Origin of the sequence: Nocardia sp. NPDC058176, assembly GCF_042883805.1 — a bacterium.
GTDB lineage: Bacteria > Actinomycetota > Actinomycetes > Mycobacteriales > Mycobacteriaceae > Nocardia.
Window position 1 is genome coordinate 170,157 of sequence record NZ_JBHVVA010000005.1, and the last position, 112,983, is coordinate 283,139.

At 69.6% G+C, this 112,983-nt stretch carries 107 protein-coding genes and 2 tRNA genes (2 of these 109 running past the window's edge); 40 read left to right on the forward strand and 69 right to left on the reverse strand.

Annotated elements, in window-relative coordinates; genetic code table 11:
- From ACFVVM_RS25120 to ACFVVM_RS25135, 4 genes are all read right to left on the reverse strand, one after another.
- Window positions 1–2, reverse strand: partial view of an aquaporin gene (locus ACFVVM_RS25120; RefSeq protein WP_387622790.1) — a 2-nt sliver only. It extends 772 nt beyond the left edge of the window; only 2 of the gene's 774 nt are visible here; the start codon is cut by the window's left edge — 2 of its three bases fall inside, at window positions 1–2; the stop codon falls past the left edge of the window.
- 68 nt (window positions 3–70) lie between these two features.
- The gene (locus ACFVVM_RS25125) at window positions 71–913 is read right to left on the reverse strand and encodes a transglutaminase domain-containing protein (RefSeq protein ID WP_387622792.1); all 843 of its coding nucleotides are present in this window, start codon (window positions 911–913) and stop codon (window positions 71–73) included.
- Window positions 910–1,887: an alpha-E domain-containing protein gene (locus ACFVVM_RS25130; RefSeq protein ID WP_387622795.1), complete on the reverse strand. Its 978-nt coding sequence runs from the start codon at window positions 1,885–1,887 to the stop codon at window positions 910–912. Before ACFVVM_RS25130 ends, ACFVVM_RS25125 begins: the two co-directional genes overlap by 4 nt.
- Before the next feature lie 5 nt (window positions 1,888–1,892).
- Window positions 1,893–3,428 carry a circularly permuted type 2 ATP-grasp protein gene (locus tag ACFVVM_RS25135; RefSeq protein ID WP_387623484.1) on the reverse strand — a complete coding sequence of 512 codons (1,536 nt, stop codon included), beginning with the start codon at window positions 3,426–3,428 and terminating at the stop codon, window positions 1,893–1,895.
- Between the two features lie 406 nt (window positions 3,429–3,834).
- Between ACFVVM_RS25135 and rpsT the strand changes: the two genes are divergently transcribed.
- Window positions 3,835–4,095, forward strand: a complete 261-nt coding sequence (rpsT, locus tag ACFVVM_RS25140; RefSeq protein ID WP_387622797.1) for a 30S ribosomal protein S20 — start codon at window positions 3,835–3,837, stop codon at window positions 4,093–4,095.
- 76 nt (window positions 4,096–4,171) lie between these two features.
- The gene (locus tag ACFVVM_RS25145) at window positions 4,172–4,417 is read left to right on the forward strand and encodes a hypothetical protein (protein ID WP_387622799.1); all 246 of its coding nucleotides are present in this window, start codon (window positions 4,172–4,174) and stop codon (window positions 4,415–4,417) included.
- Between the two features lie 6 nt (window positions 4,418–4,423).
- Here ACFVVM_RS25145 and ACFVVM_RS25150 read toward each other — a convergent pair whose 3' ends face one another.
- The 5 genes from ACFVVM_RS25150 to ACFVVM_RS25170 all read right to left on the reverse strand — a co-directional run bounded on the left by ACFVVM_RS25150 (window position 4,424) and on the right by ACFVVM_RS25170 (window position 11,849).
- Complete coding sequence (locus ACFVVM_RS25150; RefSeq protein WP_387622802.1) at window positions 4,424–5,632, reverse strand: LCP family protein; 1,209 nt, start codon at window positions 5,630–5,632, stop codon at window positions 4,424–4,426.
- Window positions 5,633–5,804: 172 nt separating this feature from the next.
- Window positions 5,805–6,215, reverse strand: coding sequence for a bleomycin resistance protein (locus ACFVVM_RS25155; RefSeq protein WP_387622805.1), 411 nt, complete (start codon window positions 6,213–6,215; stop codon window positions 5,805–5,807).
- A gap of 60 nt (window positions 6,216–6,275) precedes the next feature.
- On the reverse strand, window positions 6,276–7,244 hold the full coding sequence (gene holA / locus ACFVVM_RS25160; RefSeq protein WP_387622806.1) for a DNA polymerase III subunit delta: 969 nt from the start codon (window positions 7,242–7,244) through the stop codon (window positions 6,276–6,278).
- Between the two features lie 410 nt (window positions 7,245–7,654).
- Window positions 7,655–10,600, reverse strand: coding sequence for a ComEC/Rec2 family competence protein (locus tag ACFVVM_RS25165; RefSeq protein WP_387622808.1), 2,946 nt, complete (start codon window positions 10,598–10,600; stop codon window positions 7,655–7,657).
- A gap of 280 nt (window positions 10,601–10,880) precedes the next feature.
- Window positions 10,881–11,849 (reverse strand): ComEA family DNA-binding protein, encoded by a 969-nt coding sequence (locus tag ACFVVM_RS25170; RefSeq protein ID WP_387622810.1) that lies wholly within the window; start codon window positions 11,847–11,849, stop codon window positions 10,881–10,883.
- A 178-nt stretch (window positions 11,850–12,027) separates the two neighbouring features.
- Here ACFVVM_RS25170 and ACFVVM_RS25175 point away from each other — a divergent pair, with 178 nt between their 5' ends.
- Window positions 12,028–12,990: a DUF2332 domain-containing protein gene (locus ACFVVM_RS25175; protein ID WP_387622813.1), complete on the forward strand. Its 963-nt coding sequence runs from the start codon at window positions 12,028–12,030 to the stop codon at window positions 12,988–12,990.
- Window positions 12,991–13,001: 11 nt separating this feature from the next.
- Here the strand turns inward: ACFVVM_RS25175 and lexA are convergent, their stop codons facing one another.
- From lexA to ACFVVM_RS25235, 12 genes are all read right to left on the reverse strand, one after another.
- Entirely contained in the window at window positions 13,002–13,652 is a 651-nt protein-coding gene (lexA, locus tag ACFVVM_RS25180; RefSeq protein ID WP_387622816.1) for a transcriptional repressor LexA, read from the reverse strand.
- Between the two features lie 33 nt (window positions 13,653–13,685).
- Window positions 13,686–14,180 carry a GNAT family N-acetyltransferase gene (locus tag ACFVVM_RS25185; protein WP_387622819.1) on the reverse strand — a complete coding sequence of 165 codons (495 nt, stop codon included), beginning with the start codon at window positions 14,178–14,180 and terminating at the stop codon, window positions 13,686–13,688.
- 72 nt (window positions 14,181–14,252) lie between these two features.
- Complete coding sequence (locus ACFVVM_RS25190) at window positions 14,253–15,095, reverse strand: DegV family protein (protein ID WP_387622822.1); 843 nt, start codon at window positions 15,093–15,095, stop codon at window positions 14,253–14,255.
- Window positions 15,096–15,098: 3 nt separating this feature from the next.
- Window positions 15,099–17,045: a diglucosylglycerate octanoyltransferase gene (gene octT / locus ACFVVM_RS25195; protein WP_387622824.1), complete on the reverse strand. Its 1,947-nt coding sequence runs from the start codon at window positions 17,043–17,045 to the stop codon at window positions 15,099–15,101.
- Window positions 17,035–17,694 carry a histidine phosphatase family protein gene (locus ACFVVM_RS25200; protein ID WP_071926911.1) on the reverse strand — a complete coding sequence of 220 codons (660 nt, stop codon included), beginning with the start codon at window positions 17,692–17,694 and terminating at the stop codon, window positions 17,035–17,037. The genes octT and ACFVVM_RS25200 overlap by 11 nt, the downstream gene beginning before the upstream one ends.
- On the reverse strand, window positions 17,691–18,107 hold the full coding sequence (gene rsfS, locus ACFVVM_RS25205) for a ribosome silencing factor (RefSeq protein ID WP_387622827.1): 417 nt from the start codon (window positions 18,105–18,107) through the stop codon (window positions 17,691–17,693). The genes ACFVVM_RS25200 and rsfS overlap by 4 nt, the downstream gene beginning before the upstream one ends.
- A 46-nt stretch (window positions 18,108–18,153) precedes the next feature.
- Entirely contained in the window at window positions 18,154–18,795 is a 642-nt protein-coding gene (nadD, locus tag ACFVVM_RS25210; RefSeq protein WP_387622830.1) for a nicotinate-nucleotide adenylyltransferase, read from the reverse strand.
- 11 nt (window positions 18,796–18,806) lie between these two features.
- A complete protein-coding gene (locus tag ACFVVM_RS25215) occupies window positions 18,807–19,865 on the reverse strand; it encodes a hypothetical protein (protein WP_387622833.1) in 1,059 nt (352 codons plus the stop codon).
- A 135-nt stretch (window positions 19,866–20,000) separates the two neighbouring features.
- Complete coding sequence (locus ACFVVM_RS25220) at window positions 20,001–20,342, reverse strand: MmcQ/YjbR family DNA-binding protein (protein ID WP_387622836.1); 342 nt, start codon at window positions 20,340–20,342, stop codon at window positions 20,001–20,003.
- An 11-nt stretch (window positions 20,343–20,353) separates the two neighbouring features.
- On the reverse strand, window positions 20,354–21,745 hold the full coding sequence (locus ACFVVM_RS25225; protein ID WP_387622839.1) for a VWA domain-containing protein: 1,392 nt from the start codon (window positions 21,743–21,745) through the stop codon (window positions 20,354–20,356).
- A 2-nt stretch (window positions 21,746–21,747) separates the two neighbouring features.
- Complete coding sequence (locus ACFVVM_RS25230) at window positions 21,748–22,620, reverse strand: AAA family ATPase (RefSeq protein WP_387622842.1); 873 nt, start codon at window positions 22,618–22,620, stop codon at window positions 21,748–21,750.
- 2 nt (window positions 22,621–22,622) lie between these two features.
- Window positions 22,623–23,888, reverse strand: a complete 1,266-nt coding sequence (locus ACFVVM_RS25235) for a glutamate-5-semialdehyde dehydrogenase (RefSeq protein WP_387622844.1) — start codon at window positions 23,886–23,888, stop codon at window positions 22,623–22,625.
- A 264-nt stretch (window positions 23,889–24,152) separates the two neighbouring features.
- Between ACFVVM_RS25235 and ACFVVM_RS25240 the strand changes: the two genes are divergently transcribed.
- Window positions 24,153–25,022, forward strand: a complete 870-nt coding sequence (locus ACFVVM_RS25240) for a ribokinase (RefSeq protein WP_387622847.1) — start codon at window positions 24,153–24,155, stop codon at window positions 25,020–25,022.
- A gap of 186 nt (window positions 25,023–25,208) precedes the next feature.
- Window positions 25,209–26,420 carry an RtcB family protein gene (locus ACFVVM_RS25245; protein ID WP_387622849.1) on the forward strand — a complete coding sequence of 404 codons (1,212 nt, stop codon included), beginning with the start codon at window positions 25,209–25,211 and terminating at the stop codon, window positions 26,418–26,420.
- Between the two features lies 1 nt (window position 26,421).
- Here the strand turns inward: ACFVVM_RS25245 and ACFVVM_RS25250 are convergent, their stop codons facing one another.
- Window positions 26,422–26,904, reverse strand: coding sequence for a hypothetical protein (locus tag ACFVVM_RS25250; protein WP_387622851.1), 483 nt, complete (start codon window positions 26,902–26,904; stop codon window positions 26,422–26,424).
- Between the two features lie 161 nt (window positions 26,905–27,065).
- On the opposite strand from ACFVVM_RS25250, the gene ACFVVM_RS25255 reads away from it, so the two are divergent.
- The 7 genes from ACFVVM_RS25255 to ACFVVM_RS25285 all read left to right on the forward strand — a co-directional run bounded on the left by ACFVVM_RS25255 (window position 27,066) and on the right by ACFVVM_RS25285 (window position 34,341).
- Complete coding sequence (locus tag ACFVVM_RS25255) at window positions 27,066–29,189, forward strand: RecQ family ATP-dependent DNA helicase (RefSeq protein WP_387622853.1); 2,124 nt, start codon at window positions 27,066–27,068, stop codon at window positions 29,187–29,189.
- A 242-nt stretch (window positions 29,190–29,431) separates the two neighbouring features.
- The gene (locus ACFVVM_RS25260) at window positions 29,432–30,526 is read left to right on the forward strand and encodes a methyltransferase (protein WP_387622856.1); all 1,095 of its coding nucleotides are present in this window, start codon (window positions 29,432–29,434) and stop codon (window positions 30,524–30,526) included.
- 62 nt (window positions 30,527–30,588) lie between these two features.
- On the forward strand, window positions 30,589–30,975 hold the full coding sequence (locus ACFVVM_RS25265; RefSeq protein ID WP_387622858.1) for a hypothetical protein: 387 nt from the start codon (window positions 30,589–30,591) through the stop codon (window positions 30,973–30,975).
- A gap of 54 nt (window positions 30,976–31,029) precedes the next feature.
- Entirely contained in the window at window positions 31,030–31,989 is a 960-nt protein-coding gene (ligD, locus tag ACFVVM_RS25270; RefSeq protein ID WP_387622861.1) for a non-homologous end-joining DNA ligase, read from the forward strand.
- A 138-nt stretch (window positions 31,990–32,127) separates the two neighbouring features.
- The gene (locus ACFVVM_RS25275) at window positions 32,128–33,078 is read left to right on the forward strand and encodes a D-isomer specific 2-hydroxyacid dehydrogenase family protein (RefSeq protein ID WP_387622864.1); all 951 of its coding nucleotides are present in this window, start codon (window positions 32,128–32,130) and stop codon (window positions 33,076–33,078) included.
- Between the two features lie 120 nt (window positions 33,079–33,198).
- A complete protein-coding gene (locus tag ACFVVM_RS25280) occupies window positions 33,199–33,933 on the forward strand; it encodes an ESX secretion-associated protein EspG (protein WP_387622867.1) in 735 nt (244 codons plus the stop codon).
- A gap of 36 nt (window positions 33,934–33,969) precedes the next feature.
- Entirely contained in the window at window positions 33,970–34,341 is a 372-nt protein-coding gene (locus ACFVVM_RS25285; protein ID WP_387622870.1) for a hypothetical protein, read from the forward strand.
- A gap of 16 nt (window positions 34,342–34,357) precedes the next feature.
- Here the strand turns inward: ACFVVM_RS25285 and ACFVVM_RS25290 are convergent, their stop codons facing one another.
- Complete coding sequence (locus ACFVVM_RS25290; RefSeq protein ID WP_387622872.1) at window positions 34,358–34,807, reverse strand: hypothetical protein; 450 nt, start codon at window positions 34,805–34,807, stop codon at window positions 34,358–34,360.
- 1,332 nt (window positions 34,808–36,139) lie between these two features.
- Here ACFVVM_RS25290 and ACFVVM_RS25295 point away from each other — a divergent pair.
- A complete protein-coding gene (locus ACFVVM_RS25295; RefSeq protein ID WP_387622875.1) occupies window positions 36,140–36,652 on the forward strand; it encodes a DinB family protein in 513 nt (170 codons plus the stop codon).
- A gap of 122 nt (window positions 36,653–36,774) precedes the next feature.
- Here ACFVVM_RS25295 and proB read toward each other — a convergent pair whose 3' ends face one another.
- The 9 genes from proB to ACFVVM_RS25340 form a co-directional block, all read right to left on the reverse strand.
- Window positions 36,775–37,872 (reverse strand): glutamate 5-kinase, encoded by a 1,098-nt coding sequence (gene proB / locus ACFVVM_RS25300; RefSeq protein WP_387623487.1) that lies wholly within the window; start codon window positions 37,870–37,872, stop codon window positions 36,775–36,777.
- Between the two features lie 138 nt (window positions 37,873–38,010).
- Window positions 38,011–39,474 carry a GTPase ObgE gene (obgE, locus tag ACFVVM_RS25305; protein WP_387622878.1) on the reverse strand — a complete coding sequence of 488 codons (1,464 nt, stop codon included), beginning with the start codon at window positions 39,472–39,474 and terminating at the stop codon, window positions 38,011–38,013.
- Window positions 39,475–39,595: 121 nt separating this feature from the next.
- Window positions 39,596–39,862 carry a 50S ribosomal protein L27 gene (gene rpmA, locus ACFVVM_RS25310; protein WP_067486232.1) on the reverse strand — a complete coding sequence of 89 codons (267 nt, stop codon included), beginning with the start codon at window positions 39,860–39,862 and terminating at the stop codon, window positions 39,596–39,598.
- 22 nt (window positions 39,863–39,884) lie between these two features.
- Window positions 39,885–40,196: a 50S ribosomal protein L21 gene (rplU, locus tag ACFVVM_RS25315; RefSeq protein WP_387622881.1), complete on the reverse strand. Its 312-nt coding sequence runs from the start codon at window positions 40,194–40,196 to the stop codon at window positions 39,885–39,887.
- A gap of 227 nt (window positions 40,197–40,423) precedes the next feature.
- Window positions 40,424–43,645 carry a translation initiation factor IF-2 N-terminal domain-containing protein gene (locus tag ACFVVM_RS25320; protein ID WP_387622884.1) on the reverse strand — a complete coding sequence of 1,074 codons (3,222 nt, stop codon included), beginning with the start codon at window positions 43,643–43,645 and terminating at the stop codon, window positions 40,424–40,426.
- A 499-nt stretch (window positions 43,646–44,144) separates the two neighbouring features.
- A complete protein-coding gene (ndk, locus tag ACFVVM_RS25325) occupies window positions 44,145–44,561 on the reverse strand; it encodes a nucleoside-diphosphate kinase (RefSeq protein ID WP_067486226.1) in 417 nt (138 codons plus the stop codon).
- A gap of 56 nt (window positions 44,562–44,617) precedes the next feature.
- Window positions 44,618–45,016, reverse strand: coding sequence for a DUF4233 domain-containing protein (locus ACFVVM_RS25330; RefSeq protein ID WP_387622887.1), 399 nt, complete (start codon window positions 45,014–45,016; stop codon window positions 44,618–44,620).
- On the reverse strand, window positions 45,013–46,383 hold the full coding sequence (locus ACFVVM_RS25335) for a bifunctional folylpolyglutamate synthase/dihydrofolate synthase (RefSeq protein WP_387623489.1): 1,371 nt from the start codon (window positions 46,381–46,383) through the stop codon (window positions 45,013–45,015). Before ACFVVM_RS25335 ends, ACFVVM_RS25330 begins: the two co-directional genes overlap by 4 nt.
- A 110-nt stretch (window positions 46,384–46,493) precedes the next feature.
- On the reverse strand, window positions 46,494–49,172 hold the full coding sequence (locus ACFVVM_RS25340; protein ID WP_387622890.1) for a valine--tRNA ligase: 2,679 nt from the start codon (window positions 49,170–49,172) through the stop codon (window positions 46,494–46,496).
- Between the two features lie 480 nt (window positions 49,173–49,652).
- Here ACFVVM_RS25340 and ACFVVM_RS25345 point away from each other — a divergent pair, with 480 nt between their 5' ends.
- A complete protein-coding gene (locus tag ACFVVM_RS25345; RefSeq protein WP_387622893.1) occupies window positions 49,653–50,348 on the forward strand; it encodes an AAA family ATPase in 696 nt (231 codons plus the stop codon).
- Between the two features lie 79 nt (window positions 50,349–50,427).
- Here ACFVVM_RS25345 and ACFVVM_RS25350 read toward each other — a convergent pair whose 3' ends face one another.
- The gene (locus ACFVVM_RS25350) at window positions 50,428–51,378 is read right to left on the reverse strand and encodes a YegS/Rv2252/BmrU family lipid kinase (protein WP_387622895.1); all 951 of its coding nucleotides are present in this window, start codon (window positions 51,376–51,378) and stop codon (window positions 50,428–50,430) included.
- A complete protein-coding gene (locus ACFVVM_RS25355) occupies window positions 51,375–53,003 on the reverse strand; it encodes an FAD-binding oxidoreductase (protein WP_387622898.1) in 1,629 nt (542 codons plus the stop codon). Before ACFVVM_RS25355 ends, ACFVVM_RS25350 begins: the two co-directional genes overlap by 4 nt.
- A 195-nt stretch (window positions 53,004–53,198) precedes the next feature.
- Between ACFVVM_RS25355 and ACFVVM_RS25360 the strand changes: the two genes are divergently transcribed.
- Both ACFVVM_RS25360 and ACFVVM_RS25365 read left to right on the forward strand, forming a co-directional pair.
- Entirely contained in the window at window positions 53,199–53,819 is a 621-nt protein-coding gene (locus ACFVVM_RS25360) for a TetR/AcrR family transcriptional regulator (protein ID WP_387622900.1), read from the forward strand.
- Window positions 53,809–55,359 (forward strand): glycerol-3-phosphate dehydrogenase/oxidase, encoded by a 1,551-nt coding sequence (locus tag ACFVVM_RS25365; RefSeq protein ID WP_387622902.1) that lies wholly within the window; start codon window positions 53,809–53,811, stop codon window positions 55,357–55,359. Before ACFVVM_RS25360 ends, ACFVVM_RS25365 begins: the two co-directional genes overlap by 11 nt.
- 11 nt (window positions 55,360–55,370) lie before the next feature.
- Here ACFVVM_RS25365 and ACFVVM_RS25370 read toward each other — a convergent pair whose 3' ends face one another.
- The gene (locus ACFVVM_RS25370) at window positions 55,371–55,910 is read right to left on the reverse strand and encodes a GNAT family N-acetyltransferase (RefSeq protein WP_387622905.1); all 540 of its coding nucleotides are present in this window, start codon (window positions 55,908–55,910) and stop codon (window positions 55,371–55,373) included.
- The gene (locus tag ACFVVM_RS25375; protein WP_387622908.1) at window positions 55,907–56,581 is read right to left on the reverse strand and encodes a TetR/AcrR family transcriptional regulator; all 675 of its coding nucleotides are present in this window, start codon (window positions 56,579–56,581) and stop codon (window positions 55,907–55,909) included. The genes ACFVVM_RS25370 and ACFVVM_RS25375 overlap by 4 nt, the downstream gene beginning before the upstream one ends.
- A gap of 245 nt (window positions 56,582–56,826) precedes the next feature.
- Between ACFVVM_RS25375 and ACFVVM_RS25380 the strand changes: the two genes are divergently transcribed.
- The gene (locus ACFVVM_RS25380) at window positions 56,827–58,008 is read left to right on the forward strand and encodes an FHA domain-containing protein (protein WP_387622911.1); all 1,182 of its coding nucleotides are present in this window, start codon (window positions 56,827–56,829) and stop codon (window positions 58,006–58,008) included.
- A 70-nt stretch (window positions 58,009–58,078) separates the two neighbouring features.
- Here ACFVVM_RS25380 and mihF read toward each other — a convergent pair whose 3' ends face one another.
- Entirely contained in the window at window positions 58,079–58,393 is a 315-nt protein-coding gene (mihF, locus tag ACFVVM_RS25385; protein WP_019045768.1) for an integration host factor, actinobacterial type, read from the reverse strand.
- A gap of 510 nt (window positions 58,394–58,903) precedes the next feature.
- Between mihF and ACFVVM_RS25390 the strand changes: the two genes are divergently transcribed.
- Window positions 58,904–59,725 (forward strand): hypothetical protein, encoded by an 822-nt coding sequence (locus tag ACFVVM_RS25390; RefSeq protein WP_387622914.1) that lies wholly within the window; start codon window positions 58,904–58,906, stop codon window positions 59,723–59,725.
- Between the two features lie 64 nt (window positions 59,726–59,789).
- Here ACFVVM_RS25390 and clpX read toward each other — a convergent pair whose 3' ends face one another.
- The 5 genes from clpX to ACFVVM_RS25415 form a co-directional block, all read right to left on the reverse strand.
- Window positions 59,790–61,070, reverse strand: coding sequence for an ATP-dependent Clp protease ATP-binding subunit ClpX (clpX, locus tag ACFVVM_RS25395; RefSeq protein ID WP_071926882.1), 1,281 nt, complete (start codon window positions 61,068–61,070; stop codon window positions 59,790–59,792).
- Between the two features lie 240 nt (window positions 61,071–61,310).
- A complete protein-coding gene (locus ACFVVM_RS25400) occupies window positions 61,311–61,973 on the reverse strand; it encodes an ATP-dependent Clp protease proteolytic subunit (protein WP_387622917.1) in 663 nt (220 codons plus the stop codon).
- Window positions 61,974–62,016: 43 nt separating this feature from the next.
- A complete protein-coding gene (locus ACFVVM_RS25405; RefSeq protein ID WP_387622919.1) occupies window positions 62,017–62,592 on the reverse strand; it encodes an ATP-dependent Clp protease proteolytic subunit in 576 nt (191 codons plus the stop codon).
- A 189-nt stretch (window positions 62,593–62,781) separates the two neighbouring features.
- On the reverse strand, window positions 62,782–64,143 hold the full coding sequence (gene tig / locus ACFVVM_RS25410) for a trigger factor (protein WP_387622921.1): 1,362 nt from the start codon (window positions 64,141–64,143) through the stop codon (window positions 62,782–62,784).
- Window positions 64,144–64,281: 138 nt separating this feature from the next.
- Window positions 64,282–64,827: an FKBP-type peptidyl-prolyl cis-trans isomerase gene (locus ACFVVM_RS25415; RefSeq protein ID WP_387622924.1), complete on the reverse strand. Its 546-nt coding sequence runs from the start codon at window positions 64,825–64,827 to the stop codon at window positions 64,282–64,284.
- A gap of 150 nt (window positions 64,828–64,977) precedes the next feature.
- Here ACFVVM_RS25415 and ACFVVM_RS25420 point away from each other — a divergent pair, with 150 nt between their 5' ends.
- The 3 genes from ACFVVM_RS25420 to ACFVVM_RS25430 all read left to right on the forward strand — a co-directional run bounded on the left by ACFVVM_RS25420 (window position 64,978) and on the right by ACFVVM_RS25430 (window position 68,792).
- The gene (locus ACFVVM_RS25420) at window positions 64,978–67,449 is read left to right on the forward strand and encodes a phosphoketolase (RefSeq protein WP_387622926.1); all 2,472 of its coding nucleotides are present in this window, start codon (window positions 64,978–64,980) and stop codon (window positions 67,447–67,449) included.
- A gap of 49 nt (window positions 67,450–67,498) precedes the next feature.
- The gene (locus tag ACFVVM_RS25425) at window positions 67,499–68,305 is read left to right on the forward strand and encodes a metallophosphoesterase (RefSeq protein WP_387622929.1); all 807 of its coding nucleotides are present in this window, start codon (window positions 67,499–67,501) and stop codon (window positions 68,303–68,305) included.
- 127 nt (window positions 68,306–68,432) lie between these two features.
- Entirely contained in the window at window positions 68,433–68,792 is a 360-nt protein-coding gene (locus ACFVVM_RS25430; protein WP_387622931.1) for a hypothetical protein, read from the forward strand.
- A 53-nt stretch (window positions 68,793–68,845) separates the two neighbouring features.
- On the opposite strand, the gene fabG is transcribed toward ACFVVM_RS25430, so the two are convergent.
- From fabG to ACFVVM_RS25445, 3 genes are all read right to left on the reverse strand, one after another.
- A complete protein-coding gene (gene fabG / locus ACFVVM_RS25435) occupies window positions 68,846–69,604 on the reverse strand; it encodes a 3-oxoacyl-ACP reductase FabG (protein WP_387622934.1) in 759 nt (252 codons plus the stop codon).
- 39 nt (window positions 69,605–69,643) lie between these two features.
- Window positions 69,644–69,720: transfer RNA gene (locus ACFVVM_RS25440), tRNA-Pro, on the reverse strand.
- Window positions 69,721–69,760: 40 nt separating this feature from the next.
- Window positions 69,761–69,831: transfer RNA gene (locus tag ACFVVM_RS25445), tRNA-Gly, on the reverse strand.
- A 660-nt stretch (window positions 69,832–70,491) separates the two neighbouring features.
- Here ACFVVM_RS25445 and ACFVVM_RS25450 point away from each other — a divergent pair.
- The gene (locus ACFVVM_RS25450) at window positions 70,492–71,448 is read left to right on the forward strand and encodes a diguanylate cyclase domain-containing protein (RefSeq protein ID WP_387622937.1); all 957 of its coding nucleotides are present in this window, start codon (window positions 70,492–70,494) and stop codon (window positions 71,446–71,448) included.
- Window positions 71,449–71,503: 55 nt separating this feature from the next.
- Here the strand turns inward: ACFVVM_RS25450 and ACFVVM_RS25455 are convergent, their stop codons facing one another.
- The 3 genes from ACFVVM_RS25455 to ACFVVM_RS25465 are packed head-to-tail and all read right to left on the reverse strand — an operon-like array spanning window position 71,504 to window position 73,323.
- Complete coding sequence (locus ACFVVM_RS25455; RefSeq protein WP_387622939.1) at window positions 71,504–72,010, reverse strand: RDD family protein; 507 nt, start codon at window positions 72,008–72,010, stop codon at window positions 71,504–71,506.
- Window positions 72,011–72,039: 29 nt separating this feature from the next.
- The gene (locus tag ACFVVM_RS25460; protein WP_387622942.1) at window positions 72,040–72,843 is read right to left on the reverse strand and encodes an Fpg/Nei family DNA glycosylase; all 804 of its coding nucleotides are present in this window, start codon (window positions 72,841–72,843) and stop codon (window positions 72,040–72,042) included.
- 6 nt (window positions 72,844–72,849) lie between these two features.
- Window positions 72,850–73,323 carry a ribose-5-phosphate isomerase gene (locus ACFVVM_RS25465; protein WP_387622945.1) on the reverse strand — a complete coding sequence of 158 codons (474 nt, stop codon included), beginning with the start codon at window positions 73,321–73,323 and terminating at the stop codon, window positions 72,850–72,852.
- A gap of 378 nt (window positions 73,324–73,701) precedes the next feature.
- On the opposite strand from ACFVVM_RS25465, the gene ACFVVM_RS25470 reads away from it, so the two are divergent.
- The gene (locus ACFVVM_RS25470) at window positions 73,702–74,619 is read left to right on the forward strand and encodes a M48 family metallopeptidase (protein ID WP_387623491.1); all 918 of its coding nucleotides are present in this window, start codon (window positions 73,702–73,704) and stop codon (window positions 74,617–74,619) included.
- Window positions 74,620–74,666: 47 nt separating this feature from the next.
- Here ACFVVM_RS25470 and ACFVVM_RS25475 read toward each other — a convergent pair whose 3' ends face one another.
- Window positions 74,667–75,311, reverse strand: coding sequence for a disulfide bond formation protein DsbA (locus tag ACFVVM_RS25475; protein WP_387622947.1), 645 nt, complete (start codon window positions 75,309–75,311; stop codon window positions 74,667–74,669).
- A gap of 153 nt (window positions 75,312–75,464) precedes the next feature.
- Here ACFVVM_RS25475 and ACFVVM_RS25480 point away from each other — a divergent pair, with 153 nt between their 5' ends.
- From ACFVVM_RS25480 to ACFVVM_RS25490, 3 genes are all read left to right on the forward strand, one after another.
- Window positions 75,465–76,685 carry an NAD(P)/FAD-dependent oxidoreductase gene (locus ACFVVM_RS25480; RefSeq protein WP_387622949.1) on the forward strand — a complete coding sequence of 407 codons (1,221 nt, stop codon included), beginning with the start codon at window positions 75,465–75,467 and terminating at the stop codon, window positions 76,683–76,685.
- A 96-nt stretch (window positions 76,686–76,781) separates the two neighbouring features.
- Complete coding sequence (locus ACFVVM_RS25485; RefSeq protein ID WP_387622951.1) at window positions 76,782–77,180, forward strand: YciI family protein; 399 nt, start codon at window positions 76,782–76,784, stop codon at window positions 77,178–77,180.
- Window positions 77,177–78,484: an RNA polymerase sigma factor gene (locus ACFVVM_RS25490; RefSeq protein WP_387622953.1), complete on the forward strand. Its 1,308-nt coding sequence runs from the start codon at window positions 77,177–77,179 to the stop codon at window positions 78,482–78,484. Before ACFVVM_RS25485 ends, ACFVVM_RS25490 begins: the two co-directional genes overlap by 4 nt.
- Window positions 78,485–78,661: 177 nt before the next feature.
- Here ACFVVM_RS25490 and ACFVVM_RS25495 read toward each other — a convergent pair whose 3' ends face one another.
- Window positions 78,662–79,111 (reverse strand): MarR family winged helix-turn-helix transcriptional regulator, encoded by a 450-nt coding sequence (locus ACFVVM_RS25495; RefSeq protein WP_387622955.1) that lies wholly within the window; start codon window positions 79,109–79,111, stop codon window positions 78,662–78,664.
- 72 nt (window positions 79,112–79,183) lie between these two features.
- Between ACFVVM_RS25495 and ACFVVM_RS25500 the strand changes: the two genes are divergently transcribed.
- The 3 genes from ACFVVM_RS25500 to ACFVVM_RS25510 all read left to right on the forward strand — a co-directional run bounded on the left by ACFVVM_RS25500 (window position 79,184) and on the right by ACFVVM_RS25510 (window position 80,771).
- Entirely contained in the window at window positions 79,184–79,594 is a 411-nt protein-coding gene (locus tag ACFVVM_RS25500; protein WP_387622958.1) for a MarR family winged helix-turn-helix transcriptional regulator, read from the forward strand.
- A 226-nt stretch (window positions 79,595–79,820) separates the two neighbouring features.
- The gene (locus tag ACFVVM_RS25505; protein WP_387622961.1) at window positions 79,821–80,297 is read left to right on the forward strand and encodes an NUDIX domain-containing protein; all 477 of its coding nucleotides are present in this window, start codon (window positions 79,821–79,823) and stop codon (window positions 80,295–80,297) included.
- A 42-nt stretch (window positions 80,298–80,339) separates the two neighbouring features.
- Complete coding sequence (locus tag ACFVVM_RS25510; protein WP_387622963.1) at window positions 80,340–80,771, forward strand: nitroreductase/quinone reductase family protein; 432 nt, start codon at window positions 80,340–80,342, stop codon at window positions 80,769–80,771.
- Here the strand turns inward: ACFVVM_RS25510 and ACFVVM_RS25515 are convergent.
- The gene (locus ACFVVM_RS25515) at window positions 80,768–81,715 is read right to left on the reverse strand and encodes an AraC family transcriptional regulator (protein ID WP_387622966.1); all 948 of its coding nucleotides are present in this window, start codon (window positions 81,713–81,715) and stop codon (window positions 80,768–80,770) included. The two genes, ACFVVM_RS25510 and ACFVVM_RS25515, sit on opposite strands and share 4 nt — an antisense overlap.
- 126 nt (window positions 81,716–81,841) lie before the next feature.
- Here ACFVVM_RS25515 and ACFVVM_RS25520 point away from each other — a divergent pair, with 126 nt between their 5' ends.
- The gene (locus ACFVVM_RS25520; RefSeq protein WP_387622968.1) at window positions 81,842–82,555 is read left to right on the forward strand and encodes an NAD(P)H oxidoreductase; all 714 of its coding nucleotides are present in this window, start codon (window positions 81,842–81,844) and stop codon (window positions 82,553–82,555) included.
- Between the two features lie 149 nt (window positions 82,556–82,704).
- Here ACFVVM_RS25520 and ACFVVM_RS25525 read toward each other — a convergent pair whose 3' ends face one another.
- Window positions 82,705–83,532 (reverse strand): NAD(P)-dependent oxidoreductase, encoded by an 828-nt coding sequence (locus ACFVVM_RS25525; protein WP_387622971.1) that lies wholly within the window; start codon window positions 83,530–83,532, stop codon window positions 82,705–82,707.
- A gap of 104 nt (window positions 83,533–83,636) precedes the next feature.
- Between ACFVVM_RS25525 and ACFVVM_RS25530 the strand changes: the two genes are divergently transcribed.
- A complete protein-coding gene (locus ACFVVM_RS25530) occupies window positions 83,637–83,993 on the forward strand; it encodes a winged helix-turn-helix transcriptional regulator (RefSeq protein ID WP_387622973.1) in 357 nt (118 codons plus the stop codon).
- Window positions 83,994–84,008: 15 nt separating this feature from the next.
- Here ACFVVM_RS25530 and ACFVVM_RS25535 read toward each other — a convergent pair whose 3' ends face one another.
- Both ACFVVM_RS25535 and ACFVVM_RS25540 read right to left on the reverse strand, forming a co-directional pair.
- Complete coding sequence (locus ACFVVM_RS25535; protein ID WP_387622976.1) at window positions 84,009–84,845, reverse strand: phosphoribosylaminoimidazolesuccinocarboxamide synthase; 837 nt, start codon at window positions 84,843–84,845, stop codon at window positions 84,009–84,011.
- A gap of 225 nt (window positions 84,846–85,070) precedes the next feature.
- A complete protein-coding gene (locus ACFVVM_RS25540) occupies window positions 85,071–86,027 on the reverse strand; it encodes a GlxA family transcriptional regulator (protein WP_387622980.1) in 957 nt (318 codons plus the stop codon).
- 70 nt (window positions 86,028–86,097) lie between these two features.
- On the opposite strand from ACFVVM_RS25540, the gene ACFVVM_RS25545 reads away from it, so the two are divergent.
- The 4 genes from ACFVVM_RS25545 to ACFVVM_RS25560 all read left to right on the forward strand — a co-directional run bounded on the left by ACFVVM_RS25545 (window position 86,098) and on the right by ACFVVM_RS25560 (window position 91,194).
- Entirely contained in the window at window positions 86,098–87,045 is a 948-nt protein-coding gene (locus tag ACFVVM_RS25545) for an NADP-dependent oxidoreductase (RefSeq protein WP_387622983.1), read from the forward strand.
- Between the two features lie 161 nt (window positions 87,046–87,206).
- Complete coding sequence (pepN, locus tag ACFVVM_RS25550; RefSeq protein WP_387622986.1) at window positions 87,207–89,795, forward strand: aminopeptidase N; 2,589 nt, start codon at window positions 87,207–87,209, stop codon at window positions 89,793–89,795.
- A gap of 146 nt (window positions 89,796–89,941) precedes the next feature.
- Window positions 89,942–90,547: a ClpP family protease gene (locus ACFVVM_RS25555; RefSeq protein WP_387622988.1), complete on the forward strand. Its 606-nt coding sequence runs from the start codon at window positions 89,942–89,944 to the stop codon at window positions 90,545–90,547.
- Between the two features lie 56 nt (window positions 90,548–90,603).
- Window positions 90,604–91,194 carry a ClpP family protease gene (locus ACFVVM_RS25560; protein WP_387622991.1) on the forward strand — a complete coding sequence of 197 codons (591 nt, stop codon included), beginning with the start codon at window positions 90,604–90,606 and terminating at the stop codon, window positions 91,192–91,194.
- 238 nt (window positions 91,195–91,432) lie between these two features.
- Here the strand turns inward: ACFVVM_RS25560 and ACFVVM_RS25565 are convergent, their stop codons facing one another.
- From ACFVVM_RS25565 to ACFVVM_RS25575, 3 genes are all read right to left on the reverse strand, one after another.
- Entirely contained in the window at window positions 91,433–92,269 is an 837-nt protein-coding gene (locus tag ACFVVM_RS25565) for an SDR family oxidoreductase (RefSeq protein WP_387622994.1), read from the reverse strand.
- A gap of 88 nt (window positions 92,270–92,357) precedes the next feature.
- On the reverse strand, window positions 92,358–93,839 hold the full coding sequence (locus ACFVVM_RS25570) for a flavin-containing monooxygenase (protein ID WP_387622997.1): 1,482 nt from the start codon (window positions 93,837–93,839) through the stop codon (window positions 92,358–92,360).
- Window positions 93,836–94,909: a patatin-like phospholipase family protein gene (locus tag ACFVVM_RS25575; RefSeq protein WP_387623000.1), complete on the reverse strand. Its 1,074-nt coding sequence runs from the start codon at window positions 94,907–94,909 to the stop codon at window positions 93,836–93,838. The genes ACFVVM_RS25570 and ACFVVM_RS25575 overlap by 4 nt, the downstream gene beginning before the upstream one ends.
- A gap of 60 nt (window positions 94,910–94,969) precedes the next feature.
- On the opposite strand from ACFVVM_RS25575, the gene ACFVVM_RS25580 reads away from it, so the two are divergent.
- Window positions 94,970–95,569, forward strand: a complete 600-nt coding sequence (locus tag ACFVVM_RS25580; protein ID WP_387623003.1) for a TetR/AcrR family transcriptional regulator — start codon at window positions 94,970–94,972, stop codon at window positions 95,567–95,569.
- Between the two features lie 234 nt (window positions 95,570–95,803).
- On the opposite strand, the gene ACFVVM_RS25585 is transcribed toward ACFVVM_RS25580, so the two are convergent.
- The 7 genes from ACFVVM_RS25585 to ACFVVM_RS25615 form a co-directional block, all read right to left on the reverse strand.
- Window positions 95,804–96,214, reverse strand: a complete 411-nt coding sequence (locus tag ACFVVM_RS25585) for a helix-turn-helix domain-containing protein (protein ID WP_387623005.1) — start codon at window positions 96,212–96,214, stop codon at window positions 95,804–95,806.
- A gap of 99 nt (window positions 96,215–96,313) precedes the next feature.
- Entirely contained in the window at window positions 96,314–97,513 is a 1,200-nt protein-coding gene (locus ACFVVM_RS25590; RefSeq protein ID WP_387623008.1) for an alpha/beta hydrolase family protein, read from the reverse strand.
- Window positions 97,514–97,629: 116 nt separating this feature from the next.
- Window positions 97,630–98,496, reverse strand: coding sequence for an alpha/beta fold hydrolase (locus ACFVVM_RS25595; RefSeq protein ID WP_387623011.1), 867 nt, complete (start codon window positions 98,494–98,496; stop codon window positions 97,630–97,632).
- A 187-nt stretch (window positions 98,497–98,683) separates the two neighbouring features.
- On the reverse strand, window positions 98,684–99,148 hold the full coding sequence (locus ACFVVM_RS25600; RefSeq protein ID WP_387623013.1) for a DUF5130 domain-containing protein: 465 nt from the start codon (window positions 99,146–99,148) through the stop codon (window positions 98,684–98,686).
- Window positions 99,135–99,413, reverse strand: a complete 279-nt coding sequence (locus ACFVVM_RS25605; protein WP_387623015.1) for a hypothetical protein — start codon at window positions 99,411–99,413, stop codon at window positions 99,135–99,137. The genes ACFVVM_RS25600 and ACFVVM_RS25605 overlap by 14 nt, the downstream gene beginning before the upstream one ends.
- Before the next feature lie 64 nt (window positions 99,414–99,477).
- Window positions 99,478–101,082, reverse strand: coding sequence for a glycoside hydrolase family 13 protein (locus ACFVVM_RS25610; protein WP_387623018.1), 1,605 nt, complete (start codon window positions 101,080–101,082; stop codon window positions 99,478–99,480).
- A gap of 192 nt (window positions 101,083–101,274) precedes the next feature.
- Window positions 101,275–101,688, reverse strand: coding sequence for a globin (locus ACFVVM_RS25615; protein ID WP_387623021.1), 414 nt, complete (start codon window positions 101,686–101,688; stop codon window positions 101,275–101,277).
- A 186-nt stretch (window positions 101,689–101,874) separates the two neighbouring features.
- On the opposite strand from ACFVVM_RS25615, the gene ACFVVM_RS25620 reads away from it, so the two are divergent.
- Window positions 101,875–102,588: an HNH endonuclease gene (locus ACFVVM_RS25620; protein WP_387623024.1), complete on the forward strand. Its 714-nt coding sequence runs from the start codon at window positions 101,875–101,877 to the stop codon at window positions 102,586–102,588.
- On the opposite strand, the gene ACFVVM_RS25625 is transcribed toward ACFVVM_RS25620, so the two are convergent.
- Window positions 102,585–103,154: a helix-turn-helix domain-containing protein gene (locus ACFVVM_RS25625; protein WP_387623027.1), complete on the reverse strand. Its 570-nt coding sequence runs from the start codon at window positions 103,152–103,154 to the stop codon at window positions 102,585–102,587. The two genes, ACFVVM_RS25620 and ACFVVM_RS25625, sit on opposite strands and share 4 nt — an antisense overlap.
- 68 nt (window positions 103,155–103,222) lie before the next feature.
- On the opposite strand from ACFVVM_RS25625, the gene ACFVVM_RS25630 reads away from it, so the two are divergent.
- The 3 genes from ACFVVM_RS25630 to ACFVVM_RS25640 all read left to right on the forward strand — a co-directional run bounded on the left by ACFVVM_RS25630 (window position 103,223) and on the right by ACFVVM_RS25640 (window position 105,051).
- Window positions 103,223–103,915 (forward strand): AzlC family ABC transporter permease, encoded by a 693-nt coding sequence (locus tag ACFVVM_RS25630; RefSeq protein WP_387623029.1) that lies wholly within the window; start codon window positions 103,223–103,225, stop codon window positions 103,913–103,915.
- Window positions 103,916–104,009: 94 nt separating this feature from the next.
- A complete protein-coding gene (locus tag ACFVVM_RS25635; protein WP_387623032.1) occupies window positions 104,010–104,330 on the forward strand; it encodes an AzlD domain-containing protein in 321 nt (106 codons plus the stop codon).
- 85 nt (window positions 104,331–104,415) lie between these two features.
- Window positions 104,416–105,051 (forward strand): LysE family translocator, encoded by a 636-nt coding sequence (locus ACFVVM_RS25640; RefSeq protein WP_387623034.1) that lies wholly within the window; start codon window positions 104,416–104,418, stop codon window positions 105,049–105,051.
- Window positions 105,052–105,079: 28 nt separating this feature from the next.
- On the opposite strand, the gene ACFVVM_RS25645 is transcribed toward ACFVVM_RS25640, so the two are convergent.
- The 4 genes from ACFVVM_RS25645 to ettA form a co-directional block, all read right to left on the reverse strand.
- The gene (locus tag ACFVVM_RS25645; protein ID WP_387623037.1) at window positions 105,080–105,751 is read right to left on the reverse strand and encodes a hypothetical protein; all 672 of its coding nucleotides are present in this window, start codon (window positions 105,749–105,751) and stop codon (window positions 105,080–105,082) included.
- A gap of 4 nt (window positions 105,752–105,755) precedes the next feature.
- The gene (locus tag ACFVVM_RS25650) at window positions 105,756–106,220 is read right to left on the reverse strand and encodes an acyl-CoA thioesterase (RefSeq protein WP_387623040.1); all 465 of its coding nucleotides are present in this window, start codon (window positions 106,218–106,220) and stop codon (window positions 105,756–105,758) included.
- Window positions 106,217–111,103: an NAD-glutamate dehydrogenase gene (locus ACFVVM_RS25655; RefSeq protein WP_387623042.1), complete on the reverse strand. Its 4,887-nt coding sequence runs from the start codon at window positions 111,101–111,103 to the stop codon at window positions 106,217–106,219. Before ACFVVM_RS25655 ends, ACFVVM_RS25650 begins: the two co-directional genes overlap by 4 nt.
- Before the next feature lie 231 nt (window positions 111,104–111,334).
- Window positions 111,335–112,983, reverse strand: partial view of an energy-dependent translational throttle protein EttA gene (gene ettA / locus ACFVVM_RS25660; RefSeq protein WP_387623045.1) — the 3' portion only. It continues 28 nt past the right edge of the window; only the last 1,649 of its 1,677 coding nucleotides appear in the window; its start codon lies beyond the right edge, outside the window — the gene reads right to left on this strand; its stop codon occupies window positions 111,335–111,337.

Genomic DNA, 112,983 nt, shown 5'->3' on the forward strand with positions numbered 1-112,983 from the left:
ATCGGCCGCGACCTCTTCCGGGAGGAGTGATCCCCGCCGACGAGCGGGGTCCGCACGAGCGAACGCGACATTACGCCAGGCGGGTGACCTCCACAACGACTTCGAGGTCTGTCGAGCCACCGCCGGAGAAAACACCTTTCAACGGCGGAACATCCGCGTAATCACGGCCGACGCCGACGGATACGTGCTGTTCGTTGACGGCCAGATTGTTGGTCGGGTCGTAGCCCCACCACTGCCCCGTCCACGCCTCGATCCAGGCGTGCGACTGCCCTGCCACCGTCTCACCGATCCCGGCGCTCGGCTTGGGATGCAGATAGCCCGAGACGTAGCGGCTGGGAATTCCCATGCTGCGCAACAACACCAGCGTCAGGTGCGCGTAGTCCTGGCAGACCCCGCGCCGCTCGGCGAAGGCCTGCAGCGCGGAGGTGTGCACCGAGGTCGTGCCCGCGATGTAGTCCATCTCCTTGTGCACCCACTCGGCCGCGCGCACCACCGCCTTGGCCGGCGGCTCGCCGCGCGAGAGCTGGCGGGCCACCGTCGCGAGCTTGCGATCGCGCGGCACATAGGCGGTGGGACTGAGCATTTCGTCGAACCGGTCGACGACCGGCCCGGCCCGCAACTCCTCCCAGGTCAGTTCCTCGGTCGGCTCGGAGAACGGTTCGGTCTCCACCACCGAGGACCCGGTCACCTCGAGTTCGGTGTGCGGCGCGTGCAGGTCGAAGGCGGTGACCGCGGTGCCCCAGTAGTCGGTGTAGCGGTAGGCCCTGGTGGCGGGCACGGTCTCGACGCGATTGAGGATCACGTTCTGTCTGCTGTCCGCGCGCGGGGTGAGTCTGGCCTCGTTGAACGATCGCGTCACCGGCGCGTCGTAGACATACCCGGTGGTGTGCACCACCCTGATCCGCCAGCTCACAGCTCTCCCTCCACCTGCACGCGACCGTCCTGGCTGCTGCGCACATCGGTCCACGCCACCCAGGGGGCGGCGTGGAAGTACTGACGTGACACGGCTTCACTGACCTCGCGGCAGCACTTCTGCAGCGCGAGCAATCGGTTCTGCAGGTCTTCCAGCAACACTCCCGGCGGCAGGAACTCGAGTTCGCTGCGCGCCCGGCCGAGCACCCGCTGCGCCTCGTGCCGCGCGCCTACCCGGCTGCCCGGCCGCTGGTCCAGTTCGGTCAGGCAGGCCTCGGCCACCCGCAGGGTGTGGAACACCGAACGGGGGAACAACCGGTCGATCAGGATGAACTCCGCGACCCTGGCCGCGTCCAGCGCGCCACGATGGGTGCGCAGGTAGGTGTCGTGCGCGCCCGCCGAGCGCAGCACCGTCACCCAGGCGGGCGAGGAGGTGCGGTCACCGGCGCGCGAGAGCAACAGGCGCACCATCATGTCGATGCGCTCGATGGACCGGCCCAGCAGCAGGAAGCGGTAGCCGTCGTCGCGGCTCAGGGTCGAGTCGGTCAGGCCGGTGAACATCGCCGCGCGGTCCTTGACGTAGGAGAAGAACTCGTGCGGTCCGAGCCCGCGCGCGGCGCGTTCGGCCGTCGCGAGCCCGTTGTAGGTGGCGTTGATGCACTCCCACATCTCACTGGAGGTGACTTCGCGGGCGCCACGGGCGTTTTCGCGCGCCTTGGCGATGGAGTCGCTGATCGAGACGCCGTGGTCGTGGCTGAAGGCGACCAGATCGGTCACCGACCAGACGTCGAGGCGCAGTCCCTCGGGCGGTTCGATGCCGAGCACCTTGAGCAGCACGCGGGAGGTTCGGTCGGCGTCGACGGTGGCGTCTTCGAGCAGTTGGTGCACGGCCACGTCCAGGATGCGCGCGGTGTCGTCGGCGCGCTCGACGTATCGGCCGATCCAGTAGAGGGATTCGGCGTTTCGAGCAAGCATGTGTGTTATTCCCCGATCAGCCGCTGCGTCTGTTGTTGTTGCTGCTGTTGCTGATTGGCCTGCGGTGCGCTGAGCTCGCGGCCGATCTCGAACGAATCGGCCTGCGGCGGATCGCTCACCAGTTCCGGTCCGGCCAGTTCCCGTTCGGCCGTGCCCGAGCGTCCGGCCAGCACCCAGGTGTCCTTGCTGCCGCCGCCCTGGCTGGAGTTCACCACCAGCGAGCCTTCCGGCAGCGCGACCCTGGTCAGTCCGCCGGGCAGCACCCAGATGTCCTCGCCGTCGTTGACCGCGAACGGGCGCAGGTCCACGTGCCGCGGCGCGAGATCGTTGCCGATCTTGGTCGGCACCGTCGAGAGCTGCACCACCGGCTGCGCGATCCAGCCCCGCGGATCGGCCTTGACCTTGCGTTTGATCGCCTCCAGCTCGCGCGGGCTCGCGTCGGGACCGATGACGATGCCGTAGCCGCCGGACCCCTCGACCGGCTTGATCACCAGTTCCCCGACCCGGTCGAGCACTTCCTCGCGTTCCTCGTCGAGCCAGCAGCGGAAGGTGTCGACATTCGGCAGGATCGGCTTCTCGCCCAGGTAGTACTCGATGATCGTCGGCACATAGGTGTAGATGAGCTTGTCGTCGCCGACGCCGTTGCCGATCGCGCTGGAGATGACGACATTGCCCGCGCGGGCGGCATTGAGCACCCCGGCGACGCCGAGCACCGAGTCGGGACGGAAGTGCATGGGGTCGAGGAAGGTGTCGTCGATGCGGCGGTAGATCACGTCGACCTGGCGCTCGCCCGCCGTCGTGCGCATGTAGACGACATTGTCGCGGCAGAACAGGTCGCGGCCCTCGACCAGCTCCACACCCATCTGCCTGGCCAGCAGCGAGTGTTCGAAGTAGGCGGAGTTGTGCACGCCGGGCGTGAGCACGACCACGGTCGGGTCGGCCTCGTTCGGGGCGGCCGAGGCACGCAGGGCGCGTAACAGATGCCCCGGGTAGTCACCGACCGCGCGCACCCGGTGCGAGGAGAACAGGTCGGGGAAGACCCTGGCCATGGTGCGCCGGTTCTCCATCACATAGGAGACCCCCGACGGCGAGCGCAGGTTGTCCTCGAGCACGCGGAAGTCACCGCGTTCGTCACGCACCAGGTCGATGCCGGAGACGTGGATGCGCACCCCGTTGGGCGGGACGAGTCCGGCGGCCTCGCGATGGAAGTGTTCACACGAGGTGACCAGCCGCTTGGGGATCACCTGGTCGCGCAGGATGTTCTGCTCGCCGTAGACGTCGGCCAGGAACAGCTCCAGCGCGGTGACCCGCTGTTTGATCCCGCGTTCGAGCTTGGCCCACTCGGCGGCCGCGATCACCCGTGGCACCAGATCCAGCGGGAACGGGCGTTCCTGGCCCGACAGCGAGAAGGTGATGCCCTGGTCGATGAACGCGCGGTCCAGGGCGTCGGAGCGTTTGGCCAGGTCGTCGACGTCGTTGGCCGCCATCGCGGCGTGGATGCCCTTGTAGGGCGCCCTGACCTTGCCCGAGGCGTCGAACATCTCGTCGAAGGCGTCGGCGAAGCGGCCGGGGCCGTATCCCTCGAACAGGCCGGTGTGCGTGGTTGCCGGGTGCCCGTTCGTTCTCACCAACGCCGGTGATGCAGATCGAGCCGTACTCGGCGCAGTGGTGGAGGTCATGAGAAAAACTGTGCATCACCCGGCAGCAGGGTCGTGTGAGACACAGGTAAATTTCTTGCATCACCTGAAACGGGTGAAATCGGCGGCGGCCGCGGGCGAAGGGCGGTGGGCGGTCGAGGGCCGATTTCGCCGGGGGGTGCCGAGCTGGTAACCTCGATCTTCGGCGCGGTGTTACCCGTAGTTCAGCACCATCTGCTGCATCGTGGGCGCGCGCCCAACGAGCTTTCAAGGCAAACCACCCAGCGACAGGAAACCAGAGGATACAGGCGTGGCCAACATCAAGTCCCAGATGAAGCGGATCCGTACCAACGAGGCGGCGCGCAAGCGCAACCAGTCGGTCAAGTCCGCGCTGCGCACCGCGATCCGCACCTTCCGCGAAGCCGCCGCTGCCGGTGACAAGGAAAAGGCTGCCGCGCAGCTGCAGTTCGCGAGCCGCAAGCTCGACAAGGCCGCTTCCAAGGGCGTCATCCACGCCAACCAGGCGGCCAACAAGAAGTCGGCGCTCGCGCTGGCCCTGAACAAGATCTGAATCAGTACCCCGTAGTACGCAGCCGCCGTGGCCTCGATGACCACGGCGGCTTTTGTCGTCGGCTACCATTCCGCGCATGTTGACGGTGTACGCGAATCAGACGGTGGTACGAGGCGATGACCTGGCCGAGGTGATCCGCGCGGCGGAGATCCTCGGGATCGGTATCAAGATCGAGAACGTGATGGTCCCCGACGAGGACGGTGGATACACCGCCGCGTGGATCATCACCCGTGAGGACGAGGTCCCGCTCTACGACGAGTGGGAGGGCCGCTACGAGGACCTCGAGGAAGACGAGGAGCAGCTGGCCGTCGTCGGCGAGTGAGTCCGGTCAGTTCACACAGCGGATCTCGCCCGAGGTGATGTCGCTGCGGACCGGTGTGCCCGCGTCGGGCGTGCCCGATACCGGCGGGGTCGTGCTGGTCCGCCAGGCGCCGGTCGTCTGTTCGGTCGACCAGGCCGCCGGTGGTTCGGTGCGGCGCACGCTCGCTCGCGTCGTCGACGAGGCCCGGACCGGCATCCCGAACGCGGCGGCGATCTCCCGGCGGATCGCGGCGCGGTCGACGATGTTGACGTCCTGCCCGTTGATCACGTCGTAGCGGACCACCGGCAGGGTGCGGAATTCGACCTCCGGATCGTCCGCGCTGCCGAGCGTGCGGACGAACTCGGTCATGTTCCAGCCATCCGACAGCACGATGTTGCGGTGCGCCACGGTCATCAGCGCCGAGAGCTTGCCGGGATCGGTCAGGGTGCCCGCGCTGTGCAGCTGCCGGGCCACCGAGGTCAGGAAGGCCTGCTGGCGATGGGTCCGATCCAGATCGCCGTTCTCCAGGCCGTGCCGCTGCCGGACGAAGGCCAGTGACTGCGCCGGATTCAGGTGCTGACGCCCCGCCGGGAAGTCGGCGCCGGAGTACTCCGTGTCGCGCACCGGATTGTTCAGGCACACCTCCACCCCGCCGAGCGCGGCGGCCAGATCGTAGAAGCCCGCGAGGGTGACCTCGGCGAACCGGTCGATCGGCACGCCCGTCAGATCACGCACCGCGGCCACGGTCGAGGCACGGCCCGCCTCGCGCCCCGCCTGCTCGAGTTCGCGCTGGTCGGTGACGCCGCGTGCGATCAGCTGATCCTGCACGGCGGCCTTCTTCAACCCGTAGGTCTCCTTGATCTTGGCGTGGGTGTAGCCGGGGATGCCGGTGACCGGAACGTAGTTGTCACGCGGGATCGACACCGCGACGATCTTGTCCATCGCGGCCGGAATGTGCACCAGGATCAAGGTATTGGCGTTGTATCCGCCCTCGTCCCCGTCCCCCGCGTGCAGCTGGTCGAGCACCTCCTTCGGCAACTCGTTCCCGTCCTGGTCGCGCCGGGTGTCCAGGCCGATCAGCAGCACGTTCAGATCCCCACCGAGCGAATGCGGCGCGTCCTCCCCCAGCGCGTACGACCGCAGAAATCCCGCGTCGAAACTGCCCGCCGTGGACCACCCGTACGCGGTGACCACCACCACCGCCGCCGACAACACCGCCGCCACAACCTTGACCACCCGCCCGGCGACCTGCCCCGCCGACCCCCGAGCGCGTCGACCGCGCCCGTGCTCCCCGTTCCGGCTATCGATCGACTCGTCCATGTCATGATCAACTCTGCCAGCTGCGATAGCGAACACACATCGCGATTCGATCCCGATTCCATGGCGACCCGGTGTGTCGGGCCAGCGGTCAGCGTGGACGGGTGCCGAGGTCCTGAGAAACGCGCAGCAGATAGCCGTCCGGATCCTGCACCGCGAACTGGCGGACGCCGAGGATGTCGGTGGCCCGTGGATACCAGCGTTCTTCGAGCGGCAGGTAGAGCTCGGCGCCGGTCGCGGTGATCGCTGTGTGGAGAGCGTCGACATCGTCCACGTCGATGGTGAGGTTGATGCCTCGGCCGTAGGGGTGGGTCAGCGGGGCGCGCGGGTAGAGCCGGTCGTGCTCGGTCGGCTGTTCGAGCATGAGGGCGGCGCCGTCTCGTTCGAGGTAGGCGAAGCGTTCGGTGGGACGCTCGTAGCCGATGCGGAATCCGAGCAGCTGGTAGAAGGCGATGCCGGCTCGGAGGTCGGTGCAGATGAGTTCGGGGATCAGGCGGGGCACGTCGTCACTGTGGGTGGTTCCGGTGTCGGCGGCAAGCGGTTTCTCGGTGGCGGGTCTCGGTCAGCCTGCGGCGCGGAGGTCGAGGATGCGGGAGAGGGCGTGTTCCACGGCGTAGGTGGCGTCGGCGGCGCCGCCCTTGACGTCGGCGTTGAGGGTGGCGACGACCTGGAGGGCGGTGCCGATGGTGGCGGGGTTCCAGCCGCGGGCCTGGGCCTGGGCCTTCTTCACCTTCCAGGGCGGCATGCCGAGTTGCTGGGCGAGTTTGAAGGGGTCACCGCGGCCTGCCGAGCCGACGCGAGCGATCGTGTGCACGGAATCGGCGAGGGCATCGGCCAGCAGGACGTGTGGGACACCGCGGTCGGTGGCCCAGCGCAGGGCTTCCATGGCCGCCGGGCGGTCGCCGGCGACGGCGAGTTCGGCGACGTCGAATCCGGTGACCTCGGCGCGGCCGGAGTAGTAGCGGCGCACCGCGTTCGCGTCGACCTTGCCACCGGTGTCGGCCACCAACTGTGAACAGGCCGCGGCCAGCTCACGCAGTTCGGAACCGACGGATTCGAGCAGGACCTGGACCACCTCGGTCGATGCCTTGACCCCGGCCGCGCGGAACTCGGCGCGCACGAATTCCGCCCGCTCCGCGCCCTTGCCGAGTTTTGCGCAGTCGTGCACGACGGCACCCCGCTTCTGCAGCGCGGGCGCCAACGCCTTGGCCCGGCCACCACCCGAATGCAGCACCACCAGCACCACACCATCGGGCGGGTCCGCCGCCGCCTCGGTGATCACCGCCACCGCGTCCTTGCCCGCCTCCGCGGCCGACTCGAGCACGATCACCCGATCCTCGGCGAACAACGAGGGGCTCAGCAGTTCCGCCAGCTCGGCAGTACTCGCGTCCCCGGCACGCAACCGGTCCACCGGCACCGATTCCGGATCGGGCGCACCCGCCCGCACTTCCGCGGTCACCCGCGCCACCGCACGCTCGACCAGCAACTCCTCGTCACCGAGAACCAGATGCACCGCAGGGCGTTCGCTCACGAGCCGATCCTACGTAGGACCCCCGACAGCAGACGGACGGCATACGACTCGCCGCGGGACGTTCGATCGGGTCGGCAGCCTCGGCCACGCGCTCGGGCATGCAGAGTGTCCGGGCGCGGGCGGCCGTGATCAGGGCACGGCAAGTGAGTGGCCGAACTTCGCACGGTGGCCCGGTGGCGACGACCCGGGAGCAGGGCGACGGCATGCGGGCAGGGTCAGGCGGGCACTGTGAAGGCACGATGGCACGGTCAAGCAGGCATGGCGAGGCACGCGGGCACAGCGACGACAGCTTGGGCCAGCGAGTAGGGCATCGACGGGTCAGGTTCGGCATGACGAGGTCAGTCAGCACAGCGAGTTCGGGCGACACAGCGAGGTCAGTCGGCACAGCGAGGTCAGTCGGCACAGCGAGGTCAGTCGGCACAGCGAGTTCGGGCGACACAGCGAGTTCGGGCGGCACAGCGAGTTCGGGCGGCGCGGTGAGTTCGGGCGGCGCGGTGAGTTGGGGTGCGGCGGCGGGTGGTGACGGTTCGTAGGTTGGCGGGGTCGCCGAGGACGATGGTGTCGCCGTCGCGGTCGGTGCGGGCGATGGTCGCGCCCAGGTCGGTGAGGGTGGTGGTGATGGTGGGGTGGGGGTGGCCGAAAGTGTTGTCGGTGCCCGCGCTGATGAGGGCGAGGCGGGGGTGGACGGCGCGGAGGAAATCCGGGGTGGTGGTTCGGGATCCGTGATGGGGGACCTTGAGGATGTCGGCTCGGACGTCGTTGGTGCGCAGCAGGCTGGTTTGGGCGCCGGCCTCGATGTCGCCGGTGAACAGGATGGTGCCGATCGGGGTGCTGGCCTTCAGAACCAGAGAGCGATCGTTGGCTTCATCCTGCGGCAAGGTCGACGGCACGATCCTGCTCGGCGAGAGAACCGTCAGTTCCACTGCGCCGAAGGGGATCACATGCCCCGCGTGGAGCTCGAGCAGTGGAATGCGCGCCGCGCGAGCCAGCGCAGTCACCCGCTCGATTCCGCCGGAGTCACCGGCGTGCCCGTCCCGGTCGCGATGGGCGGCAGCAACTTCGGCGCCCTGGCCTGACCGGTCACCCGCCGAAGACGGAGAACACAAGGCCGCCATTCCCGCCGAAGACACCGCCGGCCCATCCGACGTAAGCGGACCACCCGACGTCAGCGGTCCACCCGACGTCAGCGGACCACCCGACGTCAGCGGACCATCCGGCAACGGCGGACCATCCGGTGACAGCGGACCATCCGACGACAGCGGACCATCCGACGACAGCGGACCATCCGACGTAAACGGACCATCCGGGGGCAGCGCTCCGGACGGACCGGGCGGGGGCCGATGGCCTGGTCCTGCGGGCCCGGCGGCAGCGGAGGGTGCCGGGGACGGACTCTCGGCCGAGTCGACCGGAACGACACCCGGTTGGCGGGGCGAGGCCGCCTGGCCGTCTCTCTGCGCGCCCGTGGGGCAACTGCGGTCGTCCGCCGAGCGCAGTTCACCCGGTGCGGTGCCGATCGCGTCGACGGTACGCCCGTGGATCGCGCCGGACAGTCCGGCGATGTGGTCGGCATGGGGGTGGGTGAGCACGAGCAGCGAGATGCGGGTGATCCGCAGGCGGTCCAGGCAGTGGCGCATGCGGCGCGGATCGGGACCGGTGTCGACGACGACTGCGGCGCCGGAGCCGACCGACAGTGCCAGCCCGTCACCTTGCCCGACGTCGCACATCGCCAGGACCCACCCGTCCGGCGGCCAGCCAGGTTGGAACAGCCGCACCGGCACCAGCACCACCGCCATCCCCAACACACCGACAGCGAGCAGTCTGCGTGTCCGCGACCAGCGCAGCGCGGCCACGACACCGATGACGATCACGGCGGCGACCAACCCCGCGGTGACACCCGAGCCCACCGACACCGTGGCCCCCGGCACCGCCGCGGCACTGTCGGCCACCCCGAGCAACCACCACAGTGGCGGACGCGCGCACCACAGCACCCACACCGCGGCCCCACCCCACAGGCAGGCCACGACCGCACCCACCGCCCCGATCACCGTGATCAGCCCGACCACCGGCGCGACGAGCGCGTTCGCGGCGACGGCCACCAGACTCACCCGTCCCGACAGCGCCACCATCAGCGGTAGCGTCACGACGAAGGCACCCGCCGCCACCGCGATGATCTCCGCCGGTGCCCGCCACCACCCGCGCGCCCGCAACCAGTCCGCCCAACTCGGGGCGAGCAGGATCAACCCCGCCGTGGCGATGACCGAGAGCGCGAATCCAGCGCTCACCGCCAATTGCGGTGCCACGGCGAGCAATCCGATCACCGCAGCGCACAGCGCGGGTAACGCCTGTTTACGGCGACCGGTGAGCAGCGCCAGCACCGTCACCGAACCCATCGCCGCCGCACGCAGCACACTGGGATCGGGCCGAGCGACAACAACGAACAACACCACCGCCCCGGCCGCCGCACCGGCACTGATCCGCGGCCCCGCCGTGACGAGCCGGGCCAGGGCGAGCAACGCGGTCAACAGGATCGTGAAGTTCGCGCCACTTACCACGCAAAGATGTTGCAGGCCTGCTATTTCGAATGCGTCGCGCACCTCGTCCGACAGTGCCGAGGTGTCGCCGACGACCAATGCGGGCAGCAATCCCGCCGCGGCGGGCGGTAGCGCTTGCGCCGCCGCATCCGCCAGATCCGCGCGCACGGACGTGGCCCATCGCTGCCACCAGGGCGGGTCACCGATCCGTTCGAAGTCCGCGCCCGCCTGCAAGGTGGCGATCGTCAGGTCCGCTCGATTCGGTTCGCTCACCTTGCCCCGGAAGCGGATCACCTGACCGGGTGACAGCTCGGCCCAACCGGCTCCCTCGGCGAGCACGACGATCGCACCGCCGGCATGCGTCCGCATCGTGCCGCCGCCGAATTCGCGCAGACCCGCGTGCACGATCCACCGTCGCTGGCCACCGAAAGCGCTGGTGCGCATCGGCTTCGCATCATCGGTGACCACCGCGACCACGGTCACCGACCGCCCGAACGACTCCCGCAGCGGATGCGTCTGCACATGGTGTTCCCGCCACGCGCCTGCCACGCCGAAACCCGCGGCGAGCACCATGGTCGCCAGCCCGGTGACGGCAACGACCCGCCACCGCTCCCGTCGGTGCGCCATCGCCCACAGCAGCACCACCCACAGCCCGATCGCCACCCCGACGGCGCCGACCGCGAGCAGCAGACCCGCGAACCAACCGAGCGTCACCGCGGCGATCGTCGCCAGCCAGCACCCGAGCGCGGCGGGCAGCAGCCGCATGTCGAGTACCTGCCACTCCGGCTCCGCCGCCACCACCTCCCCACGCGTCGCCGCCCTCATCCGCGCGTCACGTCGTCACACCCGAATCCCCACACCCCCACTGCACAGTTCGGCTGCACCACCGCGAACTGGAGCCCGCGGTGCCGACCAACCTGTGCGACCCCGCGGCGAGCACCGACCATCGCCTGTGGATCGACCAGCTGATCCTTGCGACCGCCCGCTATCGCCCTCAGATCGACCAGCCCGCTCGCACTGCCGACGGTGCACGGAAGGACCGGGGGGTTCACGTGGTCACCCGCGTCGCCGATCGCTCCCGGATCATCCGGCTCGGCCGGATGATTCACGTCGTCACCAGGTCGCGCAGTCGTGCCAGGCGGGCGGGACCGATGCCGTCGACCTCGCCGAGTTGGGCGACATCGGTGAAACGACCGTTGGTGGTGCGCCAGGCCAGAATCGCCTTGGCCGTCACCGGACCCACGCCCGGCAGTGCGTCGAGTTCGGCCTCGGTCGCCGTGTTCAGATCGACGCGTGAGGTTCCGGTCGAAGACGTTGCGCCGGTGGAGCCGGTGGCTTTGGGCCCGGTGCCCGGCGCGCGGTCGGCGGCGCCGATCATGACGCTGCCCAGCACCGGTGGTCCCGAGTTGGGTCCGGTCGCGCCGACGACGACCTGGTCTCCGTCGGACAGGCGCTGGGCCAGGTTCAGCCCGGCCAGGTCGGCACCCTCGCGGACGCCGCCCGCCATCTCGATGGCATCGGCGACGCGCGAGCCACCCGGCAAACGGTGCAGGCCGACTCGCTCGACCAACCCCACCACGCTGACGACGACCTCCGCGCTCGCACTCGGCGCCAGACCGGCCACCGCCGCCACCTCGACGGCGGGCTCGGGCCGCACAGTAGTGCTCTCGGCCCGCACCGAAGGGACCGGCGGGACCGATTGCGCCATCGGCTGATCGCGCATGACCATCACCCCGGTCACCAGCACCGCGACCACACCGACCAGGCCCAGCACCAACGCACCCTTGTGTCCCGGATCGAGCCGGGCTTGCCGAAAACGCTCGGGCACGAAACGATTCCGCCGGTCGGCGCGGCCGTCGTCGAGCCAGCCCGGGGTACGCACCTCCCCCGGCGGCCCGGACGACGGGGCGAGTTCCTCGTCATCCCAATGACTGCGGTCGCCGGTACGCGAATCGGCTGTGGCCGCGCCGATTCCGGGACCGCTCCGCGTTCCACCGCTGCGCCGTGGCCGCTCGCTGACCGCCAGGCCGCCCAGCCGCTGCCGTACCCGCTCGTGTTCCTCGTGTCGTGACATGGCAGCGACGCTACGACGCCACCATCCGGTGAATCCGGCGCCGACCAGGGGCGATAACCAACCTGTGGATAACTTCGAACCTGTGGACAACTCGGCGAAAAACGGCCTCGGCCAAGAGATCCACGCGGTCCGAGTGAATACGGTGCGCTCATGGCCGATTCGCAGTACGCATGGTTCCATGCAGCTCGCACAACGATTCCGCGACTTCGCACACCGCGAAGCTCGCGGCAACTCCCCGCTCTACCACCAGCGGGCGCTCGACATCGCCGAGGATCCGGCGGTGCTGGCATTGATCACCGAATTGCCCACAGACAAACAGCAACCCAACCTGGTCCTGGCCGCCGCACGAGTACACGGAGAAGTCTCGCTGTCCTACCCGGAATTCCGCGACCACCTGATCGAGCACTGGGCGGCCATCGCGGCGACGGCGCTGGCCCGGCGAACGCAGACCAACGAAGCGGGCCGAGCCGCGACACTGCTCCCGGTGTTGGCCCGTCTGCCCGGTCCCCTGTCGCTCATCGAGGTGGGCGCCTCGGCCGGACTGTGTCTGTACCCGGACCGCTACAGCTATCGATACGACGGCTCGGCGCTGGATCCGTCCGATGGGCGGTCACCCGTGGTGTTGCCGTGCGCCACAACCGGTCCGGTCCCGATTCCGACCCGGCTGCCTCGCGTCGTGCATCGGGCCGGCATCGATCTGAACCCGCTCGACCCGAGCGATGCCGACGACCGGGAGTGGCTGGCCGCCCTGGTCTGGCCGGGTCAGGACGAGCGAGCTGCCCGCCTGCGTGCGGCGTGCGCGATCGCGGCGGCGGAACCACCGCACCTGGTGCCGGGCGATCTGAACGAGCGGGTCGCCGAACTGGTGCACGCGGCGCCGCCCGACAGCACGGTGGTCGTCTTCCACAGCGCAGTGCTGAACTACCTTCCCGCGCAGGCACGGGCGGAGTTCCGGACCACGGTGCGCGACCTCCCCTGCCACTGGGTCTCGCAGGAGGGCCCTGGCGTCCTGCCCGGCCTCGTCGACCGGTTGCCCGCACGGGGTCCGGACACGGCGCGATTGGTGCTCGCGATCGACGAGGTACCGCTGGCTTTCGCCGGGCCGCACGGTCAGTCCCTGGACTGGTTCGGCCAGGCGTAGAAGCGAAGGCCTCAGATCCGGCGCATCACCGAGACGACCTTGCCCAGGATGACAGCCTCGTCGCCATCGATCACGGAGTAGGCAGGGTTGCGCGGTTCGAGTTGTACGTGGCCGTTGCGCCGCCGGTACACCTTGACCGTGGCCTCCTCGCCGATCATGGCGGCGACGATGTCACCGGAGGTCGCCTCGTGCTGGCTGCGCACGACGACGAGGTCGCCGTCGCAGATCGCGGCGTCGATCATCGAGTCACCGCGCACCCGGAGACCGAAGACCTCACCGCGGCCGACCAGTTCCCGCGGCAGCGTGAGGACGTCGTCGGCGTGCTGTTCGGCCAGGATCGGAGTGCCCGCGGCGATGTCACCGACCACGGGCACGGAGACCGAGGACTCCGGCGACGCACCCGGTGCACCGCGCAGGAACAGGCGTACGTCGATGGGCCGGGTCATCGACGCACCTCGGCGCAGGAAACCGTCTTCCTCCAACGCCTTCAGATGTTTGGAGACCGTGGACGTGGAGCGCAGGCCCACCGCGTCGGCGATCTCCCGCGCGCTCGGCGGATAGCCGTTGGCGAGCACCGAATCCCTGATCACGGCGAGGATGTGTTGCCTGCGCGAAGGCAGGTGCGCGGTGTCGGGATGGTCGAAGTCGTCGTATCCGGTCATCGGGGCATCGTAGAGGCCCTTGTGCTCAGGCCCTCAGCCCAGGTTCCTGGCGAAGCAGTTCGACTTGGGCAGCACGTGATACGGCGCGAACAGCGGAATCCGGTGGTAGCCGCTGCGCTCGTAGAAACGCACGGCGTCGGGCTGCAGATGCCCGGTCTGCAGGATCATCCTCGGCAGACCCGCCGCACGGACGGCGTCCTCGGCCGCACGCAGCAGCGCGGTCGCGGTCCCGGAGCCACGGTAGGCGGGCCGGACGAACATCCGCTTGAGTTCCAGTTCGCCGTCGTTCCAGCGCAGCGCGGCATGGCCCGCGGGCTCGGAGTCACCGTAGGCCACGAAGGTCCGGTGCACGGTCTCCGTATCGACGGCGTTGGGGGCGAGACCGCGCCCGGCGAGATCGAGATAGGCGTAGCGCGGTCCGACTTCGGCGGCCATCTCCGCGCGCAAGGTCTCGGCGTCCGGATTGTCCCAGTCGACGGTGTGCACGCGCACCGGAAGCGGAGTCGGTCGAGTCGTGGAGCCTGCCATGGTTCCTACGGTAGACAGCGGGTCGGGCAGGTCGGACCGGTTGTCCTCACCGCGATTCTGAAGCGGCACCCCTCAGGAGCACCCGCCGGGCAGTACGGCCACACCCAGTGCGCCGACGCCGAGGTGCACGCCCAGTGTCGGGCCGAATTCGCCGACATGGAGTTCGGTCACCTCGGGCAGCTGCTCGCGAAGTTGCTCGGCGATGGTCTCGGCGGCGTCGGGCGCACCCAGATGCTGGATGCCGAGGGCGGCGCCGTCGCGACCCGCGGCGTCCACCGCGGCGGCGACGAGTTTGGTGTAGGCCCGCGAGCGGGTGCGGACCTTCTCCCGCAGCTCGAGTTTGCCCTCCACCAGGTGCAGCAGCGGCTTGGTGACCAGTTCGCTGCCGAAGAAGGCGGCGGCGCTGCTCAGCCTGCCGCCCTTGCGCAGCTGTTCGGTGCGGTTGACCAGGATGAAGGTGCGCGCCCGGGCGGCGGCCGCCACCGCGCACTCGTAGACCGCGTCCAGCGCCTCACCGGCGCGCGCCCGGCGCGCGGCCGCGAGCACCGGCAGTCCGGTCGCCAAGCCCGCGCCGAGCGAATCGACCAGGCGCACCCGGTCTTCGGCGCCCATGTCGCGCACCGCCTGTCTGCCCGACTCCCACGTCGCCGACAGCGTGCGCGACAGGTGCACGGCAACGACGCCATCGCCGCCGCTGTGGGTCAGCGCACGTTCGTAGGCTTCGCGCAGTTCACCCGGCGAGGCCGCCGAGGTCGTGACGGAGTCGGCCGCGTAGTCGATCTCGACGGGATCGAGACCCTCCCGGATCTCCCGGTCGCCGACCAGCACGTGCAACGGCACCACTTCGACACCGAGTTCGGCGACGAGGTCATCGGAGAGCCCGGACGCCGAATCGGTGACCACCACAACGGTCACGGACTACCGGACCTCCTGCAGCGCCTTGGTCATCGCCGTCGCGACGGCGGCGTGCCCGGCCCAGCCCCAGTGGATCCCGTCCGGGTTCGCCGAACCCGACTCGATGTCATCGCGTACGGCGGCGCCGAGATCGACCAGCGGGACCGACGTCTTGCCCGACCAGGCCTGCAGCGCCTTGACCGCACGCGCCCTGCCCCGGTGCACCCGGCCATAGGCATCGCACTTGTGCACCGACGGCAACACCGCCACCACCGGCAGCTCTGGACGCAGGTGCGCCAGTGCTTCACGCGACTGCTCCAGGTAGTCCACACTCACCCTGGGCGGAAGAGCAACGGGCCGACCGAGTTTCGACAGCTTCGGCTGCAGCCAGTTGTAGGACGCGCGCACACCGCGGCGCAGCCGCGGCGGGCGGATGTAGCGAATCAGTTCCCGCAGGGCGGTGGGCAGCGGCGAGGGCAGGGTGTCCATCCCGCCGACAGCGAAGACCACGGCGCCGGCGCGCGGTACGGCGGCCCACACGCGGGGATCACCGATCAGCGCCCAGTAGGCGTCCCGACAGGTCCAGCCGATCCGGGCGATCAGCTCGACATCCCAATCCAGTTCGGCGGCCACCATGTTCGGCCAGATCCGCGGATCATCCGCGGGCAGCCCACCCTTGGGCCCGTAGTAGGCGAGCGAATCGGCGATCACCAGCAACACCGGCCGCGGCGAGGCGGATTCGACCGGCCGTTCGGCGGCATCCTCTTGAACCAGCACGGAATCCGCAACGGCCAGCGAATCACCTTGCGGCACAGCGTGTGCCGTCACAGAACCAACGTCAACCGGCTCGGCGACAACCGAACCCACAGCCACGGCAGTGGCCGTATCGACGTCAGAAGACGCGACGGGAGTTCCGGCGCCCGCCGATCCGTCCGTCACCGGCGCACTGGCAGCGGTGGCACTGGACTCAGCAGAAGTTTCGAGCACAGCAGCGCGAGTATCGGCAGTGAAGTCGGCAGCCACCGCGGTAGCAGCTGTGTCTGCCGACGCAAGACCGCCCGTCGCGAGACCGTCCGTTTCAGCGGCGGCAAGGTCAGCTACTGCCGGTCCGCCACTGACCGCCACGGTGGGGACGGACGTTGCGGATTCACTGGCGGCAGAAGCGGTACCGGACGCGGTTGAGGCATCGGCCACCGAGAGATCGGTGGACTCGGCGGCAGTCGGGGCCGTGGCCGTGTGCACGGCGCTGGTGACCGGCGCGGAGTCGGCAGTGGTGGAGTCGGTTTCGACGATGCCGTCGGCATCAGCGGTCGACGACTCGCCGGGCGCCGAAGCCGGATCGGCCAGGCGTGGTTCGGTCGAAGCAGCCGAAGCGCTTGTGCCCACGGCGGATCCGGCAACCGTGCTCGTGCCGGAGGGAGCCGTTCGGCCGGGATCGGCACTACCGGGAGCAGCAGCCGCCACATCGGTCGTGCTCGCAGTCGTCCGGTCGGAATCCGCTGTCACGCCTGCGGATTCCGCATCATCAGATGCGTCCTTGGCACCGGCAACACGATCTTCGCCCAGTGCGGCGATCTCCGTGACAGCGCGATCCGTGTCCCGCACAGCGGAACTCGACGCGGTGTCGGCGATGGCCACCGTGGCGTCGGTTTCGGACGGAGGAGGTTCTTCGGCTTCCTTGATCACCGAATCGTCTGTCGCCGTATCGGACTCATCGGCGGCTGTCGTCTCGGGCTCGACCGGGGCCGGGGGTGGGCCGAACAGGGCATCGGGCAGCGATCGGGTGCTGCGCGCGGTGACCTGCTGGAAGAGTTCGTCCGGTACCGAACGGATCGGCTCCTCACGCTCGGGGCGTGCGGGCCGAGCGGGTGGCGGGCCGAACAGGGCGTCCGGCAATTGCCGTCCGGCCTTGGCCGTCACCTGCTGGAACAGTTCGTCCGGTACCGATCGGACGGGCTCTTCAGAGGACATCGGGAGCTACCTTCGCCGCTGCGTTCCAAACATCGAGGCGCCAGCCGGGTCGGTCGATGTCAGGGCCGTGGCTGGACAGCTGCACCCAGCTCGTGTTGGCCAGTCCACCCAGGACGGGCCAGTTCTCCGGAGGCAGTTCCAGCAACGCGGCCGTGAGAGCTGCGATCAGCCCGCCGTGCGCCACCAGGATGATAGTCCGACCGGGCCAATCCTGCCGCTCGTTGTACAGTTCGCGCACCACGGGCAGCGACCGCGCGCCGACTTCGAGTTTGCTCTCCCCGCCGGGTGGTGTGTAGGTGGCGTCGAGCCGCCACTGCACCCGAGCGCCGGGGTAGTCGGCATCCACCTCGAGATGGGTCAGGCCCTCCCAGTCGCCCAGGCTGGTCTCGCGTAGTCGCGGGTCGGTGACGATCGGCAGATCACTGATGTCGCCGAGCGCCTGCGCGGTCTCCTTGGCGCGACGCAGATCGGAGGCGTGTACCGCGATGGCATTGCGCGAAACGAGTTCGCGCGCCGCCTCTTTGGCCTGCTGCCTGCCGAGCTCGGTCAGGTCGGTATCGATCTGGCCCTGCATCCGGTCGGCCGCGTTCCACTCGGTCTGCCCGTGCCGCAGCAGGATCAGCGTGCGCACATGGGCGTACTTGCTCACTCGCTGCTGTCCTCTGCCCGCGCGTCGTCGTCGGCGGCCGGAGCCGTGGGAGCGGCGATGCCCTCGACCGGCACCGTCGGGCAGTCACGCCACAGCCGCTCGAGCGCGTAGAAATTGCGCTCGTCGTTGTGCTGGATGTGCACGACGATGTCGACGTAGTCGAGCAGCGCCCAGCGGCCCTCGCGGGTACCCTCGCGACGGACCGGCTTGTGCCCGGCCTCGCGCAGCTTCTCCTCGACGCTGTCGACGATCGCGTTGACCTGGCGCTCGTTGGGCGCCGACGCGATCACGAAGCAGTCGGTGATCACCAACTGCTCGGAGACGTCGAGGACGACGACGTCGGTGGCGAGCTTGTCGTCGGCCGCGAGTGCGGCGACCTTGGCCATGTCGATTGCTTCGGCGGAAGCGCTCATGCCGCCTCCTCCTGACAGGTCAGAACCTCGCTCGTGTCGCTCAACGTCATGCACCTTCCGTTCCTGCGGGCACATACAGGTGCCGCTTCGATATGTACTGCACCACGCCATCAGGGACGAGGTACCAGACGGGCCGCCCCTCCGCGGCGCGGCGACGGCATTCACTCGACGAGATGGCCAGCGCGGGGATCTCGACCATCGTCACGGCATCGGCGGGAAGGTCCCGCAGATGTTCCTCGAGATGGTCGGTGTTCAGCTCGTACCCCGGTCGGCTCACCCCGACGAACTTCGCCAGTTCGAACAGTTCGGTCCAATCCTGCCATGTCAGGATGTTGGCCAGCGCGTCCGCACCGGTGATGAAGTACAGCTCGGCGTCGGGATGCGCGCTCTGCATCTCGCGCAGGGTGTCGACCGTGTAGGTGACCTTGTTGCGTTCGATGTCGGCCCGGCTGACCGAGAACCGCGGATTGGACGCGGTCGCGATGACCGTCATCAGGTACCGGTCCTCGGCGGGGCTGACCTGCTTGTTCACCTTCTGCCACGGTTGCCCGGTGGGGACGAAGATGACCTCGTCGAGCTCGAACCGGTTCGCGACCTCGCTCGCCGCGACCAGGTGGCCGTGGTGAACCGGGTCGAAGGTGCCGCCCATCACGCCGAGCTTGCGACGCGGCCGAGCTGTCTCGTGCATGAGGACCGAGCTTAATGGGACTCCCACCACACGAGCGGATCGGCGTACAGCGGGGCCTCTTCCTGCTCGCCCACGCCCGAGGCCTGTTCGCACATCTGGGTGTACTGGCCGCGGGTGCGGTCCAGCTCCTCGACGAGGTGAGCGGCGGGGTCGGCGGTGACCCTGTGGTCCAGTTCGGCGAGCAGGGCCTCGATGGTGACCCACCACCGCCCGCTGACCTGGTTCGGCTCCCCGCGCAGCTGCAGCCAGGCGGCCGCGCGCAGGCACTGGGCCCGCGGCACGATCTTGTCCTGGTCACCCCACAGGTCCGCGGCGAGCAGGTAGCCGCTCAGCGCCTCGGCTTCCTGTCCGCAGCATTCCCGGGTCACGGCCGCCGACCACACCAGGTCGGCGTGGCGGTGCCGGTCGGCCGACGATCCGGCGAGCAGTCGCGCCGCTTCGGTGAACTGCCAGGCGGCCTGGCGGTAGCGGCCGAGCCGGATCAGTGATTCGGCGAACTCGGCTCGGACCTGTGCGAGCTCGGGGGGCGGGTAGCCGATGTCGGCGTTGAGCAGGGGCCGGTCGAGCGCGGCCACCGCCTCGGCGTGCCTGCCCAGCCGGTGCCAGGCGCGGCCGGCGACCACCGTGAGGTGCACCGAGTCGGCCTCCGAGATCGGCTGCCAACACTCGGCGGCGGTGGCCGCGGCCCGTGCCACGTCCCGGTCACGGCCGGGCTGCGCGGCGACCGCGGTGACGAGCTGGGTGTGCAGGACCGCGAGTTCCCGGCCACCCAGCTCACCGCCCCCGACGACCAGCGCCCGGCGCAACTGCTCCTCGGCCGCGGCGGGCGCGTCGATCAGCCGCAAGGCCGCGAGCTCGGCCAGCCTGCGCGCCGCCCGCGCACCCGAGCCCGAACAGGGACAACCGCTCGCACTCGCCTCAGCGCAACCGGACGCCACAGCCTCGCCCGGCAGTGGGCCGCCGACATGGTCGCAGCCCAGCCCGGTGGTGGGACCGGCGTCGGCGGACTCGGGTGCGGTGCGGGGAGTCTCGTCGTCGAACAGGCCGGTCACCGGGCAGACCGTGCCCACCGTGCGATCGTGTGTACGGTCTCGTCGTCGCGAACACCGCGATCGAACCACTCGTCGCCGCGCGACGCCCCTGCCAGCATGGCGGTGATCTTGGTCGGGCGACCCTGTGACTCGCTTAACGTCCGCTGATGGTCGTCAGGGTTTGGGGCGCTTGGACTTCGGGAGTTTGGCGACGACCGCGTCGTAGGAGGCGTCGATCAGCTCGTACAGTTCGTCGGGCGGTACCGCGCCGTCGAGACGGATGCTGTTCCAGCCGTAGCGCCCGATGTAGGCGGAGGCGCTGACGTCGCCAGGGTAGATGAGGACGAGTTCGTCGGCTTCGGCGCGGTCACGACCGCATTTGAGGCCGATCGCGGTGCCGTCACCGAAGAAGGCGAAGATCTTGTCGCCGACCTTGGCGACGATGTCGCCCTCCCACGGTTCGTCCTGCCGGGCACCGGGTTTGGCCAGGCAATAGGCCAACGGGTCCACGCTCATCACCAACTCCTTCACACGGGCAACAGCCGGGAGACGACCTCGGTCAGCTGGCGGGCCGAGCGGCATTCGTGCATCTCGATCACCTCGCCGTAGTCGCGGGCGGCCGAATCACCGGTCCCCCACAGGTTTTTCGGCTCCGGATTGAGCCAGTGCGCGTGCCGGGCGGTGCCGACCAGCTCGCGCAGCGTGTCGAGCCGAGGATTGCGATAGTTGGTGCGGCCGTCGCCGAGGATCAGCAGGGAACTGCGGCTGGTGACGGCCTCGCCGAAATGGTCGGCGAAGGTGGTCAGTGCCTGGCCGTAGTCGGAGTGGCCGTCGGCATCGATGATGCGTGATTCGGTGAAGATCCTGGTGAGCACGTCGTCGAGCCCGGCGTGCGGCTCGAAGAAGCCGGTGACCTCGTCGGTGCGGTCGACGAAGGCGAAGATGCGCACCCGGGAGAACTGCTCGCGCAGCGCGCTCACCAGCAGCAGGGTGAAGTTGCTGAATCCGGCCACCGAACCCGAGATGTCGCACAGCAGCACCAGTTCCGGGCGGCCGGGGCGTGGCTTGCGGTTCACCAGGTCGATCGGTACGCCGCCGGTCGACATCGAGGCGCGCAGTGTCTTCCGCAGGTCGATCTCGCCCCGGCGGGAGCGCCTGCGCCGCACCGCCAGTCGGGAGGCGAGGATGCGGGCCAGGCGCTGGGTGCCGCGCCGCAGCTCGACGAGTTCGCGTTCGGAGGCGCGCAGGAAGTCGGCATCCTCGGCCTGGCGGGCGACGCCGTAGGTGGCGACGCGCTCGCGCCCGATCTGCTCGGCGACCCGACGGTTGGTCTCGGCTTCCACGCTCGCCCGGAATCCGGCGATGCGTTCCCTGGCGACACGGCGGGCGACCTCGGTATCGCGCTCGCTCGCATCCGGCGGCAGGGCGAGCCCCGCCAGCACGCGCGCCAGCAAGCTCTGCGGCGCGAGATCCTTGAGCGCCTGATAGGCGGAGAACGAGGGGCCGCGCGCGGACTGGTACTGCCCGAGCTGCTCGACCACCTGTCCGGCCAGCAGCTGGATCTGCGCGTCGGTGTCCTGACCGGCGAGCAGTTCGGCGAGCTGTTCGCGCAGGGCGGGCAGATCGATCTCACCCTCGGGGGTGCGGGGCAGATCGAGTGCGTCGGCACTGCGCTCGCCCACCGCGACCGGGAACCACAGGTCGAACAGGCCGTCGAAGGTGGCGCGGTGGGTGGGACGGCGCAGCAGCGCGCAGGCCAGGCCCTCGCGGACGGCCTCCCGGTCGAGCAGATCGAGGACGGTGAGCACCCGGCCCGCGTCGACGGTTTCCGACGGCCCCACCGGCACACCACGGGCCCGCAACGCCGTGACGAACCCGGCGACATGGCCGCCGAGTCCGTGCGGCGCGGGCGCGGTCATGTTCAGGCGAGTTTCAGCTCGGCCAGCGCGCGCTGGTGATCGCTGCGGTGTTTGAGCACCACCCCGAGCGTGGCCCGCACGGTGGCGTCGTCGAGGTCCTCGGCGCCGAGCGCGAGCAGGGTGTTGCCCCAGTCGATCGATTCGGCCACCGAGGGCAGCTTCTTGAGCTGCATTCCGCGCAGTACGTGCACGATCCGCACCAGCTGCTCGGCCACCGCGGTGGACAGCTCGGGCACCCGGCTGGCCAGAATGCGGCGCTCGAGCTCCTCGTCGGGGAAATCGAGGTGCAGGTACAGGCAGCGCCGCTTGAGCGCCTCGGACAGCTCGCGGGTGGCGTTCGAGGTGAGCACGACGAACGGTTTGCGCGTGGCGGTGATGGTGCCCAGCTCCGGCACGGTCACCGCGAAATCGCTGAGCACCTCGAGCAGCAGGCCCTCGATCTCGACATCGGCCTTGTCGGTCTCGTCGATCAGCAGGACCGTCGGCTCGGTGCGGCGGATGGCGGTGAGCAGCGGCCGCGAGAGCAGGAACTCCTCGGTGAAGACATCGGCTTTGGTTTCGGCCCAGTCGTTCTCGCTCGACGCCTGGATCCGCAGGATCTGCTTGGCGTGGTTCCACTCGTAGAGCGCGCGGGCCTCGTCGACACCCTCGTAGCACTGCAGCCGGACCAGTTCGGCCCCGGCGACCTGGGCGACGGCCCGCGACAACTCGGTCTTGCCGACCCCCGCCGGGCCCTCGATGAGCAGCGGTTTACCCAGCCGGTCGGCGAGGAAGACGGAGGTGGCGGTGGCCTTGTCGGCGAGGTAGCCGGTGGCGGCGAGCCGGTCGACGACCTCGTCGACGGTGCTGAAGATCGGTTCCTGTACCAGGGTCACGACTACACCGGCCGAGTCTGGCCGTCGCCCCACACGATCCACTTGGTGGAGGTGAGTTCGGGCAGTGCCATCGGGCCGCGGGCGTGCAGCTTCTGGGTGGAGATGCCGATCTCGGCGCCGAAGCCGAACTGCTCGCCGTCGGTGAACGCGGTGGACGCGTTGACCATGACCGCCGCGGCGTCGACCCGGCTGGTGAACTCGCGGGCCGCGGCCAGATCGGCGGTCACGATGGCCTCGGTGTGGCCGGTGCCCCAGGTGTTGATGTGCTCGACGGCGGCGTCGATACCGTCGACGACCTTGAGCGCGATGTCCATGGTGAGGTACTCCTCACCCCAGTCGGCATCGGTGGCGGGCACCTGACCGGGCAGGTCGCCGTGGATGGTGACGCCCGCGTCCTCGAGCGCCTTGCTCAGGCGCGGCAGCGCGGTCTCGGCGACCGAGGCATCGATGAGCACGGTCTCGGCGGCGTTGCAGACGCTGGGACGGCGGGTCTTGGCGTTGAGGACGATGGCCTCTGCCATGTCGAGATCGGCGGCGGCGTGCACGTAGACGTGGCAGTTGCCGGTGCCGGTCTCGATGGTGGGCACCTGCGCGTCGCGCACGACGGCGTTGATCAGGCCTGCACCGCCGCGCGGGATCACCACGTCGACCAGGCCGCGAGCCTGGATCAGGTGGGTGACGCTGGCACGGTCGTGACTGGGCAGCAGTTGCACCGCGTCGGCCGGGATCTGCTGGGCGACAAGGGCTTCGCGCAGCACCTCGACCAGGGCGGCATTGGAGTTCGCCGCCGAGGACGAGCCGCGCAGCAGGGCCGCGTTGCCGGACTTGAGCGCGAGGCCGAACGCGTCGACGGTGACATTTGGGCGGGCCTCGTAGACCATGCCGACCACGCCCAGCGGCACCCGCGTCTGCCGGATCTCGAGCCCGTTGGGCAGCGTGGAACCGCGCACGACCACGCCGACCGGATCGGGCAGGCCCGCGACCTGGCGCAGACCCGAGGCGATGCCGTCGATGCGCGCCTTGGTCAGGCGCAGCCGGTCGAGCAGGTTCTCCTCGGTGCCGGCGGCCTGCGCGGTCGCGATATCGGCGGCATTGGCCGCGAGGACGCGATCGGCGGCGGCGAGCAGGGCATCGGCCGCCGCGTGCAGGGCCTCGTTCTTCTGCGCCGTGGTCAGCTGAGCCAGCACACGGGACGCGACGCGAGCCCTGCGGGCGGCGTCGTGCACCGCGGCGCGGATGTCGAGCTCGGGGGTCACTTCTACCGTCATGGGTATCAGCGTACGCAGTCCGGCTCCCCCGCTCGACGCCACCCGGACACTGTAAAGCGGCCCCGACCGGCGGCGGGATCGAGTTGTCCACAGGGTTTGTGCCCGCCGCGGAGGTTGCTCACAGGCCACACCGCGCGGGGTCGGCTCGGCGGGGCGAGGTCCTGGCCGACACGTCGGCGGCAGTGATCGGCGGGCCCGACAGTGCCACCAGCGGATGATCGCCGGAAACGACGGCAAGGACGCCCGCGCCGCTAAGTTGGCTCCATGGACAACTCCGCCGGACCTGCCGTCGTTGTCCTCGGCAGCATCAACATGGATCTGGTGACGAGCACGCAGCGTCGGCCGACACCGGGTGAGACCGTGCTCGGTTCCGGCTTCACGACCGTGCCCGGCGGCAAAGGCGCCAACCAGGCGATCGCGGCGGCACGCTCGGGCGCGCGGGTGCGGTTCCTCGGCGCGATCGGCGACGATGCCTTCGGAGCCACGCTGCGGGCCACCCTGGCCGACGCCGGTGTCGACACCACACTCCTGCGGGTGCTCGACGGGGCGAGCGGGGTGGCCACGATCGTCGTCGACGCGACCGGCGAGAACAGCATCATCGTGGTGCCGGGCGCGAACGGGCGAGTGCGCGACCTGACCGGCGAGGAACTCGCCGCGATCGCCGAGGCCGACATCCTGCTGTGCCAGTTGGAGATCCCGATCGAAACCGTCACCGCCGCCGCCCGGCACGCCCGCGCGGCGGGCACGATCGTCGCGCTGAACCCGTCGCCGGTCCATCCGCTCCCCGCCGAGCTGTGGGCCGCCGTCGACCTCGCGATCGTGAATTCCCTGGAGTCCGAGCAGTATTCGGCCGAGCTGACGCAGGTGGCGCACGTGGTGCGCACGTTGGGCGGTGACGGGGCGACCTACCGCGGCACCGATGGAACCGAGCTGTCCGTCGCGGCGCTGGCTGTGGACGTGGTCGATACGACCGGCGCGGGCGACGCGTTCACCGGTGCACTTGTCGCGACCTGGTTCCGGGGCCCGGAATTCACGCTGAACTGGGCGAACGCCGCCGGTGCTGTCGCCACGACCACGCTGGGCGCCAGTTCATCGATCCCCGAGCGCGCACGGATCGCGGCCGCGTTGAGCTGAATCGACCGCACGAACTCGCGCTCGGCGAACGCCCCCACTGGCCGTTCGGCCCGGCCTCGGAAACTGTTCCCGCGCCTCGTTTCCCCACGTTGCGGCGCACGTCGGCAGCCGCCCCTGCCGATATTCGGATGCGTCGTCCTCCGCGGTTCCCTACCGTTGGTGACTCATCCAGGAGAGGACCGAATCATGTTTCCCGTCGAGCTGCGCGGTACCAGGGCGCAGACGCTCATGTGGGCCAACGAGCACGAGATCGAGCAGTCGGCGCTGCGCCAGCTCCGCAATATCGCGGACCTGGAATGGGTGCACGGACTGCGCGTGATGCCCGATGTGCACCTGGGCAAAGGCGCGACGGTGGGCTCGGTCATCGCCATGCGGGACGCGGTCGCGCCCGCCGCGGTCGGAGTCGACATCGGGTGTGGGATGGAGAGCGTGAAGACCGGGTTGACCGCCTCGGATCTGCCCGATGACCTGCGGTCGTTGCGCTCGCGGATCGAGCAGGCCGTGCCGGTCGGGTTCAACGCGCACCGCAATGCCGTGAATGTCACCGCGCTGCACGCCGGTTCGCACGGGCAGTCGGCGCGGACCAAGGGCTGGGAACAGTTCTGGCGCACGTTCGGCGACCTGCACCCCGGTGTGTCGTCGCTGGAGTCCAAGGCGCACAAGCAGATCGGCTCGCTCGGCGGCGGCAACCACTTCATCGAGGTCTGCCTCGATCAGGACGACGCCGTGTGGATCCTGCTGCACTCCGGCTCCCGCAACATCGGCAAGGAACTGGCCGAGCGGCACATGGCGGTGGCGCGGGCGCTGCCGCACAACCAGTCGCTGCCCGATCGTGATCTGGCCGTGTTCCTGGCCGGGACACCGGAGATGGCGGCCTACCGGCGTGACCTGACCTGGGCGCAGGAGTACGCCGCGCGCAATCGCGCGGTGATGCTGGCGCTGGTGTGCCGGGCGGTGCGCGAGGAGTTCGCCGACCGCGAGGTGCGTTTCGAGGAGCCGATCTCGTGTCACCACAACTACGTGGCCGAGGAGATCATCGACGACGTGCCGATGCTGGTGACCCGCAAGGGCGCGGTGCGGGCGGGCGCGGGCGATCTCGCACTGATCCCGGGATCGATGGGGACGCGCTCGTATGTGGTGCGGGGCAAGGGAAATCCGGCCTCGTTCCAGTCGGCCTCGCACGGCGCGGGCCGGCGGCTGAGCCGGACCGCGGCCAAGAAGCAGTACACCGTCGCGGATCTGGTAGCCCAGACCGAGGGCGTGGAGTCGCGCAAGGACGCGGGTGTGGTCGACGAGATCCCGGCCGCGTACAAGGACATCGACGAGGTGATCGCGGCGCAGTCGGATCTGGTCGACGTGGTCGCGACGCTGCGTCAGGTGCTGTGCGTGAAGGGCTGACTCATCGTCGGCGCAGGGTGCCCGCCACCCCCGCGCCGACGAGCAGCAGCCCGGCGACGAAGGTGAAGCCGCTGGTGATCCACGCGTTGAGCGCGACGTGCAGCTCGTCGGTCATCAGCGGCAGATCGCCCACCAATCGCCAGATGCTCTCCGGTGAGACGAAGTAGATCAGGCCGGGCAGCACGCCCCACACCAGTCCGGCCAGGATCGTCGCGACCGGGGTGTAGCCGGCCAGCGCGCTGACCAGCAGGAGCAGCAGCGCGCCACCGATGACCTGCAGGCTGGACCCGAATCGGTCGGCGGCGTCACCCAGGATCACCCAGCGACTGGTGGCCAGCGCGCCGTGCGCCGCCAGCGCCATCCCGATCGGCGTCACCACCAGGGCGAGGAACGCGCCGATCAGGGTGCGTGACACCGTGGAACTGGACTGGAACTGCGAACCCGGCGGAGTCCAGCCCGCTGGTGAATCGAACCTGTTCGCCATCGCTGGTCTCCTGCTCCCCGACCGGATATCCGGCATCTCCCCTATTGTCCTCGCCCAGGCGGGTTTTCGCCGCCCGAATCCCTGATCGTCATCCGCGCGGCCGCGGCGGGGTTCTGTACTGCCCATCGGACCTGTCGGTGGGCGCTGGCACCATGGCCACCATGACCTCAGCCGCAGGCAACGACGTGCTCGACCTGACTGCTCCCGACCTGCGCGAACGCGCCGAGGAGCTGCTCCGAGAGCTCGCCGGACCGGACGCGCGGCTGCGGGAGGACCAGTGGACGGCGATCGAGGCGCTGGTGGTGCGGCGCAGGCGGGCGCTGGTGGTGCAGCGGACCGGCTGGGGCAAGTCGGCGGTGTACTTCATCGCGGCCAAGCTGCTGCGCGGCGCCGGGCGGGGGCCCACGGTGATCGTGTCGCCGCTGCTGGCGCTGATGCGCAACCAGGTGGCCGCGGCCGAACGGGCCGGGGTGGTGGCGGCCACGATCAACTCGGGCAATGTCACCGAATGGGACGAGATCCATCAGCGGGTCGCCGACGGCGCGGTCGACGTGCTGCTGGTGAGCCCGGAACGGTTGAACAACCCCGACTTCCGCGATCAGGTGCTGCCGCGGCTGGCCGCCGATGCCGGACTGGTCGTCATCGACGAGGCGCACTGCGTCTCGGACTGGGGCCACGACTTCCGGCCCGACTACCGCCGCATCCGCACCCTGATCGCCGACCTCGGTTCGGACGTGCCGGTACTGGCGACCACCGCCACCGCCAACGACCGGGTGGTCACCGATGTCGCCGGGCAGATCGGCACCGACACCCTGGTCCTGCGCGGAACCCTGGACCGGGAGTCGCTGCATCTGTCGGTGGTGCGGTTCGAGGACGCGGTGCAGCGCACGGCCTGGCTCGGCGCGCAGCTCCATCGGCTCCCCGGTTCGGGCATCATCTACTGCCTCACCGTCGCCGCCGCCAACGACCTGGCCGACGTGCTGAACTCCCACGGTCACACCGTCGCCGCCTACACCGGGCAGTCCGATCCGGCCGAACGCGAAGTACTCGAAGGCGCGCTGCTGAACAACGAGGTCAAGGCGCTGATCGCGACCTCGGCACTCGGGATGGGTTTCGACAAGCCCGATCTGGGGTTCGTCGTGCACGTCGGCGCCCCGTCCTCGCCGATCGCCTACTACCAGCAGGTCGGCCGTGCGGGTCGTGGCACCGATCGGGCCGAGGTGGTGCTGCTGCCCGGACCCGAGGACGCACGGATCTGGAGTTACTTCGCCTCGGTGGCGTTCCCGCGCGAGCACATCGTGCGCGCGGTGCTCGCGGCGCTCGACACCGACCGGCCGATGTCGACGGTGGCGCTCGAACCGCTGGTCGAGCTGAACCGGTCGCGGCTCGAGATGGTGCTCAAGGTGCTCGACGTGGACGGCGCGGTGCGGCGGGTGCGCGGCGGCTGGTTGTCCACCGGGCAGCCGTGGGTCTACGACACCGAACGCTACGAGCGGCTGGCCGCGGCGCGCGATGCCGAACAGCAGGCGATGATCGACTACCAGTCGACCAGCTCCTGCCGGATGACGTTCCTGCGCCGCCAACTCGACGACCCCGGCCTCGGCGCGCTCGACGCCACCACGCCGGATTGCGGGCGCTGCGACAACTGCACCGGCGTCCGTCCCGACACCACCGTCGACGAGGCCGCCGTCAGCGCCACCCGCGCGCGCCTGGACCGCCCAGGCCTCGACCTCGCCCCGCGCAAACAGTGGCCCAGCGGCATGGCCAAGCTCGGAGTTCCGTTGTCCGGCAAGATCTCCGAGGGCCCCGAGACCGGTCGAGTACTCGGCAGGCTCACCGATCTCGGCTGGGGGCAGCGGCTGCGCGCCCTGCTCGACGCACCCGACGCGCCCGTACCCGACGCCGTCTTCGACGCGTGTATCGCGGTGCTGCGCGATTGGGACTGGGCGCAGCGCCCGCGCTCGGTGCTGGCGATGGACTCGCCCAGCCACCCGCAGCTCACCGAGAGTCTGTCGCGACGGCTCGCCCAGATCGGTCGCCTCGAGCACCTGGGCACCCTGCACACCAGGCCCGACCGACCACCGGTGTCGGCCGCGAACTCGGCGCACCGGGTCGCCGGGCTGTTCGACTCGTGGGAGGTTCCCGACCTGACCGCCGTCGAGGGCCCGATCCTGCTCGTCGACGCCCGCACCGACACCGGTTGGACCCTCACCGTCGCCGCACACGCCCTGCGCCGCAGCGGTGCCGACGCTGTGCTCCCCTTCGCCCTGGCCACACCGACCTGATCGGTGGATCGTGTTGCCCCGCCGCACTGTGTCCGCGATCCCCGACCTCCCGCATCGCCACGGGCACAAGCGATCTCGGAACCGCGATCGGCCGAGGCGGCCCGCCCCGGGCGGCGTCGAGCGTTATCCACCGACCCGGTGGCGACGCCGCGCGGAGCACACAGCGCCGACTGTCACCTTCCCCGTGATCCAGTACGCTCGGTGCCTACGCACTGGTCTACCGGTCAATCGATGGAGTCGTCATGGCGTCCGCCGCACCGTGGATTCCCCCGCTGCCCGTGATCAGGGTGATCCAGCGGGTACGTGACGCACTCACCGTCCTGCACCGCAAGCTCGTTCCCGGTCATCTCGCCCTGCTCGAAATGCAGGTCGCCGGATTCCTCTCCCAATCCATCAGCGCCGCCGCCGAACTCGGCATCGCCGATGCGCTCGTTGAGGGCCCACGTCGACCCGCCGAGCTGGCCCGCGCGGTCGGCGCCGACGCGGACGGCGTGGACAGGTTGATGCGGCTGCTGGTGAGTTTCGGGGTGTTCGCCCAGCGCCGCGACGGCGCGTACGCACTCACCGCGATGAGCCAGGCACTGCGCCGCGACGCCGAGGTGACCCTGCGTGATCTGTTCCTGTTCTACGGATCGCCGTTCCATCGCAACCACTGGACCCATCTCACCGACGCGGTCCGCACCGGCCGCTCGGTCGGCCGCGACCTCGACGGCGCGGACTTCTTCGAGTACGCCGCCGAACACCGGGAGCTCGGCGATCTGTTCGACAAGGCGATGACCAGTATCAGCACACTGTCGGTCGCACCGCTGCTCGCCGCCTACGACTTCGGCCGGTTCGGCAGCTTCGTCGATGTGGGCGGCGGACGTGGCAGCCTGCTCCTCGAGATCCTGACCCGGAATCCGGCGGCGACGGGCATCGTGTTCGACCTGCCGAGCGTGGTGGACGAGCTGGCCGCCGACCTCACCGCGTCCGGTCTGGCGCAGCGCTGTACGGCGACGGCCGGTTCGTTCTTCGAGTCGGTGCCCACCGGTGGTGACGCCTACCTGCTCAAACACGTCCTGCACGACTGGTCCGAGGACCAGGCCGTGCAGATCCTGCGGACGCTGCGCGCCGCCATGGACCCCGCCGCGGTGCTGCTGGTGATCGAATTGGTCCTGCCCGGTCACCACCGTCCGCACCCGGGCAAGGTCATCGACCTGGAGATGCTGGTGAACACCGCGGGCCGCGAACGCACCGAGGCACAGTTCCGCGACCTGCTCGCACGCGGCGGATTCACCCTCACCAGAACCGTCGCGACGGCGGCCCCGGACTGCGTCCTCGAGGCCGTCCCACGCTGAGCCCGGCTCGACACGCCGCGCCGATGGTGTGTGCAACGCGCCACCAGTGCTTCAATGCGGCTATGACCAGGACCACGTTTGCTCGAACCCTGATGGCTGTTGCCGTGGGCTGTGCGGCCGGATTCACCCTCGTCACCACCCCCGCCCAGGCCCTGCCGGAGAACCCACTCGACTGCTCGGGGGTCCCCGGCGCCCAGGCCGCCGCCGACCGGGAAAGCGCCCGCCACGGCATCGCGATCACGCCGCTGTGCTTCAGCGGCGGCCTCTACAGCAACATCCACGCGGGCATCCCGCTCGCGGTGTTCAACCCGCTGACCCTGCCCGGCACCGTCTCGGTCTGCATGGACCAGCAGCCGGCGGTGGAGGCGGCCGCCCAGTTCAATTGGACCCGGGTCGACGTGATGCCGATGTGTATCCAGAACCGGGCCTTCGGCGTGTACGAGATGTAGCCGATCGGGTCCGCTACCAGCAGGGGGCGGACCCGCTCGACTATCGTTGCGCAGGTGGCCAAGTCTGCGACTCCGGCTGTCGAACTGCCGGTGGGTGAGCACACGGTGCGGGTCAGCAATCCGGACCGGGTGTACTTTCCCGAGCTCGGCGTGACGAAGCTGGATCTGGCGCGCTACTACCTGAGCGTGGGCGACGGGATCGTCAACGCGCTGCGCGACCGGCCCTGCATGCTGCACCGGTTCCCGAAGGGCCTGCCCGGCGGCAAGGTCCACCAGAAGCGGCTGCCCGCCGGCGCGCCGGACTGGATCCCGACCGTGCGCGTGTACTTCCCGCGCTACGGCCGCCACGCCGACGAACTGTGCGTCCACGAACTCGCCGACGTGATCTGGGCCGTCCAGATGTCCACCGTCGAGTTCCATCCGTGGAACTCCCGCGCGAGCGACACCGAATCGCCCGACGAGTGGCGCATCGACCTCGACCCCATGCCGGACTGCCCGTGGTCGCGGGTGCAGCGGGTCGCCGGGGTGGTGCACGAGGTGCTCGACGAGCTCGGCGCTGTCGGCTGGCCGAAGACCTCCGGTGGGTCGGGAATGCACGTCTACGTCCGGATCGCGCCGGAATACGGGTTCAGCCAGGTGCGCCGGGCCGCGCTCGCCTTCGCCCAGGAGGTGCGGCGGCGAGCGCCCGAGGACGTGACCACCGAGTGGTGGCGGCGCGACCGCGATCCGGCGCAGCTGTTCGTCGACTACAACCAGAACGCGCGCGATCACACCATCGCCGCCGCCTACTCCGTGCGCGGAGTGCCCGCGGCGACGGTGTCGACCCCGGTGCGCTGGACCGAGATCGACGACATCCATCCGCGCGATTTCACCATCGAGACCGTCCCCGCGCGCTACCGCGAGCTCGGTGACCTGCAGGCCGGCATGGACGAGGCCGTCTTCGACATCGCGGCGCTGCTGGAATTGGCCGATCGGCACGGCGTCGACGAGCCGGTCGATCTCGACGAATCGTGAGCAGACGCGAGGGTGGGCCGACGCGGTCGGCGACGAGAGGGAAGAATCGGAGCTCGACGCCACGACGACGCGGCGTCGGCGCCGAGCACACAGCCCGGCCCGCACCCGCGGCATCACCGATCAATCCAGGAGGACCCCGTGCCCGAATCCGCGACCACGATCGCGATCGGTCCCGACCAGGCCGCATCCCGCCTGCTCGAGCGGGCGGTCGTCGACGCAGGCGCGAAGGTCGGTGAGCTCGCCGACGCCGAGGCGCTGATCTGGACCGGCAAGCCCGGCGACTTCCCCGCCACGCTCCCCCCGTCGGTGCGCTGGGTGCAGCTGCCCGCCGCCGGGATCGAGGACTTCTTCGCCGCCGGGGTCTTCGCCGCTCACCCCGACATCGAGTTCACCTCCGCGGCGGGCGCGTTCTCCCACAGCGTGGCTGAACACGCGCTGATGCTGCTGCTGGCCGGTGTGCGCTATCTGCCCGAGCATCTGCGGGCTACCTCCTGGCAGCAGCGCGAGTTCTTCCCGCACGTCGGGTCGCTGCGCGGCAAGACGGTGACGATCGTGGGGGCGGGCGGGATCGGGCGCGCGCTGATCCCGATGCTGGCGCCGCTGGGCGCGCACGTGATCGCGGTGAACCGGTCGGGTCGGCGGGTCACCGGGCCCGGCATTCCCGACGAGGTGGAGACCGTGCCCGCCGATCAGCTCGGGCGGGTCTGGTCGCACACCGATCACGTGGTGGTGGCGGCTCCGGCGACGGCCCAGACCCGGCATCTCATCGGCGCGGACGAGCTGGCGCGGCTCAAGCCCTCGTCGTGGGTGATCAATGTGGCGCGCGGCAGCCTGATCGACACCGACGCGCTGGTCGACGCGCTGACCGGCGGCGCGATCGGCGGCGCCGGACTCGACGTCACCGATCCCGAGCCGCTGCCCGACGGACACCCCCTGTGGACCCTGCCCAACGCCATCATCACCCCGCACGATTCGAACCCCCCGCAGCTGCGCCTGGCCGCGTTCGCCGATCACGTCGGCGCGAACATCGCCCGGTTCGTGGCCGGGCAGCCGCTGCTCGCGATCATCGACACCGACCGCGGTTACTAGCGCTGGTGGCGGCTTCCGGAAGAAGATTCCATTCGGACGCATCGGGCGGGAACGGCGCGCCGGAATCCGAAACGGCGGTTAGGCTGTCCTCGTCCTGGTTCGGTAAGGATGGGATCGGCAATGGGTTGGACCTTCACGGCTGACGAATTCGCGCACGTCTGGCGGGAATCGGGTCAGGACCGGATGCCCTTCCCGATCCGGGTGCTCGAGTCTCCGCACACCGAGGACGAGGCCGCCCGATTACGCGCGGGCCTCGACGAGCGACTACCCGGCGGCGGCGATCCCGATCTCGCCGCCTGCCTGCGGATCATCGCCGAACCACACGCCAGGATCGTGCTCGTCGGGGGCGCGCACACGCCCGGTAGCGAGATCCGGCTGCTGGCCTGCGCGGTCTACGACCACGCGGTGATCGTGCGGCAATCCCCCGGCCCCCGCCCCGATTACGGTGGCAGCGTATCGGTTTCGATCGGGCACAGCGCGGGGATCGGCGCGCGGATCGCGGCCTGCCTGCCCGACACCCCGCCCGGACGCGAACCCGCGCGGGAGGCCGCGGCCGAGGCGGTCCGCGACGAGGAGACCGTCATGGCGACCCATCCCGCCGTGCCGCGCATCCAGCGACTGCTGCGACGACCGCACACCGCCGAGGGCCACATCCGCATCGAATTCGGGCTGGACCGCACCGCGCCACCGGCCCCGGTGCACTACAGCTGGATCGACGTCGCCGCCGACGGTCGCTACCTGCTGCGTGCCGGGGAGACCGTGCACGTGGTGCCCGCGTCGACCGGTCAGCTCGCCGCCCAACTGCAGCGCAGGCTCGCACCGGCGCACAGTTCGCACAGCCGAAGGTCCGGCTAACCTGGACTCCGACGCATGATCTGGAGGGGAGACGCGATGACGATCGAGAGCAGCAGAGCCGAGATCTCCCGGTTCCGCAGTGCCGCCACGGCGGGAACACTCGAGTTCGATCCCGATGCCGCGCGCCGCTGCGCCGAACTCTACGACCAGCAGGCCGATCGACTCGCGCAGCTGCGTCACGAGCTCGAATCCGCCGCCGAGGCAGGCGGATTCGGCGGCTTCGTCTCCGCCCAGCAGTTACAGGCCGGGTTCGCGCACAAGGCCCGCGACGCGGCCGAGCTGCTCGATCACTACATCGAAGCGGCCTACCGGATGAAGGAGTCGTTCCTGCTCAGCGCCGGTCTCTACGAGGAGGCCGACGCCGCCGCCGCCGCCGCGCTGCGCGCGATCGACCCGAGGCGCCGATGAGCGGAACCGATCCCACCTACATCAGTGCGATGGAGCATTTCGAATCCATGCCGCACGAGCAGATCCACGCCCGCACCCAGCAGATCGACGCGGGCGAGATCCTCGGCGCCTCGCTCACCTGGTTGGAGGCCGCCGCCACCCTGACCACCTCCATGCCGCTGACCAGGTCCGGCGCCGACCGGTTGATCGAGGAGAGCGGGTGGACGGGCGCCGCCGCCGAGGCCGCCCAGGCAGGAACCCGCGCGTTCGCGGCGTCCGTCGACGAGCTGGCGGCGGTGTTCGCCGAGGTCGGCGCGCGGCTGGGCGGCGTCGCCGCGGCGGCGGAGGCGGTGAAGGTGGCGGTGGTCGCGCCCGGCGACTCCGGACCGATCGGCACCATCGCCCGCCTACTCGAAGCCGCCCACGTCATCGATGCCCAGATGGCGGCCGAGGCGCTGCGCCAGGAGGCGGTGCTGGCGATGAACATGATCTACAAACCCGCGTATTCGCTGGCCGGAACCGCGGTACCCGCCCTGCCCGACCCGCCCGGTCAGCCGGGGACCCAGTGGTCGGAATCGCCTGCGGCACCGGCGGGTTCGTCATCGAACGGAAATGGTTCCGCCGCACCGGCTCCCGGCTCGGCCGCTGTCGAACCCGGTACGCCACAGGGCGATTCGCCGGACGGCGGAGCGCCTGAGAACGGATCAGGCCCGGGCACAACTCCTGCGCCTGGGCAACAACCAGCCCAGCCGGCACCCTCCAGCGAAGCTCCTGCGCCGCCCGGCGGGGACGCAACGCCACAACCAGGCACTCCCACACCGGAAGCCACCCCGCCATCCGAAGTTCCTGCGCCGCAAGACCAGGGAACCACTCCACCGCGCGCCACACCCGCGCCATCCAGCGAGGCTCCGATACCGGACGCGCCGGCACCGAACAGTCCCGCACCGGATACCGCCCCGCCATCGAGCGAAGCTCCGATGCCACCGAGCCCGGGCGCGCCGGCACCGAACACTCCTGCACCGGAAACTGCCCCGCCATCGAGCGATGCTCCCGCGCCGCCGACCTCCGAAAGCCCCGCGCCGCCCGCCCCCACCAGCGAGGCGCCAGCACCCTCGCCTGCGGAACCCGCACCGGAACAACAGGATCCGGCCCCACCCGCGCCCACGGAACCGCCGTCGGCACCCAGTCCGGAACCGCCCGCGCCGAGGTCCGAGCAACCGACACCGGAAGCACCGGCGCCACCGGTTCAGCCGGAAGTACCGGTTCAGCCGGCGCCACCGGCACGGCCGGAACCACCCGTACCACCGAATCCACCAGTGCCCCAACTTTTTCCCGGCGGCCCCGACATGTCCGATCCGGGCGGCCAGCCAGGCGTCACCGGCCCGATCCCCGGTGCGGAGCCGTCACCCACCGCGCCCCCGCCACCGCCACCGCCCGCCGACCTCGATCAGCCGGGCGTCATCCCGCCATCATGACCGGGGTCGCGCCGACGACGTTCGCCTCGATGGGCTGATCCAGACGTGCGACCTGACGTCGCGTGATCAGCGTGGGCGGTCGGCCGGGCCGCGCACGCGGGGCGATGTCGGTCCGTGCTGGCGGAGGTCGCCTCGATGGGCTGATCCAGACGTGCGACCTGACGTCGCGTGATCAGCGTGGGCAGGTCGGCCGGGCCGCGCACGCGGGGCGATGTCGGTCCGCGCTGGCGGAGGTCGCCTCGATGGGCTGATCCAGGCGTGTGACCTGAAGTCGTGTGATCACCGCAGATCTGTCGGCCCGCGCGCTCGCGGCGATGTCGGTCCGTGCTGGCACCATCGGTGTCGTGACGACACCCGAACGGCCGATGCCGCCGCTGAACGCCGATGAGCGGACCACGCTGGAGGCATGGCTCGACTTCTACCGGACAACGCTCGCCATGAAGTGCCGGGGACTCGACGACGCGCAGCCGCGTACTGCCGCCGCGGCACCGTCGACGCTGACCCTGTTGGGCCTGGTCCAGCACATGGCCGAAGTCGAGCGCAACTGGTTCCGCAGGGTGCTCGCCGGTGAGTCGGCGCCACCGATTCACGATCCGGGTGCCGACACCTCCGGACACGACGGCGGATTCACGGTGTCCGAAACCTCCTCGTACGCCACCGCTCTGGCCACCTGGCACGGCGAGATCGAACACGCCCGCCGCAACTGCGCGGCACGAACGCTCGACGAAGCCACACCATTCATGACCGGCCAGGTCAGTCTGCGCTGGATCTACACCCACATGATCGCCGAGTACGCCCGCCACTGCGGTCACGCCGATCTCCTCCGCGAACGCATCGACGGATCCACGGGCATCTGAATCAGAGCGCCGAGGGTCTCGGCTCATCCGACCACCGAACACCGGATGCAGTGAGCACGCCCTATCTGCGTGGCGTATGCAGGTCCGCACGGCGCTCGCCAGTCGGCCGCACTGCCCTGCGATCAGACCTTGACCAGGTCGTCTGCGTGGATGACCGGGCGCTGCATGCCCTCGGGGAGGTCGGTGGTGGAGCGGCCGAGCATGGCGGTGACCTCGGTGCTGTCGTATTCGATTACGCCGCGGGCGATCACCGTGTCCTCGGAGTCGATCAGGTCGACGACGTCACCGCCGAAGAAGCGGCCGCGGATGCCGGTGATGCCCGCGGCGAGCAGGGAGCGGCGTTCGGCGACGGCGTCGACCGCGCCCGCGTCGAGCAGGACAGCGCCGCGGGTGTCGGCGGCGTGGCGGACCCAGAACTTGCGGCCGGACAGGCGGACCGGGCGGGCGGCGAAAGCGGTGCCGACGGTGCCGTCGGTCAGCGCGGTCGCGGCGTCGGCGGCGGCGGCCAGCAGGACGGGGATGCCCGCGTCGGCGGCGAGGCGGGCCGCGGAGAGTTTGGAGGCCATGCCGCCGGTGCCGAGCGCACCGCCACTGCCCGCGATGACGCCGTCGAGGTCGGCACTGCCGCGGACCTCGGGAATGAAGGTGGCCGCGCCCTTGCGCGGGTCGCCGTCGTAGAGCCCGGCCACATCCGAGAGCAGGATCAGCGCGTCGGCGCCGACCAGATGCGCGACCAGGGCCGCGAGGCGGTCGTTGTCGCCGAAGCGGATCTCCTCGGTGGCCACGGTGTCGTTCTCGTTGACCACGGCGACCGCGCCGAGCGAACGCAACCGGTCGAGGGTGCGCTGGGCGTTGCGGTGATGCTCACGCCGGGCGAAATCGTCGGCCGAGAGCAGCACCTGGCCGACGGTGCGGTCGTAGCGGGCGAAGGAGGTGCCCCAGGCGTGGGCCAGGGCCAGCTGACCGACGCTGGCGGCGGCCTGCTTGGTCGCCAGATCCTTGGGCCTGCGCGACAATCCGAGCGGCGCCATCCCGGCCCCGATCGCGCCGGAGGACACCACGACCACGTCCGAGCCCGCCCGCATCCGCGCCTCGACGGCATCGGCCAGCAGATCGAGCCGGTCGGTGTCCAGACCGCCTTCGAGGCTGGTCAGCGCCGACGAACCGATCTTCACCACGACACTGCGCGCCGAGACGATCGCCGCGCGCCCCGCACTCAGCTCCGAACCCACCTGCATCGCACAACTCCCTGCACCACGATCGATGTCGACGATCCCCGGTTCACCCGGTGACCAACCGCAGTATGCCGATCCATCGGTCGTGCCCGACAGCGAATTTCGCCGGGCACGACCCCCTGATCACTTCTTTCGTTCGCCGTCCTCGTCGAGCAGACCGCGCCGCGCCTGCGAGGCCAGCTTGCGCTCGGCCGCGCCGACACGCTCGTTGTTCTCCAGCCGGAGGTCGGTACCGCGGCCGGTGGGCTGCATGTCGACACCCGCCGAGATCTGCGGCTCCCATTCGAAGGTGACCTCGCCGATGGTGACCGGGCAGCCCGGCTCGGCGCCCTGCTTGACCAGCTCGGTTTCGACACCGAGGCGAGCCAGCCGGTCGGCCAGGTAACCCACGGCCTCGTCGTTGTTGAAATCGGTCTGGCGGATCCAGCGCTCGGGGCGGGTACCGCGCACGATGAAGCCACCGGGCTCGTGCGGATCGGCGACGACACTGAAACCGGTCTCGTCGGTCGCGATCGGACGGATGATGGTGCGCTTGGGCGCGGCCTTGGGGTGATCTTCGCGATACTGGCGAACCATGTCGGCCAGCGCGAAGGTCAGCGGGCGCAGTCCGGCGCGGCTCACCGCGGAGATCTCGAACACCGGCCAGCCACGCTCGGTGAATTCCGCCGACACCATCTCGGCCAGTTCGGCCGCGTCGGGCACATCGGTCTTGTTGAGGATCACCACGCGCGGCCGGTCGGCCAGGTCGCCCAGGCTCTCGTCACCTGACAGGGCGGGCTTGTAGGCGGCGAGTTCGGCTTCGAGGGCGTCGACATCGGAGACCGGATCACGGCCGGGCTCGAGCGTCGCGCAGTCGACGACGTGGGCGAGCACCGCGCAGCGTTCCAGGTGGCGCAGGAAGTCCAGGCCGAGACCGCGCCCGTCGCTGGCCCCGGGGATCAGGCCGGGCACGTCGGCGACGGTGAAGGTGGTGTCACCGGAGAGCACGACGCCGAGGTTCGGGACGAGCGTGGTGAACGGGTAATCGGCGATCTTGGGCTTGGCGGCGGACAGCACCGACACCAGCGACGACTTGCCCGCCGAGGGGAAGCCGACCAGGCCGACATCGGCGACGGACTTCAGCTCGAGCACGAGATCGTGCTCTTCGCCCTCTTCCCCGAGCAGCGCGAAACCGGGCGCCTTGCGCGCCTTGGACGCCAGCGAGGCATTGCCGAGACCGCCACGGCCACCGCGCGCGATGATGAACCGGTTGCCGATACCGACGAGATCGACGACGACCTTGCCCTCGCCATCGACGACAACGGTGCCGTCGGGCACCTTCAGCACCAGGTCGGCGCCGTTCTTGCCCTCGCGGTTACTGCCCTCGCCCGGCTTGCCGTTACCGGCCTTGGCGTTGGGGTGGAAATGGAAATCGAGCAGGGTGTGGACATTGGCGTCGACTTCGAGGATCACGTCCCCGCCGTTGCCGCCATTGCCGCCGTCGGGCCCGCCGAGCGGCTTGAACTTCTCACGATGCACCGAGGCGCAACCGTGTCCACCTCTACCGGCACGAACATGCAGCACGACGCGGTCGATGAATTTGGACATGGGTTGATCCTCCTCCTTCTGACTGGTCATTTTCGGTAAGGGTGGGCGAACACGACAGAGCGGGTCAGGGAAGAAACCCTGACCCGCTCTGGTGTCCGTGGGGAGCTGATGCTCCAGGCGGTCAGGCCTGGACCGGCTCCGGGACAACGATGTTGACGGTCTTGCGGCCACGCTTGGTGCCGAACTCGACCGCGCCCGCCGCGAGGGCGAACAGGGTGTCGTCGCCACCACGACCGACGTTCACGCCGGGGTGGAAGTGGGTTCCGCGCTGACGGACGAGGATCTCGCCCGCGCTGACCTTCTGGCCACCGAAGCGCTTCACGCCGAGGCGCTGGGCGTTCGAATCACGACCGTTCCGGGAGCTGGATGCACCCTTCTTATGTGCCATTGCTTCGTCTCCTCGGGAATTCTTACTTGATGCCGGTGACCTTGATGACCGTCAGCGGCTGACGGTGACCCTGGCGCTTGTGGTAGCCGGTCTTGTTCTTGAACTTGTGGATCCGGATCTTGGGACCCTTGGTCTGATCGACGACCTCGGCGGCCACGGAGATCTTGGCCAGCTTGTCGGCGTCGGTGGTCAGATCGGCGCCGTCGACGACGAGAACCGGGGTCAGCGTCACGGCGGTGCCCGGCGCGCCCTCGATCTTCTCGACCTTCACCAGGTCACCGACCGCGACCTTGTACTGCTTTCCGCCGGTCTTGACGATTGCGTACGCTGCCATCGGTCGGCTTCCTCCACTCACGTTGGTCCTGCACATGTCCACGCCGCAGCTGCGGCGCGTATTTCTGGGCTCATCCCCGCACGAGCGGGGGAAGAACGTTGGCTGCCTGCGGTATCACCCGGCCACTCGGCCAGATGCCCAATCGCGGGGCAGCGACCGACCTAGGTTACCAGAACGGTAACCCCTCCCCCAATTCGGCCGGTCAGGGCCGAATCGGGGGCACCGGGTCAATTCGATTCGGCGGCCGGAGCGCCCGCGGGACGACCCACCGCGCGACGGCGCGGCTTGCGTTCCGGGACGACCACGGGCTCCGCGGCGAAGTCGACGACCGCCGCGGCGGGCTGCTCGTTCGCCGACAGCACGAACACCGCGCCCGCACTGTCCGGTGCGGGGGCCGCGGTCGAGCGGGCCACCCGGCGCCTGCGGGGCGCCCGTGCGGCGGGCTCCTCGGCGGCGGGTGCGGCCTGCGGCTCCGCGTCGGCCTGCGCGGGCTCGACCTTCGGCTCGGGCTCGGGCTGCTCGTCCGGCTCGGCCTGCGCCACCTCGGTGGCCGGTGCGGGCTCGGTGACCGTGGTCGCCGCCACGGCGGTGTCCTCGGTGGCCGGCTCCGGCTCGTCCGCCGCGATGACCCCGGTCAGCGCGGGGCTCTCCGCCGCCTCCTGCGCGGCGGCACTGCGACTGGCCCGACGCGACCGCGAACGCGACCGCGACCTGGTCGGCTCGGCGACGGTCTCCTCGGCGGGTTCGGCCTGCGCCGTCGCCTCCTCGGTGGGCTCGCCGTCGTCACCGTGATGAGCGGCCATCGCGAGCGCGACCGGATGGGCCCGCTTGACCGCGATGTCCTCCTCCTCGTGCTCGGCGGCCGGTGCGGTGCCGTTGCTCGCCGGGGCGGCGGCCGCGGCGGGCGCCTTGTCCCGGTCCTTGTCCTTGCCACGACGACGGCGCGAACCGCCCTCCTTGGCACGCGGCTCCTCGACACCGGACCCGGCGTCCACCGGGTAGGAGTGCACGATGATGCCGCGTCCGTGGCAGTGCTCGCAGGTGGTGGAGAACGCCTCGACCAGGCCGGTGCCCAGCTTCTTGCGGGTCATCTGGACCAGACCCAGCGAGGTGACCTCCGAGACCTGGTGGCGGGTGCGATCCCGGCCCAGCGCCTCGGTGAGCCGACGCAGCACCAGGTCGCGATTCGACTCGAGCACCATGTCGATGAAGTCGACGACGATCATGCCGCCGATGTCGCGCAGCCGCATCTGGCGCACGATCTCCTCGGCGGCCTCCAAGTTGTTCTTGGTGACCGTCTCCTCCAGGTTCGACGAACCCGAACCGGTGAACTTGCCGGTGTTGACGTCGACGACGGTCATCGCCTCGGTGCGGTCGATCACCAGGGTGCCGCCCGAGGGCAGCCACACCTTGCGGTCGAGCGCCTTGGCCAGCTGCTCGTCGATGCGATAGCTACCGAAGACGTCCACGCCGTTGTTCTCGTGCCGGTTCACCCGCGGCAGCAGGTCCGGCGCGACGGTGCGCACGTAGGTCTCAACGGTGCTCCACGCGCGCTCGCCCTCGATGACGAGCTTGGCGAAGTCCTCGTTGAACAGATCGCGGATGACCTTGACCAGCATGTCGGGCTCTTCGTAGAGCGCCTTGGGTGTGTTGGAGTCCTTGGAGCTCTTCGAGGCCTCTTCGATGGTGCGCCAGGTGGCCTGCAGCCGCTCGACATCGCGAGCCAGCTCGGGCTCGCTCACACCCTCCGAGGCGGTGCGGATGATCACCCCGGCATCGGCGGGCACGATCTCGCGCAGGATCTCCTTGAGCCGCTTGCGCTCGGTGTCGGGCAGCTTGCGGCTGATCCCGGTGGAGGTACCGCCCGGCACGTACACCAGGAAGCGACCGGCCAGGCTGATCTGGGTGGTCAGGCGGGCGCCCTTGTGACCCACCGGGTCCTTGGACACCTGCACCAGCACCTGATCGCCGGGCTTGAGCGCCTGCTCGATCTTGCGCTCCTTGCCGCCGAGCCCGGCGGCCTCCCAGTTCACCTCACCGGCGTAGAGCACGCCGTTGCGGCCGCGGCCGATGTCGATGAACGCGGCCTCCATGCTGGGCAGCACGTTCTGCACCCGGCCGAGGTAGACATTGCCCACCATCGACGCCTGACCGGAACTGGTGACGAAGTGCTCCACGAGGATGTTGTCCTCGAGCACCGCCACCTGGGTGGTGGTCTGGTGACCGGGCGCGTGCTCGGCCGGATCGAACGCCTTCTCGCGCACGACCATCACCCGGTCGACCGCCTCGCGGCGGGCCAGGAACTCCGACTCGGTCAGGATCGGCGGACGACGACGCCCGGCCTCGCGGCCGTCGCGCCGACGCTGCCGCTTGGCCTCGAGCCGGGTGGAACCGGAGATGCCCTGCACCTCGTCGGAGGAACCCGAGGAGGAGCGGCCGCGGCTCTTGTTGCGCGGCTCGCGCTCGTGCACGACGGTGTTGGGCGGATCGTCCTCCGAGGCCGCCTCGGCATCGCCGGAATCCCCGCCGACCTTGCGGCGGCGACGACGGCGACGCCGACGGCTCGCGCCCTCGGGCAGCGATCCGTCCTCGTCGTCGCTGTCGGCATCGGCATCGGTGTCGGCCTGCTCGGCCTCGTCGGTGCTCGCCTCGGTCGACGCGGTGGTGTCGTCGTCGGTGTCGGCGGTCTCGGTGTCGGACTCGCCGTCGCCCTCGGTGTCGTCACCGTCGGCGGACTGCTCGCCCCGGCCACGACCGCGGCCACGACGGCCACGACGACGGCGACGCGGCTGACCGTCGGCGTCGTTGTCGCCGGACTGATCGGTGGCATCGGACTGATCGGTGTCGGACTCGTCCTCGGCCGGTTCGGGCGCGACGACGGCTTCCTCGACCGGTGCCGGGGCAGGCTCCTCGGTCCGCTTGGGGGTGCGCTCGGCGCGGCGGCGCTTGCGGGTCTCCTCGGCGGCGGTCGCGTCCGGCGGCAGGAACAGCGGCGCGGTGAAGGCGGGCGCCTCGAAGGTCACCGGCTCGGCCGGCGCGGGGGCGTCGGTGGGCCGGTGGGTGAACAGACCGGTGTGCGCGTCGTCGGCCATCGCGGCGAACACCTCGTCGGTGCGCGCGACCTCGGGCGCGGAGAACAGCGACGGCGCGCTGGTCGAGTCGGCCGGTTGCTCGGCGGCGGATGGGGTGGCGGCGGGCGCCGCCGACGGGGTGGCCGGGGATTCGCCGGATTCGGCGTCAGCGGCGGCGATCGCGTCGCGCACGGTCTCGGCGACCGCGCGATCCACATTCGATTGGACGCTGCGCGCCTCGGTTCCCAGTTCGGCCAGTTTGGCCAGGATGCGCTTGCTGGTCACTCCCAACCGCTTGGCCAGTGCATGAACTCGAATTCGCTCCGGCAATTGATCGGCATCCTGTTGTGTTGTGTCCAGCGGCTCTTTTTCGGCCACGAAGTCTCCTCGGGCCCCCGGGCGCGTCCCTCCCCGGTACGGGAGTGACGCGGCCGACGCGGGGGCATCGTCCGTGCACCTCGTACCCGATGGTACGAGGGTCATCTGGTCTCGCCCCGCGCTTCCGGTCGCACCATGATCGTTCGTGTGGCGGGCCAACCGGTCACGCGGCGCCTGGCTGTACGGCGTGACGCCGCGCTGTCGAGCGCTCATCCAGCGTGCCTGGGCGGTCGGCCCCAGCAACAGGGTCGTCCGTGGCAGCGATGATCGGCATCTACCGCGGTGTCATCCGGTCATGTCCGGGGCCGCTGTCACGTACCTGCGCGACAGGCTGTCACCGCCCGCCCGGTCGGGGCAGCGGGGGCATCGGCTTCGAACACATCCGTACTCAGTATCCCATACGGGTCGCGCGGGGATCGCCATCGGCGCAACGCACGCGTACCCCGGCCGCTCGAGCCCGCCGCGTCCGCACCGGACGCGACGAGCGAGGACAGCGGGATCAAGCAGGGAATTCGGGGAACCAGAGCGCGATCTCGCGCTTGGCGGACTCGGGCGAGTCGGAACCGTGGACGAGGTTGTACTGGGTCTCCAGACCGAAGTCGCCGCGGATGGTGCCGGGCACGGCCTTCTCGACCGGATCGGTGCCGCCGGCGAGCTGACGGAACGCCGCGATCGCGCGCGGGCCCTCCAGTACGGCCGCCACGACGGGGCCGGAGGTGATGAATTCGATCAGCGAGCCGAAGAACGGCCGTTCGGCGTGCTCGGCGTAGTGCTCGCCGGCCAGCTCGGCGGACACGTTCTTCAGTTCCAGCGCCTTGATGGTGAGGCCCTTGCGCTCGATGCGCGCGAGCACCTCGCCGACGAGGCCACGGGAGACACCGTCCGGCTTGATGAGTACCAAAGTCTGCTCAGTCACGCGGTAACACTAGCGTCGCCCGCGGCACTGTGCCGATCGGCCCCCGAAGCCCCGGCTCAGGACTCCGTGCGCTTCATCCGCTGACTCGGCAACAGTCCCGCGTCCATGCGGCGCTGCACGTCCGCGCGCAGCGCCAGGATGAATGCCCACACCGCGACGAACACCAGGCCGATGATGCCGATGGACAGATGGATGAACGCGCCCGCCAGCAGCAGGACCTGCAGGCCGAGGTTGAACGGGATCGCCCACGATTTGCCCTGCACCCCCGCGCCGAGGAACATCGCCACCGCGAGCCCGACGAGATAAGTGCCGGAGAACCAGGTGACGCCGCCGCCGACATCGGCGACCACGGGCAGCGCCAGCAACACCACGATGGCCTCGAGGACCAGGGTGCCCGCCATGACGCCGCGCAGCCCCTTCCACGGATCGGTGGCGGGCGGGGGTACGTCGGTCATGCTGGTCCCTTTCCGAACAGGGCGCGCGCCGCGCCCGCGGTGACCACCGAACCGGTGACCACCACGCCCGCGCCGGAGATCACGTCGCCGTCGTCGCCCGCCTGCTCGGCCAGCGCGATCGCCGATTCCAGCGCGTCGGGCAGGGTGTCGGCGGTGATCACCCGTTCGTCGCCGAAGCGCTGCACGGCCAGGTCGGCCAGCGCGTCGACGTCCATGGCCCGCGGCGACCCGTTGCTGGTGACCACGATCTCGTCGAAGACCGGCTCGAGCGCGTCCAGGATGCCACCGGCGTCCTTGTCGCCGAGCACGGCGACGACGCCGACCAGCTTGCGGAAGTCGAACTCGGTGGTGAGCGTGTTCGCGAGCGCCTGCGCGCCCGCCGGATTGTGCGCGGCGTCGACGAAGATGGTCGGCGCGTTGCGCATCCGTTCCATCCGGCCCGGACTGGCCACCCCGGCGAAACCGGCGCGCACGGCCTCGATGTCGAGCTGACGCTCGGCACCGGCGCCGAAGAACGCCTCCACCGCGGCCAGCGCCAGCGCCGCGTTGCGGGCCTGGTGTTCGCCGTGCAGCGGCAGGAAGATCTCGTCGTAGACGCCGCCGAGCCCCTGCAGGGTCAGCAGCTGTCCACCGACGGCGACGGCGCGTTCCAGCAGCCGGAACTCCGCGCCCTCGCGGGCCACCGCCGCGTCGGCCTCGACGGCGCGACGCAGCAGCACGTCCATCACCTCGGGCTCCTGCTCGGCGATGACGGCCACGGTGTCGACCGGGATCAGCGCCTCGGGAGCGCGCTTGATGATCCCGGCCTTCTCCTTGGCGATCGACTCCAGATCGGGGCCGAGGTAGTCCATGTGGTCGAGGCCGATCGGGGTGATCACCGCGACCTGCGCGTCGATCACATTGGTGGCGTCCCAGGTGCCGCCCATGCCGGTTTCCACGACCGCCACGTCGACCGGCGCCTCCGCGAACGCGGCGTAGGCCATGCCGGTGAGCACCTCGAACTTGCTCATGGCCGGGCCGCCCGCCGCCGCGGACTGCTGGTCGATCATCGCCAGGTAGGGCTCGAGCTCGTGGTAGGTCTCCACGTAGCGGGCCGGGGTGATCGGGGTGTTGTCGATACTGATCCGCTCGGTGGCCAGCTGCAGGTGCGGGCTGGTGATCCGGCCGGTGCGCCGGTGCAACGCGGTGAGCAGGGCGTCGATCATCCTGGTCACCGAGGTCTTGCCGTTGGTGCCCGCGATGTGGATGGCCGGGTAGTTGCGCTGGGGGGTGCCGAGCAGGTCCATCAGCGTGCTGATCCTGGTCAGCGACGGTTCGATCTTGGTTTCCGGCCAGCGCTTGTCGAGTTCGGCCTCCACCAGCGCCATCTCGGCGAGGTCGACCGGCGAGGGCCCGGTACCGAGCCGGGCCGCTTCGTAGTCGCTGCCGCCGAAGTCAGCGTCCTCGGGTTCGCCGGGGCCGAGGTCGCCGGTGTCGCTCACTTGGCGCTCAGCTCCGCCAGTCGGGCGCCGATGCGCGTGACTTCGGCGGCGGCCACATCGCGGCGGCCGGTGATCTTGTCGACGACCGGCTGCGGCGCCTTGGCCAGGAAGGCCTCGTTGGCCAGTTTCGCCGTGGTCTGGTCGAGGTCCTTCTGCGCGACCGCGAGGTCCTTCTCCAGGCGGCGGCGCTCGGCGTCGAGGTCGATCGCGCCGGAGGTGTCGAGCTCCACGGTGACCGTCGCGCCGGACAGGCGCACCTCCACCTCGGCGGTGGTGGCGAAGTCCTCGCCCGGCTCGGTGAGCCGGGCCAGATTGGCCACCGAGCCGGCGAATCCGGTGAGCCCGGCCGCGTCGAGCCCGGCCAGCCTGGCCTTGACCTTCTGCTTGTCGGCCAGGCCCTGGTCGCCGCGGAACCGGCGGATCTCGGTGATCAGGCGCTGGGTGTCGGCCACCCGCTGGGCCGCGACCTCGTCGGTGGCGACGCCACTGGCCTGCGGCCACGGGGCGATCACCACGGATTCGCCGCCGGTGAGGGTCTTCCACAGGGTCTCGGTGACGAACGGGATCACCGGGTGCAGCAGGCGCAGCACCGCGTCGAGCACGGTGCCCAGCACCACGGCGGTGCTCTCGGCGCGCGCGTCGGACTCGGCGAACTGCACCTTCGACAGCTCCAGGTACCAGTCGCACAGTTCGTCCCAGGCGAAGTGGTAGAGCGCCTCGCAGGCCTTGCCGAACTCGTAGGCGTCGAAGGCGGTGTCGACCTCGGCGCGGACCTGGTCGAGCCGGTCGACGATCCAGCGATCGGCGTCGGTGAGGGTCTCGCGCGCGGGCAGTTCGCCGGTGCGCGCGCCGTTCATCAGCGCGAACTTGGTGGCGTTGAACAGCTTGGTGACGAAGCTGCGCGAGGCCAGCGCGTGCGCCTCGCCGACGGAGAGGTCACCGCCGGGCTGGGCGCCGCGGGCCAGGGTGAAGCGCAGCGCGTCGGCGCCGTAGGCGTTGATCCAGTCCAGCGGGTCGATGCCGTTGCCGCGCGACTTCGACATCTTCTTGCCGTGCTGATCGCGGATCAGGCCGTGCAGGAACACATCCTGGAAGGGCACCTGCTTCTGGCTGCCCTTCCCGGCGGTGAGCACCGGGTCGTCGCTGACGTACATGCCGAACATCATCATCCTGGCCACCCAGAAGAAGAGGATGTCGTAGCCGGTGACGAGGACGCTGGTCGGATAGAACTTGGCCAGCTCGGGCGTGGCGTCGGGCCAGCCCATCGTGGAGAACGGCCACAGGCCCGAGGAGAACCAGGTGTCGAGCACGTCGGGGTCCTGTACCCAGCCCTCCGGCGCTTCCTCGCCGGGGCCGAGGCACACGATCTCGCCCTCGGGGCCGTACCAGATCGGGATGCGGTGGCCCCACCACAGCTGACGCGAGATGGTCCAGTCGTGCATGTTGTCGACCCAGTCGAACCAGCGCGGTTCCTGGCTGGCCGGGTGGATCTTCACGTCGCCCTCGCGCACCGCGTCACCGGCGGCCTTGGCCAGCGCCTCGACCTTGACCCACCACTGCATCGACAGGCGCGGCTCGATCGGCTCGCCGGAGCGCTCCGAGTGACCGACCTGGTGCTTGTAGGGGTACTTGCGGCCGACGATGCGGCCTTCGGCGTCGAGGCGCTCGCGGATCTTGACGCGGGCCTCGAAGCGGTCCATGCCGTCGAATTCGGTTCCGCTGTCGGCGATCCGGCCGCTCTTGTCCATGATCGTCGGCATGGGCAGGCCGTGGCGCAGGCCGAGTTCGAAGTCGTTGGGGTCGTGCGCCGGGGTGATCTTGACCGCGCCGGAACCGAACTCCGGGTCGACGTAGTCGTCGGCGACGATCGGGATCTGGCGGCCGGTGATCGGGTGGTACACGGTGGACCCGATGAGCGCCTTGTACCGCTCGTCGTCGGGGTGCACGGCCACCGCGGTGTCGCCGAGCATGGTCTCCACCCGGGTGGTGGCCACGATGACGTGCGGTTCGTCGTCGTTCAGCGAGCCGTAACGCAGGCTCACGAGCTCGCCGTCGACCTCCTTGTGGTCCACCTCGAGATCGGAGATGCCGGTCTGCAGCACCGGCGACCAGTTGACCAGCCGCTCGGCGCGGTAGATCAGCCCCGCGTCGTAGAGCCGCTTGAAGATGGTCTGCACCGCGCGGGAGAGGCCGTCGTCCATGGTGAACCGGTCGCGGCTCCAGTCCACGCCGTCACCGAGGCGACGCATCTGCCCCTGGATCTGACCGCCGGACTCGCGCTTCCAGTCCCACACCTTGTCGATGAACAGCTCGCGGCCGAACTCTTCCTTGGTCTTGCCGTCGGCGGCCAGCTGCTTCTCCACCACCGACTGGGTGGCGATGCCCGCGTGGTCCATGCCCGGCAGCCACAGCACCTCGTAGCCCTGCATCCGCTTGCGGCGGGTGAGCAGGTCCATCAGGGTGTGGTCGAGCGCGTGCCCCATGTGCAGCGTGCCGGTGACGTTCGGCGGCGGCAGCACGATCGAGTACGGCGGCTTGGCCGAGGAGGTGTCGGCGGCGAAGTATCCGGCGTTTACCCAGCCCTCGTACAGGTCGGCCTCTACCTCGCTGGGGTTCCAGCTCTTGGGCAGGGCATCGGCACGATTACGCGAGTTGTCTGGGGCTGCGCTGGTCACGCCCCAATCCTAAGGGGCCCCGGCAAAGCGATTTACCCACCCCGACCCCACCGCTTTACCGGCCCCGCACATCCCGACCTCGAGGAGGGATCGCCGCGCAGCGGCGGTTCGCGCCCGTCCCGACGATCAGGCGCCGTTTCGTAGGCGACGAAGGAGCAAGAAACGGTGCCTGATCGTCGGGACCGCCGGGGGGCGCGAACTCGAGCGCGCCAGCGCTCCAAAAACAGAGACGGAATCGTCGGTGGATGAGGGACACCGACGATTCCGTCTACACCTGTGATCCTACCGGCCATTCCCCCCGGCCAACCGAATCCATATGCAATTCTCAGCTTCACTGAACAGAATGAACAGCCGCGATGGTGACACCTCCCAACGCCACGCCGACGACACGCGGAAGTTGTTGTCCCACAAGCCTGTCCGGGAAACAATCCGGGAAATCCCCGATTGCCGAATTGTCCGTTTTCCCGGATTCTGGTGAGGGTGACGCCCCCGCTCGATTCCACACCCCCGTTCACTTCCCGCTCCGCCCAGCCGCGGATCATCGCCCCGGTCGACCTGGTCGATCTCCGGGCGGCCGAAGTCGACGAACTCCGCTATCCCGCCACCACCGTGCTGGTCTTCGCCGGCGTGCCCGGCGCGGGCAAATCCACTGCGCTACACCGCTTCTTCGCCGCCGGTCCCGACGCCGACCGCCCGGTGCGCTCCGCCGCCGGTGCGCTGGTACTCGACTCGAACCACACCCGCAACCGGCTACGCCACCGCTTCGGCCGCCTGCCCTACGCGCTGTGGCGGCCGCTGGTGCACCTGGCGCACTACCGCGCGATCCGCGACACCCTGCGCGAGACCGAGGGCCCGGTCGCCATCCACGACTGCGCCACCTTCGCCTGGAGCCGCGCGCTGATCACCCGCTGGACCCGCGCGGGCGGACGTGAACTGCACCTGGTGCTGATCGATGTGCCCGCGACGCAGGCCAGGGTGGGTCAGGTCACCCGGGGCCGACTCGTCAACGGCCTGGCCTTCACGGCCCACGTCCGCCGCTGGGAACGCATGATGCGCGACCTCGGTGCCCGCGGACCCGGCCACGCGTCGACCGCCGCCCTGCCCTCGGCCTCCGCGGTGATCATCGACCGCCCGGCCCTGAGCACCGTCTCCCGCATCACCTTCACCGCCCACTGACCCGGCTCGCCGCCGAGGCCGTGCCCAGCCGCGGGCCGAGCCGACGGCGGACGCCGCCATGCAATCGCGCGTCAGCGGCTCACGGCACCAGGACCGTCAACGCCCCTGGCATCGCCTGCACGGTGACCGGCAGCATCCCGGCGGGTTCCCCGTCGGCCGTGGCGTAGCCGCCGTCGGCGCTCACGGTGATGCGCCGGGCACGGTAGCGCTTGGTGGAGGGATGGTCGATGCGCTTGCCCGCCGACAGCGCGGGCAGCAGTCGCGCCATCTCCAGCCGCGACACCGCGCCGACCACGGTGATGTCGAGGTAGCCGTCGTCGGCGAGGGCGTCGGGGCACACCAGCATGCCGCCGCCGTAGGTGCGGGTGTTGCCGATCGGGGCCATCACCGCGTCGGTGCGCAACACCGTGTGATCCCCGGGCGGGTTGTCCTGCGCGCCGGGCGCCAGGCCGGACATCTCGATCGTGAACGGAAGGGTGTAGCCGCGCATCAGTTCGGCGATCGCGGCGACGGTGTAGCGCAGCGGTCCGCGCGGGTAGCGCATCTTGTTGGCCCGCAGGGTGACTCGCGCGTCGAACCCGGTGCCGACGACCGTGGCGAACCAGGTCGGTGTCGCATAGGCCGATTCGATCCGGCCCAGGTCGATGGTGCGGGCACGCCCGCGGAGCACGATCTCGGTGGCGGCGCGCGGATCGCCGGTCGGGATGCCGAGCTCGCGGGCCAGGTCGTTGCCGGTGCCCGCGGGCACCAGGCCCAGCGGTACACCACTGTGCGCGACGGCCGCCAGCAGCACGTTCATCAGCCCGTCACCGCCGACACAGACCACGGCATCGGGTCGCCTGGCCGGATTCGCCACCGCCGCCCTGACCTCTTCGACCGATTCGGCCGCGCTCGGCGCACGCACCTCGGCCACCTCGATGCCGTGCGACAACAGCGTGTCCAGCACGGCCTCGGCGACGCCGTCGCCCCGTCCGGCCCCGGAATGCGGGTTGGTGACGACCAGCACCCGCCGCACCGAATGTTCGCTCACGGCACCAGCTTTCCAGGATTGAGCACCCCGGCGGGGTCGAGTTCGCGTTTCACCGCGCGCAGTACCCGGACGCCGAGGTCACCGACCTCGGCATCCATCCACGGGCGATGGTCGGCACCGACGGCGTGATGATGGGTGATGGTGCCACCCGCGGCCACGATGGCGTCGCCGACCGCGGTCTTGGCCAGGCGCCACTGCGCGATCGGATCGTCGAGCTGCTTGGCGACCACGGTGAAGTACAGCGAGGCGCCGCTCGGGTAGGTGTGCGAGATGTGGCACATGACCAGCGCCGGGGTGCCCTGGGCACCGAGCGCGTCGGTGAGCGCGGCGGTGACCTTCGTCTTCAGGTTGTCCAGATTCGCCCAGCTGGTCGCGGTTTCGAGCGTCTCGCACAGCACGCCCACGTCGAGCAGCGCGTCGCGCAGGTAGGGCGCGGCGAAGCGGCCGTGCTCCCACTGGCGCGCGGGCGCCTCCCCGAGCGCGGTGCCACCGGCCGCGGTCAGCAGTGCCTGTGCCTCGGCCGAGCGGGCGGCGACATGGGCCGCGGTGCCCTCGAAGGTGGTGATGGCCAGGCAGCCCGAGACCGGGTTGCCGCCGACGTCACCGGAGCGGGCCAGGTTCAGTCCGGTCTCGGCCTCGTCGGACAGGCGCAGCACGGTCGGCGCCGCGCCCGTCTGCACGACGCCGCGCAGCGCGGCCGCGCCGGTGGCGAAGTCGGGGAACGACCAAGCCTGGTAGGCAGTGGTTTCCGGCACCGGATGCACGCGCACGGTCACCGAGGTGATGATGCCGAGCGTGCCCTCGGAGCCGACGAACAGTTCGCGCAGGTCGGGCCCGGCCGCCGAGGCGGGCGCACGACCGAGGTCGAGGCTGCCCTGTGGCGTCGCGACCGCCAGGCGCACCACCATGTCGTCGAATCGGCCGTAACCGGCCGACGCCTGCCCCGAGGAGCGGGTGGCGGCGAACCCGCCGATGCTGGCGAATTCGAAACTCTGCGGAAAGTGCCCGAGCGAGAGGCCGTGCGCGCCGAGCAGTTCCTCGGCCTGCGGCCCGGTGAGTCCGGCGCCGAGGGTCGCGGTGCCGCTGACCGGATCGACCTCGGTGAGCGTGTCGAGCCTGCGCAGATCGAGCGCGATGACGGTGGCGAACTGCCCGCGGACCGGGTCGACGCCGCCGACCACGCTGGTGCCGCCGCCGAAGGGGACGACCGCGATGCCGTGCTCGGCGCAGTACCGCAGCAGCGCGAGCACCTGGGCGTGATCGGCGGGGAAGACGACGGCGTCGGGGGCGTCCTGCGGCTCGGTCTCGCGGCGGCGCAGCAGATCGGGGGTGCTCTTGCCGCCCGCGTGCCGGAGCCGGTCGACGTCGGCGGTGCTGAGGTTCTCGGCGCCGACGAGGGCACCGAGGCCGTCGCGGTCGGCGGCGGTGAGGACCGAGGGGCGCAGCGGCACGTCGCCCTCGTCGCGACGCGCCACCGGCTCGCCCGAGATTCCGAACACCTGCGTGAGCAGGCCCCGGATCTGCGCCGACAGGGGCTGATGTCCGGCGGGGACACCCCAGGCGTCCCACACCATACTCGGCGCCGCGGTGGCAGATCCGGACTTTTCGTGTTGCGTCTCGACCATGCGTTACATTCTGACATATAGTGTCAAGCAGTAACCACTACGATATGTCCTCGAGTGGCTTCCGAATCACTGTCGGATGTCACGGCCACGAATTCACGACGGCAACCCCGCTGGCCCGCTCGATACCCTTGGGCGTTCCAGCTCGACCACGGCGCGGCAGCACCGCGTCCGCGACCACACCGGCGGTGAAGCACGATGATCGACCTCGCTACCCACGCTGAACAGCAACTCTCGTCCACCGACGTGGCGATTCTCGATGCCACGCGGGCCTGCGTCGTCGATTTCGGGGTGCGTCGCACCACGCTCACCGAGGTGGCGCGCCGCGCGGGTGTCAGCCGACCGACGGTCTATCGGCGCTGGCCCGACACCGGGTCGCTGATCGCGGAACTGCTGGTGCGCGAACTTCGCACGATCGTCGCCGAGACCATGCCCGACACGGGCCTGGGCCGGGAGCGACTGGTGCGCGGCATCGTCGCGGGCGCGGGCGCGATCCGGTCGAACGCGGTGTTCGCCAAGATCTTCCGCACCGACACCGACCTCATGCTGACCTACGTGTTCGGCAGGCTGGGCCGCAATCAGCGCACGCTGATCGAGCTGTTCGCGGCCTCGATCCGGCTCGGTCACGACGACGGGTCGATCCGGGCCGGTGACGCCGAGCAGATGGCCACCATGCTGCTGCTCATCACCCAGTCGGCGGTGCAGTCGGCGGGCACGGTCGAGCCGCTGCTGGCCGGTGCGGAATTCGATGCCGAGTTGTCGAGGGCGATCGAGGGTTACCTACTCCCGTTACGCGACAAGGACTGCGATGACTCCTGATTCCACGCCCGCTCTCGACGCGGCGCGACGCACGGCCGAACTGACCGCCCTCGGTGATCGTCCCGAGGTCGACGTGGTGGTGATCGGCGGCGGCGTGACCGGCACCGGCGCGGCCCTCGACGCGGCCGCGCGCGGCCTGCGCACCCTGCTGGTCGAGCGCAACGACTTCGCGTTCGGCACCAGCCGCTGGAGTTCGAAACTGGTGCACGGCGGCCTGCGCTATCTGGCCAGCGGACGCGTCGGCATCGCGCACGAGAGCGCGGTCGAGCGCGGCATCCTGTTGCGCACCACCGCACCGCATCTGGTGCGTCCCCTCCCCCAGCTGGTGCCGCTGCTGCCCGGTATCAAGGGGTCGCAGAGTTCACTGATCCGTGCCGGTTTCGCCGCCGGTGACGCGTTGCGGATCGCGGCACGCACCTCGGCCGACACCCTGCCCCGCTCGCGCCGGGTCGCGGCCGCCGAGGCGCTGCGCCTCGCCCCGACCGTGCGCCGCGAAGGGCTGCGTGGTGGTCTGCAGGCGTGGGACGGTCAGCTCGTCGACGACGCGCGCCTGGTCGTCGCGCTGGCCCGCACCGCCGCCGCCGAGGGCGCGACCGTGCTCACCCGGATGGAAGCCGTTACCGCGACCGGTGACTCGGTCCAGCTGCGCGATGGCCTGACCGGTGAGACCCTGCAGGTGCGGGCCCGCGCGGTGATCAACGCGACCGGTGTGTGGGCGGGCGAGCTCGACCACAGCATCGAACTGCGCCCGAGCCGCGGCACCCACCTGGTGTTCGACGCCGCCGCCTTCGGTGGCCTGAGCGCGGCCCTCACGGTGCCGGTGCCCGGCAGCATCAGCCGCTTCGTCTTCGCCCTGCCCGCCGCTCACGGCCGCGTCTACCTGGGCCTGACCGACGAGGACGCGCCCGGCCCGATCCCCGACGAGCCGCAGCCCACCGAGGCCGAGGTCGACTTCCTGCTCGACACCATCAACACCGCCCTGCGCGAACCGCTGACCCGCGCCGACATCCGCGGCCGCTTCGCCGGCCTGCGCCCGCTGCTGCAGACCGCCGACGACAGCACCGCCGACATCTCCCGCGAACACGCCGTCCTCACCGCACCCGACGGCCTGATCACCATCGTCGGCGGCAAACTCACCACCTACCGCCAGATGGCGCAGGACGCCGTCGACGCCGCCGTCGCCCGGTCGGCCCTCCCCGCGGCCGACTGCCGCACCACCCGCCTGCCCCTGGTCGGCGCCGTCACCGGCGCGGCCCGCGACCGCATCGACGCCCCCACCGTCCTCATCGAGCGCTACGGCAGCGAAGCGACCCACATCGTCTCGGCCTGGCTCGCCGACCCCGCCCTCCGCGAGCCCGTAGCCCCCGGCATCGACGTCACCGCCGCCGAATTCGACTTCGCCATCACCCACGAAGCCGCCCTCACCGTCGACGACCTCCTGGACCGCCGCACCCGCATCGGCCTGATCCCCGCCGACCGCGAAGCCGCCCTCCCCGCCGCCGAGGCCGCCTTCACCCGCAACACCCCGATCCCCCGCTGACCACGACCACCTCAGTCGAGAACCCACGTGGCCAGATCCGCGCGCATACACGCCCGCGGCCATTCATCGAGCCCGTTGGCCGACTCCGTCGCGCGGATCGCACGCAGCCCCGGCGGCTCGTCCGCGGCCGCGATATAGGTGAACCCGAGTCGCTCGTAGTACGGCCCGTTCCACGGCACCTGGGTGAACGTGGTGAGGGTGATCTCCCGCAACCCGAGGCTTTTCGACCAGCACACCGCATGGTCGATCAACCGCTTACCGATCCGCTGACCAGCATGCGCGGGATCGACGGAGACCTGGTCGATATGAGCCTGACCATCCACCAGACTCAACACCAGATAGCCGACCGGCCGGTCGTCGGCATCGGACCACACCCACGCCCGCCCCTCGACGATGAAGGCCCGCAACACCTCTCGCGGCGGCGGCTCGTCCTCGGCCACCGCGTGCATGCCGATCCCAGCGAACGGCGCCCCGGCACGCTCCTCGATCCGCTGCAGGAGTTCGATCTCGTCCTCGGTGGCGGGCCGGATCGCCGCACACGTGCGCGTCATCGGACGACCGGCGTCGCGAGGATGCCGTTGAGCACGGTGCGCAGGGCCCAGCGGGCGCGCTCGTCACCGTCGCCCTCGAGCATGTGCGAGCGCAGCGCGACGATGGTCGGATACCGCTCGGCGGGCAGTTCGGCGAAGCGCCGGGAGATCTCGGCGAGGTGGTCGGCCTCGGCGCCGCCCCTGGTGTTGTAGGCGGCCTGCTCGGCGGCCTCGGCGGTGATGTGCAGGTGGACGAGGTCGACGGCCCAGGTGGCGGTGGCCGGATCGAGTCCGCCTTCGCGCAGCAGGGCGAGCAGCTGTTCGATCAGGCCGAGCGCGTGTTCGGTGGCGGGGATGCGGCCGAAGGCGACGAGGGCGAGGCCTTCGTGGCGGGCCAGTGCGTCGACGGTCGTCTCGACCAGGGCGGTGAGTCGCTGCCGCCAATCGCCCCCGGTCGGCGCGGGGACCCCGGCGAGGACGTGGTCGAGCATGCCGGTCATCAGGTCGTCGCGATTGGCGACGTAGACGTAGAGCGAGGCGGCGCCGGTGTCGAGTTCCTGCGCGACGCGGCGCATGGTGAGCGCGGCGAGGCCCTCGGTGTCGAGGATGCGCAGACCGGTCTCGATGACGATGTCGCGGCTCAACGGGGCTTTCGCCGGTCGGGCCCGGCGACTGACGGGTGCGGCGTTCATGCCCCGATGATACGCAGCCGTCGAACGCCGTTTGGCACGAACAATGTTCGAGAATCTGCCCGCCGATGTTCGCCCACCACCGGCTCACCACATCGGTCCACCGGCCGGCACCGACGCCGTTGCGTACCAGGGGATTCCCTGACCAGCGGATTCGATACCGCGGGCCGCCCGGCACCGTCGGTCCCCTTATCGCCGAGCGCCCGGCCATCTATGCTGGCAGAGGCCGGTCCGAGAAGGAGGCGTTGATGCACGCGCATTCGTCCACCGTGGCCATCGTGCCGGGGACGGGAATTGTCGCCCGTTTCGGTGACGTGGTCGTCTATCTCGCGGGGGAGACCCCGTCCACCGATCGTCTCCTCGGCGCCGTCGAGACCGTCGCCAACAACACCGCGGCCTCGGCGCCCGGCGCGGCACTGGCGCAGCGACTGGCCGGTGTCGTCTTCGGCGGCACGTCCGCCCCGCCGCCGTTCGGTGTGCTGGCGCCGACGGGCGACGGCATGCTGATCCTGTTGCGCGGCGCGGTGATCGCCGAGATCTCCGGCGCCGAGGGCAACCGCAGACTGGCCGGTGACCGGGCCTTCACCTGGGTCGACGAGATCATCCGCGAACCGGTCCGGCGGATCGCGGTCGGCGCCGAGATGGCCGACCCGACCAGCGCCAATCCGCGCACCGATCTGCGGGCGGGCATCGTCAACGGCAACGGTTTCGTCCTCACCCTCGGCCGTCGCCGCAATCCGGCGCCGCGCCGCGTCGAGACCGCCGACGAACCCCCACCGACCGAAGCGACCGGCTTTCGTGCCCTGCGCGAACCCAGCGCACCAGACGATTCGCTGCCCGCGACCGCGGGCTTCCCGGCGCCCGGTCCGGCCACCGGCCACCTGCCCGAAGCCGAACAGGGCGGGCCGGAGAGTGGTCCGGAGAGCAAGACGGTGAGCGCGGGCGCTCGTCCCGACACCGGCGACGGCGCGACCGTCAGCACCGGTCAGCGCAGTACTCCCGCGAACCACGCTCCCCTGGCCTGGTCACAGTCGCTCGATGCCGCGCAACGGTCCGGGCCCGTCGCACTGAGCAAGGCGCAGCAGAGCGGTCCGAGCAGCCCGCGCGGCGCCCTCGTCACCGAGGACGGGCTCAGCTACCCCCTGGATCGGTCCTATGTGCTCGGCCGCAACCCCTCCGGCGACGAATCGGTGCGTGCCGCCGCGGCAACCCCCATCCTGATCGAACGCGACCGGCTCGTCTCCCGGGTCCACGCGTTCGTCGCGCCCGACCGCGGCAAGGTGTTCGTCCGGGAGGCCCCCGCCACGTCCGGTACCTTCTTCGCCGCCCCCGACAGCGAGCGCTGGTCGCGCGTCGGCACCCTGCCCATCGAACTGCAGCCGGGCTGGCGCCTGCGCATCAACGATTTCCTGCTCACCTACTGCGTCTGATCCGGGCTCGGCGGCACAGACCATCCCGACGCCCGTGGTCTGTTCCACGGGCGCCGGATCGCGATTCGGCTCAGGCCTCGAGGGCGTCGAGCAGGGCCGCGCGCTGGCGAGCACCGAGGCCGCCGATGCGGCGATCCTCGGGAATCTCGGCCTGATCCATCAGCTTGGCGGCCTTCACCGGGCCAACGCCCGGCAACGCCTTGATCACGGCAGCGACCTTGGTCTTCTTGACCAGATCGTCGCTGTCGGCCTTCTTGAGCAGATCGGCGACGGTGACCTTGCCCTCCTTCACCTTGCCGATCAGTTCCGAGCGCGCCTTGCGCACGGCAGCCGCTTTGGCCAACGCCTCGGTGCGCTGTTCGGCGGTCATCGTAGGCAGTGCCATGTCTCCTCCGCTTCCACTCGTCACTCGAACATCTGATTGACGGACCGAGTAAACAGCACAGGATCGGCAGCACCAGTCCGACACACCGCGAGGATACGCCGATGAGTTTTGCGTGCCCGGCCCGTCGTAATGGGTGAACGCCCTGCAAGACGGACCAAACGGACGAAAGGATGGTGGCCACGATGGGCACCCGGCGCCGAATCACCGGCCACTTTCCGCGGCCGTAACGCCGCACCCACCTGCGACGACACACCAGCAGAAGCACTTCACGGGATCAAGGTTCAACGGCGAACCACGGAGGATCAGCGAAGCTCCTCGACCCCGGGCGCGACCGGTCATCCGGTCGTCACCGTATCCGGTGAAGGTGCTCGAGACAGCTACACAGTTGTGCGCCAGAGGTTTTCCGGCGTCCGCGGGTCGGGGGTGAAACGGCCCGCGGATGTGCTCTCCGCCGCTCGATGCGCTAAGAATGACGCGACCCGGCGAACACTTTTGCTGACTGGAGTTGCGATGCGCGAGGAACACCCGCTCGACGACGAGGTCGTCTCGCTGCCCGACCGGGTCGACCGAGCCAGGCGGCGGATCAGCTACCAGTCCGACCCGGCACTGACCGACGCGCTCTCGGAAGACGAACTGCGCGCCGAGCGCGAACTAGCCGAGAAGATCCGCACCTACGAGCGCGATCAGCGCTGGAAGCAGATCAAGGCCGCCTCCACCCACGCCGACCGGCTGCGCGAGACCACCGAGGAGCTCGAGCGGGCCGAGATGGCCGACCTGATGCTGGCCCGCAAGGCGATCGCCGCCCAGCGCCGCGAATCCAATCCGCGCGCCCGGCTGGCCTCGCTCTACCAGCACCGCACCTGGTCGCTGCGCGCGCTGGCCGGCGTCGTGATCGCGGGCATGCTGTGGTCGGCGGTGAACGTCCAGCACAACATCGCCCCCGGCGGCCCCAGTGACCCGCTCTACTGGGCCAGCTTCGGCCTGGAGGCGATGATCAGCGTCTGCCTGATCATCATCATGATCGGCACCACCCGCGTCTCGGAGTGGGGCGTGATCGGCAACCGCACCCAGGTGATGGTCGCCGAGATGTTCCTGCTCACCCTCACCATCGCCCTCAACACCTACCCCCACCTGAGCGCGGGCAACTGGTACGACGCGGCAGTGCACGCCGTGGCCCCGGTGATGATCGGCGTGGCCCTGCTCATCCACAACGCCGCCAGCGCCCGCTACGCCACCGCCATCGCCCGCGCCTCGGCCGAGATCCCGGCCGACGACGCCGACGATCTCCTGGCCGCGCCCCGCATGGGTGATCTGGCCCCCAACAACACCTGAACCACACACACAGCGAAGCGCCCGCCGGATCGGATCCGGCGGGCGCTTCGTGGTTGCTGGGTGGCTACGCCGACTTCTCGCGGCGCTCGGTGCGCTGGGCCTTGCGGGGGACGATGGTCGGCAGGACGTTGTCGCTGACGGTGTCGCCGTTGACGACCACCTTGGCGACGTCGTCGCGGCCGGGGATGTCGTACATCACCGGGAGCAGGACTTCCTCCATGATGGCGCGCAGGCCACGGGCGCCGGTGCCGCGCAGGATCGCCTGGTCGGCGACCGCTTCGAGAGCGTCCGGGGTGAACTCGAGGTCGACGCCGTCCATCTCGAACAGCCGAACGTACTGCTTGACCAGTGCGTTCTTCGGCTCGGAGAGGATCTTGACCAGCGATTCCTTGTCCAGGTTCGTCACCGAGGCGACGATCGGCAGGCGGCCGATGAACTCGGGGATCAGACCGAACTTGATCAGGTCCTCGGGCATCACGTCGGCGAAGTGGTCGTCGGTGTCGACCTCGGCCTTGGAGCGGACCTCGGCGCCGAAGCCGATGCCGCGATGGCCGGTGCGGTCGGAGATGATCTTCTCCAGGCCCGCGAACGCGCCCGCGACGATGAACAGCACGTTGGTGGTGTCGATCTGGATGAACTCCTGGTGCGGGTGCTTGCGACCGCCCTGCGGCGGCACACTCGCCTGGGTGCCCTCCAGGATCTTCAGCAGCGCCTGCTGCACACCCTCGCCCGAGACATCGCGGGTGATCGAGGGGTTCTCGCTCTTGCGGGCGATCTTGTCGACCTCGTCGATGTAGATGATGCCGGTCTCGGCGCGCTTGACGTCGTAGTCGGCGGCCTGGATCAGCTTCAGCAGGATGTTCTCGACATCCTCACCGACATAGCCCGCCTCGGTGAGCGCGGTGGCGTCGGCGATGGCGAACGGCACGTTCAGCATCTTGGCCAGCGTCTGCGCGAGGTAGGTCTTGCCGCAGCCGGTGGGGCCGAGCATCAGGATGTTGGACTTCATCAGCTCGACGACCTCGCCGCGGCTGTCGCGGCCCTTGTCACCGGCCTGAATGCGCTTGTAGTGGTTGTAGACCGCCACCGCGAGCGTGCGCTTGGCCGTGTCCTGGCCGATGACGTAGTTCTCCAGGAAGTCCCGGATCTCGGAAGGCTTGGGCAGCTCGTCGAGTTTGACCTCGCTCGACTCCGCCAGCTCTTCCTCGATGATCTCGTTGCACAGGTCGATGCACTCGTCGCAGATATAGACCCCGGGGCCCGCAATGAGCTTCTTGACCTGCTTCTGGCTCTTTCCGCAGAACGAGCACTTCAGCAGATCGCCGCCGTCTCCGATGCGCGCCATCTCGTAGGTCCCTACTTCCTTGTCCGAGTGCGACCGTCGTCCCCCGATTGGGCCGGAAATACGTTTCGGTGCCGTCAATCAGAGCAATGGTCCCTGAGTCGACCGTACCTGGTGTGCGCGAGAAGGGTCGACAACTCGCGCATGTTTCTGTTCAGGGTTGTGCGGGTTCTCACCATTGTGAGCCGACCCGCGGGAAAAAGACGGGCCCGCCGCCCAGATCGGGCGACGGGCCCGGGCGTGTCACTTCTGACCGCTGAGCTTCCGGTAGTCGAAGACCTGGTCGACGATGCCGTATTCCTTGGCCTCTTCGGCGGTCAGGATCTTGTCGCGGTCGGTGTCCTTGCGGACCTGCTCCTCGGACTTGCCGGTGTGGCGCGAGATGGTGACCTCCATCAGGCGGCGCATCCGCTCGATCTCGGCCGCGGCGATCTCGAGGTCGGACACCTGACCCTGCACGCCACCCGAGGACGGCTGGTGGATCAGGATGCGCGCGTTGGGCAGCGCGGCGCGCTTGCCGGGCGCGCCTGCGGCCAGCAGCACCGCGGCGGCCGAGGCGGCCTGGCCGAGGCAGACGGTCACCACGTCGGGGCGCACGTACTGCATGGTGTCGTAGATGGCCATCAGCGCGGTGAACGAGCCACCGGGCGAGTTGATGTACATGGTGATGTCGCGGTCGGGGTCCTGGGACTCCAGCACCAGCAGCTGCGCCATGATGTCGTTCGCCGAGACGTCGTCGACCTGGTTGCCCAGGAAGATGATGCGCTCCTCGAACAGCTTGTTGTACGGGTCCGAGGTCTTGACGCCGAAGGACGTCTGCTCGGTGAACTGCGGCAGGATGTAGCGCGACTGGGGGTTCGCGGCGGCAACGCCACCGAGGCCGCGCGGGTCGATCGGATTGGCCATCTTTGTCTCCAAGCTTGTCTCGAGTGTGTGGGGCGCGCCTGCGCTACTTCGCCTGGTTCGCGTGGGTGACCACGTGGTCGATGAAGCCGTATTCGAGGGCTTCCTTCGCCGTGAACCAGCGGTCGCGGTCCGCGTCCTCGGTCACCTGCTCCACCGACTTGCCGGTGTGCAGCGACTGCAGCTCGTTGAGCTCTCGCTTGGTGTGGGCGAACTGCTCGGCCATGATCGCGATGTCGGCGGCCGAGCCACCGATGCCCGCCGAGGGCTGGTGCATCATGACGCGGGTGTGCGGCAGCGCGAAACGCTTGCCCTTGGTGCCCGCGGTGAGCAGGAACTGTCCCATCGAGGCGGCCAGACCCATCGCGACGGTGCGGATGTCGCACTCGGCGAACTGCATCGTGTCGTAGATGGCCATGCCCGCGGTGACCGAACCACCGGGCGAGTTGATGTAGAGGGAGATGTCCTTGGTCGGATCCTCGGCCTCGAGAAGCAGGATCTGCGCGCACAGCTTGTTGGCGATGTCGTCGTCGACCTGGGTGCCCAGGAAGATGATGCGCTCGCGCAGCAGCCGCTCGTACACCGAATCACTGAGGTTGAGACCAGCGGTAGCGGCTGTCATGACCCCTGCCTGGTTGTTTGTCACGGATACCTGCCTTCTCTTCTCACCGATTGCTAACGGCCATACGGTTCGTCGTCATCACAAACACTAACGAAGCAGGGCGGCACCGAACTCCCGGTACCGCCCTTCTTCGCTCACAGCGCAATCCAATCACCCCGTGGGGGGAACCGGTCACACCGGCATCGGAATTTACTCGGCGGCGGCCTCGACCTGCTCGTTCTCCGAATCGGCCGGGTCACCGAACATTTCGGCGGTGTCGACCACATTGCCCTCGGAGTCGGTGACCTTGACCTGGCCGACGACACCGGCCAGCGCCTTGCCGCGACGCACGTCGGCGAACACCGCGCCGAGCTGGCCCGCCTGCTGCACCTGCTGGATGAACTGCTCCGGCGACATGCCGTAACGCTGGGCCTGGAACAGGATTCGCTCGGTGAGCTCCTGCTGGCCGACCTGGGTGTTCTCGGCCTCGGCGATGGCGTCGAGCAGCAGCTGGGTCTTCACCGACTTCTCGGCGGCTTCCTGGGTGTCCTTGTCGAACTCCTCGCGGGAGGAGCCCTGCGCCTCGAGCGCCTCGGCCAGCTTGGCCTCGTCGTGGTCGAAGCCGTGCACGGCGTCGTGCAGCACCGCGTCGACCTCGGCCTTGACGACGGCCTCGGGCAGCGGGACCTCGACGGTCTCGAGCAGGGTGTCGAGCACCTTGTCACGGATCTGACCGGCCTGCTCGACCTTCTTGACGCGCTCGGCGCGACCCTTCAGGTCTTCCTTGAGCTCGTCGATGGTGTCGAATTCGCTGGCCAGCTGGGCGAACTCGTCGTCGGCCTCGGGCAGCTCGCGCTCCTTGACCGACTGCACGGTCACGGTGATCACGGCTTCCTTGCCCGCGTGATCGCCGGCGACCAGGGTGGAGGTGAAGTCCTTGGACTCGCCCGCCTTCAGGCCGATGACGGCCTCGTCGAGCCCCTCGATCAGCTGGCCCGAACCGACCTCGTGCGACAGGCCGGTGGTGGCCGCCTCGGGGACGTCCTCGCCGTCGACGGTGGCGGACAGGTCGATCGAGACGAAGTCGCCGTCGGCCACGGCGCGCTCGACACCGGTCAGGGTGCCGAAGCGCTGACGCAGCGAGGTGAGCTGGTCCTCGATGTCGGCGTCGCCGATGGTGTAGGAATCGACGGTCACCTCGAGGCCCGCGTAGTCGGGCAGGGCGATCTCGGGACGCACGTCGACCTCGGCGGTGAACGCGAGCTCCTCGCCGTCCTCGATCTTGGTGATCTCGATCTCGGGCTGGCCGATGACCTTCACCTCGGCGGTCTGCACGGCCTCGGCGTAGCGGCCGGGCAGCGCGTCGTTGACGACCTGCTCGAGCACGGCGCCACGGCCGACCCGGGTCTCGATCAGCTTGGCCGGGGCCTTGCCGGGACGGAAGCCGGGGATCTTGACCTGCTGGGCCAGTGCCTTGTACGCCTTGTCGAAGTCGGGCTTCAGCTCCTCGAAGGGCACCTCGACGTTGATCCGGACCCGGGTCGGGCTCAGCTGCTCGACGGTGCTCTTCACGGACATGCTCCTTGGTTCGTAGTTCGGTGGTGTCCCCGCATGGGGCGTCGCGCCATGAGTCGGTGCGGCGCACGCATCCCGACCAGGGTAGTTGACCGCCTCGGCGGTCGTGCAATCGGCGGTTGGTTGTGGCCGCCGCTAGCGGCCGACCTGCACCGCGTCGGTGACGAAGACGAGCGTCTCGTTCGGCGCGACGCCGTTGCCGCCCGCGCCGTAGCCGAGCTCCGGCGGCACGATCAGCAGCCTGCGCGCACCCTGCTGGACGCCGAGCAGACCCTGGTCCCAGCCCTCGATGACCTGGCCGGCGCCGAGGGTCAGCTGGAAGGGCGTGCCGCGCTTGAAGGAGCTGTCGAGGGTCTCCTTGTTCGACCAGGTGACCAGCTCGTAGTTCATGGTCAGCGGCTGTCCGGCCGCCGCGCCCGGACCGTTGCCCGCCACCAGGTCCTTGGTGATCAGGGTGGTCGGCGGGTCGCAGCTGTCGGGGATGGTGATGGTGGGGACGTCGCCGTAGCCGCCGTCGACGACCACGTCGTCGGCGGTGCATTCGACACCGGTGCTCGCCGTGGCGCCCCCGGCCGTCGTGGTGCTCGCATCGCCGGAATCCGAGTCGGAGCCGCAGGCCGCTGTCGCGATGGTGGCGGCCGCGACGAGTCCGATGCCGAAGATCCTGCCGAGAGAATGCATGGCCCGCACAGTAATCGACGGCGGGCGCGGCACCGACGGTAGGCTCGGCGGTGCGTTTCTCCACCGGTTCCGCCGAGGGTCGATCGGCGCCGGCGGGTCCCGGCGGCGCGGACGGCGCCGCGGCAGCTCACCGTATGCGAGGAGTCCGCGATGACCAGGACCAGCGATATCGAGGGCGACACCGCCGCCGACAACGTGGGCGACGGCAGCGGCGAGACCATCGCCCCCACGCCCTATGTCCTCACCGATGCCCCCGGTCCACTGGGCCGCGACGAGCTGGTCGCGGTGGACACCTGGTGGCGGGCGTCGAACTACCTGGCGGTCGGCCAGATCTATCTGATGCGCAACCCGCTGCTGCGCGAACCGCTGCGCCCCGACGACATCAAGCCGCGCCTGCTCGGCCACTTCGGCACGGTGCCCGGCTTGAATCTGGTGTGGGCGCACGCGAATCGGGTGATCCGGCAGCGCGGGCTGAACGCGGTCTATGTGGCCGGTCCCGGCCACGGTGGCCCCGGCCCCAATGCCTGCGCCTGGCTCGAGGACGCCTACACGTTGCTCTACCCCGACATCCCCCGCGACATCGACGGTATGCGCAGGCTGTTCCACCAGTTCTCCTTCCCCGGCGGGGTGCCGAGTCACTGCGCGCCCGAGACGCCCGGCTCGTTTCACGAGGGCGGCGAACTCGGCTACAGCCTGCTGCACGCCTACGGCGCCGCCCTGGACAATCCCGATCTCACGGTGTTCTGCGTGATCGGCGACGGCGAGGCCGAGACCGGTCCGCTGGCGGGCAGCTGGCACGCGAACAAGTTCCTCAACGCGGGGCGCGACGGCGCGGTGATCCCCATCCTGGCGCTCAACGAGTACAAGATCGCCAATCCCACGATCTTCGCCCGCATCCCGGAGGCGGAACTGGTCGAACTGCTGCGCGGGTACGGCTACGAGCCGCTGATCGTCTCCGGCGACGACCCCGCGCCGGTGCACCAGGCGATGGCCACGGCCATGGACACTTGCCTCGATCGGATCGCGGAATTCCAGCGCGCCACGCGCGAGGACGGCGCGACCACCCGCCCGCGCTGGCCGATGATCGTCCTGCACACCCCCAAGGGCTGGACCTGTCCCCCGGTGGTCGACGGCGAACGCGTCGAGGGCACCTTCCGGGCACACCAGGTGCCGCTGCCGACCGCGCGCACCAACCCGCGCCACCGGGAGGTACTCGAACAGTGGCTGCGGTCCTATCGTCCGGAGGAGCTGTTCGACGAGCACGGCGCACCGGTCGCGCTGCTGCGTGATCAGGTCCCCGAGCACCCGATGAGTCTCAATCCGGTCGCCAACGGCGGACTGCTCGTGCGCGACCTCGACCTGCCCGACTGGCGCGAGCACGGCGTGCCGGTCGAGCGGCCGGGCGCGAATCAGCACGAGGCGACCAGGGTGCTCGGCGGCTGGCTGCGCGATGTCACCGCCCGCAATCCGCACAATTTCCTCACCCTGGCCCCCGACGAACTGGCCAGCAATCGATTGCAGGACATCCTCGAGGTCACCGGCCGCGACTGGCAGGCCGAGGTCGGACCGTGGGACGTGGCGCTGAGCCCGACCGGTCGCGCCGTGGAGGTGCTCTCCGAGCACATGTGCCAGGGTCTGCTCGAGGGCTATCTGCTGACCGGCCGCCACGGCGTCTTCACCTGCTACGAGGCGTTCATCCACATCGTCGACGCCATGTTCAACCAGCACGCCAAATGGCTCGACGCCAGCGCGCAGGTGTCCTGGCGGCGCAAGATCCCCTCGCTGAACTACCTGCTCACCTCGCACGTGTGGCGCCAGGACCACAACGGCTTCACCCATCAGGACCCCGGTTTCCTCGACGTGGTGGCCAACAAGAGCCCCGAGATCGTGCGCGTGTACCTGCCGCCCGACGCCAACACCCTGTTGTCGACCTACGACCACTGCCTGCGCTCGCTGCACTACGCCAATGTGGTCGTCGCGGGCAAACAGCCGGGGCCGGACTGGCTTTCGGTCGAGGAGGCGGCGCTGCACTGCGCCAAGGGCGTCGGCATCTGGCCGTGGGCCTGCCACAACGACGAGCCGGGCACCACCCCCGATGTCGTCCTGGCGTGCGCGGGCGATGTCCCCACCCTGGAGACGCTGGCCGCCACCGCGATCCTGCGGGATCGCCTGCCCGACCTGCGGATCCGCGTGGTCAACGTCGTCGACCTGATGCGCCTGCTGCCCGCCGAGGAACATCCGCACGGCCTGCCCGACGCCGAGTTCGACTCCCTGTTCACCCGCGACCGCCCGGTGATCTTCGCCTTCCACGGCTACCCGTGGCTGGTGCACCGGCTCACCTACCGCCGCACCAATCACGGCGAGCTGCATGTGCGCGGATACAAGGAGAAGGGCACGACCACCACTCCGTTCGACATGGTCATGCTCAACGACCTGGACCGGTTCCACCTGGTCATCGATGTGATCGATCGCGTCCCCGGCCTGCGCGAGCGGGCGGCGGGGCTGCGCCAGGACATGGTCGAGGCCCGCCTGCGGGCCCGCACCTGGACCAGGGAGCACGGTGCGGACATGCCGGTCGTGGCGGACTGGGTGTGGCCGTCGGCCGCGATCCCCGGCGATTGAGCCGATACCCGGTTGCGGCCCGGTGGCGTGCTGCACGACGATGACGGGGATGACCCAGCGATATCACCACGCCGAGAACACGCCACGCGATCGCCGCGACCTCACCGGTCCGTTCGACGTGATCGGCGATGTGCACGGCTGCCGCGCCGAGCTGGAGACCCTGCTGGGCGAGCTGGGCTACCGGATCGAGCGCGACGCGCGCGGGCGCCCGATCGGTGCCACCCACCCCGACGCGCGGATCGCGGTGTTCCTCGGTGATCTGGTCGATCGCGGCCCCGACACTCCCGGTGTGCTGCGCCTGGTGATGGGCATGTCCGCCGCGGGCACCGCGCTGTGCGTCACCGGCAATCACGAGTCCAAGCTGGTCCGCGCTCTCGACGGCCGCAATGTGCGCATCGCCCACGGCCTCGCCCAGTCACTGGACCAGCTCGCCGCCGATGACGACATCGAATTCCGTTCCGCCGCACACACTTTCCTGCGCGCCCTACCCAGCCAGCTGATCCTCGACCGCGGCCGGCTCGTGGCCGCCCACGCGGGCCTGCCCGAAGAATTCCACGGCAGCGCGTCGAGCCGGGCCCGCGCCTTCGCCCTCTACGGCGCCCCCACCGGCGAAATCGATCGACACGGTCTCCCCGTCCGCTACGACTGGGCGCAGGACTACCGCGGCAGCGCCACCGTCCTCTACGGCCACACCCCCGTCACCGAACTCCGCTGGGTCAACAACACCCTCTGCCTAGACACCGGCGCCGTCTTCGGCGGCACCCTCTCCGCCCTCCGCTACCCCGAGATGACCACGATCTCCGTCCCCGCCGAACAGGTCTGGAGCGAACGCGCGGGCATCACCCCGACCCGCTGAGCCGCCGACGCCACCGGCGATCGTCACCGAATTGTCAACGCGAAACCAGGGTGTGACGTGCGATGAGTCGACGAAGTGGGCCTACCATCACCAGCGGACGACCCGACTCGCTGCTGAGGAGAGGTTCATGCGCCGAACGTTGCTCGCCCTGTCCGCGCTCTGCCCACTGGCGGTCGCCGGGGTGGCGGCGGCCGATCCGGCGCCGCCGGGCACGGGGACATTGACGGTGCGCGCCTTCACCGGATCCGAACCGCTACCGGTCAATCGCGCCGATATCGCGGTGACCCCGTGCGATTCCGACGAAGTGATCGTCACGCTGGTCAGCGGGCCCGACGGGAGCGCGACGGTGTCGCTGCCCGCCGGGTGCTACGAGGCCGAGGTGGTGACTGTGCCCGGCGGGTGCGGCCTGACCGATACCGATCCGGTCCGCCGCACCGTCGCCGAAGGCACCGAGGCGCACGCCGGGTTCCGCTTCGGCTGCGCCTGACCGCGCGGTAGCCGTCGACCGGTGAACGGCGTTCGCACGCAATGCCGGTCGCGTCAGTCCTTCGGGCCGCCTGCCACGTAGATGACCTGGCCCGAGACGAAGCCGGCGCCCTCGCTCACGAAGAACGCTGCGGTGTTGGCGATGTCGTCGGGTGTGCCGACCCGGTTCACCGGGATCTGCGCGGCCGCGGCGGCCTTGAATGCCTCGAAGTCGACGCCGACCCGGGCCGCGGTGGCCGCGGTCATCTCGGTTTCGATGAAGCCGGGGGCGATCGCGTTGGCGGTGACGCCGAATTTGCCGAGTTCGAAGGCGAGGGTCTTGGTGAAGCCCTGCATGCCCGCCTTGGCCGCGGAGTAGTTGGCCTGGCCGCGGTTGCCCAGTGCCGAGGTGCTCGACAGGTTGACGATGCGACCGAACTTCGCCTCGACCATGTACTTCTGCACCGCGCGCGACATCAGGAACGCACCGCGCAGGTGCACGTTCAGGACGGTGTCCCAGTCGTCCACCGACATCTTGAACAGCAGGTTGTCGCGCAGCACGCCCGCGTTGTTGACCAGCACGGTCGGCGCGCCGAGTTCGGCGGCGATCTTGTCCACCGCGGCGGCGACGGCCGCTTCGTCGGAGACATCGGCACCGACCGCGAGCGCGGTCCCACCCGCGGCCTCGATCCCGGCGACGGTGTCCGCGCAGGCGGCTTCGTCGAGATCCAGTACGGCGACGGCGAATCCGTCGGCGGCGAGCTTGGTGGCCACCGCCGCACCGATACCGCGCGCGGCACCCGTGACGATCGCGACCCTGCGTTCGGTGGACATCGAATCTCCTAGCACAACCGTGAGCTGGGCGAATGGTGATGGTCGGGGTGACAGGATTTGAACCTGCGACCCTCCGCTCCCAAAGCGGATGCGCTACCAAGCTGCGCTACACCCCGAGGCCTCGGGGCGAAAAGCCGTCGAGGGAATTCATGTTTGAGCGGGTGACGGGAATCGAACCCGCACCATCAGCTTGGAAGGCTGAGGTTCTACCATTGAACTACACCCGCAGGCATACGACATCGATGGGATCGCCACGATGTCGTGTGCGCCATGACTGTACCGAACCCCGCGCGAAAAACGCCAATCCGCCCCCGGCTCCGTCCGGCGAGAGCGTCGGCTGCCGCGGTGGGCGCCATGCCCGATTAGGGCCTAACGACCCTATCCCCGAAACCCGTCGCCGGGACACCATGAAGGACGCGCACTCGTGGGGGTCTGCGCCTGCGGTACCGGGGGAATAAATAGGAGAATTTTCCTTGAAAACCTCGCATGTGGGCGGCGAGTAGGCCACCATGGGAGAGCGCGTGACGGTGGATGCCACATCGTCACGAATCGCCCGCTGTGCCAGGAGGAACCCATGGCTACGCAACGCCCACCACCCGGAGCAGGGCAACACGCTGCGCATTTCGGCGGGCTCGAAGTTTTTTCGGGAAGTGTGTAACGCCCGGGCCGCTGCAGCGATGTCATAGCCGATCGCCATTCGCGAGAGACTGCAACGCGTTCTAGAACGCGACTTTTCGGTCTCGGGTGGCTTGCTAGGATCCTTTTTGCCGGACGGGGGTATCTGGAAAGGGGGCGGTGAGCGTGTACCGAACTCGGTGGACTCAACCGCGTAGCAGTGCGAACGATCGAGGTGGCGAGCTCCTCGCCACCCGCCGCCGGTGATCTCGATGACTGTCCACATCGAGCCACCGGTCGCCGCGATGGCCCGCGCCTGGGCCCGCGCGGTATGCGCCGAACCAGGCTCTTCCACGGCGCCGCACCAGTTGGAGCCGGTGCTCGTCGACATCGTCGAGCGGCTGCTGCATCTGGCCAGAACCGAACCGTTCCCGGTGCCCCAGGCGCGCATGCTCGGCGCGCGGCTGGCCGAGGCGCCGTTCGAACGCACCAGGATGCTCGCGCACGCCACCCGCTGGCTGCTCGGGTTCCCGTCCGGCGTGCCGGGCTCGCTGGTCGCCACCCGGTGGCCGTTGGTCGCGAGTCAAGCCATCGACAGCTACGCGCAAGCGCTGCAGGAACGCGCGCTCGCACAACAGGAACAGAACATCTCGGCGAAAGTGTCACTGCGCGTTCAGGAGATCGCCGCGCTGCAGCACCGCTTGCGCCACGAGGCCACCCACGACGCGCTCACCGATCTGGCCAACCGCACGCTGCTGCAGGAACGAGTACGTGCGATGGCCGCCGACCCCACCCGCGGGGTCGGGGTGCTCGTGGTCGACCTCGACCGCTTCAAACAGATCAACGACGGCTACGGACACGCGATCGGCGACGAGGTATTGGTCGAACTGGCCAACCGCCTGCGCGAGGTGTGCCCGCCCGACACGGTGATCTGCCGCTACGGTGGTGACGAATTCGTGGTGGCGGCCAATCCGCGCCGCGACACCCTCGGCGACCTCGCGCACCGCGTGGTCGCGGCCCTGCGCGACCCGGTGTGGTCGAGCGCGGGACCGGTGCCGGTGTCGGCCAGTGTCGGCACCGCGTTCTGTCCGCCGGGAAAGACGTGCGATTTCACCGACCTGCTGCGTCGCGCCGACCGCGCGATGTATTCGGCGAAATCGGCGGGCGGGCGGCGTTTCGCCCTCGCCGAATCAGGCGACCCGGAACTGGGAACCGCGGTCGCCGGTTGAGTCGGACCACGAGAGGGATGCTCGCGGTCCGACTCAACTCACTTCCCGACGCACATCAGTGTTCGGTGTAGCCGGCTGCTTCGGCGCGAACAGCTTTCGGGGTCGACGGGCGCGGGGCGACATCGCGACGCCGGACCACCACGATCTGCGGTGCGCTCGAGTGCACACCACCGAACCGGACAACGCCGCGGTGGTCGAAGTACTCGCTCCACATCTCCTTGGTGCCCGGCCTGCTCGCGTCCGCGCCACGAATCCAGATCAAGCCGGTCACCAGCTGACCGAGGGTCGAGCCGATCAGACTCGGCAGCAGCACGCTGTTGACCATCAGGACAGACACCAGCACGGCGACCGTCAGCCCGAGTATCAACAGATTGTGGTCGAGAAACGCGTCTTCCCATACCAGCAGAACCGGCACGAGGACAGCCGCGACGACCACGAAGATCAGCAATCCGTCGATGATGTTGGCGAGCGCGTTGCGCAGCCTGCGCGGTGACGGATACCGGGCATCGCCCTCGGCACCGTGATAGCCCGTTCTGACCGGTCGTCCCCCGAGAAAATCCACGCGGCCATCATGGCACACGCTCTACGCGGTCAGCGCGGCTGACAAGTGGGGCACCAGAACAGGTTTCGCCCGTCCAGGACCGCGTGCGCGACCGGCGTCGAGCACACCCGGCACGGTTCACCCTGACGCCGGTAGACGTAGGTGCGCGGCCGGTCCTTCGCGTAAGACGGTGCGCCCGAGTCGTGTTCGGGCCGCACCACGTGCATCCGCCCGGTGGCGACGCCGACCGGCATGAGCGCGACGAGGTCGGCCCACAGCGCGTCCCATTCCTCGGCGCTGATCGAGGTTCCCGGCCGGTACGGCGAGATGCCGTGCCGGAACAGCACTTCCGCGCGGTAGACATTGCCGACTCCGGCGATCAGCGCCTGGTCCATCAGCAGCGCGCCGATCGGCCTGCGGGAGCGCCGGATTCGCGCGCCCGCCCGTTCGTGATCGGCGTCGGGGCGCAGCGGGTCGGCACCGAGCCGGGCGACGAGTGCGTCCACTTCGGCCGGGTTCAGCACCTCACAGGCGGTCGGCCCGCGCAGGTCGGTACCGAAATCGGTAGCGGCACCGAGCATCCGCATCCGCACCTGCCCGACCGGTGCCGCCATCGGCAACTCGACCTCACTGAAGGTCCCGTACAACCCCAGATGCACATGCACCGTCAGCCCGGACCGGTAGTGGTGCAGCAGGTGCTTCCCGACGGCCTCGGCCCGCTCGAGCACCTGCCCGTCCACCAGCGCGGCACCCTCGGTGAACCGGCCCTGCGGACTCGAAACCCGCACCACCCCACCGGAGAACCGCTTGTCGTGCAGTGCGGCGATCCGGTGGAGGGTATGCCCCTCAGGCATCTGTGCTCAGTACGCGGGAACCGCGGGCGCCTCGCCGGACTTCTCGTAGTCGGCGAGGATGTCGATGCGACGCTGGTGGCGCGCCTCCTCCGACCAGGCCTGGGCGAGGAAGGCGTCGACGATGGCGAGGGCCTCTTCGGTGGTGTGCATGCGGCCGCCGATGCCGATCAGCTGGGCGTTGTTGTGCTCGCGGGCCAGCTTGGCGGTCTCGACGCTCCAGGCCAGGGCGCAGCGCGCGCCGGGCACCTTGTTGGCGGCGATCTGCTCGCCGTTGCCGCTGCCGCCGAAGACCAGGCCCAGGCTGCCCGGGTCGGCGACGGTGCGGCGCGCGGCCTCGATGCAGAAGGCGGGGTAGTCGTCGAGAGCGTCGTATTCGAGGGCGCCACAGTCGACGACCTCGTGTCCGGCCTCCTGCAAGTGAGCCTTGACGTGATTCTTCAGTTCGAAACCGGCATGGTCGGCACCCAGGTAAACGCGCATGGCTGCGATTGTGTCAGGCCCGCTTAGAGTCGTGTCATGCACCCGCACGAACCGCATTCCCCGCATTCGGCAGGTCCACCGCCGGAGCGATCGGACGGAGCCGCGGCCGCGGAACCGTCACTGCGCAAGGACACCGACACCCCGGCCGCGCAGCCGCCGACCTCACCCCAGTCCGCCGATCCGGCCTACTCGCCGTGGGCCCAGCCGGGCGCGCCGACCGGCGGTTTTCCCACCCAGCAGCACACCGGCGCCCATCCCCCGATGTTCCCCGGTGGCTACCCGCCTGCCCCCCAGGGCCAGTACGCGCCCGGCTATTACCCGCCCGGCGGCCCGCCGGTGCCGCCGCAGCATCAGCCGCGCGGGTTGTCGCCGTACGGAATGCCCGCCCGGCATCCGTGGGAGATCCCGCTGCTGGTGGTGGTCATCATGGTGACCTCGGTCGCGTACTTGCTCGCGTTGCTGATCCTGTTCGTCGAACTCGTGGCCGAGCCGGTCCTCGACGACCAGGGCCGGCCCGTGTCCGAGGGTTCGCTGCTGACCAGCCCGTATGTGCTGCTGCTGTTGTTCGCGCCGATCCTGCTGTGGGCCGGTCGTGGTCTGAACTACGCGACCCAGCGGATCAACGGGGTGAAGATGTCGCCCACCCAGTTCCCCGAGGGGTACCGGATGGTGCAGGAGGCGGCCGCCCGGCTCGGGATGCGCAAGGTGCCCGACGCGTATGTGGTGCTCGGCAACGGCCAGATCAACGCCTTCGCCTCCGGGCACGGTTTCCGCCGGTTCGTCGTGGTCTACAGCGACCTGTTCGAGATCGGCGGCGCCGCGCGCGATCCCGACGCGCTGGCCTTCATCATCGGCCACGAGGTCGGCCATCTCGCCGCCGGTCACGTGTCGTATTGGCGCCAGCTCGGCATGTTCGCCGTGCCGTGGCTGCCGGTGCTCGGGTCCTCGCTGATCCGCGCCCAGGAGTACACCGCCGACAATCACGGCTTCTGCAACCGGCACCAGGGCGCGCCCGGCGCGATGGCGACCCTGGCCGCGGGCAAGTACCTCAACGCCGAGGTCGGCTTCGACGAGATGGCCGACCGGGCCGCGCTGGAGAAGGGCGGGTTCGTCTGGCTGGTCAACGCCATGTCCAGCCATCCGGTGCTCACCTGGCGGATGTGGGCGCTGCGCGATCGCAGCAGGCCGGGTCCGATGTTCTGGCGGCCGAGCGCGCCGCGGCCCGGCGCGATCCCGCCGCCCGGCGGCTATCCGTTGAACACGGGACAGCGCGCGCTGCCGCCGAAACCGGTGTGATCGAAAAGGGGCGCCGGACCAGTTGGTCCGGCGCCCCTTTTTCGTTGTCAGTCGAAGACCGGGTCCTCGGTGCGGGTGCGCTTGAGTTCGAAGAAGTGCGGGTAGGAGGCCAGCGCCACCACCCCGTCCCAGACCCGGCCCGCGTCCTCGCCGCGCGGGATGCGCGAGAGCACGGGTCCGAAGAACGCGACACCGTTGACGTGAATCGTCGGCGTGCCGACATCGGGGCCGACCTTGTCCATCCCCGCGTGATGGCTCGCGCGCAGCGCCTCGTCGTAGTCGGTGCTGGTCGCGGCCTCGGCCAGTTCGGCGGGCAGGTTCAGCTCGGCGAGCGCGTCGGCGATGATGGCGGCCAGGAACTCCTGGCGGGACTCGCGCTCGTACTCGGCCCGGCGATCGTGGATCCGGCTGCCCAGCGCGGTGTAGAGCGGCGAGAGGATCTCGTCGCCGTACTTCTGCGCGGCGGCGATGGCCACCCGGACCGGGCCCCAGCCGGTGGCGAGCAGTTCGACGTACTGCTGCGGCAGATCGTCCTTGTCCTCGTTGAGCACCGACAGACTCATCACGTGGAAGCGCGCCTCGATGTCGCGGACCTGCGCCACTTCCAGGATCCAGCGGGAGGTGATCCAACACCACGGGCACAGCGGGTCGAACCAGAAATCGGCGACGTCCTTGGTGGCCTGATCGCTCACAGGTCTTCCTCTCGGTTCAGCGGCGGCGGGGCCGGGGACGCCCCATCGGTTGGTGCAACCGCGGCGGGGCCGGAATCGTTCCCTCCCCGGTGTTCGGCGCACTAGGCTCGAGGCAGCGAGGAGTCCGGGTCGTCCGCGAGAAGGGGTCCGTTCATGAGCTCGAATCAGCATTTCGTCGTCATCGGTGGTGGTCTCGGGGGTGCCAAGCTCGCCGAGGCCTTGCGTGCCAATGATTTCGACGGTCACGTCACGCTGCTCGCCGCCGAGGAGGAGCTGCCCTACGAGCGACCACCACTGTCCAAACAGCACCTGGCGGGCACCCAGCAACTGCCGGATTTCACCGTCGACCAGGCGGCCTGGTACCGCGATCACAATATCGACCTGCGGTTGGGCACCACGGCGACGGCCTTCGATCCGGCCGCGCGGACGGTGACGCTGCCCGACGGTTCCACCCTGTCCTACGACAAACTCGCACTGGCCACCGGCTCCCGACCGCGCACACTGCCGCTGCCCGGCGCCGACGCGCCGAATGTCTACACGCTGCGCACCATCGGCGATTCCGATGTGCTCGCGGAGGTGCTGCGGTCCGGGCGTCAGCTGGTGATCATCGGGGCGGGCTGGATCGGGCTCGAGGTGGCCGCGCAGGCCAGAGCGCGGGACGTGGCGGTCACCGTGCTCGAGGCGGCGGAGCTGCCGCTGGTCGGGGCGCTCGGACCGGAGATGGGCGCGTACTACGCCGATCTGCATCGCTCGCACGGCGTCGACCTGCGGTTGAACACCAAGGTCGAGGTGATTCTCACCGACGACGGCGTCGCGACGGGCGTCCAGCTCGGTGACGGCACCGTCGTGCCCGCCGAGGCGGTGCTGATCGCGGTGGGCGCCCAGCCCAATACCGAGGCGGCGGAAGCGGCCGGACTCGCGGTCGACGGTGGCGTGCTGGTGGACGCGGCCCTGGGCACCAGTGATCCGAATGTGGTCGCCGTCGGCGACATCGCCGAACAGCAGCATCCGGTGCTGAACCGGCGGGTCCGCGTCGAGCACTGGGCGACGGCGCTGAACCAGCCCGCGGTGGCCGCGCTGACGATGCTCGGCAAACCGGCTGTCTACGACCGTCTTCCGTACTTCTTCAGCGATCAGTACGACGTCGGCATGGAGTACACCGGCTATGTCGGCCGCGACGACGATGTGCGGGTGGTGGTGCGCGGCGACCAGTCGGGCAACGAGTTCGTGGCGTTCTGGCTGGATCCGCAGAATCGGGTGCGCGCGGGCATGAACGTCAACGTGTGGGACGTGACCACCCGGATCAAGGAGCTGATCCTGGCCGGCGAACCGGTGGATCCGGACCGGCTGGCGGATACCAGCGTCAAATTGTGATCCAGTTCACACCATGAGATCTGTCGATGGCAACGGGTCGGCTCCGACCATCTGTCGAACGCGCCATCGGGGCGCGCCGGATCGAGGAGACATCTCATGAAGTACATGCTGGTCAAGACCTACGGCAAGGCCGCCTACTGCGACACCCCGCTGCCCGACTGGGCGCCCGAGGACATCGCCGCCCACATCGATTTCCAGCGGACCCTCGGCGAACAGCTCGCCGCCGCGGGGGAACTCGTCGACGCGCAGGGTCTGGCCGGACCGGACCAGGCACTGATCGTGTCCGGCGACGGCCGCTCGGCGCCGGTGGTGACCGACGGCCCCTTCCCCGAGACCAAGGAGTTCCTGGCCGGGTACTGGATCGTCGACGTCGACTCCGCCGAACGGGCCGTCGAGATCGCCGCGCAGGCCTCGGCCGCGCCCGGTCCCGGCGGCAAGCCGATCGGTGAGTACATCGAGGTGCGTCAGATCATGAGCGCCCCCGCCGCCGAGTGAATCGGGCACCGACCACCGAGGACCTGCTGCGCACGCTCGCGCCGCAGGTCCTCGGTGTGCTGGTCCGCCGGTTCGGCGATTTCGACCTGGCCGAGGACGCCGTGCAGGACGCGCTGCTGGCGGCGTCGACCCAGTGGGACACCGACGGACCGCCCGCGAATCCGCGCGGCTGGCTGATCCAGGTGGCGCAGCGCCGGATGGCCGACGCGGTGCGCGCCGAGGTCGCGCGGCGGCGCAGGGAGACCGCGGTGTTCGTGCGGGAGGTCCCCGTCGACGCGGTGCATCGCGACGACACCCTCGACCTGTATTTCCTGTGCTGCCATCCCGACCTGCCGCCCGCGGGTGCGATCGCGCTGACCCTGCGCGCGGTCGGCGGCCTGAGTACCGGTGAGATCGCGGCCGCGTTCCTGGTCCCGGAATCGACCATGGCGCAGCGCATCTCGCGCACCAAGAAACGGCTCGCGGAAACGGACCGGCCCTTCGCCGACGGCGCCGAGGACAGTACCCGGCTGAGCGCGGTGCTGCGGGTGCTGTACGTGATCTTCACCGAGGGCCACACCAGCAGTTCCGGCGCGGGCCTGCGCCGGGCCGAACTGTCCACCGAGGCCATCCGCCTGACCCGGGCCCTGCACGCGCTGCTGCCCGGGAACACCGAGGTGAGCGGCCTGCTCGCGCTCATGCTGCTCACCGACGCCCGGCGTGCCGCCCGCTCGGGCCCGCACGGCGAACTCGTCCCGCTCACCGAGCAGGACCGCTCGCGCTGGGATCGCGCGCAGATCACCGAGGGCCTGCGCCTGCTCACCGCGGCCATGTCCGCCGGCCTCACCGGCCCGTATCTGCTCCAGGCCGCCATTGCGGGGCTACACGCGGACGCGGCCCGGGTCGAGGACACCGACTGGGCCCGAATCTTGCAGCTCTACACGTTGATCGAACGCCTGGGCCCGAATCCGATGGTCACTCTCAATCGCGCGGTCGCCACCGCCATGGTGCACGGCCCGGCTGCCGGTCTCGCCCTCACCGACACCGTCGCCGAACCCCTCGCCCGCTCCCACCGCCTCGCCGCGGTCCGGGGCCACCTGCACGAGATGGCGGGCGACCGGGCGGATGCCATCGCCGAGTACGGCCGGGCCGCCGAGCAGACGGCGAGTGCGCCCGAACGCAACTACCTGCTGTTGCGCGCCGCAAAGCTGCGCGCGGCGAGTCAGCCGAGTGACCACCTCGACGCCACCACCTCGCACGCGACCACTCGACCGGGTGACCACCTCGAGCGTGCCTCGCCGCCGACGGGTGAGCGGCAATCCTGACGCCGGAATGCGCGTCGCGCTCGCCCCGGACAGCGCGCCGAGCGGATCGGCACCACCATCACTCGTCAGGGTGACGATTCGCCCTGCTGACGCCGACATCACTCCGACCGTTCGCCGCGTCCTCCGCGCGGGCAACTCGACGCCGTGTTCGGGCCGAATCCGTCGACATCCACGCCGTCAGTGCGTCGATTCGAGGTTGGCGATCATGCGCGCGAGAGTTTCGGTGAGCGCGGCGAATTCGGTGTCGGTGATCCCGTCCGCGAGCTGTCGGCGAATGGCGCCCACCGATCGCGCGGCGTGCTCGTGCGCCGCCGCACCCACGGTGGTGGGGACGAGACGTTCGCGGTCGTCGCGCACGATCCAACCGCGATCGATCAGCACGTCAACGACACGGTGATCGCCCTGGCCGACACCCCGCGCCCGAGGATCGGTGACGGATTCGTCGTCCCAGAACGGGCGCAGCGCGTCCCACAGCTCCGCGGTCGTCGCGGGCGCTCGGACGATGGTGTTGAGTACCTGCCATTCCCGGCGGGACATCCCGGCCGCCTCGGTCGCGCGGTCGAAGGTCGCTTCGATCAGCTGGTCCAGGCGTTTGACCTGGTATCCGATCATTCTTGGCTCGGCCATCATTCACCTCTACATGCTGTTCAACAATTACATGTCATAGTACATTCATATGTCCGAGGGTACGGTGGCACCGTGGACGAAGTCGAGCGCATCGAACAGGCGATGATCGCCATCCGGCGCCGCCAGACGCGGCGCACGCTGGGAGCAGGCGAACCGAGTGGACAGGCTTTCGACGTGCTCGATGTGGTCGAGGACGCCACCGCGCCGACCGTGTCGACCGTGGCCGCCGCCCTTGCCGTCGACCAACCCCGGGCCAGCAAACTCGTCGCCTCCGCCGTGACCGCGGGCCTGCTGCGTCGCGTCGCCGACCAGTCCGACGGCAGGCGTTCGCTGCTCGAACTCACCGGGCAGGGCCGCGAGTTGCTCGACCGCGCGCACCAACGTCGTCAGGGCGCCTTCGATCGCGCGATGGCAGGCTGGCCCGCCACTGACCGCAACGAATTCGCCCGCCTGCTCAGCGCATTCGTCGACGCACTCGACTGACTCCGTCGACGCGCTCGACCGAATGCCCCGTCGACGCGCTCGCCCGAGTGATCCGGTCGTCGGCGTCACCCTCGAACGGCTCGGACCCTCGCCACCATCTGTGGCCGCCACCAGCACCAGCACACTCGCTTCGATCCGCGGCCGCTACGAGCACCCGCACCTCCACCCGCAGACTCGCCTCGATCCGCGGCCGCCACCAGCACCGTCACCTGGCAGACTCTCGGCGGTGACGGATGTGTACAGCGCGGGCGTGCTGGTCTACCGCCGAACCGAGGCCGGGATCGAAGTACTGCTCGGGCACATGGGCGGGCCGCTGTGGGCGAAGAAGGATGCCTCGGCATGGTCGATTCCCAAGGGCGAGTACGTCCCCGAGGAGGAGTCCGGTCCCGAGGCCGCGCGGCGCGAGTTCACCGAGGAACTCGGGCTGCCCGCACCCGAGGGCGAGTGGATCGACCTGGGCGAGGTGCGCTACAGCAGTGGTGGCCGGCGCAAGATCCTCACCGCGTGGGCGGCCGAGGGCGACCTCGACCCGGCCGAGATCGTCCCCGGCACCTTCGAGATGCAGTGGCCGCCCCGCTCGGGCCGGACCGCGACCTTCCCCGAGATCGATCGTGCGGCCTGGTTCGACCCGGCCACCGCCGCGGACAAGCTCGGAAAAGGCCAGCGTCCCTTCCTCATTCGCCTCACCGAGCACCTGACCTGACTCGCGCGGTCCGGTCGGGCGAATCGGAGTACCTTGCGCCGTATGCACAGCGACCGGCAATTGAAGTTCATGAATCTCGCGCACCGCGCCCTGTTGAAGGTGAGCGGCGGACGCCTCGGCGCCGTCTACAGCGGGATGACCGCCCTCGACCTCACCACCGTCGGCCGCAAGTCGGGCAAGCCACGCAAGGTCATGCTGACCGCCCCGATCGTCGACGGTGACACGCTGGTGATCGTGGCCTCCCGCGGCGGCAATCCGGCCCATCCGGCCTGGTTCCTGAACCTGCGCGACCAGCCCGAGGTCGAGGTGTCGCTGCGCAACGAACCCGGGCGGCCGATGCTCGCCCGGGTCGCCACGGCCGAGGAGCGCGCGAGTCTGTGGCCGCAGGTCGTCGCGGCCTATCCGGGTTACGGCGAGTATCAGGACGAGACCACCCGCGAGATCCCGCTGGTGCTGCTGACCCCGCGGAACTAGACGAGCGCCGCCCGGAACTCGGTGGGACTGCTCCCCCGCGATCGTTTGAACGCGGCGCTGAATCCGAACGCGTCGGAATAACCGACGGTGGTCGCCACCTGGGCGACGCTGCGGGCGGGATCGGCGAGTAGTTCCTCGGCCTCGGCCATCCGCCAGTCGGTGAGATAGGTCAGCGGCGGCTCGCCCATCACCTCGGTGAACCGCTTGGCGAACAGCGCCCGCGAGACGGCCGCCTCGGTGGCCAGGCTCGCGACGGTCCAGCGGTGGAACGGCCGGTCGTGAATGGCTTCCAGCGCGGGGCCGACCACCGGATCGGCCATGCCGCGGTACCAGGCGGGCGCGCAGTCCTGCTGCTCGGCGAGCCAGGTGCGCAGGTTGCAGACCAGCGCCCAGTCCAGCAGCCGGTCCATCAGCGCCTGCGAGCCGGCGCCGTGCCGGGCGGCGTCGGTCGCGGCCTTCTCCAGCCAGGCGCACAGGTCGGCGTCGCCGCCGACCACCAGTACCGGCGGGAGCGCGCGCAACAGCCGCTCGTGCCGTCGGCCGGAGGCGTGGTAGGCGCCGACGATCAGCGAAGTCTCTTCTGGCGCACCGGTTTCGGGGATGATGTCGATCAGTTCCGGTGTCGCGCAGGCCGCATCGGCCGGCCCGAACCCGTCCGGCACGAAACAGGAGAGCTCGTAATCGGTGCGCGGGCAGTCGGCGGGGCCGGTGGTGTCGATCAGCTGGAACGGCTCGCCACCCTGTACGAGGGCGGTGTCACCGGTGGCCAGCCGCGTGCGCGATCCGTCGGGGAGTACGACGGTGCCGCCACCGCGCAGCACCGTCACCATGATCAGCGGGGCACGGTCGGCGAAGTGGATGGTCCACGGGGCACGCAACACCGCGTGCGCCAGGACCGAGCGATCGGCGCGAATGCCACTCAGCAACGAACTCAATGGATCCATGACAACCAGAGTAGACGAACTCCTATCCATTGCAGATGATCATCCATAGATCGTCCACACAATCCACGGTTCACTGAAAGGGCAGGGCGCACCGCCCGCATCACGCACCGAATCAGGGAGCCCACCGTGCCGCAGACCGCCGACATCGCCGCGCACACCGCCGACGCCACCGGAGCCGACACCCGCACCGCCCTCGTCGTCCTCGCCCACCACCGGGCCGATTCACTGTCGGCGCACATCGCCGAACGCGCCGTCGCGCGGCTCACCGCCGACGGGTACACGATCGACCTGCTCGACCTGCACCGGGAGGACTTCGACCCGCGGATGACCGAAGCCGACCAGCCCGACTGGGGCAACCGCGACAAGCAGTACTCCCCCCAGGTCGAGGCGCACATGCGGCGGATTCTGGCCGCCGAGATCGTCGTCGTCGTCTTCCCGGTCTACTGGCAGAGCGTGCCCGCGATCCTCAAGGGCTGGATCGACAGCGTCTGGAACTACGGTTTCGCCTACGGCCGCAGCAAGCCCCGGCTCGCGGGCAAGCGGGTCCTGTGGCTCGGTCTCGCCGGCGCGACCGCCGAAGACGAGATCCTGCCCGGCATGCAGCAACTGCTGGAAGCCCAGCTCAACGACAGCCTCGCCACCTACTGCGGCTTCAGCGACTCCAGGGTCGGGCTGCTCCCCGATGCCGAGGAGTCGCCGCAAACCCTCGACGCCGAGGGCAATCTCGTGATCGGCGAGGCGATCAGCGGCGCGGCCCGCACCGCCCACTACGGCGCTTTCGACGCCAGGGCCGAGGCGTTCGTCGAGGAGTTCCTCGCCGCGGATCGCGTCGCCGCCTGAACCGGACCCCCGCACACATGTCCGCGCACTCGAGCGACTCGTCGACAACGGCGTCACGAGCCGCTCGGTGAACACCGCCCGCCGAGCTCGGTCGCCGCGCCGGGACTCGGTCACCGCGGCGACGACAGTGACCCAGCACCGACTCCGCGTCACATCCCGGTGAGCGTTCGGCGCAGCGTCGCGTAGAGGTCGGTGGGCGTACCGGACTCGGTCGCCGCGGCGTCGATGGTGCCGATGGCGGCCGCGGTGAACTCGGCGCTCTGTTCGGGGACGAAGTCCTCGGGAGTGTCGATCCCGGGGGCCTGGTGCGCGAACGCTTCGGTCATCGCCTGGAGGAACGGCGCCATCAGTGTCGCCAGGTGGGCGGCGGTGCCGCCGGTGGTGCGCACCATCTGGCCGCCCTGCTGGAACGCGGCGAACATGGCGTACATGCCGCCGAGGATGGCGAGGTCGTACATGGCGGCGGCGCCGAGATCCTCGCCCACGTAGTCGACCCGGCCGAACAGTTCGAGTGTCGCGCGGTGGCGCTCGATCGCCGCCTCGGGGCCGCTGTAGAGCACGAACGCCGCCGGTCCACCGATCATCGGCGGCACGGCCATGATGCCTCCGTCGATCAGCGTCACCTCGTGCTCATCCGCCCAGTGGCCGAGTGCGCGCGCCTGCTCGGGTGCGGTGGTGGTCAGGTTCACCACCGTGCGGCCGCGCAGCCGGTCGGCGGCGGGTTCGACGTGTTCGCGCACCGAGACGTCATCGAACAGGCACAGGATCACCAGGTCGGCGGCGGACAGCGCCTCGGCCGAGGTCGCGGCGACCTTCGCCCCCTCGGCGGCCAGCGGCTCGGCGCGCGCCGGGGTGCGGTTCCAGACCGTCACCTCGTGACCGCCCGACAGCAGCGCCCGCGCCAGCGCGGTACCCATCGCACCGAGTCCCAGTACCGAAATCTGCTGTGTTGTCACGGAATTCCCTTTGCTCGACATCTCGTCGCCGTTCGGCGGCACTCTCCCAGACTCACCGGTTGCACTACACTTGACAAGTACCGACTATGAAGTCGAATACTCACTAAAAAGTAAGTAAGGCGACCATGAAGCAGCGAGAGCGTCCGTACTCCTGTGGCATCGATGCCGCGCTCGACGTCGTCGGCGGCAAGTGGAAGGCGCTGATCCTGTGGGCCCTGTCCACCGGCACCCAGCGCTTCGGCGAACTCAAGGTGCTGGTGCCGGGGGTCACCGAGAAGATGCTGATCCAGCAGTTGCGCGAGCTCGAGCACGACGGGATCGTGCACCGCGAGGTCTACGCGCAGGTGCCGCCGAAGGTGGAGTACTCACTCACCGAACTCGGCGTCTCGCTCAACGAGGCACTGGAGACACTCGGCGCGTGGGGTGCTGCGCACATGAGCCATATCTGCGAGGTCAAAGGTGTCGAAGCGCCCGTGCATTGACGGGCGCTCGCGACCTCAGGCCTTGACGCCATCCCAGGTCTTGCCGGTGATGCGCTCGTAGGCCTCTTCGTACTTGCGCCGGGTCGCCTCGACGACCTCGGCGGGGATCTCCGGGCCCGGGTACTCCTTGTTCCAGCCGGTGGAGGTCGACCAGTCGCGCACGAACTGCTTGTCGAAGGAACGCTGCGCGCGGCCCGGCTCCCACTCGTCGGCGGGCCAGAAGCGCGAGGAGTCGGAGGTGAGCACCTCGTCACCGAGGGTGAGTACGTCACCGTCCCAACCGAATTCGACCTTCGTGTCGGCGACGATCACCCCCGCCTTCGCGGCGTGCTCGGCACCGCGCGAGTAGATCTCGAGGGTGAGATCGCGCAGCTTCTCGGCGACCTCGCGGCCCTCCTGGTGCACCACCTCGGCGAAGCTGATCGCCTCGTCGTGGCCCTCGGCGGCCTTGGTGGACGGGGTGAAGATCGGCTCGGGCAGCTTGTCACCGTCGCGCAGGCCCGCGGGCAGCGCGATCCCCGACACGGTCCCGGACTTCTCGTACTCCTTGAGCCCCGACCCGGTCAGGTAGCCGCGCGCGATGCACTCGACCTGCAACATCTTCAGCGGCTTGACCCGGATCCCGCGCCCGGCGAATTCTGCGGGCACCTCGGTCGCGGAGACCACGTGGTTCGGGATGTCGGTGAAGTACTCGAACCACCAGTTCGACAGCTGGGTCAGCAGCGCGCCCTTGCCCGGGATCGGTGTCGGCAGCACGACGTCGTAGACCGACACCCGGTCCGACGCGACGAGCAGCAGGGTGTCGCCGTCCTCGTAGAGGTCACGAACTTTCCCGGCGTGCACATGCTTCAACGTCGAGCCTCCGAATCCAGGGTGGTTGTACCTGCTGCGTATGCGATGACTGTACCGACCTGCCCGAGCGCCGAATCGCACCTGGTCACCGCGAAGCGGAGCCGGTCACATCCGGCGGCGGAGCGGTCGCGAGCCGAGCTTCCCCCGACCCGAGATCTGCTCGACACCCTGGTACGGGCGTAGACCATGGGCACGTGTTCGCGTATTCGGCCAGGGCAGCGCCGATCAAGCGCTCGCGCGGTCGTCGCCGGTGAAGCGGAACGTGCGGCGGTAGGCCAGCGGGGCCACCCCGACGGCGACCTGGAAGTGCTGGCGCAGTGAGGTTCCGGTGGCGAAGCCGACGCGCCCGGCGATCTGCTCGACCGACAGTTCGCTCGCCTCGAGCAGATGCCGCGCCCTGACCACTCGCTGCTGGATGAGCCAGCGCCCGGGACTCATGCCGACCTCGTCGCCGAAGCGGCGGGCGAAGGTGCGCGGGCTCATGCGCGCGTGTTCGGCGAGTTCGGTGATCGTCAGCGGGAGTTCGAGGTGCTGCAGAGCCCAGTGCCTGGTCGCGGCGGTGCTGGCCTGTGCGGGATCGGGGACGGGCTGGTCGATGTACTGGGCCTGGCCGCCGTCGCGCCAGGGCGGGACAACACAGCGGCGGGCCACCTGGTTGGCCACCGCGCTGCCATGGTCTGCGCGCACGATGTGCAGGCACAGGTCGACACCGGCGGCGGCGCCCGCCGAGGTCAGCACGTCGCCGTCGTCGACGAACAGGACGTCCGGGTCGAGCCGTACCCGGGGAAAGTGCCTGCGGAAGGACTCGGACAGCCGCCAGTGCGTGGTCGCCGGGCGCCCGTCGAGCAGGCCCGCCGCGGCCAGCACGAACGCGCCGGTGCAGATCGACACGATCCGGGTGCCCGGCCGGATCCGCGCGAGCGCGCCGCGGGTCTCCTCGTGCAGCCCGGTGACGGCCTCGCGCGTATTGCACGCGGGAACGACCACGGTGTCGGCGGTCGCCAACAGCTCCGGCCCGTGCTCGACGGTGATCCGGAAATCGGCGCAGGTCTGGACCTCCCGGCCGTCCACCGAACAGGTGAGCACCTCGTAGCGGTCGTCGAGCAGGCCGAAGATCCGCTGCGGCGTACCGAGTTCGAACGGGTAGACGCCGTCGAGCGCCAGAACCACCACACGATGCATGGCACGATCCTATCGGATCATGTCTTTTCTGCCATTTCCGCGACAGCGCGCACCCGGCACCGTTGACCCCATGACCGACACCATGCGCGCCATCAGCCAGGACGTACTCGGCGGACCCGAGGTCCTGCGCGAGATCGAACTCCCCGTTCCCACACCGGGTCCGAGCCAGCTGCTCGTCCGCGTCCACGCGGCCGGGCTCAATCCCACCGACTGGAAACACCGCGCGCTCCCCGGCCTGTTCCTGCCCGATCCCCCGTTCGTGCTGGGCTGGGATGTCTCCGGCGTCGTCGAGGCCGTCGGGCTCGGCGTCACGCTGTTCGCGCCCGGCGACGAGGTGTTCGGCATGCTGCCCTATCCGCACGGACACGGCTCCGCGGCCGAGTACGTCGTCGGACCGGCCAGGGCCTTCGCCCGCAAACCCGGCAATGTCGACCACATCCGGGCCGGGGCGACGCCCCTGGCCGCGCTCACCGCCTGGCAGGCACTGGTCGACACCGCGAAAATCGAAGCGGGCCAGCGAGTCCTGATCCACGCGGCCGCCGGTGGCGTGGGACACCTGGCGGTGCAGATCGCGAAAGCGCGCGGCGCGTATGTCATCGGGACGGCCAGTGCCGCCAAGCACGAGCACCTGCGAGCGCTCGGCGCCGACGAACTCATCGACTACCGGACCGTCGACTTCGCCGAAGCGGTCACCGACGTGGACGTGGTCCTCGACACGCTCGGCGCGGAGAACTCCCGCCGCTCCCTGCCGACCCTGCGGCCGGGCGGTCTGCTGGTCACCATCAAACCGACCCCCGACGAAGCACTGCGCACCGAAGCCGAACGCCGGGGAGTGCGCTTCGCCGCACTGCTGGTCGAGGCCGATCACACCGGGATGAGCGCGATCGCGGACCTGCTCGCCTCCGGTGCGCTCACTCCGACCATCGCCGGGGTGTTCCCGCTCGCCGAGGCGGCGAAGGCGCACGCGCTGGGTGAGACCGACCGCACGTTCGGAAAGCTGGTCGTCACCGCGATCTGATCAGGCGGGTGCCGTCGTCCGCACGGACCGGCGCCACCGCGGGTGGAGTCGGCAGCGAGCCGATCGTGCCGTGACCGGAAACTCGTGAGCGGCTGTCGGCGGCAAGTGGCATTGTGGACGCCGAACCACCGTGCCGTGTTCGTCGACGACGAAGGAGATCTATGTCCGCCCCGAATCTCACCCGCGACCAGGCGGTCGAACGCGCGGCCACGGTGGCCGTGCGGAACTACCGGATCGAACTCGACCTGACCGACCAGCCGCGTGGCGCGGGTTCGGAGGTCTCGGACACCTTCGGGTCGAAGACGACCGTCACCTTCACCGCCACCCCCGGCGCGAGCACCTTCATCGACCTGGTCGCGCCGCGGGTGCGCTCGGCCGTGCTCAATGGCACGCCGCTGGATCTGAGCGCCTACGACGAGTCGACCGGGATCGCGCTGTCCGATCTGGCTGCCGAGAACGAGCTGGTCGTCGAAGCCGACTGCGAGTACTCGCACACCGGTGAGGGCCTGCACCGCTTCGTCGACCCGGCCGACGACAACGTCTACCTGTACTCGCAGTTCGAGACCGCCGACGCCAAGCGGATGTTCGCCTGCTTCGACCAGCCCGATCTCAAGGCCACCTTCGACATCGTCGCCACCGCGCCCGAGGACTGGCGGGTCGTGTCCAACGGCGCGACGGCCGAGGAGCACAAGGTGGGCGCGGTCGTGCGCCACACCTTCGCGACCACGCCGAAGATGAGCACCTACCTGGTCGCGATGATCGCCGGTCCGTACGCCAAGTGGACCGACTCGTTCAGCGACGGCCACGGCGAGATTCCGCTCGGCCTGTTCTGCCGGGCCTCGCTCGCCGAGCACATGGACGCCGAGCGCCTGTTCACCGAGACCAAGCAGGGTTTCGCCTTCTACCACGACAACTTCGGCGTGCCCTACGCCTTCGGCAAGTACGACCAGCTGTTCGTGCCGGAGTTCAACGCGGGCGCGATGGAGAACGCGGGCGCGGTCACCTTCCTCGAGGACTATGTCTTCCGGTCCAAGGTGACCCGGGCGTCCTACGAGCGTCGCGCCGAGACCGTGCTGCACGAGATGGCGCACATGTGGTTCGGCGATCTGGTCACCATGAAGTGGTGGGACGACCTGTGGCTCAACGAGTCGTTCGCGACCTTCGCCTCGGTGCTGTGCCAGGCCGAGGCCACCGAATACACCAGCGCCTGGACCACTTTCGCGAATGTGGAGAAGTCCTGGGCCTACCGCCAGGACCAGCTGCCATCGACCCACCCGATCGCGGCCGACATCCCCGATCTGCACGCGGTGGAGGTGAACTTCGACGGCATCACCTACGCCAAGGGCGCTTCGGTGCTCAAGCAGCTCGTCGCCTATGTGGGGCTCCAGCCGTTCCTGGCCGGTCTGCGTGACTACTTCGCCGAACATGCCTACGGCAACGCCACTTTCGACGATCTGCTGCGCGCGCTGGAGAAGGCCTCGGGCCGCGACCTGTCGGATTGGGGCGCGCAGTGGCTCAAGACCACCGGTCTCAACATCCTGCGCCCGGACTTCGTCGTCGCGCCCGACGGCACCTTCGAGAGTTTCGCGGTCGTGCAGGAAGGCGCCGCGCCGGGTGCGGGCGAGTACCGCGTGCACCGGATCGCGGTCGGCGTCTACGACGAGCGCGACGACAAGATCGTGCGCACCCACCGCGTGGAGCTCGATCTCGACGCGACCGGGCGCACCGAGGTGCCCGAGCTGGTCGGGGTGGAGCGCGGTCAGCTGGTGCTGGTCAACGACGACGACCTCACCTACTGTTCGCTGCGCCTCGACCCCGACTCCCTCGACGTGGTCGTGCAGCGCATCGGTGAGATCGCCGACTCGCTGCCGCGCACGCTGGCCTGGTCGGCCGCCTGGGAGATGACCCGTCAGGCCGAGATGAAGGCCCGCGATTTCGTGGCGCTGGTGCAGCGCGGGATCGGCGCGGAGTCCGAGATCGGCGTGGTGCAGCGGCTGCTCATGCAGGCCAACACCGCGATCGGCAGCTACGCCGACCCGGAGTGGGCCGACCAGCGGGGCTGGCCCGATTTCGCCGACCGGCTGCTCGAACTGGCCCGCGCGGCCGAGGCGGGCTCGGACCATCAGCTGGCCTTCGTCAACGCGCTGACCGGGGCGAAGCTGGCACCGCGGCACACCGAGGTGCTGGCCAAGCTGCTCACCGCCGATCCGGCGGCCGGGCTGACCGGGCTCACCGTCGACACCGATCTGCGCTGGCGCATCGTCACCGCGCTGGCCGCCGCGGGCCTGCTCGACGCCGACGGCCTCGCCACCCCGACCATCGACGCCGAGCTCGCGGGCGACCCGACCGCGGCGGGCAAGCGCCAGGCCGCGGCCGCGGCGACCGCGCGCCCGATCGCCGAGGTCAAGGCCAAGGCATGGGACACCGTGATCGGCGACGACTCGGTGCCCAACATCACCGCCCGCGCCATCGTCGGCGGATTCGCCCCCGCCGGTCAGGGCGAGCTGCTGGCCCCGTACGTGGACAAGTACTTCGCCGAGATCCCCGCCGTCTGGGAACGCCGCTCCAGCGAGGTCGCCCAGACCGTCGTCGTCGGCCTCTACCCGCACTGGGCCATCAGCGAAGCCGCCGTCGCCAAGGCCGACGAATTCCTCGCCGGTGACCACCCGCCCGCCCTCTACCGCCTGGTCTCCGAGGGCCGCGCGGGCATCGAACGGTCCTTGCGCGCAAGGGAATTCGACGCCAAGTAGGTAGCCACCCCCGAGGACCCGGTGCAATCCGCACCGGGTCCTCGCGTATTCCCCCCGCCTGGGCCAGGGTTGCCTGCTGCTGTGAGCGGATCTGCTGAGAGCAGCATCGGGGGCGAATCGTGGTGTGCGCGGGGCACGGTGGGTGCATGGCACATGACGACAAGACTCCGATGTTCAGCTGGCGGGCGCGGGAGCAGCTGTTCGCCCGCCGGATCCTCGTGCTCGACGGGGCGCTCGACGACGACAACGGGACGCTGCTCATCACGCAGTTGCTGACACTGGCCGCGCAGAGTCCCGAGGCGCCGATCTCGCTGTGGATCCACTCCCCCGGCGGCTCGGTCCCTTCGATGCTGGCGATCCGCGACGTGATGCGCCTCGTTCCGTGCGACGTTTCCACCCTCGCACTCGGATTGGCTTGCAGCGCCGGGCAATTCCTGCTGTCCTCCGGCACACCGGGGAAGCGCTTCGCACTCCCGCATGCCCGCATCCTCATGCACCAGGGTTCGGCGGGGATCGGCGGTAGTGCCGTGGAGGTGGAGGTGCAGGCCGACGACCTGCGCTACACCGTCGACACGGTGCTCGGCCTCATCGCCGAAGACACCGGCCAGCCCTTCGACCGCGTCTACGAGGACTCGCTGCACGACCGCTGGTTCACCGCGACCCAGGCGCTCGAATACGGGTTCATCGACCACATCGTCGAATCCTTCGACCAGGTCGTTCCGAACCGCCACCGCATCGGCATCACCGCGTGAACACCGTCAACTGATCACGAGCCCGGCCAGAAGATTCCGAGAGGCGGACCATCCCCATGACCAGTTACACCATCCCGAACGTCGTGTCCCAGCATCGCGGTGGTGAGCGGATCACCGACATCTACTCACACCTGCTCAGCGAACGCATCGTCTATCTCGGCACCCCCATCGATTCCGGTGTCGCCAACGCGCTCATCGCGCAACTGCTGCACCTGGAATCGGACAGTCCGGGCCAGCCGATCAGCCTCTACATCAACTGCGAGGGCGGTGACCTGTCCGCCATGCTCGCCGTCTACGACACCATGCGCTTCATCAAGGCGCCCGTGCACACCACCTGCGTCGGCCAGGCCATCGCGGTCGGCGCGGTCCTGCTGGCCGGTGGCGCCGCAGGCCACCGGTCCATGCTCCCGCACACCCGAATCGTGTTGCACCAGCCCGTGACTCGCGGCCAGGGCACCATCCCCGACCTGATCCTCCAGGCCGACGAGATCGTCCGCATGCGCGCCGCCATCGAGGCCATCCTGTCCAAACACACCGGCCAGACCCCGGAAACCCTCCGCCGCGACACCGACCGCGACCGCGTCTTCACCGCCGACACCGCCCCCGACTACGGCCTCGTCGACCAGGTCCTCCACGAACGCGAGTGACCCCCGCGCCGCCTTGTTGGACCGGTGATCACCAGGCTCTCACGCAAACATCGCCCGAGAAGCCAACGCCACCATCGCCTGGTGATCACCGGTCCAGGTCGAGAGCGCGACACTCGGGCATGGCGGGTTCCGTAGGGACCACACCCGCGCCACCATGCCTGGAGTCGTCGTGGTCGAGGCTGGCGAATTCACTGGTGCGCGAGTGGTGTTCGCTCTCGGTGCCGTGATCGGCGGGGGGTCACTGCTTTTCGATGCGGTCCAGGTAGACGCGGCGGACGTTGTCGTCGACGCGGGTGATGGCCGCGTCGTCGTGGGCGGCCTTGCGCAGCAGGCGCATCACCGGTTCCGGAACCAGGCCGGCGGCGTTGGCGGCGAGGCCGACGTAGCCGGGGACGGCGGTTTCGGCGGCTCTGGTCTTGACCGAGCGCACCACCGCGGCGGCGATGTCCTCGGGTTCGACGGCGGGCAGGATGCCGTAGTCGATGCCGGAGCTGAGTTCGGTGTGCACCGCCGAGGGCAGCACGGCGCTCACGCTGACTCCGGTGCCGTCCATCTCGAGCCGGGTCGCCGCGGTCAGGCCGACCACGGCGAATTTGCTCGCGTTGTAGACCGCCAGGCCCTTGATCGGGAACTTGCCCGCCAGCGAGGCGACGTTCACGACGTGGCCGTAGCCGCGCTCGACCATGCCGGGCAGGGCCAGGCGCATGCCGTGGATGACGCCGTAGACGTTGACGTCCATGGTGAGCTGGTCGATCCGGTCGGACTGCTCGAGGAACGGGCCGTTGGGCATCACGCCCGCGTTGTTCACCAGCACGTCGAGCGGTCGGCCACGCCAGCGGGTCGCCGCCTCGAGGAACTTCGCGTAGGAGTCCTTGTCGGTGACATCGAGTGCGTGGCCCATGGCACGGTCGCCGAGCTCGGCGGCGGCCTGCACGGCCAGTGCCTCGTCGAGATCGCCGAGGGCGACGTGCGCGCCCGCCGCGATGAAGTCCCGCGCGGTGGCGAGGCCGATGCCGCGGGCGGCACCGGTGATGGCGATCAGCGCGCCGTTCAGATCGATCCGGGGGTAGCTCATGGTGCGTCCTTTCGAGGTGTGCGCGTGCGCACGCCGGCTGTCTCGGGTCGACGGTCGGTCGGCTGCGACGGTGACGCCGCGGTCCGGCTCATGCTGGGACCGCGACCTGGTCGTCGCGGGTGATGGTGAAGTCGGCGGCGTCGAAGGCGCTCACCCGGCGGGTCAGCTCGCCGGTGGACCAGGGCCAGCTGAAACTGTTGCGGCCGTTGGCATCCAGGTAGTAGCTCTGGCAGCCGCCCGCGTTGTAGACGGTTCCGGCCAGTGCGTCCTGCACCTGATCGACGTAGTCGGCCTGCACCTGCGGCCGCACGTCGAGCACCGCCCAGCCTTCGCGGCGGGCACTCGCGATCGCCGACACCAGGTACGCCACCTGCGCCTCGAGAATCGCGAAGGCCGAGGAATGGCCCGTGCCCAGGCTGGGGCCGAGCACGGTGAAGGCGTTCGGGAAGCCGGTGGTGACGGTGCCGAGGTAGGCCTCGGGCGAGCCCTGCCAGTGTTGCGCCATGGTCCGGCCGTCGGCGCCGCGCACGATGTCGGCCAGCGGGGTGTCGAGGATGTGGAAGCCGGTGCCGAGGATGACGGCGTCGACCTGCGCGGTGGACCCGTCCGCGCCGACCACGGTGTTGCCACGGAACTCACTGACTGCGGTGGCGTGCACCTCCACATTGGGCTTGGTCAGCGACTGGAGATAGCTGTTGGAGAACAGGATTCGCTTGCAGCCCAGCAGATAGTCCGGGGTGAGCTTCGCCCGCAGTTCCGGGTCGCGGACCACCGCGCGCAGGTAGGCCGAGCCCACCTTCTGCACCGTCTGCATGAGCGGACGAGGATTGCGGAACGCCACCCCGAGCCCCTCCATCAGCGCGTACTCCACCGACCGCAAAGCCTTGTGCGCGAACGGGAACCGTCGCATCACCCGCTTCTCGATGCCGGGCACCGGATGGTCGAGCTTGGGCAGCACCCACTGCGCGGTGCGCTGGAACAGGTGCAGCGCGGCGACCTCGCGCTGGATCTCCGGGACGAACTGCACGGCCGAGGCACCGGTGCCGACCACCGCGACCCGCTTGCCGCGCAGGTCGTAATCGTGGTTCCAGCGCGCGGAATGGAAGACCTCGCCGGGGAATTCGGCCAGGCCGGGAATGTCGGGGAAGCGCGGCTCGTTCCACGGGCCCGCGGCCGAGACCACGAAGCGGGCGGTCAGCTCGCCCTCGCTGGTGACGAGACGCCAGAGGCGGGCGTCGTCGTCCCAGTGCGCGCCGGTGACTTCGACGCCGAAGCGGGTGCGTTCGGCGAGTCCGTGCTCGCGGGCGATCCGGTCGACGTAGTCGAGGATCTCGGGCTGGGTCGCGAACAGCCGCGACCACTCGCTGTTCGGGGCGAAGGAGAACGAGTACAGGCCCGAGGGCACATCGCAGGCGCAGCCCGGATAGGTGTTGGCGCGCCAGGTGCCGCCGAAGGTCTCGGCCTTGTCCACGAGCACGACGTCGTCGACGCCCGCCTCGGCCAGTTTGATGGCGGCACAGATGCCGGAGATCCCGGCTCCGATCACGACCACCTCGTGCTGCGGGCTCATACGTTGTCTCCTCGGTTCGATGCTTCGATCGCCGCCGCGACGCGACCGGGCGCGGTACGTCGGGCGGTCATGAGAGTGCTTGCGCGACGGGCGGAATCCATGAAGTTGGGGCCCATCACGGCGAGGTCTTCGGGACCGGGTTCGACCCGGATCACCCGGGTTCCGGCGGCCCGCAACCGGGCCACCTCACGATCGAGGCCGCGGGTCATCTGGGCGCGCAACAGACGCTCGATCCGGTCCAGGCCGGACGCCGACGCACCACCCTCCGACGTCATGGGCGCGACCACGACCACCTCGTCGAGTGCCAACGGCACGAGCAGATCGGCCGACACCGACGACACCGCGCCACCGTCGACGTAGTCTCGGCCGCCGATCCGCACCGGCGGAAACCACCCGGGGATCGCCCACGACGCGGCGATGGCGTCACCCAACGCGACCTCGGCCGACCTCGGCCCCACCCCGCCCTGACCCATCACGTCCGCCGACGCACCCGAGGACACCGCCGCACCGCCAGGCACCGCACGGGCACTCGCGCTGCGATCGACCGCCGCGGATTCGGCGCGGACCGACGAATTCGCGCCGAAGGCGACGCGCTCGCCGGTAGCCGCGTCGGCGGCGACCAGCCAGGTGTTGGGGTGCTCGACCCAGCCGACCGGGTTCGCCAGCGCGGAGCCGTACTCGCGCAGCCAGGTCGCGTCGCCGCGGCCGCGAGGCAGGAGTCCGGCCAGCGCGGTGTAGGCCGACCCGGCACGGACGCCGGCGCCGATCAGGCCGAGGCCGGGCAGGGCGGGCGCGGGCAGTGGGGGCAACTTGCCGGGGTCGACGGCAACGTGCCGGGCGAGTACCGGATCGGCGTCGGGGACACCGTCGAGGGCGGCGAGCAGGTCGGCCGGGGTTCGACCGGAGCCGAGGGCGGCGACGATCTCCGCACCCGCGGAGGTGCCGATGAGGACCTCGGCGGTGCGGATGTCCCAGCCCAGGGCGCGTTCGACGGCGTCGAGGGCGACAGCGGTCCAGGCGAAACCCAGGATGCCGCCGCATCCGATGGCTACGCCACGTCGTGTAGTCATAACTCGGATACTAACGGTATTCGAGTTCTAACGGTAGCCCGTTTTGCTAAACTCCCGGATATGGCCAGGATGACGCGCAAGGAGTCGCACGCTCTCACCCGTGAACGACTGGTGGAGACTGCCAAGCGACTGTTCCTGGCCGAGGGCTACAACGTGACCTCACTGGAGAAGGTGGCCGCCGAGGCGGGCTTCTCCAAGGGCGCGGTCTACTCCAACTTCGCCACCAAGCACGAGCTGGGCCTGGCCGTGATCGATGTCGTGCACGTCGAGCGCGCGCAATCGCTCACCGAGGCGGTGATGGCGCACGACACCGTGACCGCGCGCATCGACGGCTTCGCCCGCTGGGCCGACGAGAACATCGGCGACATGGCGTGGACCGCACTGGAAGTCGAATTCGCCACCAGCACAAGGCATATGCCGGAGGTCCGCGCCGAACTGGCCGCCCGCAGGCGCACGATGACCGCGGTGCTGGCGTCCCTGGTTCAGGTGCAGGCCGACGACATGGGCGTCGAGCTGCCGATGTCCGCCGACGAGGCCGCCCTGCAACTGCTCTCGCTCGGCATCGGCCTGGGCGTGCAACGCGCGATCGACCCCGAACTCCCGGTCAGCGCCATCGTCGACCTGCTGCGACGACTGATCGCGACCGTTCAGGTCGGCTGACCCGCCCATCTTTCGCCGCTCGGCGAGACACGCCGAGTCGGTACCGCAGGCTCACGAATCAGCCGCCGCCTACCCGCGCGGGCGGTCGACCTCCGCCGGTCCGCGGCGCACCGGCGGAGGCGACGCGATCAGGTGGCGCCGTCCGCGGACAGCGGCGCGCGGCCGGGGCCCCCGCCTGCCGGATGACTGCCGCGTCGATAATGGCTGGGGTGACGTCGGCGAACGCGGAGCGCGTCAGGCGGCCAGCAGCACGGCGTTCGGGACGGACATGGTCGGGACGTTCGCGGGACGCACTGGTGCGCCGATCCGGCGGTCGCCGCCCAGCACCACCGCGCGCGCCGGAACAGCCGCGTGACGCCGCATCGATTCGGCCACCTCGGCGACGAGCTCACCCACCGAGGTGCCCAGCGCACCGGCCAGCGCGGCGATCATCTCGCTCGACGGCTCCTTGCGGCCGCGCTCGACCTCGGACAGATACTGCGGGGAGATCCCGGCCCGGCCCGCGGTGTCGACGAGGGTGCCGCGCTGTTCGAGCCGCAAGGCGCGCAGGCGTTCGCCCAGCGCTTCCCGCCACAGCGGCTCGGGCCGCGCCCGCCGCTCGTCGCGCCCGCCCGGAATCACCCGCAACCCGTTGTGCTCGCCCATACTCCGAGCGTAGGGACCGCGGGCGCGATCCACTCGGTTCTTCTGCTGTCGGCGTAATCGGGCTCGGGTGGGCGGTGCGCGGGGCCGTGCAGGCGTCGCTCAGCGCGTGATGCCGAAGCGGGTGTCCACCCAGCCGAGCGCGTCGGCGAAGGCGGCCGCGACGATGCCGCTGTGGTCGACGTCGTCGTACTTGCGGTAGTCGACGGACTGACCGCGCATCTGCTGCTGGGCCACCATCGCATCGGTGGATTGCAGCGGGACGGTGCGATCGGAGCGGCCCTGCAGGACCAGCACGGGAGTGTCGAACCGCAATCCGCTGGGGTCGTTGTCGTCGAGGACGCGCAGCAGAGCGGACAGATCCCCGTCCTTGGTGAACACGTCCCTGGGCGAGAGCCCACCCCACTTGTCCTTGTCCCGCAGCCCGGCCGTGCACTCGGAATCGACCACCGGCAGCAGCCCGACCGCGCGATCGGTGAGGAACCGGGCCGGGTCGACCTCGCCGACCGTCTGCGCGCCACGCACCAGCAGCGGCAGATACACCGAGACGTCCCCCGTGCCGAGCTTGCCGAGCGGATTCGACACCGCCCACTTCGCCATCCGCACCTGCTCACCGAGGTGCGAGGCGGGCGCCAGCGCGACCGCGCCGAGCAGTTCCGAACCCGGTGCCCACGCCCCGGCGGCACCGGCGGCGAACAGTGCCGCGTGCCCACCCTGGGAATGCCCCATCGCCACCCAGCGCGAGCCGACGGCGGAGTCGATTTCCCTTGCGGCAGTGGCGATATCGGCCATCGCGCGCTGTTCGGTGTCGCCGATCAGATAGCCGTGCTCGCCCGGAGTACCAAGGCCCTGGTAGTCGGTCCGCGCCACCGCGTAGCCCTTGGCGATCCAGCGTGCCTGCTCATCCCTGCTGGGCGTGGTGCCCTCGGTGCGCGACGGCGCGCACACATCGGCGACACCATTGGTGCCGGGCGCCCACGAGATCAACGGCCAACCACCCTCGGGCGGTGTACCTTCCGGCACGGCGAGCGTCCCCGACACCGCCACGGTCTTGCCGTGCGCGTCGACGGATCGGTACAGCACCAGCGAGTTGCGCGCGCCCGGCACCGCCTGCGAACCGGTCAGCGGCTGCGTCGTGATCACCGACCCGTGTGGACCGGGTACGGATTCCACTGGCGGCGTGTAGAACTCGGCCCGCGGCGCACCCGCGGTGAATTGAGCCTCCGGCGCGTCCTCGGCACACGCCGCGGCGCCGAGCACGAGGCAGCCCACCACGAGCACCCGAGCGATACCTGTCCGCATGTTCCCCCCGAGACGACGACGGCCGACATTCCGGCCGATAGATCGCCGATCAGGTTACTCGATCTCCCCGACACCCCCGGACGGCCGGGCGCGCGCCACCCGGCCGTCCGGCGCACTCAGGACAGGACCCGGCCGAGGAAGTCGCGGATCAGCGCGGCGATCTCCGGCCCGTGCGTCTCGAGGGCGAAGTGGCCCGTGTCGAGCAGGTGCAGTTCGGCGTCGGGCAGATCGCGCAGGTAGGCGCGGGCGCCGTCGGGGCCGAAGATCTCGTCGTGCTCACCCCAGGCGATCAGCGTCGGCGGCCGGTGCTCGGCGAAGTACTTCTGGAAGGTTGGGTAACCGTCGAGATTGTTCTTGTAGTCGAAGAACAGCTGCAGCTGGATCTCCTTGTTGCCCGGCCGATCCAGGTAGGCCTGGTCGAGAGTCCACGTGTCGGGACTGATCAGCGAGCGCCGCGGCCCCGGTACACCGTGGGTGTACTGCCAGGTGGTCGCGTCGAGTTCGAGCAGCTTGCGCACCTCGGGTTCATGGGTGGCGCGATCGGCGGCATGGGCAAACAGCACGTCCCAGAACGGCGTGAAGCCTTCCAGGTAGGCATTGCCGCTCTGGGTGATGATCGCGCGCACCCGCTCGGGATGCGCTGCCGCGATGCGCAAGCCGATCGGGGCGCCGTAGTCCTGGATGTAGACGGCGAACCGCTCGATACCGAGGGTGTCGAGGAATCCCAGGGTGAGCTCGGTGAGGTTGTCGAAGCTGTAGTCGAACTCCTCGACGGTCGGCATGGCCGACTGCCCGAAGCCGAGGTGGTCCGGGGCGATCACGTGGTACTCGTCGGCGAGCGCGGGGATCAGCGTGCGGAACATCGCCGAGCTGGTCGGAAACCCGTGCAGCAGAAGCAGGGTCGGCTTGTCCGGATCACCCGCCTCCCGGAAGAAGATCGACTGTCCCTGGATCTCGACGGTGGCGTGGCGGATCTGACTCACAACGGCTCTCGCTTTCTCGAAAGGGATGACGAGCTGTAACCACTCATCAAACTTTTAAAGGTTAGAACCGAGCGGATTGATTCCCGATCCGGGAAGAAAGTGGAAAACTCTGCCCGCCAACGCGAACGGCGCGCCCACCCAGGGAAGGGTGGACGCGCCGAACGCGAAGCGGCTGAGCCGCGGAAAACTACCGGCCGATGGCGGCGGCCATCACGCGGACGGCCGAGATCAGACCGTCGATCAGGTTGCCCTGCCGGAACGAGGCCAGCGCGGCGGTGACGCCGAGCTGGCAGATGCGATCGTTGGCCCGCTCGGCCACGTTCGCCCCGGAACGCACCTCGATCGCCTGCTGATTCGGGGAGACGGCGATGAGCACCGAATCGGCCGCCTCGGGGGTGTTCGGCAGGATCGCGTCGGCACCGGCCGAGGGATCGTTGCCGAGATCGCCGAGGTAGATGTTGAAGCGAACCTTCGTCGCGCGGGTCGCGTCGGTGAGCGCGTTGTCGAGGGCGATGCGCTCACGATCGGTGAACGGCACCTCGTCGAAGACCGTGCCGGGCTCGTGCACGCCCGACACCCGTCCGCTGCTGGTCAGCGCGAACCCGTGCGGGAGGTCGGCCTCGACCACCGCGGGCCAATTAGAACTTGCCACTTGCCCGGCCTCCGATCAGCGCCGCGTCGGCGGCTTCGAGAGCCGCATGATCACCATGCGGCTCGGCGGTGTGGTGACCGGCAGCAGCGGTCACCTCGTCGGTAGCGCTCCAGAGCACCGGCGGGTGGGTCCACTTCTGCCCGAGCGCGAAGTGGGCCGGCTTCTCTCCGGGAAACTGCTTACCGAGATAGGACAAACCCGCGATCGCGAAGTAGATCGCGGCCGGGATGCCGACGAAGATCAGCACTGTCTCGAGAATGCTCACGGTCCAACGGTAGACGATGCTGTGTAGTAGTTCATCCCCCGGCCGCCCCTTTCGCGCCCGCGTGTCACACCAACCAGGCCGCCGCGTTCGGTGGCAGCCGGTCCTCGGCGACCGGTGCGCTGGTCAGCAGGACCTCGCCCGGCGGCAGCTGGATCGGGCTGTCGGAGGCGTTCAGCACGCAGATCAGCCCGCCTGGTCGACGGAAGGCCAGACACCCGTCGGGACTGCCGTACCACTCGATCCGGTCACCGGCGAATTCCGGCCGCGTGCCGCGCAGGTCGATCGCGAGCCGGTACAGCGACAGCGTCGAGTGCAGCGTCTCGAGCTGGGCCTCCACGGTGCGATCGGCCCAGTCGGCCGGGATCGGCAGCCACGACTTCTCCCCCGCGGTGAAACCGAACGGTGCCGTCGCGCCCTCCCACGGGAGCGGCACCCGGCAGCCGTCGCGACCGCGTTCGGTGTGCCCGGTGCGCTCCCACACCGGGTCCTGCAGCACGTCCTCGGGCAGGTCGTCGACATTGGGCAGGCCCAGTTCGGCGCCGTTGTAGACGAACACCGCACCGGGCAGCGCCAATTCGACCAGCAGCATCGCCCTGGCCCGTGCCACCCCGGCCTTGCCGCCGCCGTAGCGGGTCACCTCGCGTTCGATGTCGTGATTGGACAGCGTCCAGGTCGGTGGCGCGGCCACCGCGGCGACCGCGTCGAGGGAATGCGTGATCGCCTCGCGCACGCCGTCGGCGGTGAAGGGGGTCTCGGCCAGGCGGAAGTTGAACGCCAGGTGCAGCTCGTCCGGGCGCACGTATTCGCCGAAGCGGACGTTGTCGTCGACCCACACCTCGCCGATCGACACCGCGTGCGGATAGTCGTCGAGGACCGTGCGGATGCGGCGGTGGATGGCGTGCACGCCGGGATTGTTGAAGCGCGGATCGTCGTCGTCGTGCACCAGCATCTTCGTCTCGACCCTGGCCATGTCGGGCAGGCCGTCGGGCTTGGCCATGCCGTGCGCGACGTCGATGCGGAACCCGTCGACCCCGCGGTCGAGCCAGAACCGCAGCGTCTTCTCGAAATCGTCGGCGACCTCGGGGTTGTCCCAGTTCAGGTCGGGCTGCTCGGGCGCGAAGATGTGCAGATACCACTGCCCCGGCGACCCGTCGGCCTCGGTGACCCTGGTCCAGGCGGGCCCGCCGAAGATGCTCGGCCAGTTGTTGGGCGGCTCGGCACCATCGGGCCCGCGACCGTCACGGAAGATGTAGCGAGCCCGCTCGGGGCTGCCCGGCGCGGCCGCCAGCGCGTCGGCGAACCAGGCATGTTCGACGCTGGTGTGATTGGGCACCAGATCCATGGTGACCTTGATCTCGCGATCGTGCGCCTCGGCGATCAACTCGTCCAGCGCGGCCAGACCGCCGAACAGCGGGTCGATGTCGCGCGGGTCGGACACGTCGTAACCGCCGTCGGCCTGTGGCGAGCGCATGACCGGACAGATCCACAGCGCGTCGACCCCGAGTAGCTCCAGGTAGCCGATCTTCTCGCGCACGCCGCCCAGATCGCCCACCCCGTCACCATCGGAGTCGGCGAACGAACGCGGATAGACCTGATAGAACACGGCGGTCTTCCACCACGGATCGGTGCTTGTTTCCCCCGGCACCGGCGAGGCAGGTGTCTGTGTCACACCGGCAATATTGCCAAATTTCGCCCGGGATATTCACCTGCCGCGTGACTTTCTTCGAATCTGGCAAATCGCCAGCGTTCGCCACGCCGCGCCGAAACGTGGGGGTAAACCTCGGCATCGAGGGGAAACGGGGCCGCCACCTGCTGGTCATCAGCGAACGTGGGGCACCCGTACCACTCGGTTGGGCGTTTTTCAGCCGGGCGCGTTCTGGAGGGAATGAGCGGCCATTTGGAAGTAGTCGAGCAGGGCCTTGCGGTGTTCGTCGTCCAGGATCGACGGTTCGATCTCGCCGACGGCGATCCGCATGCACCGCATCCACGCGTCGCGTTCCAGCGGCCCGACGACGAACGGATGGTGCCGCATCCGCAACCGGGGGTGCCCGCGCTCCTCGGAGTAGGTGCGCGGCCCGCCCCAGTACTGCTCGAGGAACATCCGCAGTCTGCGTTCGGCCGGGACCAGATCCTCCTCCGGATACAGTGGTCGCAGGATCTCGTCGGCAGCGACCTCGCGATAGAACACCGACACGATGCGACGGAACGTCTCGGCGCCGCCTACCGCGTCATAGAACGAGGTCGTTGTCTGCTCACCTGAAGTCACATCCCCCATTGTGCCCCGATGATCGGCGAGCGATCCGGGCGGTAGACCTCGGTCACGAACGCGCCGCCCTTCAACCACAGTTCACCCGAAAGTTTGAAAAATAGCCGTGCAATACCGGCAGAACCATGGTCAACTGGGTTGCAGTATCGACCCCAGATACCACATGATCCTGCCAATCATGAAATTGAGGTCAAGATGAAGCAGCGACCGAGCGCCCGTTCACACGAGGCGCGCGCGCATCGACAACTCCAGCCCGCCGAAGTCCACAATCGTGGCTCGGGGGCCATCCCGCTGCACATCTTGTCCGATCACCATCCGGGCGCACACGGTCATCACGACCTGCCGCATCACCCCGCGCCGCTGCATCTCGCCGGAGAACACGACGTCGCCGCATGGCGCAAACGCCGGGTCCTCCTCCTCAACGCCACCTACGAACCGCTCACCGCACTGTCCGCGCGCCGCGCTGTCGTTCTGCTGATCTGCGCCAAGGCCGACGCGGTCCACGACGATCCGCAAGCCCCGGTCCTGCATTCCGCGGGCGCCGCCGTGGCGATTCCCTCCGTCATCCGGCTGCGCACCTACGTGCGCGTGCCCTACCGCGCCCGGGTGCCCATGACCAGGGCCGCGCTCATGCACCGCGACCGCTATCGCTGCGGATACTGCGGCGGCAAAGCCGAAACCATCGACCACGTCATCCCGCGCAGTCGCGGTGGCGAACACTCGTGGGAGAACTGCGTCGCCAGCTGCGCCCCCTGCAACCACCGCAAAGCCGACAAGATGCTGTCCGAACTCGGCTGGACGCTGCGCCACCCGCTGGTCTCCCCCAAGGGCCCGCACTGGCGCCTGCTCTCGACCACCACCGACCTGGACCCGCTCTGGCTGCAGTACCTCGGGGAGGGCGCGGCCTAAGCGCTCTCGATGACCATCGTGGCCCAGGTCCCCGGCTCGAGGGCCTCGAAGATGTGCGGTAGATCGCCCAGGTAGCGGATGTAGTCGCCGGGGCGCATCTCGACGGGCTCGTCGGCCGGGCCCGCCATGGCGTGGCCCGCCGCCAGCACGACGTGTTCGACCACGCCGGGGCTGTGCGGGTCCGAGCGACGGGTGTGGCCGGGCTCGGCCGCGATGCGGTAGACGTCGCAGCGGGTGTGCGATTGCCCCGCTGCGAGCAAAGTCACTCGATAGTCCGCATCGGCCGCGGGCACCGGTGAACCCTCATCGGCGCGGATCACCTGCACGTTGGCGCGGGGCGGGTCGAGCAGCTTGGAGAACGGCATCTCCAGGGCGACACACAGCGCCCAGAGGGTTTCCAGGCTGGGATTGCCGGTGCCCGATTCCAGTTGCGACAGTGTGGATTTCGCGACCCCGGCGCGGCTGGCGACCTCGGTCAGCGACAAGCCTGCGCGAGCGCGTTCGCGCCGCAGCGACGCCGCGATCACCGCTTGGGGTGGTCCGGCGACCGGGTCCTGCCGGTCCATCAAACGCCTCCTGGGGGCTGGCGATACCGCGTTGACTTTACCCACCCGGCGCGTTCATTATGAGAAACATGCGTTCGATATGGCGAACACTCGACAAGGGCACCGCTGCCGCCGTGGCCGCGGCGTGCTTCGCCGTCGGCCTGTTCGGGGTGTCCTACGGTGCCTCCACGATCGCGGCGGGGTTCCCGGTGTGGATGCCGATCGTGATGGCGGTGACGGTGCTGGCCGGCGGGTCGGAGCTGCTCTTCTTCGGCATCGTCGCGGCCGGTGGCAGTCCGCTCGCGGCCGTGGTCGCCGGTCTGCTGCTCAATGCCAGGCACCTGCCCTACGGCCTGTCCGCGCCGGAGGTGTTCGGGCGCGGCTGGCGACGGGCGCTCGGCATCCACGTCCTCAACGACGAATCCGTGGCCTTCGCGACCGCACCCGGCGACCAGGACCGCCAACGCGCCGCCTACTGGGCCTGCGGCATCGGCGTCGCCCTGTGCTGGCCGCTGGGCGCCGCCCTCGGTGCGGGACTGGGCTCGCTGGTCCCCGACACCTCGGCGCTGGGCCTCGACGCGGTGTTCCCGGTGATCCTGCTCGCCCTGATCCTGCCCGCCCTGCGCGACCGGGCGACCCTGCGGCCGGTGCTGGTCGGTGCCACGCTCGCGGTGGTCGTCGCACCGTTCGTGCCCGCCGGACTACCGGTGCTGATCGCCCTCGGCGGGCTGGTGTTCGCCCTGCGTCCGCCCGCGAAGATCGACGAACCGGTGCCGGCGTGATCGCGCGCTGCGCGTCGGCATCGGCAACGGGTGGCACGTCGGCTGATTCGACGTTCCCGCTCGGCTGCACGCGAATCGGTCGCGGGGTCACCGCATGAGTTCGCCCTATCTGCTGCCCGCCATGCTGGCGCTGGCCGTGGGCACCTACGCACTGCGCTGGACCGGTCCGGCGTTGCGTCACCGCCTGCGTCTGTCGGCCCGCACGATCCACCTGCTCGACACCGGTGCGCTGATCCTGCTGGCCGCCCTGGTCGCGACCGCTACCCTGCCGACCGGTACCGATGAGCTCGGCATCGCGCTCCCCGCCGGTGTCGCCGTCGGCGGCGTTCTCGCCTGGCGACGCGCACCACTGCTCGTCGCGGTCCTCGCGGCGGCCGCCACCACCGCGGTTCTGCGCCTCGTCGGTCTGCACTGACCACGGCGGTAGTACACCCGAACCGGCCCGAATTCGTTCGGCCGGAACGCTTCCTGGTCGATCGACGACCTGCTAGGTTTCGCCGATGGTGCCCCTTTCGCACGCGGCGGCCTTCGCCGTCGCGGCATTCATCATCATCGTGATCCCGGGCCCGAATGTGCTGTTCGCGATCGGACGGGCGCTGACGCTGGGTCGACGGCCCGCGATTCTGTCGGTGCTCGGCGCCGTCGCCGGATCGACAGTGCCCTTGATCGCGGTCGCCGTGGGGCTGGGAGCGATTCTGATGACTTCGACGATCCTGTTCACGATCGTCAAGACCATCGGTGTCCTCTACCTGATCTACCTGGGCGTCACCGCTATTCGTGATCGCAAGGAACTGGCAGCCGCCTTGCACGCGGCCGCACCGGCGGTGTCCGGGCGACGAGTGTTCGGACAGGGGTTCGTCGTGGGCGCGACCAATCCCAAGACCGTGGTGTTCTTCGGCGCCGTGCTGCCGCAGTTCGCGGTACCGGAGGCGGGGCCGCTGCCCGTGCAGTTGCTGATCCTGGGCGGCATCTTCCTTGCCATCCAGACGCTGTCGGACGGCACGTGGGCGATCGTGGCGGCCGGTGCCCGCGGATGGTTCGCGCGGTCGCCGCGTCGCGTGGAAGCCGTGGGCAGTGCCGGTGGGGTGATGATCATCGGGCTCGGCACCAGTGTCGCGTTCGCGAGCGCCAAGTGACGGCCCGCCCGCGCACCGGGCGGCGATTTCAGCTGGGCGACAGGGGAATCGATCCACCGAGGCGACGGGCAACCGAGCCGTAGCGGGCGTCGAGGCGTAACCAGGTGCGAGTGGCGCGGACGCGGACCAGCTCGGTGGGCTGGATGCGGCGCGACTCCGTCTTCTCCCCCGCGTGCGGGATGAAGTCCATGGCGGTGAGGGCGAAGACCACGCGCATCGGCACCTGGACCTCGAGGTCGCCGGCACCGGTGACCGTGAGGACCGACTGGTCGAGCAGCGAGGCGGGCGGACCGTGGCTCGTGCCGTGTTCGCGGGCCACGTCGGCGCCGCGCTCGGCCAGTTCGACCAGGGCGCGGGCCGGTACGTCGTCGATGTGCACGAAGCCGTCGGCGGGTGGGAGTGCGCCGCGCCAAGCCGAGTCCATCGAGTAACCGAGGTCGACCGGATGACCGGTGCGCAGACCGGCGAGCACCGCGTCGGCGCCCACGGTCACGTCGTCGACGCCGAGCTCGGCGGTCACGGTGCGCACCGCCAGCGTCTCGAAACCTGTTGCCACCCAGGCGGAGACGAGGCTGGAGCCCCGCCGGCGCAAGCGGACGACGGCGGCGGGATCGAGCCGGATCGCGCGGGTGAGGAAGGTGGCCAGGTTCTCTCGTTCGGCCGGATCGGGTGTGTGCAGCACCCGCTGTTGCGAATTCACGAAGTCAGGCCCGCCACAGTGCCAGGTAGTCGCGTTCGGTGTCGCTGAGCCTGCGCAGCCGCTGGGTCTCGATGTCGAACGCGGCGAGCTGGGTGGTCGCCATGACCGCGGGCGGCGAATCCGGGGCCGCGCCGTTGGCCCGCACCTCGTAGCCGATGGTGAAGTCGACCGCGCGCAACTGCTTCACCCACATCGCGATGTCGAGCGGGGTGTCCTCGTGGCGCAGCTGCCCGCGGTACTTCACGTGCAGATCGACCAGAACACACCCCTGTCGTCCCATCGAGGCGGTCGGCTTGTCGTCGTCGAACAGCCACGGGATCCTGGCCTCTTCCAGCAGGGTCACCATCCGTGCGTGGTTGACGTGCTGGAACACGTCCATATCCGACCAGCGGATCTCGACCTTGGCATGGAATCGCTGCGGCAGGACGAGATTCGCCGCGGGTGCGACCGTGTTCGGCGAACTGGTCACCGTGGTACCTCCGATTGGGCGCCCACCCCGCTCACCATGCTCCGCACCTGTCGCGCGGCGACCGACAGTGTGGCGAGGTCGTGGGTCCCGGACTCGAACAATTCCGACAGTGCCGCGCGCGCACGGCCCAGCCGGGACTGGTTCTTCGACTCCCAGTATGCAATTTTCTCGTCGGCCGTCTCCTCCGGGTCACCCGCGGACAGCACATCGAGGGTGAGCGAGCGCAGCGAACCGTACATGTCGTCACGCAGCGCGAGCCGGGCCAGCGCGTGCCAGCGGTCACCGCGTTCGAGGTGGCTGACCGCCTCGAGCAGCCAGTCGATCTTGAGATGCTCGTTGAGCGCGTAGTACAGCGCGCCCACCTCGGTGCCATCGCGGTCGGCGATATCGGCGATGTCGACCACGTCGAGCAGCGGGAACAGGCTGAGCAGCCCGAACACCTCGGTCGCCAGCTCGGTCGGCACACCGCGGGCGATCAGCTCGGCGGCACCCTGGGTGAGCGAGGTGACGTGGTGCCCGCGCAACCAGCCGGGGACCTGCGGTGCCAGTTCCTGTACCCGACGGTGGTAGCGATTGATCTCGGCGCCGACGGCGATCGGCTGCGGGCGGTTGCTCAGCAGCCAGCGCGAGGCCCGGTCCAGGGTGCGCTTGGACTCCAGTTCCAGCAGGTCACACACCCCGGCGGGGGCATCGGCACCGCGGATGCGCGCCCACACGTCGTGCAGTTCGAAGATCTCGGTGGCCGCCGCGAACGCGCGCACGGTATCGGAGGTGCTGGCGCCGACCTCCTCGTTGAGCCGGTGCGCGTAGGTGATGCCCGCGTAGTCGACGACCTCGTTGACCAGCATCGTGGTGACGATCTCGCGGCGCAGCCGATGCTTCTTGATCGCCGCGCCGAACCGTTCACGCAGCGGCGTCGGGAAGTACAGCGGCAGCCGGGCCGCGAAATGCACGCTGTCGGGCAGATCGGTCTCGAGCAGATCGGCCTTGAGCCCGAGCTTCACATGCGCGAGCAGATTGGCCAGTTCCGGCGAGGCGAGTCCGGTTCCCTCCTCCGCGCGGCGGGCCAGCTCGGCCTTCGAGGGCAATGCCTCGAGCTCCCGGTCCAGGCCACGGCGCTGTTCGAGATCGGAGATCACGCGCCCGTGCACCGTGAGCATCTGCGGCGCGTCGGTGCGCGCGATGCCGATGAGCACGTTCTGATCGACGTTGTCCTGCAACACCATCCGGGCCACCTCGTCGGTCATCGAGGCGAGCAGCGGATTGCGCTCCTCCTGTGGCAGCGCGCCGGAACTCACCACCCCGTCGAGCAGGACCTTGATGTTGACCTCGTGGTCGGAGCAGTCGACACCCGCGGAATTGTCCAGCGCGTCGGTGTTCATCTTGCCGCCTGCCCGGCAGAACTCGATCCGGCCGAGCGCGGTGGCGCCGAGGTTGCCACCCTCGCCGATCACCTGGACCCGCAACTGGTTTCCGTCGACGCGCACGGCGTCGTTGGACTTGTCGCCCACCTCGGCGTTGGTCTCGGTGCTCGCCTTCACGTAGGTGCCGATGCCACCGTTCCACAGCAGTTGCGCCGGGGCGAGCAGGATCGCGCGCACCAGTTCGGGCGGCGAGAGCGCCTGCACCGCGTCGGGCAGGCCGAGGGCGATGCGCGCCTGCGGCGAGATCGGCACCGACTTCACGGTGCGGTCGAAGACGCCACCACCCGCGCTGATCAGGGTGCGGTCGTAGTCGGCCCACGAGGAGCGCGGCAGCGCGAACAGCCGCTCGCGTTCGGCGTAGGAGGTGGCGGCGTCGGGGTTCGGGTCGAGGAAGATGTGGCGATGGTCGAACGCGGCGACCAGCCGGATGTGGCGCGAGAGCAGCATGCCGTTGCCGAACACGTCACCGCTCATGTCGCCGACGCCGACAACGGTGAAGTCCTGGCTCTGGGTGTCGATGCCCATCTCGCGGAAGTGGCGTTTGACCGCTTCCCACGCACCCCTGGCGGTGATGCCCATCGCCTTGTGGTCGTAGCCGGCCGAGCCGCCGGAGGCGAACGCGTCGCCGAGCCAGAAGCCGTAGCGCTTGGCGACGTCGTTGGCGATGTCGGAGAAGCTGGCGGTGCCCTTGTCGGCGGCGACCACCAGGTAGGTGTCGTCGCCGTCGCGGCGGACCACCCGCGCCGGCGGCAGCACGGCGCCGGTGGCGAGATCGACGTTGTCGGTGACGTCGAGCAGCCCGGAGATGAAGGTGCGATAGCAGGCGATACCCTCGGCCACACTCGCCTGCCGATCGACCGCGGGATCACCGGTGGGGGCCGGTGGCCGCTTCACCACGAAACCACCCTTGGCACCGACCGGCACGATCACCGCGTTCTTGACCGCCTGCGCCTTCACCAGGCCGAGGATCTCGGTGCGGAAGTCCTCGAGCCGGTCCGACCAGCGCAGCCCGCCGCGCGCGACCGAGCCGAACCGCAGGTGCACGCCCTCGACCCGCGGTGAGTACACGAAGATCTCGAATTGCGGTCGCGGCTTGGGCAATTCGGCGATCTCGCGCGGTTCCACCTTCAGCGACAGGTAGTCGCGCGGGTGGTCCTCGGCGTCGACGACGTAGTTGTTGGTGCGCAGGGTGGCCTTGATCAGGCCGAGCATGGCGCGCAGGATGCGGTCGGCGTCCATGCTGACCACCTCGTCGATGCCGGCCCGCACCCGGGTCTCCAGCTCGGCGGCCGTCTCGGCGGAGACGGTCGCCGGATCGAACCGGGCGGCGAACAGGTCGACGAAGTCGCGCGCGACCTCGGGATGCGCCAGCAGCACGCGGGCGATATTGGTCGGGCTGTACGGAAAACCGGCCTGCTGCAAGTACTTCGCGTAGGCCCGCAGGATCGCCACCGACCGCCACGGCAGTCCGGCGCGGAGCACGAGTTCGTTGAGGCCGTCGGCCTCGGCGCGGTCGCACCAGACCGCCTCGAAGGCCTCGGTGAACCGGGCGCGCAGACCGCCGGCGCGGCCCGGCAGCTCGAGCAGTTCGGCGTCGAGGTCGCCGCCGAGTGCGTTGCGCAGCAGCTCGGGACGGGCCTGCAGGCCGAAATCATAGATCCAGCGCTCGGTGCCGCCGTCGAGTTCGAGCTGGTAGGGCCGCTCGTCGACGACCTCGACACCCAGGCTCTGCAGCACCGGCAGCACCTGGCTCAGCGACACACTCGAGCCCGCGATGAAGAGGCTGAAGCGCCACGTGCCCGGCGCGGCCTCCGGCCTGCGATACAGGTGCTGACCGATCCCGCCCTCGGTGAGCCGTTCCAGGCGCACGATGTCGGCCAGCGCGTGCGTCGGTGCGAAGTCCTGTTTGTAGCTCTCCGGGAAGGCCTCCGCATAGCGTTTCACCACGGCGGGATCGAGCACGGTGGAGGTCGCGACCTCCTCGCCGATGCGATCGTCCCAGGTGTGGCTGGCCGCGTTCAGCAGTGCCTGCAGGCGCAGGCGGTTCTCCTCGGAGGTGTCGGGCGCGACCGCGCCGGTTCCCTCGGCGGGCAGCATCACCGTGAAATACACACTGGCGAGCTCGCTTTCGCTCACCCGCGCCGAGTAGTCGATGTCGACCCCGCCCAGCTCGGCGACCAGGATCGCCTGCATCTCGAGCCGCACCGCGGTGGTGTAGCGATCGCGCGGCAGGTACACCATGCAGGCCACGAAGCGGCCGTAGCCGTCGCTGCGCAGGAAAAGCCTTACCTGCCTGCGCAATCCGACGCCGAGGACCGCGACCGCAGTGCGGCGCATGGTCTCGATGTCGGCGGAGAACAGCTCGGTGCGCGGGAAGGACTCGATCACCTCGAGCATCGCCTGGCCGGAGAACGACTCCTTCTCGAAACCGGCCGCCTCGATCGCGGTGCGCACCCTGCGGTTGATCACCGGGATGTCGAGCACGTTCTCGTGCACCGCGCTGACGGTGAACACGCCGATGAACAGGTGCACCCCCACCACGGCACCCGCCTCGTCCACATCGGCGACGCCGACGAAGTACGGGTACACCGAGCGGTGCACGGTCGCGCGCACCAGACCCTGAGTGAGCATCAGCAGCGGCCGGTCGCCCCCGTTGATCGGCACCTGGAAATCGGTGCCGATGTCGGGTCGGAGCACACCGAGACTCGTGCCGGGCACCGCCGTCGACACGGTGTGCCCATTGGCCACCACACGGCGGTAGTGGGCGTAGCCGAGCAGGGTGAAGTTGCCGTCGGCCAGCCAGCGCAGCAGCTGGGCGCAGTCGGCCAGGTCGACGGCGGGGAACGGTGCCGAACCCGCGCCTGCCACCCGGTCGAGCTGATCGGCCAGCGAGCTCTGTACCTCGGCCATGGCCTCGGTGTCGTCGATCACCTGGCGGACGTCGGCGACCACCTCGGGCATCGTGCGTTCGATGTGGTCGAGCTGGGCCCGGCTGGTGGAGGGGTGCAGCTGCAGATGCATCCACGATTCGGCGAGCCCCGTCGGGCCGTTGCCGTCCACCTCGTGCGGGGCGGCGCCGGTGAGCCTGCCCTCCTCGTCGCGGGTGACCTCGAAGATCGGGTGGATCACCTCGGTGACGCTCACCTGCATCCGGCCCAGCGCCGCGGTGATCGATTCCACCAGCAGTGGCATGTCGTCGGTGACGACCTGCACCGCCGCGCCCATCCCCAACCCGTCGTCGGGGTGGTACACCTGCACCAGGGCCGTGCCTGCCTGCCGCACCGCGGCCAGGTCCATGTGGTTGCGGAAGATCTGGGTGATGCCGGTGATCGGGGAGCCGACGTCACCGGCGTCGACGTGTCGGAAGTACGCCTGTTCGAGTGTCGCCAGATCACCGCGCAAGCTCTGCGGCATCCCGGCGGCCCACGCCGCGCTCGACATTTCCGACGAGACCGTCATCGTTCGCCCACTCCCAAGGATTCGGTTCGCTTCGATTCCGCAACACAGGTGACGCGAATTCGAGACTAGTCGGGGGTACTCGGACACGCTCAGGGAATTTCGGCTTGCCGCGCCGGTAACTTGTGGAACGTTCGATGAACACCGAACAGCAGGCGCGTACAACGCCGACGGCCCGGCGGGTCGACCGTGTTCATCGATCGTTCCGCCGGGCCGTCGAGCCGTTCCGCGAGGTCAGTCGCGGGTCAGCTTGCGGTGCGTAACCCGGTGCGGGCGTGCGGCTTCGGCGCCCAGCCGGTCGACCTTGTTCGCCTCGTAGGCCTCGAAGTTGCCCTCGAACCAGAACCACTTGGCGTCGTTGTCGCTGTCGCCCTCCCACGCCAGGATGTGGGTGCAGGTGCGGTCGAGGAACCAGCGATCATGGGAGATCACCACGGCGCAACCGGGGAACTGCTCGAGCGCGTTCTCCAGCGAGCTCAGGGTCTCGACATCGAGGTCGTTGGTCGGCTCGTCGAGCAGGATCAGGTTGCCACCCTCCTTGAGGGTCAGCGCCAGGTTCAGGCGGTTGCGCTCACCACCGGAGAGCACACCGGCCGGCTTCTGCTGGTCCGGCCCCTTGAAGCCGAACGCGCTGACGTAGGCGCGCGAGGGCATCTCCTGGTTGCCGACCTGGATGAAGTCGAGTCCTTCGGAGACGACCTGCCAGACGTTCTTGTTCGGGTCGATCCCGCCACGGTTCTGGTCGACGTAGCTGAGCTTGACGGTCTCGCCGACCTTCACCTCACCGCTGTCGGCCGACTCGAGCCCGACGATGGTCTTGAACAGCGTGGTCTTACCGACACCGTTGGGGCCGATGACGCCGACGATGCCGTTGCGCGGCAGCGTGAACGACAGGTCCTTGATCAGCTGACGATCGCCGAAGCCCTTGTCCAGGTGCGACACGTTGACGACGACGTCGCCCAGGCGCGGACCCGCGGGGATCTGGATCTCCTCGAAGTCCAACTTGCGGTGCTTCTCGGCCTCGGCGGCCATCTCCTCGTAGCGGCCGAGGCGAGCCTTGTTCTTGGCCTGGCGGGCCTTGGCGCCGGAGCGCACCCAGGCCAGCTCCTCCTTGAGCCGCTTCTGCAGCTTCTGGTCCTTCTTGCCCTGGACCTCGAGCCGCTGCGCCTTCTTCTCCAGGTAGGTGGAGTAGTTGCCCTCGTAGCCGATCGCGCGACCGCGATCCAGCTCCAGGATCCACTCGGCCACGTTGTCGAGGAAGTACCGGTCGTGGGTGACGGCCAGCACGGCGCCCGGGTAGGCGGCCAGGTGCTGCTCGAGCCACAGCACGCTCTCCGCGTCGAGGTGGTTGGTCGGCTCGTCGAGCAGCAGCAGGTCGGGCTTGCTCAGCAGCAGCTTGCACAGCGCGACGCGGCGACGCTCACCACCGGAGAGGTTGGTGACCGGCTCGTCCGGCGGCGGGCAGCGCAGCGCGTCCATGGCCTGCTCGAGCTGGGAGTCGACATCCCACGCGTCGGCGTGGTCGAGGAACTCCTGCAGCCGGCCCATCTCGTCCATGAGCTCGTCGGAGTAGTCGGTGGCCATCAGTTCGGCGATCTCGTTGAAGCGATCCAGCTTCACCTTGACCTCGCCGAGGCCCTCCTCCACGTTGCCGCGGACGGTCTTCTCCTCGTTGAGCGGCGGCTCCTGCTGCAGGATGCCGACCGTGGCGCCCGGCGCGAGGAACGCCTCACCGTTGTTCGGCCGGTCCAGTCCCGCCATGATCTTGAGCACGCTGGACTTACCCGCGCCGTTCGGGCCGACCACACCGATCTTGGCGCCGGGAAGGAAGTTCAGGTACACGTCGTCGAGGATGACTTTGTCGCCGTGCGCCTTGCGAACCT

Excerpts from the sequence above, each read along its gene's own strand:
- ACFVVM_RS25220 (WP_387622836.1), bottom strand. The coding sequence starts at position 20,342 with ATGAGCGTGGACCCGTTGGCCTATTGCCTGGCCAAACCCGGTGCCCGG.
- ACFVVM_RS25420 (WP_387622926.1), top strand. The coding sequence starts at position 64,978 with ATGACCAGGACCAGCGATATCGAGGGCGACACCGCCGCCGACAACGTG.
- ACFVVM_RS25260 (WP_387622856.1), top strand. The coding sequence starts at position 29,432 with ATGGCGTCCGCCGCACCGTGGATTCCCCCGCTGCCCGTGATCAGGGTG.
- lexA (WP_387622816.1), bottom strand. The coding sequence starts at position 13,652 with ATGACCGGATACGACGACTTCGACCATCCCGACACCGCGCACCTGCCT.
- ACFVVM_RS25170 (WP_387622810.1), bottom strand. The coding sequence starts at position 11,849 with ATGTCACGACACGAGGAACACGAGCGGGTACGGCAGCGGCTGGGCGGC.
- ACFVVM_RS25280 (WP_387622867.1), top strand. The coding sequence starts at position 33,199 with ATGGGTTGGACCTTCACGGCTGACGAATTCGCGCACGTCTGGCGGGAA.
- ACFVVM_RS25560 (WP_387622991.1), top strand. The coding sequence starts at position 90,604 with ATGACCAGTTACACCATCCCGAACGTCGTGTCCCAGCATCGCGGTGGT.
- ACFVVM_RS25450 (WP_387622937.1), top strand. The coding sequence starts at position 70,492 with ATGACTGTCCACATCGAGCCACCGGTCGCCGCGATGGCCCGCGCCTGG.
- ACFVVM_RS25570 (WP_387622997.1), bottom strand. The coding sequence starts at position 93,839 with ATGAGCCCGCAGCACGAGGTGGTCGTGATCGGAGCCGGGATCTCCGGC.
- rpmA (WP_067486232.1), bottom strand. The coding sequence starts at position 39,862 with ATGGCACATAAGAAGGGTGCATCCAGCTCCCGGAACGGTCGTGATTCG.
- ACFVVM_RS25495 (WP_387622955.1), bottom strand. The coding sequence starts at position 79,111 with ATGGCCGAGCCAAGAATGATCGGATACCAGGTCAAACGCCTGGACCAG.
- ACFVVM_RS25540 (WP_387622980.1), bottom strand. The coding sequence starts at position 86,027 with ATGCATCGTGTGGTGGTTCTGGCGCTCGACGGCGTCTACCCGTTCGAA.
- ACFVVM_RS25625 (WP_387623027.1), bottom strand. The coding sequence starts at position 103,154 with ATGGACCGGCAGGACCCGGTCGCCGGACCACCCCAAGCGGTGATCGCG.
- ACFVVM_RS25335 (WP_387623489.1), bottom strand. The coding sequence starts at position 46,383 with ATGGCGCTGGTGGAGGCCGAACTCGACAAGCGCTGGCCGGAAACCAAG.
- ACFVVM_RS25615 (WP_387623021.1), bottom strand. The coding sequence starts at position 101,688 with ATGGGGGATGTGACTTCAGGTGAGCAGACAACGACCTCGTTCTATGAC.
- ACFVVM_RS25510 (WP_387622963.1), top strand. The coding sequence starts at position 80,340 with ATGCACAGCGACCGGCAATTGAAGTTCATGAATCTCGCGCACCGCGCC.
- ACFVVM_RS25330 (WP_387622887.1), bottom strand. The coding sequence starts at position 45,016 with ATGACCGACGTACCCCCGCCCGCCACCGATCCGTGGAAGGGGCTGCGC.
- ACFVVM_RS25620 (WP_387623024.1), top strand. The coding sequence starts at position 101,875 with ATGAAGCAGCGACCGAGCGCCCGTTCACACGAGGCGCGCGCGCATCGA.
- ACFVVM_RS25545 (WP_387622983.1), top strand. The coding sequence starts at position 86,098 with ATGACCGACACCATGCGCGCCATCAGCCAGGACGTACTCGGCGGACCC.
- pepN (WP_387622986.1), top strand. The coding sequence starts at position 87,207 with ATGTCCGCCCCGAATCTCACCCGCGACCAGGCGGTCGAACGCGCGGCC.
- ACFVVM_RS25465 (WP_387622945.1), bottom strand. The coding sequence starts at position 73,323 with ATGCGCGTTTACCTGGGTGCCGACCATGCCGGTTTCGAACTGAAGAAT.
- ACFVVM_RS25630 (WP_387623029.1), top strand. The coding sequence starts at position 103,223 with ATGCGTTCGATATGGCGAACACTCGACAAGGGCACCGCTGCCGCCGTG.
- ACFVVM_RS25640 (WP_387623034.1), top strand. The coding sequence starts at position 104,416 with ATGGTGCCCCTTTCGCACGCGGCGGCCTTCGCCGTCGCGGCATTCATC.
- ACFVVM_RS25415 (WP_387622924.1), bottom strand. The coding sequence starts at position 64,827 with ATGCATTCTCTCGGCAGGATCTTCGGCATCGGACTCGTCGCGGCCGCC.
- ACFVVM_RS25285 (WP_387622870.1), top strand. The coding sequence starts at position 33,970 with ATGACGATCGAGAGCAGCAGAGCCGAGATCTCCCGGTTCCGCAGTGCC.
- ACFVVM_RS25355 (WP_387622898.1), bottom strand. The coding sequence starts at position 53,003 with ATGGTCGAGACGCAACACGAAAAGTCCGGATCTGCCACCGCGGCGCCG.
- ACFVVM_RS25250 (WP_387622851.1), bottom strand. The coding sequence starts at position 26,904 with ATGGCGAACAGGTTCGATTCACCAGCGGGCTGGACTCCGCCGGGTTCG.
- ACFVVM_RS25255 (WP_387622853.1), top strand. The coding sequence starts at position 27,066 with ATGACCTCAGCCGCAGGCAACGACGTGCTCGACCTGACTGCTCCCGAC.
- ACFVVM_RS25525 (WP_387622971.1), bottom strand. The coding sequence starts at position 83,532 with ATGTCGAGCAAAGGGAATTCCGTGACAACACAGCAGATTTCGGTACTG.
- rsfS (WP_387622827.1), bottom strand. The coding sequence starts at position 18,107 with ATGAGCGCTTCCGCCGAAGCAATCGACATGGCCAAGGTCGCCGCACTC.
- ACFVVM_RS25480 (WP_387622949.1), top strand. The coding sequence starts at position 75,465 with ATGAGCTCGAATCAGCATTTCGTCGTCATCGGTGGTGGTCTCGGGGGT.
- ACFVVM_RS25425 (WP_387622929.1), top strand. The coding sequence starts at position 67,499 with ATGACCCAGCGATATCACCACGCCGAGAACACGCCACGCGATCGCCGC.
- ACFVVM_RS25235 (WP_387622844.1), bottom strand. The coding sequence starts at position 23,888 with ATGACGGTAGAAGTGACCCCCGAGCTCGACATCCGCGCCGCGGTGCAC.
- ACFVVM_RS25485 (WP_387622951.1), top strand. The coding sequence starts at position 76,782 with ATGAAGTACATGCTGGTCAAGACCTACGGCAAGGCCGCCTACTGCGAC.
- ACFVVM_RS25580 (WP_387623003.1), top strand. The coding sequence starts at position 94,970 with ATGGCCAGGATGACGCGCAAGGAGTCGCACGCTCTCACCCGTGAACGA.
- ACFVVM_RS25555 (WP_387622988.1), top strand. The coding sequence starts at position 89,942 with ATGGCACATGACGACAAGACTCCGATGTTCAGCTGGCGGGCGCGGGAG.
- clpX (WP_071926882.1), bottom strand. The coding sequence starts at position 61,070 with ATGGCGCGCATCGGAGACGGCGGCGATCTGCTGAAGTGCTCGTTCTGC.
- ACFVVM_RS25470 (WP_387623491.1), top strand. The coding sequence starts at position 73,702 with ATGCCCGCCCGGCATCCGTGGGAGATCCCGCTGCTGGTGGTGGTCATC.
- ACFVVM_RS25265 (WP_387622858.1), top strand. The coding sequence starts at position 30,589 with ATGACCAGGACCACGTTTGCTCGAACCCTGATGGCTGTTGCCGTGGGC.
- ACFVVM_RS25145 (WP_387622799.1), top strand. The coding sequence starts at position 4,172 with ATGTTGACGGTGTACGCGAATCAGACGGTGGTACGAGGCGATGACCTG.
- ACFVVM_RS25565 (WP_387622994.1), bottom strand. The coding sequence starts at position 92,269 with ATGAGCTACCCCCGGATCGATCTGAACGGCGCGCTGATCGCCATCACC.
- ACFVVM_RS25135 (WP_387623484.1), bottom strand. The coding sequence starts at position 3,428 with ATGTTCGACGCCTCGGGCAAGGTCAGGGCGCCCTACAAGGGCATCCAC.
- ACFVVM_RS25635 (WP_387623032.1), top strand. The coding sequence starts at position 104,010 with ATGAGTTCGCCCTATCTGCTGCCCGCCATGCTGGCGCTGGCCGTGGGC.
- rplU (WP_387622881.1), bottom strand. The coding sequence starts at position 40,196 with ATGGCAGCGTACGCAATCGTCAAGACCGGCGGAAAGCAGTACAAGGTC.
- ACFVVM_RS25225 (WP_387622839.1), bottom strand. The coding sequence starts at position 21,745 with ATGACCGCGCCCGCGCCGCACGGACTCGGCGGCCATGTCGCCGGGTTC.
- ACFVVM_RS25590 (WP_387623008.1), bottom strand. The coding sequence starts at position 97,513 with ATGCGGACAGGTATCGCTCGGGTGCTCGTGGTGGGCTGCCTCGTGCTC.
- ACFVVM_RS25390 (WP_387622914.1), top strand. The coding sequence starts at position 58,904 with ATGCGCGAGGAACACCCGCTCGACGACGAGGTCGTCTCGCTGCCCGAC.
- mihF (WP_019045768.1), bottom strand. The coding sequence starts at position 58,393 with ATGGCACTGCCTACGATGACCGCCGAACAGCGCACCGAGGCGTTGGCC.
- ACFVVM_RS25655 (WP_387623042.1), bottom strand. The coding sequence starts at position 111,103 with ATGACGGTCTCGTCGGAAATGTCGAGCGCGGCGTGGGCCGCCGGGATG.
- obgE (WP_387622878.1), bottom strand. The coding sequence starts at position 39,474 with ATGTCCAAATTCATCGACCGCGTCGTGCTGCATGTTCGTGCCGGTAGA.
- ACFVVM_RS25360 (WP_387622900.1), top strand. The coding sequence starts at position 53,199 with ATGATCGACCTCGCTACCCACGCTGAACAGCAACTCTCGTCCACCGAC.
- ACFVVM_RS25290 (WP_387622872.1), bottom strand. The coding sequence starts at position 34,807 with ATGTTCATCGCCAGCACCGCCTCCTGGCGCAGCGCCTCGGCCGCCATC.
- nadD (WP_387622830.1), bottom strand. The coding sequence starts at position 18,795 with ATGCACGAGACAGCTCGGCCGCGTCGCAAGCTCGGCGTGATGGGCGGC.
- ACFVVM_RS25430 (WP_387622931.1), top strand. The coding sequence starts at position 68,433 with ATGCGCCGAACGTTGCTCGCCCTGTCCGCGCTCTGCCCACTGGCGGTC.
- ACFVVM_RS25575 (WP_387623000.1), bottom strand. The coding sequence starts at position 94,909 with ATGACTACACGACGTGGCGTAGCCATCGGATGCGGCGGCATCCTGGGT.
- ACFVVM_RS25365 (WP_387622902.1), top strand. The coding sequence starts at position 53,809 with ATGACTCCTGATTCCACGCCCGCTCTCGACGCGGCGCGACGCACGGCC.
- ACFVVM_RS25530 (WP_387622973.1), top strand. The coding sequence starts at position 83,637 with ATGAAGCAGCGAGAGCGTCCGTACTCCTGTGGCATCGATGCCGCGCTC.
- ACFVVM_RS25175 (WP_387622813.1), top strand. The coding sequence starts at position 12,028 with ATGCAGCTCGCACAACGATTCCGCGACTTCGCACACCGCGAAGCTCGC.
- ACFVVM_RS25130 (WP_387622795.1), bottom strand. The coding sequence starts at position 1,887 with ATGCTTGCTCGAAACGCCGAATCCCTCTACTGGATCGGCCGATACGTC.
- ACFVVM_RS25515 (WP_387622966.1), bottom strand. The coding sequence starts at position 81,715 with ATGGATCCATTGAGTTCGTTGCTGAGTGGCATTCGCGCCGATCGCTCG.
- ACFVVM_RS25240 (WP_387622847.1), top strand. The coding sequence starts at position 24,153 with ATGGACAACTCCGCCGGACCTGCCGTCGTTGTCCTCGGCAGCATCAAC.
- ACFVVM_RS25165 (WP_387622808.1), bottom strand. The coding sequence starts at position 10,600 with ATGAGGGCGGCGACGCGTGGGGAGGTGGTGGCGGCGGAGCCGGAGTGG.
- ACFVVM_RS25370 (WP_387622905.1), bottom strand. The coding sequence starts at position 55,910 with ATGACGCGCACGTGTGCGGCGATCCGGCCCGCCACCGAGGACGAGATC.
- octT (WP_387622824.1), bottom strand. The coding sequence starts at position 17,045 with ATGTCCTCTGAAGAGCCCGTCCGATCGGTACCGGACGAACTGTTCCAG.
- ACFVVM_RS25585 (WP_387623005.1), bottom strand. The coding sequence starts at position 96,214 with ATGGGCGAGCACAACGGGTTGCGGGTGATTCCGGGCGGGCGCGACGAG.
- ACFVVM_RS25460 (WP_387622942.1), bottom strand. The coding sequence starts at position 72,843 with ATGCCTGAGGGGCATACCCTCCACCGGATCGCCGCACTGCACGACAAG.
- ACFVVM_RS25380 (WP_387622911.1), top strand. The coding sequence starts at position 56,827 with ATGCACGCGCATTCGTCCACCGTGGCCATCGTGCCGGGGACGGGAATT.
- ACFVVM_RS25400 (WP_387622917.1), bottom strand. The coding sequence starts at position 61,973 with ATGGCCAATCCGATCGACCCGCGCGGCCTCGGTGGCGTTGCCGCCGCG.
- ACFVVM_RS25405 (WP_387622919.1), bottom strand. The coding sequence starts at position 62,592 with ATGACAGCCGCTACCGCTGGTCTCAACCTCAGTGATTCGGTGTACGAG.
- ACFVVM_RS25185 (WP_387622819.1), bottom strand. The coding sequence starts at position 14,180 with ATGGCAGGCTCCACGACTCGACCGACTCCGCTTCCGGTGCGCGTGCAC.
- ACFVVM_RS25375 (WP_387622908.1), bottom strand. The coding sequence starts at position 56,581 with ATGAACGCCGCACCCGTCAGTCGCCGGGCCCGACCGGCGAAAGCCCCG.
- ACFVVM_RS25245 (WP_387622849.1), top strand. The coding sequence starts at position 25,209 with ATGTTTCCCGTCGAGCTGCGCGGTACCAGGGCGCAGACGCTCATGTGG.
- fabG (WP_387622934.1), bottom strand. The coding sequence starts at position 69,604 with ATGTCCACCGAACGCAGGGTCGCGATCGTCACGGGTGCCGCGCGCGGT.